Annotated in this window: 112 protein-coding genes, 1 tRNA gene, 1 pseudogene and 1 riboswitch (2 of these 115 only partly in view); of the genes and pseudogenes, 50 read left to right on the top strand and 64 right to left on the bottom strand. The window is 58.1% G+C overall.

The features are described 5' to 3' along the window. From ftsH to secA, 14 genes are all read right to left on the bottom strand, one after another. On the bottom strand, nucleotides 1–1,732 hold the 5' portion of the coding sequence (ftsH, locus tag M2305_RS03450) for an ATP-dependent zinc metalloprotease FtsH (protein WP_064273855.1). The gene continues 173 nt to the left of window position 1, outside the view; 1,732 of the gene's 1,905 nt are visible here — the first part of the coding sequence; it begins with the start codon at nucleotides 1,730–1,732; its stop codon lies beyond the left edge, outside the window. A 167-nt stretch (nucleotides 1,733–1,899) separates the two neighbouring features. After that, complete coding sequence (gene tilS, locus M2305_RS03455; RefSeq protein ID WP_264648581.1) at nucleotides 1,900–3,060, bottom strand: tRNA lysidine(34) synthetase TilS; 1,161 nt, start codon at nucleotides 3,058–3,060, stop codon at nucleotides 1,900–1,902. Nucleotides 3,061–3,121: 61 nt separating this feature from the next. After that, nucleotides 3,122–4,009, bottom strand: a complete 888-nt coding sequence (locus tag M2305_RS03460) for a tetratricopeptide repeat protein (protein ID WP_264648582.1) — start codon at nucleotides 4,007–4,009, stop codon at nucleotides 3,122–3,124. A gap of 155 nt (nucleotides 4,010–4,164) precedes the next feature. Beyond that, the gene (gene pal, locus M2305_RS03465; protein WP_046899934.1) at nucleotides 4,165–4,644 is read right to left on the bottom strand and encodes a peptidoglycan-associated lipoprotein Pal; all 480 of its coding nucleotides are present in this window, start codon (nucleotides 4,642–4,644) and stop codon (nucleotides 4,165–4,167) included. Between the two features lie 598 nt (nucleotides 4,645–5,242). Next, the gene (tolB, locus tag M2305_RS03470; RefSeq protein ID WP_264648583.1) at nucleotides 5,243–6,607 is read right to left on the bottom strand and encodes a Tol-Pal system beta propeller repeat protein TolB; all 1,365 of its coding nucleotides are present in this window, start codon (nucleotides 6,605–6,607) and stop codon (nucleotides 5,243–5,245) included. Nucleotides 6,608–6,624: 17 nt separating this feature from the next. Continuing rightward, nucleotides 6,625–7,620 carry a hypothetical protein gene (locus M2305_RS03475; RefSeq protein WP_046899936.1) on the bottom strand — a complete coding sequence of 332 codons (996 nt, stop codon included), beginning with the start codon at nucleotides 7,618–7,620 and terminating at the stop codon, nucleotides 6,625–6,627. Nucleotides 7,621–7,632: 12 nt separating this feature from the next. Beyond that, nucleotides 7,633–8,070, bottom strand: coding sequence for a protein TolR (gene tolR, locus M2305_RS03480; RefSeq protein WP_046899937.1), 438 nt, complete (start codon nucleotides 8,068–8,070; stop codon nucleotides 7,633–7,635). 3 nt (nucleotides 8,071–8,073) lie between these two features. Beyond that, nucleotides 8,074–8,817, bottom strand: a complete 744-nt coding sequence (tolQ, locus tag M2305_RS03485; protein WP_046899938.1) for a protein TolQ — start codon at nucleotides 8,815–8,817, stop codon at nucleotides 8,074–8,076. A gap of 77 nt (nucleotides 8,818–8,894) precedes the next feature. Then, complete coding sequence (ybgC, locus tag M2305_RS03490) at nucleotides 8,895–9,320, bottom strand: tol-pal system-associated acyl-CoA thioesterase (protein WP_046899939.1); 426 nt, start codon at nucleotides 9,318–9,320, stop codon at nucleotides 8,895–8,897. A 29-nt stretch (nucleotides 9,321–9,349) separates the two neighbouring features. Then, the gene (gene ruvB / locus M2305_RS03495) at nucleotides 9,350–10,393 is read right to left on the bottom strand and encodes a Holliday junction branch migration DNA helicase RuvB (protein WP_046899940.1); all 1,044 of its coding nucleotides are present in this window, start codon (nucleotides 10,391–10,393) and stop codon (nucleotides 9,350–9,352) included. Then, nucleotides 10,390–10,992 carry a Holliday junction branch migration protein RuvA gene (gene ruvA / locus M2305_RS03500; RefSeq protein ID WP_264648584.1) on the bottom strand — a complete coding sequence of 201 codons (603 nt, stop codon included), beginning with the start codon at nucleotides 10,990–10,992 and terminating at the stop codon, nucleotides 10,390–10,392. Before ruvA ends, ruvB begins: the two co-directional genes overlap by 4 nt. Further along, nucleotides 10,989–11,495, bottom strand: coding sequence for a crossover junction endodeoxyribonuclease RuvC (ruvC, locus tag M2305_RS03505; RefSeq protein WP_264648585.1), 507 nt, complete (start codon nucleotides 11,493–11,495; stop codon nucleotides 10,989–10,991). The genes ruvA and ruvC overlap by 4 nt, the downstream gene beginning before the upstream one ends. Next, nucleotides 11,492–12,241 carry a YebC/PmpR family DNA-binding transcriptional regulator gene (locus tag M2305_RS03510; protein WP_046899943.1) on the bottom strand — a complete coding sequence of 250 codons (750 nt, stop codon included), beginning with the start codon at nucleotides 12,239–12,241 and terminating at the stop codon, nucleotides 11,492–11,494. Before M2305_RS03510 ends, ruvC begins: the two co-directional genes overlap by 4 nt. Before the next feature lie 32 nt (nucleotides 12,242–12,273). After that, complete coding sequence (gene secA / locus M2305_RS03515) at nucleotides 12,274–15,012, bottom strand: preprotein translocase subunit SecA (protein WP_264648586.1); 2,739 nt, start codon at nucleotides 15,010–15,012, stop codon at nucleotides 12,274–12,276. Nucleotides 15,013–15,284: 272 nt separating this feature from the next. Here secA and M2305_RS03520 point away from each other — a divergent pair, with 272 nt between their 5' ends. The 5 genes from M2305_RS03520 (at nucleotide 15,285) to M2305_RS03540 (ending at nucleotide 20,194) form a co-directional block, all read left to right on the top strand. Further along, a complete protein-coding gene (locus tag M2305_RS03520; RefSeq protein ID WP_099211107.1) occupies nucleotides 15,285–16,205 on the top strand; it encodes a peptidylprolyl isomerase in 921 nt (306 codons plus the stop codon). A 4-nt stretch (nucleotides 16,206–16,209) separates the two neighbouring features. Continuing rightward, the gene (gene argJ / locus M2305_RS03525; RefSeq protein WP_211501945.1) at nucleotides 16,210–17,445 is read left to right on the top strand and encodes a bifunctional glutamate N-acetyltransferase/amino-acid acetyltransferase ArgJ; all 1,236 of its coding nucleotides are present in this window, start codon (nucleotides 16,210–16,212) and stop codon (nucleotides 17,443–17,445) included. Nucleotides 17,446–17,548: 103 nt separating this feature from the next. Next, entirely contained in the window at nucleotides 17,549–18,778 is a 1,230-nt protein-coding gene (locus tag M2305_RS03530) for an NAD(P)/FAD-dependent oxidoreductase (protein WP_264648587.1), read from the top strand. A gap of 52 nt (nucleotides 18,779–18,830) precedes the next feature. Then, complete coding sequence (locus M2305_RS03535) at nucleotides 18,831–19,580, top strand: 2OG-Fe dioxygenase family protein (RefSeq protein ID WP_046899947.1); 750 nt, start codon at nucleotides 18,831–18,833, stop codon at nucleotides 19,578–19,580. 53 nt (nucleotides 19,581–19,633) lie between these two features. After that, nucleotides 19,634–20,194, top strand: coding sequence for a hypothetical protein (locus tag M2305_RS03540; protein WP_064273848.1), 561 nt, complete (start codon nucleotides 19,634–19,636; stop codon nucleotides 20,192–20,194). A 17-nt stretch (nucleotides 20,195–20,211) separates the two neighbouring features. Here the strand turns inward: M2305_RS03540 and M2305_RS03545 are convergent. Continuing rightward, nucleotides 20,212–20,285, bottom strand: a tRNA-Gly gene (locus M2305_RS03545). 110 nt (nucleotides 20,286–20,395) lie between these two features. After that, a riboswitch (SAM riboswitch) is annotated at nucleotides 20,396–20,475 on the top strand. Nucleotides 20,476–20,554: 79 nt separating this feature from the next. On the opposite strand from M2305_RS03545, the gene metZ reads away from it, so the two are divergent. Genes metZ through M2305_RS03560 form a run of 3 tightly spaced genes read left to right on the top strand, consistent with a single transcriptional unit; the run spans nucleotide 20,555 to nucleotide 23,482 of the window. Next, nucleotides 20,555–21,748, top strand: a complete 1,194-nt coding sequence (gene metZ / locus M2305_RS03550) for an O-succinylhomoserine sulfhydrylase (protein WP_211499952.1) — start codon at nucleotides 20,555–20,557, stop codon at nucleotides 21,746–21,748. A gap of 41 nt (nucleotides 21,749–21,789) precedes the next feature. Next, nucleotides 21,790–22,263, top strand: a complete 474-nt coding sequence (gene apaG, locus M2305_RS03555) for a Co2+/Mg2+ efflux protein ApaG (protein WP_086634393.1) — start codon at nucleotides 21,790–21,792, stop codon at nucleotides 22,261–22,263. A 52-nt stretch (nucleotides 22,264–22,315) separates the two neighbouring features. Further along, a complete protein-coding gene (locus M2305_RS03560) occupies nucleotides 22,316–23,482 on the top strand; it encodes a bifunctional 2-C-methyl-D-erythritol 4-phosphate cytidylyltransferase/2-C-methyl-D-erythritol 2,4-cyclodiphosphate synthase (protein WP_086634486.1) in 1,167 nt (388 codons plus the stop codon). Between the two features lie 125 nt (nucleotides 23,483–23,607). Here M2305_RS03560 and M2305_RS03565 read toward each other — a convergent pair whose 3' ends face one another. From M2305_RS03565 to aat, 11 genes are all read right to left on the bottom strand, one after another. Then, nucleotides 23,608–23,736: a hypothetical protein gene (locus M2305_RS03565; RefSeq protein ID WP_255376441.1), complete on the bottom strand. Its 129-nt coding sequence runs from the start codon at nucleotides 23,734–23,736 to the stop codon at nucleotides 23,608–23,610. Nucleotides 23,737–23,876: 140 nt separating this feature from the next. Beyond that, nucleotides 23,877–24,566, bottom strand: a complete 690-nt coding sequence (locus tag M2305_RS03570) for an ATP12 family chaperone protein (RefSeq protein WP_264648588.1) — start codon at nucleotides 24,564–24,566, stop codon at nucleotides 23,877–23,879. Then, a complete protein-coding gene (locus tag M2305_RS03575) occupies nucleotides 24,563–27,136 on the bottom strand; it encodes an AsmA family protein (protein ID WP_264648589.1) in 2,574 nt (857 codons plus the stop codon). The genes M2305_RS03570 and M2305_RS03575 overlap by 4 nt, the downstream gene beginning before the upstream one ends. Then, nucleotides 27,133–28,125: an RluA family pseudouridine synthase gene (locus M2305_RS03580; protein ID WP_086634390.1), complete on the bottom strand. Its 993-nt coding sequence runs from the start codon at nucleotides 28,123–28,125 to the stop codon at nucleotides 27,133–27,135. Before M2305_RS03580 ends, M2305_RS03575 begins: the two co-directional genes overlap by 4 nt. After that, nucleotides 28,122–29,534, bottom strand: a complete 1,413-nt coding sequence (locus M2305_RS03585) for a replication-associated recombination protein A (protein WP_264648590.1) — start codon at nucleotides 29,532–29,534, stop codon at nucleotides 28,122–28,124. The genes M2305_RS03580 and M2305_RS03585 overlap by 4 nt, the downstream gene beginning before the upstream one ends. Nucleotides 29,535–29,611: 77 nt before the next feature. Further along, entirely contained in the window at nucleotides 29,612–32,842 is a 3,231-nt protein-coding gene (locus M2305_RS03590) for a DUF3971 domain-containing protein (RefSeq protein WP_264648591.1), read from the bottom strand. A gap of 64 nt (nucleotides 32,843–32,906) precedes the next feature. Then, entirely contained in the window at nucleotides 32,907–33,392 is a 486-nt protein-coding gene (gene bcp, locus M2305_RS03595; RefSeq protein WP_264648592.1) for a thioredoxin-dependent thiol peroxidase, read from the bottom strand. Nucleotides 33,393–33,452: 60 nt separating this feature from the next. Next, nucleotides 33,453–33,854 (bottom strand): hypothetical protein, encoded by a 402-nt coding sequence (locus tag M2305_RS03600; protein ID WP_211499947.1) that lies wholly within the window; start codon nucleotides 33,852–33,854, stop codon nucleotides 33,453–33,455. A 142-nt stretch (nucleotides 33,855–33,996) separates the two neighbouring features. After that, nucleotides 33,997–34,569 carry a hypothetical protein gene (locus tag M2305_RS03605; RefSeq protein ID WP_264648593.1) on the bottom strand — a complete coding sequence of 191 codons (573 nt, stop codon included), beginning with the start codon at nucleotides 34,567–34,569 and terminating at the stop codon, nucleotides 33,997–33,999. Then, a complete protein-coding gene (locus M2305_RS03610; RefSeq protein ID WP_046899959.1) occupies nucleotides 34,566–35,444 on the bottom strand; it encodes a hypothetical protein in 879 nt (292 codons plus the stop codon). The genes M2305_RS03605 and M2305_RS03610 overlap by 4 nt, the downstream gene beginning before the upstream one ends. Continuing rightward, entirely contained in the window at nucleotides 35,444–36,103 is a 660-nt protein-coding gene (gene aat, locus M2305_RS03615; protein WP_264648594.1) for a leucyl/phenylalanyl-tRNA--protein transferase, read from the bottom strand. The genes M2305_RS03610 and aat overlap by 1 nt, the downstream gene beginning before the upstream one ends. 92 nt (nucleotides 36,104–36,195) lie before the next feature. Here aat and M2305_RS03620 point away from each other — a divergent pair, with 92 nt between their 5' ends. Beyond that, a complete protein-coding gene (locus tag M2305_RS03620) occupies nucleotides 36,196–36,363 on the top strand; it encodes a hypothetical protein (RefSeq protein WP_157091174.1) in 168 nt (55 codons plus the stop codon). Between the two features lie 3 nt (nucleotides 36,364–36,366). On the opposite strand, the gene M2305_RS03625 is transcribed toward M2305_RS03620, so the two are convergent. Both M2305_RS03625 and M2305_RS03630 read right to left on the bottom strand, forming a co-directional pair. Beyond that, nucleotides 36,367–36,759, bottom strand: coding sequence for an MAPEG family protein (locus M2305_RS03625; RefSeq protein WP_264648595.1), 393 nt, complete (start codon nucleotides 36,757–36,759; stop codon nucleotides 36,367–36,369). A gap of 31 nt (nucleotides 36,760–36,790) precedes the next feature. Then, complete coding sequence (locus tag M2305_RS03630) at nucleotides 36,791–37,624, bottom strand: EcsC family protein (protein WP_086634383.1); 834 nt, start codon at nucleotides 37,622–37,624, stop codon at nucleotides 36,791–36,793. 120 nt (nucleotides 37,625–37,744) lie between these two features. Here M2305_RS03630 and M2305_RS03635 point away from each other — a divergent pair, with 120 nt between their 5' ends. Then, nucleotides 37,745–38,260, top strand: a complete 516-nt coding sequence (locus M2305_RS03635) for a hypothetical protein (RefSeq protein ID WP_099210700.1) — start codon at nucleotides 37,745–37,747, stop codon at nucleotides 38,258–38,260. Between the two features lie 15 nt (nucleotides 38,261–38,275). Here the strand turns inward: M2305_RS03635 and M2305_RS03640 are convergent, their stop codons facing one another. Further along, complete coding sequence (locus M2305_RS03640) at nucleotides 38,276–38,692, bottom strand: EVE domain-containing protein (protein WP_099210702.1); 417 nt, start codon at nucleotides 38,690–38,692, stop codon at nucleotides 38,276–38,278. 148 nt (nucleotides 38,693–38,840) lie between these two features. Here M2305_RS03640 and ccmC point away from each other — a divergent pair, with 148 nt between their 5' ends. The 11 genes from ccmC (at nucleotide 38,841) to M2305_RS03695 (ending at nucleotide 49,887) form a co-directional block, all read left to right on the top strand. Further along, nucleotides 38,841–39,602, top strand: coding sequence for a heme ABC transporter permease CcmC (gene ccmC, locus M2305_RS03645; protein ID WP_264648596.1), 762 nt, complete (start codon nucleotides 38,841–38,843; stop codon nucleotides 39,600–39,602). Beyond that, entirely contained in the window at nucleotides 39,599–39,766 is a 168-nt protein-coding gene (locus M2305_RS03650; protein ID WP_143412318.1) for a heme exporter protein CcmD, read from the top strand. Before ccmC ends, M2305_RS03650 begins: the two co-directional genes overlap by 4 nt. Further along, complete coding sequence (gene ccmE / locus M2305_RS03655; protein ID WP_064273832.1) at nucleotides 39,763–40,266, top strand: cytochrome c maturation protein CcmE; 504 nt, start codon at nucleotides 39,763–39,765, stop codon at nucleotides 40,264–40,266. Before M2305_RS03650 ends, ccmE begins: the two co-directional genes overlap by 4 nt. A gap of 8 nt (nucleotides 40,267–40,274) precedes the next feature. Continuing rightward, on the top strand, nucleotides 40,275–42,254 hold the full coding sequence (locus M2305_RS03660; RefSeq protein WP_211495960.1) for a heme lyase CcmF/NrfE family subunit: 1,980 nt from the start codon (nucleotides 40,275–40,277) through the stop codon (nucleotides 42,252–42,254). Nucleotides 42,255–42,266: 12 nt separating this feature from the next. Further along, complete coding sequence (locus tag M2305_RS03665) at nucleotides 42,267–42,821, top strand: DsbE family thiol:disulfide interchange protein (protein WP_046899968.1); 555 nt, start codon at nucleotides 42,267–42,269, stop codon at nucleotides 42,819–42,821. Next, nucleotides 42,821–43,279 carry a cytochrome c-type biogenesis protein gene (locus tag M2305_RS03670; RefSeq protein ID WP_264649927.1) on the top strand — a complete coding sequence of 153 codons (459 nt, stop codon included), beginning with the start codon at nucleotides 42,821–42,823 and terminating at the stop codon, nucleotides 43,277–43,279. The genes M2305_RS03665 and M2305_RS03670 overlap by 1 nt, the downstream gene beginning before the upstream one ends. 4 nt (nucleotides 43,280–43,283) lie before the next feature. Further along, complete coding sequence (ccmI, locus tag M2305_RS03675; RefSeq protein ID WP_264648597.1) at nucleotides 43,284–44,024, top strand: c-type cytochrome biogenesis protein CcmI; 741 nt, start codon at nucleotides 43,284–43,286, stop codon at nucleotides 44,022–44,024. Continuing rightward, nucleotides 44,021–44,305, top strand: coding sequence for a hypothetical protein (locus tag M2305_RS03680; protein WP_046899971.1), 285 nt, complete (start codon nucleotides 44,021–44,023; stop codon nucleotides 44,303–44,305). The genes ccmI and M2305_RS03680 overlap by 4 nt, the downstream gene beginning before the upstream one ends. Before the next feature lie 198 nt (nucleotides 44,306–44,503). Further along, on the top strand, nucleotides 44,504–45,910 hold the full coding sequence (locus tag M2305_RS03685) for a class II fumarate hydratase (protein WP_264648598.1): 1,407 nt from the start codon (nucleotides 44,504–44,506) through the stop codon (nucleotides 45,908–45,910). A 114-nt stretch (nucleotides 45,911–46,024) separates the two neighbouring features. Next, nucleotides 46,025–47,527, top strand: a complete 1,503-nt coding sequence (locus M2305_RS03690; protein ID WP_211497729.1) for a S10 family peptidase — start codon at nucleotides 46,025–46,027, stop codon at nucleotides 47,525–47,527. A gap of 155 nt (nucleotides 47,528–47,682) precedes the next feature. Continuing rightward, a complete protein-coding gene (locus M2305_RS03695; protein ID WP_264648599.1) occupies nucleotides 47,683–49,887 on the top strand; it encodes a histidine kinase dimerization/phosphoacceptor domain -containing protein in 2,205 nt (734 codons plus the stop codon). 87 nt (nucleotides 49,888–49,974) lie between these two features. Here M2305_RS03695 and purF read toward each other — a convergent pair whose 3' ends face one another. Genes purF through thiC form a run of 4 tightly spaced genes read right to left on the bottom strand, consistent with a single transcriptional unit; the run spans nucleotide 49,975 to nucleotide 54,230 of the window. Next, nucleotides 49,975–51,414: an amidophosphoribosyltransferase gene (purF, locus tag M2305_RS03700; protein WP_046899973.1), complete on the bottom strand. Its 1,440-nt coding sequence runs from the start codon at nucleotides 51,412–51,414 to the stop codon at nucleotides 49,975–49,977. Between the two features lie 25 nt (nucleotides 51,415–51,439). Next, on the bottom strand, nucleotides 51,440–52,003 hold the full coding sequence (locus tag M2305_RS03705) for a CvpA family protein (protein ID WP_264648600.1): 564 nt from the start codon (nucleotides 52,001–52,003) through the stop codon (nucleotides 51,440–51,442). Between the two features lie 3 nt (nucleotides 52,004–52,006). Further along, a complete protein-coding gene (locus M2305_RS03710; RefSeq protein ID WP_264648601.1) occupies nucleotides 52,007–52,363 on the bottom strand; it encodes a hypothetical protein in 357 nt (118 codons plus the stop codon). 13 nt (nucleotides 52,364–52,376) lie between these two features. Further along, nucleotides 52,377–54,230: a phosphomethylpyrimidine synthase ThiC gene (gene thiC, locus M2305_RS03715; RefSeq protein WP_046899976.1), complete on the bottom strand. Its 1,854-nt coding sequence runs from the start codon at nucleotides 54,228–54,230 to the stop codon at nucleotides 52,377–52,379. A 307-nt stretch (nucleotides 54,231–54,537) separates the two neighbouring features. Between thiC and M2305_RS03720 the strand changes: the two genes are divergently transcribed. Then, nucleotides 54,538–55,035 (top strand): DUF1543 domain-containing protein, encoded by a 498-nt coding sequence (locus M2305_RS03720; RefSeq protein WP_264648602.1) that lies wholly within the window; start codon nucleotides 54,538–54,540, stop codon nucleotides 55,033–55,035. Between the two features lie 31 nt (nucleotides 55,036–55,066). Beyond that, nucleotides 55,067–55,414: a gamma-glutamylcyclotransferase family protein gene (locus tag M2305_RS03725; protein WP_249198508.1), complete on the top strand. Its 348-nt coding sequence runs from the start codon at nucleotides 55,067–55,069 to the stop codon at nucleotides 55,412–55,414. A 75-nt stretch (nucleotides 55,415–55,489) separates the two neighbouring features. On the opposite strand, the gene hemA is transcribed toward M2305_RS03725, so the two are convergent. Together hemA and M2305_RS03735 are read right to left on the bottom strand one after the other, a co-directional pair. Beyond that, nucleotides 55,490–56,701, bottom strand: a complete 1,212-nt coding sequence (hemA, locus tag M2305_RS03730) for a 5-aminolevulinate synthase (protein ID WP_264648603.1) — start codon at nucleotides 56,699–56,701, stop codon at nucleotides 55,490–55,492. Next, the gene (locus tag M2305_RS03735; protein ID WP_086634370.1) at nucleotides 56,698–57,651 is read right to left on the bottom strand and encodes a LysR family transcriptional regulator; all 954 of its coding nucleotides are present in this window, start codon (nucleotides 57,649–57,651) and stop codon (nucleotides 56,698–56,700) included. The genes hemA and M2305_RS03735 overlap by 4 nt, the downstream gene beginning before the upstream one ends. Before the next feature lie 112 nt (nucleotides 57,652–57,763). On the opposite strand from M2305_RS03735, the gene M2305_RS03740 reads away from it, so the two are divergent. Continuing rightward, entirely contained in the window at nucleotides 57,764–58,468 is a 705-nt protein-coding gene (locus M2305_RS03740) for a pirin family protein (protein WP_264648604.1), read from the top strand. A 131-nt stretch (nucleotides 58,469–58,599) separates the two neighbouring features. After that, nucleotides 58,600–58,959, top strand: coding sequence for a YidB family protein (locus M2305_RS03745; protein ID WP_086634368.1), 360 nt, complete (start codon nucleotides 58,600–58,602; stop codon nucleotides 58,957–58,959). Between the two features lie 52 nt (nucleotides 58,960–59,011). Here the strand turns inward: M2305_RS03745 and M2305_RS03750 are convergent, their stop codons facing one another. Beyond that, the gene (locus M2305_RS03750; RefSeq protein WP_252349852.1) at nucleotides 59,012–60,001 is read right to left on the bottom strand and encodes an EAL domain-containing protein; all 990 of its coding nucleotides are present in this window, start codon (nucleotides 59,999–60,001) and stop codon (nucleotides 59,012–59,014) included. Between the two features lie 240 nt (nucleotides 60,002–60,241). Between M2305_RS03750 and M2305_RS03755 the strand changes: the two genes are divergently transcribed. Further along, the gene (locus M2305_RS03755) at nucleotides 60,242–61,528 is read left to right on the top strand and encodes an MFS transporter (RefSeq protein ID WP_046899984.1); all 1,287 of its coding nucleotides are present in this window, start codon (nucleotides 60,242–60,244) and stop codon (nucleotides 61,526–61,528) included. Here M2305_RS03755 and M2305_RS03760 read toward each other — a convergent pair. From M2305_RS03760 to M2305_RS03775, 4 genes are read right to left on the bottom strand one after another with little or no spacing between them, the layout of a single operon-like run. Continuing rightward, the gene (locus M2305_RS03760) at nucleotides 61,525–63,132 is read right to left on the bottom strand and encodes an NAD(P)/FAD-dependent oxidoreductase (protein ID WP_086634366.1); all 1,608 of its coding nucleotides are present in this window, start codon (nucleotides 63,130–63,132) and stop codon (nucleotides 61,525–61,527) included. The genes M2305_RS03755 and M2305_RS03760 overlap by 4 nt on opposite strands. After that, complete coding sequence (locus M2305_RS03765; protein ID WP_086634365.1) at nucleotides 63,129–63,746, bottom strand: TIGR00645 family protein; 618 nt, start codon at nucleotides 63,744–63,746, stop codon at nucleotides 63,129–63,131. Before M2305_RS03765 ends, M2305_RS03760 begins: the two co-directional genes overlap by 4 nt. A 60-nt stretch (nucleotides 63,747–63,806) precedes the next feature. After that, complete coding sequence (locus M2305_RS03770; RefSeq protein ID WP_046899987.1) at nucleotides 63,807–64,130, bottom strand: ribbon-helix-helix domain-containing protein; 324 nt, start codon at nucleotides 64,128–64,130, stop codon at nucleotides 63,807–63,809. A 26-nt stretch (nucleotides 64,131–64,156) separates the two neighbouring features. Continuing rightward, nucleotides 64,157–64,738, bottom strand: coding sequence for a DJ-1/PfpI family protein (locus M2305_RS03775; RefSeq protein ID WP_264648605.1), 582 nt, complete (start codon nucleotides 64,736–64,738; stop codon nucleotides 64,157–64,159). Between the two features lie 195 nt (nucleotides 64,739–64,933). On the opposite strand from M2305_RS03775, the gene M2305_RS03780 reads away from it, so the two are divergent. From M2305_RS03780 to M2305_RS03790, 3 genes are read left to right on the top strand one after another with little or no spacing between them, the layout of a single operon-like run. Continuing rightward, nucleotides 64,934–65,902, top strand: a complete 969-nt coding sequence (locus M2305_RS03780; protein ID WP_215764432.1) for an ABC transporter ATP-binding protein — start codon at nucleotides 64,934–64,936, stop codon at nucleotides 65,900–65,902. Further along, complete coding sequence (locus M2305_RS03785) at nucleotides 65,899–66,723, top strand: ABC transporter permease (RefSeq protein ID WP_086634362.1); 825 nt, start codon at nucleotides 65,899–65,901, stop codon at nucleotides 66,721–66,723. The genes M2305_RS03780 and M2305_RS03785 overlap by 4 nt, the downstream gene beginning before the upstream one ends. Then, nucleotides 66,720–67,520, top strand: coding sequence for an ABC transporter permease (locus tag M2305_RS03790; RefSeq protein ID WP_264648606.1), 801 nt, complete (start codon nucleotides 66,720–66,722; stop codon nucleotides 67,518–67,520). The genes M2305_RS03785 and M2305_RS03790 overlap by 4 nt, the downstream gene beginning before the upstream one ends. On the opposite strand, the gene M2305_RS03795 is transcribed toward M2305_RS03790, so the two are convergent. After that, complete coding sequence (locus tag M2305_RS03795) at nucleotides 67,517–68,110, bottom strand: DUF805 domain-containing protein (protein ID WP_211501923.1); 594 nt, start codon at nucleotides 68,108–68,110, stop codon at nucleotides 67,517–67,519. The two genes, M2305_RS03790 and M2305_RS03795, sit on opposite strands and share 4 nt — an antisense overlap. Before the next feature lie 214 nt (nucleotides 68,111–68,324). Between M2305_RS03795 and M2305_RS03800 the strand changes: the two genes are divergently transcribed. From M2305_RS03800 to M2305_RS03820, 5 genes are all read left to right on the top strand, one after another. Then, entirely contained in the window at nucleotides 68,325–69,371 is a 1,047-nt protein-coding gene (locus M2305_RS03800) for a cation diffusion facilitator family transporter (protein ID WP_264648607.1), read from the top strand. A gap of 8 nt (nucleotides 69,372–69,379) precedes the next feature. Then, nucleotides 69,380–70,273, top strand: a complete 894-nt coding sequence (locus tag M2305_RS03805) for a cation diffusion facilitator family transporter (RefSeq protein WP_264648608.1) — start codon at nucleotides 69,380–69,382, stop codon at nucleotides 70,271–70,273. Between the two features lie 20 nt (nucleotides 70,274–70,293). Further along, nucleotides 70,294–71,655 (top strand): L-serine ammonia-lyase, encoded by a 1,362-nt coding sequence (locus tag M2305_RS03810; protein ID WP_264648609.1) that lies wholly within the window; start codon nucleotides 70,294–70,296, stop codon nucleotides 71,653–71,655. 371 nt (nucleotides 71,656–72,026) lie between these two features. Next, entirely contained in the window at nucleotides 72,027–73,277 is a 1,251-nt protein-coding gene (locus M2305_RS03815; RefSeq protein ID WP_346006179.1) for a chloride channel protein, read from the top strand. Between the two features lie 401 nt (nucleotides 73,278–73,678). Further along, nucleotides 73,679–75,634 (top strand): Hint domain-containing protein, encoded by a 1,956-nt coding sequence (locus M2305_RS03820; RefSeq protein ID WP_264648610.1) that lies wholly within the window; start codon nucleotides 73,679–73,681, stop codon nucleotides 75,632–75,634. A gap of 93 nt (nucleotides 75,635–75,727) precedes the next feature. Here the strand turns inward: M2305_RS03820 and M2305_RS03825 are convergent, their stop codons facing one another. Next, nucleotides 75,728–76,513: an acid phosphatase gene (locus M2305_RS03825; RefSeq protein WP_264648611.1), complete on the bottom strand. Its 786-nt coding sequence runs from the start codon at nucleotides 76,511–76,513 to the stop codon at nucleotides 75,728–75,730. 181 nt (nucleotides 76,514–76,694) lie between these two features. Between M2305_RS03825 and M2305_RS03830 the strand changes: the two genes are divergently transcribed. Beyond that, nucleotides 76,695–76,976, top strand: a complete 282-nt coding sequence (locus M2305_RS03830; RefSeq protein WP_264648612.1) for a SelT/SelW/SelH family protein — start codon at nucleotides 76,695–76,697, stop codon at nucleotides 76,974–76,976. Here M2305_RS03830 and M2305_RS03835 read toward each other — a convergent pair. Beyond that, nucleotides 76,961–77,491, bottom strand: coding sequence for a DinB family protein (locus M2305_RS03835; RefSeq protein WP_264648613.1), 531 nt, complete (start codon nucleotides 77,489–77,491; stop codon nucleotides 76,961–76,963). The two genes, M2305_RS03830 and M2305_RS03835, sit on opposite strands and share 16 nt — an antisense overlap. A 176-nt stretch (nucleotides 77,492–77,667) precedes the next feature. Between M2305_RS03835 and M2305_RS03840 the strand changes: the two genes are divergently transcribed. Then, nucleotides 77,668–78,723 (top strand): aromatic ring-hydroxylating oxygenase subunit alpha, encoded by a 1,056-nt coding sequence (locus M2305_RS03840; protein WP_264648614.1) that lies wholly within the window; start codon nucleotides 77,668–77,670, stop codon nucleotides 78,721–78,723. A 53-nt stretch (nucleotides 78,724–78,776) separates the two neighbouring features. Here M2305_RS03840 and M2305_RS03845 read toward each other — a convergent pair whose 3' ends face one another. Genes M2305_RS03845 through M2305_RS03855 form a run of 3 tightly spaced genes read right to left on the bottom strand, consistent with a single transcriptional unit; the run spans nucleotide 78,777 to nucleotide 82,120 of the window. Then, complete coding sequence (locus M2305_RS03845; RefSeq protein ID WP_264648615.1) at nucleotides 78,777–79,817, bottom strand: WD40 repeat domain-containing protein; 1,041 nt, start codon at nucleotides 79,815–79,817, stop codon at nucleotides 78,777–78,779. Further along, nucleotides 79,814–80,800: a CobW family GTP-binding protein gene (locus tag M2305_RS03850; protein ID WP_264648616.1), complete on the bottom strand. Its 987-nt coding sequence runs from the start codon at nucleotides 80,798–80,800 to the stop codon at nucleotides 79,814–79,816. The genes M2305_RS03845 and M2305_RS03850 overlap by 4 nt, the downstream gene beginning before the upstream one ends. A 21-nt stretch (nucleotides 80,801–80,821) precedes the next feature. Further along, nucleotides 80,822–82,120, bottom strand: coding sequence for an O-antigen ligase family protein (locus tag M2305_RS03855; RefSeq protein ID WP_264648617.1), 1,299 nt, complete (start codon nucleotides 82,118–82,120; stop codon nucleotides 80,822–80,824). A 59-nt stretch (nucleotides 82,121–82,179) separates the two neighbouring features. On the opposite strand from M2305_RS03855, the gene M2305_RS03860 reads away from it, so the two are divergent. Continuing rightward, on the top strand, nucleotides 82,180–83,178 hold the full coding sequence (locus tag M2305_RS03860) for an aldo/keto reductase (protein ID WP_046900003.1): 999 nt from the start codon (nucleotides 82,180–82,182) through the stop codon (nucleotides 83,176–83,178). Here the strand turns inward: M2305_RS03860 and M2305_RS03865 are convergent. Both M2305_RS03865 and M2305_RS03870 read right to left on the bottom strand, forming a co-directional pair. Next, the gene (locus tag M2305_RS03865; RefSeq protein ID WP_264649928.1) at nucleotides 83,153–84,232 is read right to left on the bottom strand and encodes a glycosyltransferase family 4 protein; all 1,080 of its coding nucleotides are present in this window, start codon (nucleotides 84,230–84,232) and stop codon (nucleotides 83,153–83,155) included. The genes M2305_RS03860 and M2305_RS03865 overlap by 26 nt on opposite strands. 99 nt (nucleotides 84,233–84,331) lie before the next feature. Next, on the bottom strand, nucleotides 84,332–84,514 hold the full coding sequence (locus M2305_RS03870) for a hypothetical protein (protein WP_046900004.1): 183 nt from the start codon (nucleotides 84,512–84,514) through the stop codon (nucleotides 84,332–84,334). A 216-nt stretch (nucleotides 84,515–84,730) separates the two neighbouring features. Between M2305_RS03870 and mtnA the strand changes: the two genes are divergently transcribed. After that, a complete protein-coding gene (mtnA, locus tag M2305_RS03875; protein WP_211504343.1) occupies nucleotides 84,731–85,828 on the top strand; it encodes an S-methyl-5-thioribose-1-phosphate isomerase in 1,098 nt (365 codons plus the stop codon). A 273-nt stretch (nucleotides 85,829–86,101) separates the two neighbouring features. Further along, nucleotides 86,102–87,022 (top strand): DUF2272 domain-containing protein, encoded by a 921-nt coding sequence (locus M2305_RS03880; RefSeq protein WP_086634000.1) that lies wholly within the window; start codon nucleotides 86,102–86,104, stop codon nucleotides 87,020–87,022. Here the strand turns inward: M2305_RS03880 and M2305_RS03885 are convergent. Further along, entirely contained in the window at nucleotides 86,998–87,390 is a 393-nt protein-coding gene (locus tag M2305_RS03885; RefSeq protein ID WP_174694771.1) for a rhodanese-like domain-containing protein, read from the bottom strand. The two genes, M2305_RS03880 and M2305_RS03885, sit on opposite strands and share 25 nt — an antisense overlap. Before the next feature lie 58 nt (nucleotides 87,391–87,448). On the opposite strand from M2305_RS03885, the gene M2305_RS03890 reads away from it, so the two are divergent. The 4 genes from M2305_RS03890 (at nucleotide 87,449) to aroE (ending at nucleotide 91,855) form a co-directional block, all read left to right on the top strand. Continuing rightward, complete coding sequence (locus tag M2305_RS03890) at nucleotides 87,449–88,492, top strand: cysteine synthase A (protein ID WP_264648618.1); 1,044 nt, start codon at nucleotides 87,449–87,451, stop codon at nucleotides 88,490–88,492. Between the two features lie 60 nt (nucleotides 88,493–88,552). Further along, complete coding sequence (locus M2305_RS03895) at nucleotides 88,553–89,278, top strand: response regulator (RefSeq protein WP_046900890.1); 726 nt, start codon at nucleotides 88,553–88,555, stop codon at nucleotides 89,276–89,278. Between the two features lie 2 nt (nucleotides 89,279–89,280). Then, nucleotides 89,281–90,879, top strand: a complete 1,599-nt coding sequence (locus M2305_RS03900; protein ID WP_099210756.1) for an ATP-binding protein — start codon at nucleotides 89,281–89,283, stop codon at nucleotides 90,877–90,879. A gap of 115 nt (nucleotides 90,880–90,994) precedes the next feature. Beyond that, entirely contained in the window at nucleotides 90,995–91,855 is an 861-nt protein-coding gene (gene aroE, locus M2305_RS03905) for a shikimate dehydrogenase (protein ID WP_264648619.1), read from the top strand. Between the two features lie 50 nt (nucleotides 91,856–91,905). Here the strand turns inward: aroE and M2305_RS03910 are convergent, their stop codons facing one another. The 5 genes from M2305_RS03910 to M2305_RS03930 form a co-directional block, all read right to left on the bottom strand. Further along, on the bottom strand, nucleotides 91,906–92,694 hold the full coding sequence (locus M2305_RS03910; RefSeq protein ID WP_264648620.1) for an ABC transporter permease: 789 nt from the start codon (nucleotides 92,692–92,694) through the stop codon (nucleotides 91,906–91,908). A 128-nt stretch (nucleotides 92,695–92,822) separates the two neighbouring features. Continuing rightward, entirely contained in the window at nucleotides 92,823–93,698 is an 876-nt protein-coding gene (locus M2305_RS03915; protein WP_211516036.1) for an ABC transporter ATP-binding protein, read from the bottom strand. Next, the gene (locus M2305_RS03920) at nucleotides 93,695–94,054 is read right to left on the bottom strand and encodes a GntR family transcriptional regulator (protein ID WP_083956250.1); all 360 of its coding nucleotides are present in this window, start codon (nucleotides 94,052–94,054) and stop codon (nucleotides 93,695–93,697) included. The genes M2305_RS03915 and M2305_RS03920 overlap by 4 nt, the downstream gene beginning before the upstream one ends. Nucleotides 94,055–94,284: 230 nt before the next feature. Further along, on the bottom strand, nucleotides 94,285–94,467 hold the full coding sequence (locus tag M2305_RS03925; RefSeq protein ID WP_264648621.1) for a hypothetical protein: 183 nt from the start codon (nucleotides 94,465–94,467) through the stop codon (nucleotides 94,285–94,287). 364 nt (nucleotides 94,468–94,831) lie between these two features. Beyond that, nucleotides 94,832–96,172, bottom strand: a complete 1,341-nt coding sequence (locus tag M2305_RS03930; RefSeq protein WP_264648622.1) for an RsmB/NOP family class I SAM-dependent RNA methyltransferase — start codon at nucleotides 96,170–96,172, stop codon at nucleotides 94,832–94,834. A gap of 21 nt (nucleotides 96,173–96,193) precedes the next feature. Here M2305_RS03930 and M2305_RS03935 point away from each other — a divergent pair, with 21 nt between their 5' ends. From M2305_RS03935 to M2305_RS03965, 7 genes are all read left to right on the top strand, one after another. Beyond that, complete coding sequence (locus M2305_RS03935; protein ID WP_099210766.1) at nucleotides 96,194–96,928, top strand: YggS family pyridoxal phosphate-dependent enzyme; 735 nt, start codon at nucleotides 96,194–96,196, stop codon at nucleotides 96,926–96,928. 99 nt (nucleotides 96,929–97,027) lie between these two features. Next, complete coding sequence (locus M2305_RS03940; RefSeq protein ID WP_064273768.1) at nucleotides 97,028–99,055, top strand: potassium transporter Kup; 2,028 nt, start codon at nucleotides 97,028–97,030, stop codon at nucleotides 99,053–99,055. Further along, nucleotides 99,052–100,203 carry a radical SAM family heme chaperone HemW gene (gene hemW, locus M2305_RS03945; RefSeq protein WP_264648623.1) on the top strand — a complete coding sequence of 384 codons (1,152 nt, stop codon included), beginning with the start codon at nucleotides 99,052–99,054 and terminating at the stop codon, nucleotides 100,201–100,203. Before M2305_RS03940 ends, hemW begins: the two co-directional genes overlap by 4 nt. Nucleotides 100,204–100,238: 35 nt before the next feature. After that, on the top strand, nucleotides 100,239–101,321 hold the full coding sequence (locus tag M2305_RS03950) for a nucleoside hydrolase (protein ID WP_099210770.1): 1,083 nt from the start codon (nucleotides 100,239–100,241) through the stop codon (nucleotides 101,319–101,321). Nucleotides 101,322–101,349: 28 nt separating this feature from the next. Next, complete coding sequence (locus M2305_RS03955; RefSeq protein ID WP_264648624.1) at nucleotides 101,350–101,769, top strand: DUF1489 family protein; 420 nt, start codon at nucleotides 101,350–101,352, stop codon at nucleotides 101,767–101,769. Nucleotides 101,770–101,877: 108 nt separating this feature from the next. Then, nucleotides 101,878–102,810 carry a VOC family protein gene (locus M2305_RS03960; RefSeq protein WP_264648625.1) on the top strand — a complete coding sequence of 311 codons (933 nt, stop codon included), beginning with the start codon at nucleotides 101,878–101,880 and terminating at the stop codon, nucleotides 102,808–102,810. Next, nucleotides 102,807–103,229: a hypothetical protein gene (locus tag M2305_RS03965; protein WP_211511842.1), complete on the top strand. Its 423-nt coding sequence runs from the start codon at nucleotides 102,807–102,809 to the stop codon at nucleotides 103,227–103,229. Before M2305_RS03960 ends, M2305_RS03965 begins: the two co-directional genes overlap by 4 nt. A gap of 8 nt (nucleotides 103,230–103,237) precedes the next feature. On the opposite strand, the gene M2305_RS03970 is transcribed toward M2305_RS03965, so the two are convergent. From M2305_RS03970 to nusA, 10 genes and pseudogenes are all read right to left on the bottom strand, one after another. After that, nucleotides 103,238–105,244, bottom strand: a complete 2,007-nt coding sequence (locus tag M2305_RS03970) for an FUSC family protein (RefSeq protein ID WP_264648626.1) — start codon at nucleotides 105,242–105,244, stop codon at nucleotides 103,238–103,240. Between the two features lies 1 nt (nucleotide 105,245). Further along, entirely contained in the window at nucleotides 105,246–106,664 is a 1,419-nt protein-coding gene (locus tag M2305_RS03975) for an NAD(P)H-dependent flavin oxidoreductase (RefSeq protein ID WP_086634013.1), read from the bottom strand. A gap of 64 nt (nucleotides 106,665–106,728) precedes the next feature. Further along, entirely contained in the window at nucleotides 106,729–108,879 is a 2,151-nt protein-coding gene (gene pnp, locus M2305_RS03980; RefSeq protein WP_264648627.1) for a polyribonucleotide nucleotidyltransferase, read from the bottom strand. Between the two features lie 193 nt (nucleotides 108,880–109,072). Then, nucleotides 109,073–109,342, bottom strand: a complete 270-nt coding sequence (gene rpsO, locus M2305_RS03985) for a 30S ribosomal protein S15 (RefSeq protein ID WP_007283842.1) — start codon at nucleotides 109,340–109,342, stop codon at nucleotides 109,073–109,075. Next, nucleotides 109,302–110,303 (bottom strand): tRNA pseudouridine(55) synthase TruB, encoded by a 1,002-nt coding sequence (gene truB, locus M2305_RS03990; protein WP_211495922.1) that lies wholly within the window; start codon nucleotides 110,301–110,303, stop codon nucleotides 109,302–109,304. Before truB ends, rpsO begins: the two co-directional genes overlap by 41 nt. 100 nt (nucleotides 110,304–110,403) lie before the next feature. After that, a complete protein-coding gene (gene rbfA, locus M2305_RS03995) occupies nucleotides 110,404–110,823 on the bottom strand; it encodes a 30S ribosome-binding factor RbfA (protein WP_046900027.1) in 420 nt (139 codons plus the stop codon). Next, the gene (gene infB / locus M2305_RS04000) at nucleotides 110,820–112,697 is read right to left on the bottom strand and encodes a translation initiation factor IF-2 (protein ID WP_369826521.1); all 1,878 of its coding nucleotides are present in this window, start codon (nucleotides 112,695–112,697) and stop codon (nucleotides 110,820–110,822) included. The genes rbfA and infB overlap by 4 nt, the downstream gene beginning before the upstream one ends. 92 nt (nucleotides 112,698–112,789) lie before the next feature. Continuing rightward, nucleotides 112,790–113,606: pseudogene (locus M2305_RS16350) on the bottom strand (translation initiation factor IF-2 associated domain-containing protein); the annotation flags it as partial. After that, entirely contained in the window at nucleotides 113,603–114,325 is a 723-nt protein-coding gene (locus M2305_RS04005) for an RNA-binding protein (protein WP_408871458.1), read from the bottom strand. The gene M2305_RS04005 and the pseudogene M2305_RS16350, both read right to left, overlap by 4 nt. Continuing rightward, a protein-coding gene (nusA, locus tag M2305_RS04010) for a transcription termination factor NusA (protein WP_046900030.1) crosses the window boundary here: on the bottom strand, nucleotides 114,255–115,343 show its 3' portion. Its footprint extends 459 nt past the window's final position; the window shows 1,089 of its 1,548 coding nt (coding positions 460–1,548); its start codon lies beyond the right edge, outside the window — the gene reads right to left on this strand; it ends in the stop codon at nucleotides 114,255–114,257. The genes M2305_RS04005 and nusA overlap by 71 nt, the downstream gene beginning before the upstream one ends.

The raw sequence follows: 115,343 nt of genomic DNA on the forward strand, positions 1-115,343 counted from the left end.
GACGGTGCAGATCATCAATCCGCGTCAGAAGCAGATGATGCGCCTGCTGGTAAGCCGTATCGATCAGAGCCTTGATCTCTACGTCGATATCGCGCGCCGTCTGCTCAGACAGATTCTTGTTCTGTGTGACAGAGTGCCCCAAGAAGACTTCCTGTCCGTTATCGCCATAGGAAATCATGCCGAGCTTGTCGCTCATGCCCCATTCCGTGACCATTCGGCGAGCCAGATCGGTAGCGCTCTTGATATCACCAGACGCACCAGCACTGACTTCTTCCGGGCCAAAGATGATTTCTTCAGCAACACGGCCACCCATGGCAATTACCAGACGCGCCAAGCACCATTTCCGGCTGTAGGAAATGTTGTCTTTCTCAGGCAGCGTCATCACCAGACCCAGAGCGCGCCCACGCGGCACAATCGTGGCCTTGTGAATGGGGTCACTACCCGGCGTGAAGATCGCGCAGATGGCGTGACCAGCCTCATGATAAGCCGTCGAGCGCTTTTCGTCTTCGGTCATGACCATGGACCGACGCTCTGCGCCCATCATCACCTTGTCCTTGGCCTCTTCGAACTGAGCCATTCCGACCGTACGGCGTCCCTGACGGGCAGCCATCAGAGCAGCTTCGTTCACAAGGTTGGCCAGATCAGCACCGGAGAAGCCTGGCGTACCACGAGCGATCACCTTCGGGTCCACATCTGAAGACAGCGGTACTTTCTTCATGTGAACGCGCAGGATCTTTTCGCGACCAGCAACATCAGGGTTCGGCACAACGACCTGACGATCAAAACGCCCCGGACGCAGCAGAGCCGGATCCAGAACATCCGGACGGTTAGTTGCTGCAATCAGGATTACGCCCTCATTGCTCTCAAAACCATCCATCTCGACGAGCATCTGGTTGAGAGTTTGCTCGCGCTCATCATTGCCGCCACCAAGACCGGCACCTCGATGGCGGCCAACGGCGTCAATTTCATCGATGAAGATGATGCACGGAGCAGCCTTCTTGCCCTGCTCGAACATGTCGCGCACACGGGATGCACCGACACCAACGAACATCTCCACGAAGTCCGAACCGGAAATCGTAAAGAACGGCACATTGGCTTCACCAGCAATCGCACGGGCCAGAAGCGTCTTACCCGTACCCGGAGGGCCGACCAGCAGGGCGCCCTTGGGGATCTTGCCACCCAGACGCGTGAACTTCTGCGGGTCTTTCAGGAATTCGACGATTTCCTCGAGTTCAGCCTTGGCTTCATCGATACCTGCCACATCGTCAAATGTGACGCGGCCCGTCTTTTCCGTCAGCAGACGAGCCTTGGACTTACCAAAACCCATCGCACGGCCACCACCGGCCTGCATCTGGCGAAACACCATGAAGCACAGGCCAACAAGCAGAAGAACGGGAAGATAATTTCCTACATACCGCAGGATGGAGTTCTCGCCGCTATCCATTGGCTTGGCTGTCACTTCAACACCCGCGCCGGTCAGACGAGCCGGAAGGCCCGGATCCATCGGTGCATAGGTTTCGAAGGAGGTACCGTTCGTCAGTGTTCCAGAAATATTCTGTTCCTGGATAACCACCGAGCGCACCTGGTGCTCGTCCACATCATGGACAAAATCGGAATAGGCGATCTGCTGGGCAGCATGCTGGCTTCCACCGGGCTGGAAGGCGGTCAGCACTGCCATTCCGACCATGATGATGACCACCCAGATCGCAACGTTACGGCCTAAATTGTTCATCTCGTTCTCTGTCGTCCTTCAGACTGTCCGTCAGATGCAGCGGGGCTTCATCATCTCAACAGGCCGACGTCATAGTCTGCGTTGACTTCATAACATAGGCGGTCCTGCCCATGATCCTACCCCATCAAGGGCAGGAAAACGCATTTCCACGCATTTTGGTACGCTTTTCACCCATTTACGCCGTTTTCGCCGGTAACTGGAACCCCGCCAGCCCAAGCGAATGGAACCGTTCCGGCCCTTTCCAGAAGATCTGGTAACCCTATGACACGCCCGTCACGCCAGAGAGCGGGGAGCGCCAGTAACGCTTCGACAGGAATTCCCAATCGTCTGGCATCAAGACCCTGAGCCCCAGTTCCGAGAGCCCCAATAAGAGTTCCTTCAGGCACATCCTTTTGCAGGCATCGCCAGCGCCCATCCCAGAGAGGCTGCCCGGCAGCACAGACAGAGGCCTCTACAGATCGCATTTCTCTGACAAAGATAACGCCGTCCCCAAATCGCCCTGCTGTCCGCATGATCACGCCCCCGAGTGAGCCCTGTCCTTGCTTTATGAGTGACAGGACTTTCTCACGCGATGGGCGATAACGACTGCCAGAGACCAACCGTACCAGAGCAGACACACTGTCCTCGCAGACGCCGTTTTTTCTTAAAAAAACCCAGCCCGCAGGATGCCATACGGCCTCATTCGCCAGTAAGTCAGCTAAACCAGCATCTCTTACCTCGCGGTTCAGTACGGCGCCTGCTTGCCACTCGCGAGCTTGAGCCCGCGCGCTCTCCGTCAGGTCCTGACGCCATCGCACCCGTTCAAATCGACGATTCTGATTGGAAGGATCTTCGATCCAACTCAGACCGGCAGCCCGCAACGTCCCTCTCAGGCGTTCGGGATGACAGGTCAATAGTGGCCGAACAATCCTGATCCGCCCCCGAATGGCAGATGCAGCAATCCCGGCCAAACCGGCTTGTCCGCTTCCTGCACCATGCCGCATCGAGACGGTTTCATCCTGGTCATGGAGATGGTGCGCCACCAGAAGGTCCAGGCACCCTGCGTCGACACATGCCCGTTCCAGAGCATCAAATCTCGCATCCCGGGCTCGCTCCTGAAGCCGCCCCTTTGGAAATGGCCCCAGAGTTAATACCCGGGCTTCCACCCCCATCTCGGACAGCCTTTGAGCCGTTAGTCTCGCTTCTGCTGCGGACTCGGGACGCAGGGCATGGTCAACAATGAAGGCGAGAACATACTGGCGCCAGCGCCGTGCAAGCCATGCCAGCGCCAGAGAGTCTGCGCCTCCGGAAACTGCAAGCCCGACCGGCGCGATTGGCGCATCAGGCAACCAAGGCCCCAAAGACTCCATCCAGGCAGAAAACTCTGCCGCCTGGATGAGAGTTTTTACATCAGTGACAGGCTGCACGCCCACGGAACGTCGCTGCTGCCGATTTGACGCGAGGCGTCGGTGTCGGGAATTCGGTCTTCAGCTTATCAAGTGCCTGACAGGCCGAGTTCTTATCGCCCATAGCCAGCAGAGAAGCCGCAACACCCAGGAGGGAGTCCTGTGCTTTCGGCGTTTTCGGAGCTTTATTGTAGGCGTCGTAATAGGCGACTGCAGACTCACGATACTGCTTCTGCCCCGCTAGGGACTGAGCCAGCAGAAACTGAGAATCCATTTTACCCGAAGCGCTTTTGGCGGTCTTCACGGCAAAGCGTGCATTCGTTTCAGCATCTTCATACTTGCCAGCCTTGAGGGCAGCATTGCCGGCCTTCAAAGCTTCAAGAGCCGTTTTGGGGGCCTCATCGGAAGACGCAGGCGCTGTCTCTGCTGCTTTAGACGTGGCTACCGCAGCTCCGGCGGCGGCAGGAGCAGACGCTCCACCTCCACTGCCACCATTCTGGGAGGCGAACTGCATGTCAGAAATCTGCTTGGACAGATTGGCCTGCGTTTCCTTTTGCGCGTTGCTGAGCTGATCCAGCTCACCCCGCATCTGACGATTCTGCTCTTCGAGCGCAGCAACACGCTCGAGAAGCTGGGCGGTCATGTTGCCATCAGCTCCCGAAGAGGAGGAACCACGCGATGATGACGAACTGGGCGCAGGCAACGGCCCGCTGTTCTGGATCTGCGAAAGCTGCTGCCGCAATGAGGCAATTTCATCTTGAAGGGCAATCGCCTCGCGGGAGGAAATACCCCCACCATCTGACGCGTCCTGAGCCATGACTGGCAGGACAGGACAAAGCACAGAAAGCGCCGTTCCGAGCATGAAGGCACGGAGGGGACGGGACAGGGCCATGCAAGATCTCCTGAAACATGTTCGACGCCCGGCCTGAGCGCCCTCTCGCAATCACCGGCGAGTTCGGCTGATGAACAGTCTTAAAACAGAAACGGCCGGGGGATAAACTCCCCCGGCCGTTCAAACTGTCAGTCCGTCAGACGGATGACCTGGGTTCAGCGAACCGAGGTGATCGCGTTACGGTTCTGAGCCCATGAGGCTTCATCGTCACCGTCAGCCGTCGGACGATCCTTGCCGTAGGAAATCGTCGTGATGCGGGAAGCGCTCACGCCCTTGGCAACAAGGTAGTCACGAGCAGCATTCGCACGACGCTGGCCGAGAGCAATGTTGTATTCTTCGGTGCCGCGATCATCGCAGTTACCAGCGATCTGAACGCTGACCTGCGGATACTTCGCAAGCCATGCAACCTGCTTGTCCAGCGTTGCACGAGCTTCTTCAGAAAGCTGGGATACATTCAGCTCGTAGAAGATACGGTCGCCAACATTGGCAACCAGGTCAGCTTCGCTGCCCGGCGTCGGGCCGGCTTCCTGCGTGGCTGCGCCAGCACCGGTGCTGTTGCCCGTATCGGTTTTGCCGTCGGAGCAGGCTGCGAGAACAAGCGCCAGACCAAGCGCACCAAACACCTTGAACTTCATGTGTCTCAACCCTGAGAACGGTTCCGTATCAGAAACCGAAATGCGGCATATTGCCGCGTTGTTCCGGACCACACACCCTTCCACTCAGGAACGCTCAAGAATCCTTTACGAACTCTCTGCGAACCACTGGAAAAGCACTGGCCACTAGCGCCCATACCCATGACTTAAATCCGGGGTCAAGCATCCTGTGAGGGCCTACCCCCGAGCCAGAGAACGATTCTGTTTCGAAACTAGAAAATGCAACATAAATGTCACAGCAGTTAGACAGGAATGTGGCGGAATTCTGCCAGTTGTTTTGCTGAACATTCTTTAATCGTTTTATCCTCATGCAAGCCTTGCGTATCAGCCAAGCGCCGCATGCGGGGCACATTCAATCCGGGAGCTGAGGCGCTAAAGTCGATTTACAGAAGATGCGATGGAACGCCGGACTCTGACACCTGGAGAGAACGCCCAAAATCGACTCCGTTCAAACCCATTTTTTACGCATTTCATCAGGACAGATGTTTCGTGCCTCTGTGTGATCGAGCGAACGCTCCAGATCTGTTCAGGGCAAAATACTCCCCGTTGATCGTTGCCAACGGGGAGGGAAAAAAGCTGATCAGCCGTTCAGTGGAGACCAGGCTGGATCAGACGCACCTGTTGCCGTGCGAATTGGGCGCTCATTGAAGCCCGTGATGTCGATTGTACCGATGCCAGACGCAAACCCGGCACCGCCCGCACCCGAAGCGCTCTGACGGCAGAATGCCAGCACACGGCCATTCGGGCAGAACGTCGGAGACTCGACAGTAAAGCCCTGCGTCAGGATACGTTCACCCGTACCATCCGGGTTCATGACCCCCAGAGAGAAGCCACCATGCCCAATGCGGGTAAAGGCAATCAGATCGCCACGAGGTGACCAGACCGGAGATCCATACTGGCCAGAGCCATAGGAAATCCGGCGTGCACCACCGCCCGATGCCCCCATGATGTAAAGCTGCGGGCTGCCACCACGATCGGAGTTGAACACGATCTGGCTGCCATCCGGGCTGAAGCACGGGCTGGTATCAATCGCGCCACCAGAGCTGGTGATCTGATGCTTGCTGCGGGAAGCCAGATCCACAACAAAGATGTCAGATCCACCACCACGCGTTGCAGACAGAACAACGCGGCTTCCATCCGGAGAGAAGCGTGGCGCGAAGGAAATGCCATCAAACTCACCCAGCATCTGCTGACGGCCAGAGCCCAGATCAAACAGATACACGCGCGGACGGTTGTTCGCATACGACATGAACGCAACCTGATCGCGCGCCGGGTTGAAGCGCGGTGTCAGGGTCAGCCACTGGCCGCCTGTCAGCATCCGGGAATTGAACCCGTCCTGATCCATCAGCGCCAAACGGGTGATCTGATGACGGCGCGGACCTGTACGGGCAATATAAGCGATACGGGTATCGAAGTACCCCTTCTCGCCCAACATCCGCTCGTAAATCACGTCAGCAATAATATGTGCAATCCGGCGCCAGTTGGATGGCGACGCCGTATAGGCCGTACCCTGAAGCTGCTCACCGGCAACAACATTCCACAGACGCATCTCAACGCGAACGCTGCCCGAACCAACTGCACGTCCGGCAACAGCAGCGCGCGCGCCCTGAGCCTTGAGCGCACTGAAATCCGGCGTGCCACTGGGCGACACATCGCCTGTCATGACTTTGAACAGGCCAGTCCCAGCCAGATCGGAAGAAATGACACTGGAGATCTGCTCACCCATTCCGGCACCGAAGCTCGGAATGACAATAGGGATAGGCGCCTGACGGGCCTGATCAACAGTAATTTCAGCTTCCCCAGCCCCACCGGCCGCAGTTCCTTGCGCAAACGCGGAAAACGGGGTTGCAAGAAGACCACCAGCCGCGGCTGTGGCACCGAGGATGGAACGGCGCGACAGCAGCGCGCTCAGAGCATCAGCTTCGGAATCGGAAATGAAGGTCATGATGATTCCTCTAGGGTTTACGGCCTGAAGACAAAACGCAGCTGATGCGTCTGGCCTAGCAGGTTGGAAGGAATGGGGAGATGGGCACAGGTCGGGCTCAGAACCGCATCCCGCGCACGCTCGGCCAGCACACGATAGGATGGGTCTGACGCCATCTTCGCTGCCGTATCCGGAGCATACTTCACAAGACGCGCCTCACCCGTTGCATCCACCGTCACAATCAGATGCGCGACAAAGCTCGCATAGTTCCGCGCTTCCGTATCTTCCGTGTAGCAACGCCGCACGGAGCCACCGATCGCCTTCTGATCCGCCATAGACAGAGACTTTGTAATGTCCCCGTTCGGCACACCGCCGCCGTCTGGCGCACCACCCTGCGGCGGGTTGGCTTTCGCCTTGGGCGCATGCGTCTGCTTCTGGTCAGACCGGAAACTGTCCAGCGTCGCCAAAAGAGAATGACTGTCCGCCTGCGTATTCTTGGACGCATTCGGCTGGGTCAGATGCGAGAACTTCGGCGTATCCGGCAGCTTGTCAGCCTTCTGTGTCTGCGGGCTCGGGGGAGCCACCATTGCAGACTTAGACGGCGGAGACGGCTTCGGCGGAGACGCAGGAACAGGCTCAGGCGACGGCTCCGTGATTTTTGGCGGAAGCTTCGTCGGCGGCAGAGGCTGAGGTTTTGTCTCAGGCGTAGGCGGAACCGGCTGCGGCGGAGGTGGTGGCGGAGGCGGTTCTTCCGTCGGCGCCTTCAGAGGAGGCGTCGGAGACGGAGGAGCCTCGTTCTTCACGGGCGCAGGCGCAGGAGCCGGCTTGGGAGCCGGATGGTCAGCCTTGATGGGATGAGTGGGAGGCCCTGCCTCCTCAAATTCCATCTGCACCGCCGGAGGCTCCGGCGGTTCAGGTGGTTTCTCGAACGGGATCCGCACAACCAGGTACAGGATAAGTGCCGCATGGACACCGACTGAACCCAGAAGCGCGTTGCGAAAGCGACGCCTGTCCGAACGACGTGGACGCACCACTGCGGTGTCCTCTTACTGGCCGCTCTGAGGCTGCTGAGCCAGCAGTGCCACATGCGTAAAGCCGCCAGACGTAATCTGTCCCATGACCTGCATCACGCGACCATAGTCGATATGTGCATCAGCCCGGACAAAGATCCGATGGTTCGGATCGTTCTGGGACTGGACCTTGAGCTGGTCCACAAGCTGCTCGGGTGTGATCGGGTCTTCCCCCAGATACAACGAACCATCGTTGCGCAGGGAAACCGTGATCGGCTTGGTGTCAGCATTGACCGGGCTGGCATCCGTCTTGGGCAGATCGACATTGACGCCACTGGTCATCATCGGCGCCGTCACCATGAAAATGATGAGCAGCACCAGCATGACGTCCACAAGCGGCGTAACGTTGATCTCAGACGCGGGGCGCCGACGACGGCCACCCATACGCCCACCTCCTCCAGCGGACATCCCCATGGATCAGGCCTTCCCGCTGGACGTCTCGTCCGCACGTTCTTCCGACTGACGGGAAAGAATGGCGGCAAATTCGGTCCCGAACGCATCCATGCGGTCCGCGAACTTGTCCAGCGAGTTGCTGATGACGTTATAGGCCACATAGGCTGGGATAGCGGTCACAAGACCGATCGCCGTTGCGAACAGAGCTTCGGAAATACCCGGAGCCACAACGGAGAGGTTGGTGTTGTGCATGGCAGCGATCGAGCCGAACGCATGCATGATACCCCAGACCGTTCCGAACAGTCCGACGAACGGCGCAACCGGGCCAATCGTGGCAAGGAAAATCACGCGGCGACCCAGACGGTCGTTTTCGCGCGAAACGGTGATGTTGATGGCACGGTCGATACGGTCCCGCACGCCACCGCGCGCCAGATCAATTCCGACAATCCGTGCCGAACGACGCCATTCGCCCATGGCAGCGCCGAACACGGCGGCCATCGGGTGAGTCGGGCGTGCGCCATCAGATTCGTAAAGGTCGTCCAGCGAACCGCCGGACCAGAAACGGTCTTCAAATTCCGTTGCTTCGCGATTGACGCGACGCATCAGAAGGATTTTTTCCGCAATGATCGCCCACACGCCTGCACTGCACAGGACGAGCCCGACCATGACCAGCTTAACGACGATGGACGCGTGCAGGAACAGGTCCAGAGGCGACAGACCGGCCGCACCGACCGCCCCAAGCGCACTCGAACTTACCTCATGATCCACTGTTCTCTCCTGTCCAGATCCTGTCCCTTACGGGTCAGGACTCTCCATTGCACTTCGTGAGGAAACAGGAAAGTGGGTCAGACCTCTCCAGCCTCGAGTTTTCGAACAGCATCACACCACCGAGGCGGAATTTTGGCAGGTTTCATGGCTTCGGCAGAAAGACACGCCAGCTCTACGTCAATGACGACGGCGGTTTCGTTGCCATTCGTGCTGTTTCGAACAGTTTGTTCAAGTTTCAACCGCGTTGGCGTCATTGCAACCAGCGCTGTCTCGATTTCCATTTCATCATCGAGTCGCAACGGCGCGCGATAACGCACCCCAACCTGCCGCACGACAAACGCCAGACCAAAATCGCGCAGAAGCTCCGTCACCGAAGCCCCTGCATCGCGCATGGCTTCACTGCGCGCACGTTCCGCAAAGCCGAGATAGCGGGCATGATAGACGATGCCACCTGCATCCGTGTCTTCGTAATAAACCCGGAAACGGATCTTATGCGTTGCCATCAGTTTCTCCGCTCATTGGCAGTGGCTCTTCAGCCTGCCGTGTCGTCGTCGAGCCCGGACAGAAGATCAACCTGGCTCGCTGGCGGGTTCAGGCCCAGATGTCTCCACCCAGCCTCACCCAACATGCGCCCCCGAGCTGTCCGCAGGATGAGCCCCTCCTGAATCAGATAAGGCTCGATGACGTCTTCCAGTGTGTCACGCGCCTCTGCCAGACCGGCAGCCAGCGTCTCGACACCCACAGGACCACCATGGTGATGCTCTGCGATACGCTGAAGATAGCGGCGGTCCATCGCATCCAGACCGCGCTCATCAACTTCAAGACGGGAAAGTGCGGCATCGGCCGTCGCGCGATCAATGATCGGCTTCTTCGCGACAAGCGCAAAATCCCGAACACGGCGCAGAAGACGGCCCGCGATACGGGGCGTGCCGCGAGAACGACGGGCAATTTCCTCTGCTCCGTCATCATTCAGATGAACCCCGAGCTTCGTGGCGCCCCGTGATACGATCGCCCGCAGTTCTTCCGGCGTGTAGAACACCAACCGCAAAGGGATACCAAAACGATCCCGAAGAGGCGTTGCCAACAAACCTGCACGGGTTGTTGCAGCTACAAGCGTGAACGGCGCCAGATCAATCCGCACCGAACGTGCTGCCGGTCCTTCCCCGATAATCAGGTCGAGCTGGAAATCTTCCATCGCCGGATAGAGAATTTCCTCGATCGCCGGCTGAAGACGATGAATTTCATCGATGAACAGCACATCACGAGGCTGAAGATTTGTCAGGATTGCCGCAAGGTCTCCAGCGCGCTGAATCACTGGCCCAGACGTCGCCCGAAATCCAACGCCCAGTTCACGCGCTACAATCTGCGCCAGCGTGGTCTTGCCCAGACCTGGCGGTCCATGCAGCAACACGTGATCCAGGGCATCCCCACGGGCCTTTGTTGCTTCGATGAAGATGGCCAGATTTTCACGGCTTGCTTTCTGCCCTGTAAAATCCGCGAGCGTTTCAGGCCGCAAGCCGCCTTCGGCAATATCGTCCGGCAGGCGTGCGGCGTCCGTTTCACGAAATTCGCTCATCGGGCGAGATCCTTCAGGCAAAGGCGAATTGCCAGATCAAGCGAGGCATTTTCGTTTTCGGCCAGAACACGACTGAGAACAGGCCAGGCCTCTGCCCGCCGAAAGCCGAGACCAGCCAGAGCCAGAAGCGCATCATTCTCGACGTTTGGCCCGGTCACTACGCCTGGCATCGGGGCGGACGCGCCACCACCGGGCATCTTGGCGACTTTGTTGCGAAGTTCGCTCAGAATTCGATCAGCTAGACGAGGGCCGACACCTGCCGCCCGCGTCAGAGAACCACGATCGCCGGCATTGATTGCCAAGAGAAGCTCACCGGGAGAGTTGGCCGAAAGGATCGCTAGCGCGACCTTGGCGCCCACACCTTGCACAATCGTCAACAGGCGGAACCACTCGCGTTCGTCCGTTGTCACGAACCCATACAGAAGGATCGCGTCTTCCCGAACGACGGTTTCGATCAGAAGACGCACAACTTCTGGAGGCTGCGGAACAGATGAGAGTGTGCGTGTTGACGCTGACACCACATAACCCACACCATTGACGTCAACGATGCAGCGCTCTCCTTCGATCTGCCCGACGAGCCCTGTAAGCTGTCCAATCACGCCATCCGCCTTCCAGCCGTTACATAGGCCGCGCTTGCACGATAATGAGCATGGCAGATCGCTACAGCCAGCGCGTCCGAAGCGTCGGCCTTGTAGATGGCGACGCCAGGCAGCAGCCGCTTCACCATCATCGTGACCTGCTCCTTCGTGGCAGACCCGGTTCCCACAACAGATTTCTTGACTGTCATAGCGCCATATTCCGCTACCGGAAGGCCTTCGTAAGCGGGCGTCAGGAGTGCCACGCCACGGGCATAACCGAGTTTGAGCGTGGAAGAGCCATTGCGGTTTACGTAAGTTTCCTCAACCGCTGCTTCGGCGGGAGCATACTCACGGATCAGATTCTGGAGTTTCCCGTGCAACTCACAGAGCCGCAGGGGAACCGATTCATGACCATCCGTCGCAATCACACCAGAGGCCACATGCTTCAGGCGGTTGCCCTCCACATCAATAATTCCCCAGCCCATGAAACGCAGGCCGGGGTCTATTCCCATCAAACGGATCAAGCGGCGAGCGCCTGCGCCACATCGTCTGGAAGATCAAAGTTGGCGTAAACAGCCTGAATATCGTCGTTATCTTCCAGAACGTCGATCAGCTTCAGAACTGTCCGGGCCTTCTCTTCATCCAGAGAAATGCTGTTTTCCGGGCGCCAGTCGAGCTTGGCGGACTGTGGCTCGCCGAAACGACCTTCAAGAGCGTCACGCACTGCGAAGAAGTTCTCCATCTCGCAGGTGATCTCGTGCCCTTCCTCGGTCAGCACGGCATTATCCGCACCAGCCTCAATGGCGGCTTCCAACATCTCGTCTTCCGAGGCGGCATCAACCGGATACGTCACAACACCCAGACGCTGGAACATGAAAGACACGGAGTTCGATTCACCCAGCGAACCGCCATGCTTGGAGAACGCTGCCCGAACTTCACCGGCCGTCCGGTTCCGGTTATCGGTCAGTCCTTCGACGATGATCGCCACGCCAGCCGGGCCGTAGCCTTCGTAGCGCACTTCCACATAGTCTTCGCCACCAGCAGCGCCAGATGCTTTCTTGATGGCACGCTCGACATTGTCTTTCGGCATATTTGCTTCACGCGCTGCGGTAACAGCAGCACGCAGACGCGGGTTGGATGCCGGGTCAGGCAGACCGGACCGCGCTGCAACCGTGATTTCACGCAGGATCTTGGCGAACTGCTTGGCGCGCTTGGCATCCTGCGCACCTTTACGGTGCATGATGTTCTTAAACTGTGAATGACCGGCCATCGGTCGCTCCTTCCTCTACGGGTGTCAGAGGCTCAGACGAGCCTGCCATGACAGTGTTTGAACTTCTGGCCCGAGCCACACGGGCAAAGCGCATTGCGCGGCGTTTCTTCATACCACTGCTGAAGCGTCGCTGCATCTGGCTCGTTAACTGAACCCGCGGCCGCCAATTGTGCCTGCGGCGCTGCAAAGCTCACAACAGGCTCTGGCTGCGTCAGTGCGGGCGCTGCTGGGGGCGCTTCAAAGCTTTCATGGTGTGCTGAGCTGTCGACCACCGGATACGGCGGGGGCTCACTCACAGCCTGGATCCGGCACATCGTCTGCGTCACACGCAGGCGCATGTCATCCAGCATCGCCGTGAACATCTGGAAGGCTTCCTGCTTGTATTCGTTCAGCGGATCCCGCTGACCATACGCACGCAGGCCGATACCCTGGCGAAGCTGATCCAGCCCATGCAGATGCTCTTTCCAGACGGCATCGAACGTGGTGAGAACAACCTGCTTCTCGATCATGCGCATGAGGTCCGGCCCCATGTTGGCCGTCCGGGCAGCCTGAGCCTTCTGGGCTTCAGCTTCCACGCGCTCGATCACGCTGTCAGCGTCCATGCCGTCTTCCTTCGCCCAGTCAGCGATCGGAAGTTCAAGATTCAGGACGCGGGAAATTTCAGCCGTGAGCCCAGCCGTATCCCAAGCCTCGGCAAAGGATTTCTCAGGAATGTGGGCGTGAACCAGATCTTCAACGGTGTGCAGGCGCAGTTCCGCAATCACACCCGACAGATCTTCGGACGACATATATTCCTTGCGCTGGGAATAAACTTCCTTGCGCTGGTCATTCATGACGTCGTCGTATTTCAGCGTGTTCTTGCGCATGTCAAAGTTACGGGCTTCAACGCGCTTCTGAGCCTTCTCGACGGCCTTGTTCAGCCAGGGGTGAACAATCGCCTCCCCTTCCTTCAAACCCATCTTCTGCATCATCGCGCCCATACGGTCGCCAGAGAAAATGCGGATCAGATCGTCTTCGAGGGACAGGAAGAAGCGGGAATTCCCCGGATCGCCCTGACGTCCCGAACGGCCACGCAACTGGTTATCAACACGACGGCTCTCATGACGCTCCGTACCGATGACATATAGCCCGCCGGATTCATGAACCGCGCCATGATTGGCTTCAACGGCTGCACGGATTTCTTCGGTGATGCGCGCACGCTCTGCGTCATCCTCGATCCCATCCGTGTAAGCATGGATCAGCATCTCGATGTTGCCGCCCAGTTTGATGTCCGTTCCACGACCCGCCATGTTCGTGGCAATCGTAATCGCACCCGGAGCACCAGCCTGCGCGATGATGCTGGCTTCTTTCTCATGATGACGCGCATTGAGCACGCTATGCTTGATGCCGCGCTGATCCAGAATGCTGGAAAGGTACTCGCTTCTTTCGATGGACGTCGTACCCACCAGGATTGGCTGCCCCTTGGCGCTCACTTCCTGGATGAGATCTGCAACGGCGTTATATTTTTCGCCCGCAGTCAGATAGACTTCATCGTCCGTATCAATCCGCTTGACGGCACGGTTCGTCGGGATTTCAACAACCGTCAGGTTATAGATTTCCGCAAACTCATCCGCCTCCGTCATGGCCGTACCCGTCATGCCGGAAAGTTTCGGATACAGGCGGAAGTAGTTCTGGAATGTGATGGATGCGAGCGTCTGGTTTTCCTGCTGGATCTCGACGTGCTCTTTCGCTTCCAGCGCCTGATGCAGACCATCGGAATAACGACGGCCATCCATCATACGTCCGGTGAATTCATCAATGATGATCACCTTGCCGTCACGGACGATGTAATCAACATCCCGCGTAAACAGCGTATAGGCGCGAAGCGACTGCTGAACGTGGTGAACGACTGCCACGTTATGAATGTCGTACAGACCACCTTCCTGCAGAACACTGTCCTGATTCAGGAGTTCTTCGATACGGTGTGAACCAGCTTCCGTCAGCGTAACACTGCGCAGCTTCTCATCCTTATCGTACGCTTCCGGCTCCAGCACCAGCTTGGCTACAACAGCATCCACCGTCCGATAAAGGTCGGAGCTGTCATCTGCCGGGCCAGAAATGATCAGGGGCGTCCGGGCTTCGTCGATCAGGATGCTATCCACCTCATCCACGATCGCGTGGTTGAACGGACGCTGCACCATATCGCCGAGCGAATATTTCATATTGTCGCGCAGATAATCGAACCCGAACTCGTTGTTCGTTCCGTAAGTAATATCTGCCGCGTAAGCTTCACGACGTTCTTCATCCCCCAGATTCGGGATGATCACGCCAGTTGTCAGGCCGAGGAAGCTGTAAAGAACAGACATTTCCTCGGCATCACGGCGGGCCAGATAATCGTTCACCGTCACAACATGCACGCCCTTGCCGGACAGCGCGTTCAGGTAAACAGCCAGCGTCGCAACAAGGGTCTTGCCCTCACCGGTCCGCATTTCCGCAATGCGACCGTCATGCAGAACCATCGCACCGATCAGCTGCACGTCAAAATGACGCTTGCCCAGAACGCGGCGGGAGGCCTCACGGCAGACGGCAAAAGCTTCAGGCAGCAGTTTATCAAGGGTTTCGCCTTGGGCGACCCGCTCCTTGAACTCTATAGTCTTGTGCTGAAGCTGCTCGTCACTGAGCCCCTGAACCGTGGGCTCCAGAGCGTTGATCTCCGGCACACGGCGCTGATACGCCTTGAGCGAACGATCATTGGCGGAGCCGAAAAGGGCGCGTGCGAGGCGTGCGAACATGCTGAACCTTGAGATGCCGAGCACCCGGCCGGAAAAGCTCTTTCCACCATCGGAAAGACCTCCCAAACCGGGCAATGACGATTTTCACGTCAGGTGGAGATAGGACCCGTGTGCCCATGGGTCAATGGAGAGGGACCAGAGAAGGCCCTCAAAATACCCATTTCCGTTACGTGACGGAATGGTAAGGGTGCGCGCACTTGCAGGGTTGAGCGGCCTTTGTCATGGTGCAGTCCATTCGGTTTTTCTTATTCTTTATGGTCCGAGGTATTTTCATGCGGCTTTCCCGCTCCACTCTCGCCTGTGCAGCTCTTCTGGCTGGCACGTCGGTTTCGGCTCCCCTCGCATTTGCTGCTCCGGCCGCACCTGCTGCAACCGCTCCGGCCCCGGCTGCTGCACCTGCTCCGAACCCGGACATGGTGATTGCAACCGTTAACGGCGAAAAAATTACCTTGGGTGACGTTCAGCAGGCTGCTGGCAACCTGCCGCCGCAGGCTCGTCAGCTTCAGCCGTCCATGCTGATCCCGCTGCTGGTCAACCAGCTCGTTGATCAGAAGGCAATCCAGATTGCCGCTGGCAAGGAAGGCCTGACCAACAAGCCTGAAGTCAAGGAAGCCATGCAGAACGCCGCCAACAGCGCGCTGCAGAATGCTTATCTTGAAACCAAGGTTGGCCCGCAGATCACGGATGCTGCCCTGCACGACTATTATCAGACGCATTACGCCAACCAGAAGCCAGAGCAGGAAGTCCACGCTCGCCACATCCTCGTGGAGACGGAAGCACAGGCCAAGGACATCATTGCCCAGCTCAACAAGGGTGCTGATTTCGCCAAGCTTGCTGGCCAGCTGTCCAAGGACAAGGGCTCCGCTGGTGCCAATGGTGGCGATCTGGGCTGGTTCAAGAAGGGCGACATGCTGCCGGCTTTCTCTGAAGCCGCTTTCTCCATGAAGCCGAACACAATCTCCCAGACGCCGGTTCACACGCAGTACGGTTACCACGTGATCCAGGTTCTGGGCTCCCGCACGGCTCCGATCCCGAGCTTTGACCAGATCCATGACCAGGTCCGTCAGGAACTGATCCGCGAGAAGGTTCGCCAGATCGTTCAGCAGGCTGAATCCCAGGTGAAGGTTGTTCACTTCGACGCACAGGGCAAGCCGGTCACGGCCGCTCCGGCACCGGCTCCAGTCAAGAAGTAAGACCATGGCAAAGCCGATCCCTGTCTCTCCGCTGGCCCGTCCTCTCCCGGACCTTTCAACGGTTGCTGGTGTTCGGCTTTCCGCCGTCGCCGCGGGCGTCCGCTATCAGGGACGAACAGACCTGATGCTCGCGGAATTTGTCCCCGGCACGATTGTTGCAGGCGTTTACACCAAGAACGCCTGCCCTGGCGCACCCATCCTGTGGTGCCGCCAGGCTCAGACAACTCCCTATGCGCGCGCTCTTCTGGTCAATGCCGGAAACGCCAACGTCTTCACAGGCCGGGCCGGAATTCAGGCCTGCGAAGACTGTGCAGACGCGGTGAGCAAGCTGCTCGACTGCCCCCCGCAGGACGTTTTTCTCTCATCGACAGGCGTCATTGGGGAAAAACTTCCACAGGACAGAATTATTGCTGCCCTGCCCGCCGCACAGGCTGGCCTCGCGGAAGATAACTGGGCACAGGCTGCCCGCGCCATCATGACGACGGACACCTTCCCCAAGGCCGCACGTCGTGACGTGACGATTGGTGGCAAGCCGGTTCGGCTTCAGGGTATTGCCAAGGGTTCTGGAATGGTCGCCCCCGACATGGCCACGATGCTGGCCTATGTCGCGACGGACGCGAAGCTTCCTCAGAATGTTCTCCAGTCCCTTCTGGCCTCTGGCTGCGCACAGAGCTTCAATTCCATCACAGTCGATTCGGACACCTCCACGTCAGACACCCTGATGCTGTTCGCAACCGGCCTGGCCGATAATCCGGCCGTTGATGACGTCAACGATCCCGCTCTCGCCGAATTTACCCTCGCCCTGAATGACCTGCTTCTGGAGCTTGCCCTGCTGGTTGTCCGGGATGGCGAAGGGGCGACGAAGCAGATCCGCGTTGAAGTCACCGGTGCTGACTCCAATCTTTCCGCACATCGCATTGCGCTCTCAATTGCCAACTCGCCACTGGTCAAAACGGCCATCGCTGGTGAAGACGCAAACTGGGGCCGTGTCGTGATGGCTGTAGGCAAGAGTGGTGAACCCGCAGACCGCGACCTTCTGTCCGTTGCCATCGGCGGAACCTGGATCGCGCGCGATGGTGGCGTTGTCGAGAACTACGATGAAGCCCCCGTCGTCGCACACATGAAGGGCCAGGACATCGAAATTACAGTCGATATGGGGCTTGATGATGGACAGGCCCGCGTGTGGACGTGTGACCTGACGCATGGCTACATCGACATCAATGGTTCTTACCGCAGCTAGAGCGATCAACACGAGAGCGGGAGCGGGGGTTGTGCAGCCCTCCGCCTCCCGTTAGCACAGGTATCGCTCCAATTGGCGGGCGCTTGGTATGAGGAAACTGTCCATGTCTGCTGCAACTCGTGTCGTTGTTCTCGGTGGCGGTGTCGGAGGTCTTGAGGCTGCTACGGCCCTTGGTCGCCGAAACAACATAGCCGTGACACTCGTTGACCGCAGCCCGGTCCATTACTGGAAGCCTTCCCTGCATGAATTTGCAGCAGGCACGATGCAGCACGACGGCAACTGTATTCCTTTCACAGAAACTGCTGGAAAATTCGGTTTCAGCTTTGTCCAGAGCCTGCCCACCGCCGTTGACCGTACCGCTCAGACAGTTACGCTCGAAAACGGGAGCGCCCTCCCCTACGACTATCTGGTTGTGGCGCTGGGTTCCCGCGCCAATGATTTTGGCATTCCAGGCATTCTCGATCATTGTCGCTTCATTGACAGCCTCAATGACGCAGACACTCTGTACTCCGAATTCCGCAAGGCCCTCCAGGCAGCACGCGCGGCTGGTCAGAAGCTGAGCCTCGGGATTGTCGGCGGTGGCGCCACGGGTGTTCAGCTCGCTGCCGAGCTTTGCAAAGCCATTGATGAAGCCCCCGGCCTTGGCCCGTCAGTTCGCAAAACGGGTCTTGATGCTGTCCTGATTGAAACCGGGCCGCGCATCCTTCCCGCCTTCCCGGAAGCCGTGTCCACGGCGGCAGCCAGCCAGCTCGAAAAGCTTGGCATTTCTGTGCGTACGGGCGCCATGGTTGTTGGCGCAGACGAGCATGGCTTTAATCTCAAGTCTGGCGAGCAGATTCCTGCGACCCTTCGGGTCTGGGCTGCCGGTGTTCGCGCCTCTGATGCCACAGGCCTCTTTGATGGCCTGGAACGCGGCCGTGCAGGGCAGCTTGGCGTGACACAGACGCTTCAGACAACTGAAGATGCCAAGATCTTTGCGATTGGCGACTGCGCCCGCATTGACGCCGCACCAGTGGCCCCAACGGCTCAGGCTGCCCGCCAGCAAGGCCAGTATGTGGGGCGCGTTTTGCCGCAGATCGTTGCGGGCCAGACACCTGCACCATTCGTCTATAATGATCGCGGCGCCGTCGTGGCCCTCGGCGATTATAACGGCTGGGGTATGCTGGATGCTAATCGCAGCTTCGGTGGCGGTCTGGTGTCTGGTCTGTTTGCGCGCCTTATTCATGAAGGGCTGTACCGCCAGCATCAGGCTGGTATCGTGGGCCTGGTAAAGACGGCTTGCACAACGGTGAAAGAGCATCTTTCTCCCGTTAAGCCAGACCTCGGCGCCTGAAATCGCCCGACAGATGTGACCGTCGGGCCGTGGCATCACCAAGTGAGCGGACATGACCGACGCACATCTGCCTTCCACGTTCGATCAGACCATGCAGCGGGTCGAAAACGTCCTGTCTGACAAGGGCTTCAAATTCCTCCAGGCGGATACCATGCGTCCGCTTCTGGAGCACGAAGGCCTGACAGACTGGGACAGTTTTGCCGCCAGCTGGAACGACCTCGGCCTTGATCTTTACATGGCCGATGGAGGCCGATACCGCCGCCGTCGCTATGCGACCTTTACGGTCAGTTCCGAAAACATCACACGCAAACCAAATCAGCCCCACTATCAGAGTCGGGATCACAACCTGCTCAATGGCGGTATCGAACGCTGGTTCGGGCCGATTGAAGACGCGATTGCCACTCATCCGGCCATGCTGGCAGCCATTCGGACAATTGGCCGATTCGCAGATGCCCTAACACCCTCCGAATCACGGCCCGAAACGTGGCATGCAGAGGTTCACCAGTTCCGGATTGAAGCCAATCCTGACAGTGAAGGGCGTCCCACCCCGGAAGGCATGCATCGCGACGGTGTGGACTGGGTGCTCGTCCTGATGATCGGCCGCCACAACGTTGAGCAGGGTGTGACGACAATCCATGATGACCAGAAAGATCTTCTGGGCTCATTCACCCTGACCAAGCCATTTGATGCCGCGATCGTGGACGATCATCGCGTTTACCATGGCGTTACAGCCGTCACCCCACAGGATGCAGACAAACCTGCCTATCGTGATGTGCTGGTTATCACCCTTCGCCACGAATAAACCTGAAATCTCCGATGGATCGACAGGCTTAATTCCGTGTTAAGAATAACATCATGACGATCCAGCAGATTCTTTCCCGTATCCGGCTTCGCCATCTGGCGCTGCTCACAGTCTCAGCCCTCTCGGTCGCCGCTACGGTGAGCGCTGCGACAACGCATCACCGGACGCATCACACGCGTCAGGCAAATGCCGTCAGCGCAGGGGCCGCACCAGTCATCCTGTCTGCCCATCCCGGCACGCAGTTGGATATCGATGCCCGCAAACTGAACACGGACGATCTGGAAGATGCCGCCAAGCATCACGATCAGCCGGTCGTGCTCGTCGGCTCTGCCCCGCTCTCTGCTGGCAAGAATGACGAAGCCCTGTTCGTTCAGCTTCAGTCAGCCCGTCTCTGCGGATCTGCTGGCTGCACCACATCCGTCTATCTGCGCCACAACGACAGCTGGAAAACAGTTCTGGATTCCGTGAACGGCGATATTTCCGTTCTCCCCACACGCCATAAAGGCATGCATGATCTTCTGGTCGGCAAGAACGACAAGTGGATCTGGGACGGCAACGAGTATCAGGACACGCTCAGCGCGCCACCCATGCCCAAAATGAACGGGCCGAACTGACAATTTTCAGGAAAGTCTGGAGCGGGTGAAGGGAATCGAACCCTCGTATGCAGCTTGGGAAGCTGCCGTTCTACCATTGAACTACACCCGCGACGTCGCTGCTTATATCCCCCCCTTCGCGCCTCTGCAATCCATGCCGAAGGGGTGTTGACGCAAAACCACTCCTCGGCCCATAGTCCGCTCGTGGAATGGTCATAAAGACCGTTTCATCCTCGTGATTTGAGCGGCCGGCTTGCGGCGAGGATAAATAACTGCGCTAAAGAGGCCCTGCGGTTTTCCATCCAAGATTTCCCAGGACTTCCACGGCCCGCCACATGCTTTCCGCCTATCCGGGTGGAAACCTTATGGAGGGACTGATCTATGTCTTCAGAAAACTGGCGTACTGCCACCCGTCTCCTGCACGACGCACCGAACCGCACTGAATTCGGTGAAACGTCCGAAGCCATCTTCCTGACATCGGGCTTTGTCTACGACAGCGCCGAACAGGCTGCAGCGACGTTTACGGGTGACGTTGAGCACTTCCAGTATTCCCGCTTCGGCAACCCCACTGTCGACACGCTTCAGGAGCGCCTCGCCCTTCTCGAAGGTGCGGAAGCCTGCATCGCGACCTCTACAGGCATGGGTGCCGTTTCTTCGGCTCTTCTGGCCCATGTGAAAACCGGGGAGCGCGTCGTCGCATCCCGTGCCATCTTTGGGTCTTGTTACTGGATCGTCACCAGCCTGCTGCCGCGCTACGGCATTGAGACGGAGCTGGTCGATGGTGATGACTATGAGGCATGGGAGCGCGCGCTGTCCCGCCCGACAGCCGCTGTTCTGATCGAAAGCCCGTCCAACCCAATGCTGGACGTTCTAGATATCCAGCGCATCGCAGACCTTGCTCACAAGGCAGGCGCGCTGCTGATGGTGGACAATGTGTTCGCATCCCCCATCGGACAGTCTCCCCTTAAGCTCGGTGCTGACGTCGTGCTGTATTCCTGCACGAAGCACATTGATGGTCAGGGCCGTGTCCTAGGTGGCGCTGTTTTGGGCAGCGACAAATGGATCAAGGAGACCCTCCAGCCCTTCACCCGCAACACGGGTAACGCGCTGTCTCCGTTCAATGCATGGGTACTGCTGAAGGGGCTGGAAACTCTCAAGCTCCGGACCGAAGCCATGGCACGCAATGCTGCAGATGTCGCAGATGCGCTCGCTGGCCTGCCGGGCATTGTGAATGTCCGCTATCCAGGCCGTAGCGATCATCCGCAGCATGAACTCGCTCAGAAGCAAATGAGCAACGGTGGATCTCTCGTCGCTTTCGAAGTCGAGAACGGCAAGGCCGGCGCTTTCGCATGCCTCAACGCCTTCGGCCTCATCGCAATTTCCAACAACCTGGGTGACGCCCGCAGTCTGGCCACGCATCCGGCAACCACGACGCATATGCGTGTTGGCGAAGATGAACGCGCACGTCTGGGCATCACCGACGGCGTGATTCGTCTTTCCGTTGGTCTGGAAGATGCAGCCGATCTGATTGCAGACGTCACCGCCGGTGCCGCTGCTGCTCACGCTGCAAAATAAGTTTTCCTGACAAAGGCGCGGGATGACATTAGAATGGCGTTATGCCTGACAAGTCATCCCAACCCCATCTCCTGGCTGATCCTGAAGCGGCAATGGCCGAAGCCATGGAAAACGCCCCCCGTTTCAGCCAGATAACGGACGACGTGACCGTAACCGTCCGCACGTTCTGGCTGGACGACCAGTCCCAGCCGGAAGACCACCGTTTTGCGTGGGCGTATCATATCTGCATTGAAAATGGTCGGAAGGACACCTTCCAGCTGATTTCCCGGAGCTGGGAAATTGTGGATGGCCTCGGACGGACTGAGCACGTTCACGGAGATGGCGTTGTTGGAGAACAGCCCATCATCGGTTCGAAAGACCAGTATGATTATACGTCTGGCGCCATGCTCACCACACCGAGCGGTTTCATGCGCGGCACGTACCACATGCTCGAGCCGGTTTCAGGCCAGCGCTTTGACGTGCATATCCCCACGTTCAGCCTCGACAGCCCCCACGAAGCCGGGCTGCTGCACTAACTCCTGACACCTACCCTTGACGTTGCGCGCCCGGCAGCCCATTCCTGCGCGCATGCGTATTGCTGCCCTTCTTCTCGCCGCCGGTCGTGGCCGGCGCTTTGCAGCTGGCTCGCCCGAGGGTGAGGGCTCCAGCAAGCAATTCCGGATGCTGCGGGGAAAACCCGTCATCCGCCGTGCCGCTGAAGCTCTGCTTCCACACGTGGACATCCTGCTTCCCGTAGGAGATGACCCACTACTAGCTGACAGTCTGGCCGGGCTGAATGTTCTGCCGCCCGTATCAGGCGGTGCAGAACGTCATGACAGCGTACGCAACGGACTGGAGACGCTCGCCAATCTGGCAGAGCCTCCGGATCTCGTGCTTGTCCATGACGGCGCACGCCCCTGCGTGCCGCCCGAGGTGGTTCAGAACGTCATTGAAGCGCTGAAGGCCCATGCCGGTGTTATCCCTGCCGTTGCGGTCAGCGATACGATCAAGAAAGTGGAAAACGGTATCATTGTCGATACCGTCTCCCGTGAAGGCCTGTGGCGCGCACAGACCCCGCAGGGCTTTCACTTCCCGACCCTGCTCGAACTTCACCGAACCCAACGTGATGCCCGCACGGATGATGCCGCATTGCTGGAACATGCAGGCCATCCGGTCGCAATCGTTCAGGGCTCGGACAACAATATCAAACTGACAGTTGCGGAGGATCTGATGCGTCTTGAAGGTGTAATCGACGGTAACCTGCTGCCCCGCGTTGGGCTTGGCTATGACGTCCACGCATTCGAGGAAGGCCGCAAGCTGATCCTCTGCGGTATTGAAGTTCCCCATACGAAGGGTCTGGCCGGTCATTCAGATGCCGATGTCGGCATCCATACGCTCTGTGACGCCATTTATGGCGCGCTGGCTGAGGGCGACATTGGCCGTCATTTCCCACCAACGGACAACGAGTGGAAGGATATGGATTCCGCCCGCTTCCTCATCCACGCTGGCGAACGTATCCGTGCCCGTGGCGGCTTCCTTGTCAACGCGGACATCACTCTGATCTGCGAACGCCCGAAAATCGGCCCTCATGCCAAGGCGATGCAGGATCGTCTGGCAGAGCTGCTACAGGTGAATGTCAGCCGCATCTCCGTGAAGGCCACCACATCGGAACGCCTTGGCTTCACAGGCCGTGAGGAAGGGATTGCAGCAACAGCTGCCGTCAGCATTATGGTGCCGGATAACGGAGACGCCTGAGCGTCCGAGTTTACTGTCGAGGAAAATTCCAGAGCCCATTCTTCATAGCGGAGAGTGGGCTTTTTTCTTGTCGCACCAACAAAAGCGACAGGCCTGACAGGTTCTCAGGCCCAGTTCATGGCGCTTTAACCGTGGATAGCGCAGACCACGACAATAATCGGCGTAGCGGCAAGCAGAAACCATGCCCCCATGGAGCACTTTGCTACAAGACGTTTACCCATGTGACGCATGGGACGACTGACGGATACCGACATATCTTCCTCGACTCTGACATTGCAGGACAGAGCGGAAACTGCGCCATAACTCCCTGTGGAAGCCAGTCACTAATCATCTCGTTCTGTCACAGCGCCAGATGCGCCCCGATTATGGCAAGATCATGCCCTAAACCGGGAAATCAGGTGTTTCGGGCCAACTTTAGAAACTGAACGGTTTCCGCAGCATCTTTTTGCCGAATTGCCATAATGCGAATCAGCTCATCGTCCTGTCCCCAGACCAGAAGCTGCTGCCGTTCGTCAGCATTTGCGACAAAAACCGCCTCTTCCAAGCTGATCGCGCCGTAAAGCAGTGCCAGAGACAGCAGAAGGCTTCCAAAGCACTGTGTCAGCACCCCTAGGGCCGCGAGCTCCGTTTCTCCCTGCCGGGATAACAGACGCTCCAGCCCCGTCACGTAATCGCCAGACTGCGTTACCGGCATAAGCCCGTCTGTTACTTCCGGACGAATACCCTGCGTCGCCAGCCAGGCAAAGACACGCTCGACCGTCGAATCGGCAGGTCCTTTGCGATAGCAGAGCCCGTCATCCAGCCCCAATCGTAGAAGCGCTTCCCGAGCCTCAATCAGACCCGGGCGAATCCGCTCGATCATGGTTCCGGCAATGCGGGTCATGGAGAGCTGTTCAGGCGTAAAGGAGGCACCCTTTGGAATAGCCTCCCATTCTGCCACAATCGCCTGCGCCAAGGACTGCGAGGCAACAGCCAGTACAGTTCCCTGAGGAAGCCGGATGGGCCGCCCGTCCAACTCAGGAGAGAATAATCCGTCGCGCTCCCCGACTGAAACGCTCTGCCAGAATCGTTTGCGGCTGCTCAATGGAGAACTCCCAGCGCGCGCAGAATGTCACCCGCTTTGTTGTGATGATGAGACTGCTCGGACGGCGGCGGTCCAGCCTGCCCTTCACGGGCAGCCGAAAGCGCGGCTGTGCAGGGATCAGCCGGGGCTTCCCCACCAATCGAAAGCTGGAATCTGCCACCGGCATCCCTGTCCTGCTTCGCCTGTGGCGCAGACAAGGTGCCCGTTACGATAACAGGGGTGGAAGCCCCGGCACCTTCGAAGTCGATACTCGGCACGAGATGCAACTGGAGTTCCTGTGATCCCAGACGGACCTCACCATGCCCCGCCGTAGAGAACCGGCCAGACTGGAGCCCAATCGTGTCCAGCGTGGCCGTATCGTTGGCAAGCGCCATGTGCAGACCGATACAACGCAGCGGCCGCACTCCGCTTCCCAGAAGGGAATCCGCGCCTGGGCCAGCAATGCGGCCCAGGATCTGGCTGTCCACTTTCCCGTCCACCATGGAGACGCCCAGATGCCCGCTCAAAGACTGCCGGAGATCCTCAGCCGTCTGGCCCTGACCCGACACTTCCCCCACAAGCTGGACTGGCCCCTGAAGCAGCAATGGCAGCCCCAGTCCCTCTTCCAGAAGACCGATCGGGAGTACCAATGGCTGGAACGTCAAATGAGTTGTGACCGGTAGATGGGATGCATCCAGATCCGCCTGTCCCGACAGGGTCAGCCCTTGGCCTTGTCCGGAAATCGGCTCAAGGCGCAGATGACCGTCTGACAGGGTCAGGTGCGTGGCCAGGTTGGTGTAGTCATGTCCATAGAACACAACCCGGTCGAGAGTCAGATGAAGGTCAAGGTCCTGGGCTCGCAGACGCTTGACCCATGAAGGCACAGCCGCGTTTTCCACAACACCTGCGTCAGACACGGCGGGAACAGAAGACTGATCCTGCATCTGAACAGGCTGTGTCGCTGCTTTTTCTACGGTTCCCGTCGCTCCCGGAATGGTCGCAGGTGGAGCTTTCGCAGGCTGCTGAGCAGTTGCTTTCACATCCTTCAGCCAGACATCTCTCAGCGCATCCAGATCAAGCTGGGTTGCATGCAGATGCCCGTTGAGGAGCGGCGTAGAGTTTTCATCAGTCAGAAGATGAAGAGCGCCATCGAAGTCTGCCTCGCGGCTCTTGAAAGCCATATCATCCAGCGTGGCTTCGCTCAGCCCTTTAGTGCTGACCGTGCCCTGAAGCGAAACGTCATGCAAAAGAACGCACGGCAGGTGAAGCGCTTTAGCCCCGCCCTGCACCACGAGATGACTTTTCTCGGCTCCCACCGTGCCGGAGACCGTTACTTTGGCATCATCCTGAGCATTAATGGGCGGCGTCGCGCCTTCAACATTCAACGCGGTGGACAGAGATAGCGGCATGGACCGCAGTTCAGCCTCAACAGGCACTTCCGTACGGAAATGATCACGTCTTGCGAGATCAACCTGTTCAAGAGTCCCGGCTTTACCAAGGATTCTCCAGCCCGTATCGCGCCACAGCACATCTGCGGCAACCGAAAGCGGCGCAGATGCTGCATCAGCATCAAGGTGCAGATTACTGACCGCTGTTCCACGAACCGTCAGACCCGCAACATGCAGATGGATGCGGCTGGGTGCCAGACTCGCCAGTAAGGCCTGTGCCTTCTCGGTCCAGGTCGCATTCGCCACTTGCCCGGCATCACCCTGCACCGTGATGTCTCCACCCAGTCCACGCATGTCAGGCAGGCTGGCATGGGGAAACAGGCGATGAGCATCCTGCAGATTAGGCCATTCTCCCTGCGCAGTCAGAACGAGGCCGCGCAGATTCGATGCATCATGAATCTGACCGTCCACATTCAGCCAGTCGCGCTTGGCATCCGTTCCAAGCGTCGAACCCAGACTGAAAGTCCATGGCTTTGCGCCAGAGCGCAGAAGGGCCAGATCACCCACATGCCCCTGCACCGTGAAGGGGGTTCCGCCGTGGCTCCCCTGCAAATTGATCCAAGGGCTTTGGCTTCGCAGACCAGCCAGATCCATCGTGCCAATCTGGAAGCTACCGCTCATCTTCTGAGCCTGATCGCGCCAGTTCACTGTGCTGTTCGTCAGGTGCAGTGCATCCAGAGAAAGATCCCAGTGAGCCTGCACGCGCTCACCAACATGCTGTCGAACCGGCAACGGGGCCTCTGCGCCGCCTGCGTCTGAACGCGATGGCTGACTGAACGTCCAGTTGGCATTCCCGTCCGCATCGCGCTCCAGGGAGAGCGTGGCGCCATCCACTACGAAATCCTGAAAGCGGACCTCGCGGTGAAGAAGCGCCAGAACGGAAAGACCTGCATGCACGGTCCTGGCCTGAAACACCGGAGCCTGGCCCGGGCGCTGCAACACCAGATTGCGCGCCTCGAAAGACGGCCATGGCAGGATCTGGATGGTGGAGCTTTTCACCACCATCGAAAGGCCCGTCTCTTTTTTCAGAGCCTCGGCCACACGCTGGCGCAGCGCATCCTGATCAATCAGCTCATGTGCAGCAATGCTGACGCCCACGAAGGCAACGATGACCCCGATGAGCGCGCCAGTGAGTTTCCTCATTTTGCAGGCCCTCTGCTTCCCTTGATGCGCTTCGGCGCAGGTGTATCGCCCGGCACGAACCCAAGTGAACGGAACGTTTCACGCATATGCGGCGGCAGTGGTGCCGTCACGATCAGACGACCACCGGCCGGATGCGGAATATCCAGCTGACGGGCATGCAGATGCAGCTTGTCGATAAAGCCTTCCGGATGAGCCGTTTTCCCACCGTAGCGCGGATCACCCACAATCGGCGTGCCCAGAGACTCACAATGCACACGAAGCTGATGCGTCCGTCCTGTCAGTGGAGACAGGCCGAGCCAGGAGAACTTCTTTCCCGCAGCGTCGATCGTTTCGTATTCGCTCTTGGCAGAAACCGCATCTTCTTCACCGCGGGATGCCGCCACGACAAGCGCAGCACCGCCTGCACCGATCTTGGCCAGAGGCTGGTCAATAATCCCAGACGCCTGCGCCGGACGGCCGACAACAATCGCCCAGTAGGTCTTGCCAACATCACGCCCACGGAATGCTGCTGCCAGTTTGGCAGCGACACCAGGCGTACGCGCAATCAGGAGAATACCAGACGTATCCCGGTCAATCCGGTGCACAAGGCGCGGACGGTCTTCGTCTTCCTTGCGCAAGCCGTCCAGCATCATGTCCACATGCTTGGTGATACCCGGGCCACCTTGCGTAGCCAGACCGGATGGCTTGTCCAGCACCAGAAGATGATCATCCTGATAGATCACCATCTTCTCGATTTCGCGCACCAGCATCGGATCTGGCGGCGGCAGCGGGGCCTGACGGGTCATGTCCGGCAGCGGCGGAATACGCACGCTCTGCCCAGGAGCAAGACGTGCGTTACTCTGGACCCGGCCACCATCAACGCGGATCTGGCCTTTACGGCACAGCTTCTGGAGCGCGCCCTGAGTGAGATTGGGGTAGTGACGTCTGAACCAGCGATCGAGGCGCAGATCGGCTTCGTCTTCGGTTACAATGCGGTTGGAAACTTTCATGGATCGCGGGATGCCCTTTTGGCGGCCCGTATGTCCAGAAGTTTTCTGATACGGCCCTCGTAACCCCGGTCTGTCGGCTGATAGAGCGAGACCCGCTCCATGCCCTCCGGGAAATAATTCTGTCCCGAAAATGCGTCTTCGGAATCATGGTCGTACTCGTAGCCCTTCCCGTAGCCAATGTCTTTCATCAACGTTGTCGGGGCATTGAGAATATGAGACGGCGGCATGCGGCTTCCCGTCTCACGGGCCAGCTTCCGCGCAGCCTTGTAAGCCATATACACCGCATTCGACTTGGGCGCCGTCGCCAGATGAACCACGACCTGCGCCAGAGCCAGCTCACCTTCCGGCGATCCCAGCCGCTCGTAAGTCTGCCAGGCGGCTACGGCCATCGGTAGAGCGTTCGGGTCCGCCTGCCCGACGTCTTCCGCTGCAAACCGGGTCAGGCGTCGGGCAATATACCGCGGATCTTCGCCACCTTCGAGCATCCGGGCGAACCAGTACAGCCCTGCATCCGGATCACTCCCCCGCAGGGATTTGTGCAGTGCAGAAATGAGATTGTAATGCTCTTCCCGGTCACGGTCATACAGAATGGCCCGTCGGGACAGGATAGCCGCCAGATCTTTCGGGGTCAGTTCCCTGTCAGGGTCCAGAACAACCAGCTGCTCCACCATGTTCAACAGGTAGCGTCCGTCGCCATCCGCCATTGCCCGAAGGCTGGCACGCGCTTCTCGATCCAGCGGCAGGCGATGGCCTACGTCTTTTTCCGCATGCGTCAGCAACGCTTCCAGACTGGCATCGTCCAACCGGTTTAGCACCAGAACCTGACATCGGGATAAAAGCGCGGCGTTCAGTGCAAAAGATGGATTCTCTGTCGTCGCCCCAACCAGAACGACCGTCCCGCGCTCGACATACGGCAGGAATCCATCCTGCTGCGCCCGGTTGAACCGATGGATTTCATCCACGAAAAGCAACGTGCCACGGCCTGTTACTTCCTGGCGCCGATCCGCCTCTTCAAAGGCTTTGCGTAGTTCAGCCACACCCGAAAAAACAGCCGAAATCTGTGCATAATGAAGATTGGCTTTGCCTGCCAGCAGGCGAGCAATGGTCGTTTTGCCGCAGCCGGGCCCACCCCACAGAATGAGGCTGGACAATGTGCCCCGCGCAAGCATTCGCGTCAGAGTACCTTCTGGCCCCAGCAGATGATCCTGGCCGCGCACCTCTTCCAGTGATTTCGGGCGCAGACGATCTGCGAGGGGCTGCGTTCGTGAAGGCGGACGAGCGGGTATTTTTGGAGCCTCAATAGGGCGGGGCAGTGAAGGCTGCCGAGCAGACTGCGTGTTCCCACGGGACGGCGGCTCGCGTTCCGCAGGTCCGGGATTTGTCCCGAACAGATCTGTCATGTCCGCCATGGCTGCCTCCTGATACGGGAACGATCATAGAACTCCCGTACATATTTCGGAACAGCTGTGACTTTAAGAAAGAGCGCCTACTGGAGAATTTTCCGTAAAGCTCCAGGAAGAAGCATGGAAAGCGGATTGACGGTCAACTCAGGCTGACCAACAACACCCGTCACATCAAATGTCGCGGCCAAGACACCGCCGCCCTTCTCTGGCGCCAGAATATGCCCGATCCCCGGTAGTTTCCCCGGCAGCGCGTTCAGGCCAAAGAGCGGCACAATAGTGCCATGCAGAGCCAACGCTGACGTATCCAGATCCACCGGCCCTTCTACAGTGGCGCCAAGCGCCTGATTCCCGATTGTTCCATCGCGCAGAACGAGCTTTCGCCCTTCCAGAGCAATCTTCGTGGACACGTGGCTTACGCTGAAACGATCCGTGCGGCTTTGCGACCAGTGAAGCGGGGAAAGATCGGAAACGGCCGTCAGGGTAAAGGGCGGCTGCAGGAACTGGAACGGCCCGATTTCCAGCTGCCCCCGGAAGGGTGGAAGTCCCAGCCCAAGGCCTGACGTGCCAGCTTTCTCGCGCAGGAAATTCCCATCCAGATGTGCCGCGCCGCCGCCGATCCGATCATATAAGCCCAGCTCCTTCAGCAGTGCTCCCAGATTGTCCACATCCAGAACGAAGGGCTGCCTCCGGCCTGTATCTGCCAGAACGGCTCTCACACGCGACGGAGCATCCAGTGCAAATCGTCCGGATGTCAGGCTGCCATTCCGCAGCTCAATATGCGACACGACGCCTCCCACCAGCCCTTTAGGACCAAAATAGACCCGCGGGGCGTGCAGATCGATGGACCAGGCGTCTCCGACACCGGAGGTCTTGTCGGCGGCAGGGCTCCCTGCTTCGCGTGACGCAGCTTCTGCCGCATCCCGGGCAGCCTTGCGCGAGGCCGGATCGAAGAGTGGCGCAAGATCCAGCGGATCAGCATCCAGAGCGATCTGAATGGGAGCGGACGGCTCCCTCGGTAAGGTAATCTGGGCGTCACCTTCGCTTCGGCCCAGACGGAATCCTTCAATAATGATGCTGCTTAAACGTCCAGCCTGCGTTACGCCGCGACCTGCAACAGAAAGCGTCTGACCATGCGCCTGCAACCCATCCAGCGCCACCATGTCATGGCCCCGAAAGCCAATATGGGCAGACGCGACAGCTGCCTCATCTTCAGGCTTGGTCCAGACCGGAACAGTAATTCCGGCCTTCTCCATGTTCAGGGAAAGAGCAAGATCTGCAAGCGTATCAGCATGCTCAATATAATGCGCTGAAAGCGTGGCCTGCCCCGTGAACAAACCCGCCGGCACAAGATGCGATTTCACTGCAGACAGCGGATCCAGAAGCGCCGTTGCACGAATATCCTGCAACACACGCCCCGGCGACCCCTGCTGGAAATTTTCATCCAGCGCAACATGGACAGGAATGCCCGACAACCGCCCATCCCCTGTCAGGTTCAGGCCGTTTTCCGTCGCCCCGAGTGTGCCGGACGCTCCATCAACAGGCCGCCCCATCAGAACATTCCCCAGATGCACGTTGGCAAACGAGGCTTTGGCCTGAACGTGAATGTCACTGTTTTTGAGACGCGCCGTCAGCGGCAGCGTCAGCCGAGCTTCCGCATCAATAGTCCCGGAAGGCTCCGTGAACGGAAGCGGATGCCGTGACAGAAGATGCAGCCTGGGGTGAGAGAGAATATCCCGAAAAGCTGCGACCGATCCCTGAAGATGGGTTTTGATGTCCCCTGTCGTCGGACCTTTCTCGTACAGATTGCCAATGCGCACCTGACCGTCAGGGATGTTAATGATTCCATCTGGCGTGGCCTGCTGACCATGCTCCAGATCAAGAACCAGCGTATCAAATCCATCAAACCCGAGACGTGCATCAATACCCGTCGCGGGCGGCACAGGCCGCAGCCAGTGCACGGTCAGGTCATGGCCCAGCAACTGGCCATCCATGCTGGTGGGGAGGATGTGCGACAGCCCATCGCTCGTATGAAGATGGGTTCGGACCATCAGGTCCCGTCCCTGCCCGCTGGTGATGTTAGCAGCGATCCATTTCCGCCCGCCCCTGATGATACCAGCAGGCCAAACGCTTCCGAGCGTCGCAAAATCAAACCCATCAAGACTGGCCGTCGCATCTCCATCCAGCACATGAATATGCTGGAGATCATTGACGGTCAGATCAGCGGTCGCATGAAGGTGCGTCAGGGCATTATTGGTATCAGCAAGCGTCAGCGAACAGTCAGGAACGGAAAGTCTTGCGGCCCCCTCTGTGCCAGGTTTTGCCATAACCAGATGAAGGGATGCCTTGCCGTCACGCAGATCAACGGGCAGCGCTTCTTTCTGCGCAACATGCCCGGCTCCAAGCGCAACCTGCATCTCAATGCTGGCGGGAAGCTCTCCCATGCCATGAGGCACGACGTGAATGTCCGCGCCAACGGTCAGCGGGACATCCCATGCCGCCAGAGCCGGGGCAAACATACTTAACCCGGACGGTCGGAACGTCGTGGACGTCAAATGCCACTGACCAGTGGTCGCGGAGGTCTGTCCGCCTTTTGCCGTCAGAAGTGTCTGGAATGACCCAACGCGCACGGAACTGCGCCACCAACCATTCCATAGGTAATCATGAGACGCAGCAGCGACTTTCAGCCGCTGCCCGTGCGCTTCGATCGGTCCCAATAGCAGTCGTTGTCCATTGGGAAGCCCCAGCAGCGTAATGCTGACGTTCTTGAGGTCCAGGGCCGCCAGTCGGTCCATCTGTGTCGGAACACCACGGCCGCCGTGTTTCTGGGATGGCAGATCCAGATCGACATCACCGTTTGGCTGACGACGCAGAACCAGCGTGACATCCTGCAGGCGCAATCTGCGTGGGGCGATGATGCCCTGCAGAAGCGGGGCAAGTGCCAGAACCGTATCGGCCTCACCAGCCTGTTCGGCAGGCGTGCCATCCAGCCGGGCAACCGTCAGCCCGCGCGCTTCAAGCATCAGTCCCGCAGAAATACCGGCGGAGCTTGGTTGCCACTGAACACGCAGCCGGGACCAAGAGAGGCGCCCGGCGGGATGCCCCGGCTTTTTGCCTGCGACAACAGACACCGGTTCAATGAGACGTGAAACTGCTGTGATATCGACCGGCCCATGCGCCAACTTCCACAACAGGACAGCCGACAGCGCGCCGGCCATGGCGACAGGAGCGACAAAGGCAATGCAGGCCCACCGTGCAACATGCAGATGACGGGACAAATGAAACGGGCCAGGTGTGTAAGGATCAGGCAGGGCCATGACTGGTATGCCGGGAAGCCTCCGGCGTTCTCCCTGTCTGTGAAAGAGATGGCTGGAGAGGCTCTCAGGCCCCTGAGGTCAGGCTCCGGAACGCTTCTGCCACAAGGGCAGAGTGCTCAGCAGGCTTAACTTTGCGCCAGATGTGACGGATTACGCCGCTCCCATCCACAAGAAAGGAACTGCGTTCCACACCCATGTAGGTGCGGCCATACATGGATTTCTCAACCCACGTGCCATAGGCCTCAGCCACCACATGGTCTTCATCCGACGCCAACGGGAACGTCAGTGAGTACTTTGCAGCGAAGCGCTCGATTTTCGAGACGGCGTCCGGGCTGACACCGATAATGGTGAGGCCTTCACTGTCAAAAGACGGCAGGTTCTCCTGAATGGAGCAGGCCTGCGTCGTACAGCCGGGCGTGTCAGCCTTCGGATAGAAATAAAGCAGATACGGCTTACCCTTCAGCGCATCGCTGCTGACGGTACCGCCTCCCGAGACGGGAAGCGAAAACGCAGGGGCCTGGTCGCCCACCTGAAGAGCATGATCTGTCATAGGCACCATGATTGCCTGACACCCTTCGCCCGATCAAGGCGGACGAAGGGTAAAAAGGGCTCAGTATTGCGGATAAACCACAACTGGCGGCGGCGGAGCATAAACGACCGGCGGCGGTGGCGCATAAACCACACGTGGCGGCGGGGCATAGACGACCGGCGGTGGTGGCGGACCATAAGAATTGCTCAGCATAGCGCCACCAACGGCACCGATTGCCAGACCGCCTAAAATGCCACCGACGACGGCACCGGTATTTCCACGATGACCGCCACGATGCCAGCCCGGTCCCGGGCCATAATATCCACGCCCTGGGCCACCATATCCGGGGCCGCCATATCCGGGGCCGCCATATCCGCCATGCCAATGAGCTTCAGCGGCGGGAACTACGGCATTCGGGGCAACTACTGCCGTGCCGATCAGCAGGGGCGCAGCCAGAAGGACTGCACGGGTGATGCGACGCATGGCAAATCTCCTCATTACGTCAGACGGGGGATCAGAAGAGATCCTGTCCGTCCTGTGAGAAGAAATCTGCCACACGAAAATGGCAGGAAAAGGCAACAATCATGGCAAGATTTTCTCAAATTATGACTATTGCCCGCCCCTCTCAGTGCTTCGGGTCAATCCGGTGATAGCCGGCTGGTGGATCAAAGAGTTCTGCTGGCTGAGACGATCGATTTACCGAGGCAGCCTGCACCACAAGCCGTCCGCTCTGGGTCGCGCCGAGCAGCAGACCATCCGCAGTGTAGCAGAAGTCTGTGGGCTTGTTGTCGGTGTCCGCGGCTTCCCAGATGACACACGGCTCCCCGGCAATTGTGGCCGGACCGACCTGTTTCCACGCCCCTGGCGCAGGTGTTCCCGGAGCGGAAAACGATTCGCCCGGTGCCTCGGTAACCGTGGCAGTTTTCAGAGCCGTATCCAGAACCATCAGACGATGAAGCCGGTAATCCGTCAGCATGACCGTTGCGGCCCCTTCCGGATCAACGCGCTGACGCCACATCTGCGAGTTCCAGCGCATCCGCTGGTGCAGATGCTGCCCTCCCGGCCCCACCATGACGTAATCGATATCCGCATCGTGCATCGGTGTGACAAAGGGGGCCGTCATGGTGTCAGCAGCGTTCGCTGCGCCGACTACGAGAACAGCCAAGGTAAAGGCGGCGACCAGAGAAATACGCTTCATTCTTTCATGCCACCGTTTACTGGTCCGCTTGGCGGCTGATCAGGCGATGAGACCGTTCCGTCGCCAGCAGAATCATTAGGAACAGATGGCTGGGTTGTATCCTGCGAAGGCGCAACCTGCCCTGGCAAAAGCGTTGGAGCCGCAGGACCTGACGTTTCCGCAGGAGTACCTTCTGCCGCAATATGACCCGGCGTCTGCACACTGGAATCGCCCGCAGCGCCACCTTCCGGCACAGGAGATGGCGTTAGTGTGTTCGCCTGATTGCCGGCTCCCCCCTGACGGCGAGACGCTGTGCGGGGTGTAATTTCCTGGAAACCAGCCGGGGGCTGGAACGTCGCGGTAGGGAGATCCCCATAGGACAGGCTTACAGCGCGGATAGAGCCCGAGGCACCATCGGCATCCACACCATCCTCGGCAAGAATGACACCATCGTCAGTCACGCAGGCCGAAGCTTTGCCATGGGCTGTCTGGATATCCCAATGATCACAAACGGCCCCGGCAATCGTCTCTTTACCGCCCTTGGTGTACTTCATGCCCAGATCCAGCATGAAGGGATTATGCAGTCCGTGCTGGGGACGAATATGTGCGTACAGTTTGCGCGGCACCATTACGAGCGTCACGACCTGCCCCGGCCGGTCCAGAATCGTGATGCCTTGCCCATCCGCTGAGTCGATCCGCAGCAGATCACCCGAGCCTGAGAAATAGACCTTCACATCGCCGCCCTGAGAGGCCGGAGCAGACAGGTGATAGGTCACGGTCGCATCACGCGCGGGCGCCAGTCTCGGATGGTCATCAGCGAGAGCCGATCCGCCACTGCCTGCAAGAAGCAGGCCAATGAGAAGAGCAGACTGATGCCGCCGGAGGAATGAAATCATCAGGATTCTCCTGGATGTGGGCGCAGAGACGCGATGTCATCGCGCAGGGCGTGCAGACTGAAATCATCCGGCCAGATGGTACGGACAGTCAAAGCCTGGTTCAGCAGCGCCAGATAATCTGCCGCCGGGATACCGATGCCCCCAAGCGTTGTCAGATGGGGAGTGGTATATTGCGTATCCAGAAGGCGATACCCTCCCTTTCGCAATCCTGCAACGAGATGAACCAATGCAATCTTGGAAACATCGCGCTGGCGGGAAAACATGCTCTCCCCGAAAAATGCTCCGCCGAGGGCAACGCCATACAGCCCCCCGACCAGGCCGCCTTCGTCCCAGACTTCGATCGAATGCGCAAAACCACGCTGATGCAGAGCGCCATAGAGGTCACAGATTTTTGGGCTGATCCACGTCTCTTCCCGGCCCGGCGCAGGGTCTGCACAGGCCAACATGACATCTCCAAAGGCCCGATCCGATGTAACCTGAACCTTGCCGGACCGGATCGTACGCATCAGTTTTCGGGGAACAATCATTGCGTCGAGCGGAAGTACTCCACGCTCCTCTGGAAAATACCAGCTGAGCTCATCACTGTCCCGATCAGGGGCCATCGGGAAAATCCCCGAGGCGTAAGCATCCAACAGGATTTCAGGCGTAATGTCAGACATCCGGTTTCTGCTTCGCGTCGCACATGGGGAATTATTCACCTTTCTGTACCCGGATGTGGTACATAGTACTCCAATCTCGATGGAGTACTGCATTGCCTATAGCGTTTGTTTATCTGATCTGTCTGATTCCGCTCGGGCTCGCACGCTTCCTGCTCCCTGAAGCTGACGGCCTGCTGATGGCACTCGTCAAAATCTGTTTTGCAGGAATTGTGTTCTGGGGCCTGCTGGACTTCTGGCGCCTTCGCCCCAAGCGAAGCTGATCGTCAGATCAGTCCGCCCAGAACCAGAAACAGTCCGATCATAGACACACCCCAGATCAAACTGCGGACGCTTCCCAGACCCAAGGCATAGGCTGGAATATAAGCCAGTCGTCCTAGGAAATAGAGACCTGCTCCCCAGGTCACCAGACTTCCGTCCCGACCGGCCACATGGGCCACAAGGACTGCCCCGATAAAGATCGGGAGCGTCTCCTGAAAATTTGCCTGTGCCCGCCGCATTCTGGCGGCAACGCCTGTGTATCGCGGGGCTTCACCATCCCGGTTACTCGTGGCCCACTGCACACCATCCTGCCTGCGGCAGGCCGCTGACGTCAGAAACAGCTGCACGACAGCCAGAACCAATGTGAAACTCAGCCAGACAAGACTGCTCGGCATCATATTTCCCGCTTTCGTTCAGCGTCCTGAAAAATCAGGAAAAGGTTTCTGACGCAGCACCTGAGCGGATGTCCACGGCAGCTTCGTGAACAGCGCGGCCGTGAGTGCGCTCCAGACGACGGATCGTGAAATGTGCCCGCGCAAGTGCGCGATAATGGGCGAGGAAGGCAGCGTTAAGCGAAGCACCACAGAGCGCACCTGCAACAGGAACCATCTGCAACGCGAACTTCCGCGACAGGCCAATTCCATAATGAGAGGCCACTTCGGAAATCAGCATCACGACCGGGCGTCCACGCAGCAAAGCACGCGCGGAGAAGAACCCGAGCTCCCCATCGTCCTCTTCCTGACGGGCAGGGAAAGTTTTGAGTGCAAACACTTCAAGGCACGCGCGACGTGTTCCCTCATCACGCAGATCCTCACCCTCTTCACGGGCAATCCGCGCGATTTCCCGCATGATGGTCAGGGTTGTGAACCCGACGTCAGGGGCCAGTCCGAAAATTCCACCAAAACCACCGACGGCGCCCGACACGGCAACAGCAGCCTGTCCAGCGTTCTCACGCCACGGCTCACGAACGAGCGGGACGTCATTCTTGATGCCTACAATCGCAATATTGAAAGCACGTTCAATCGCGATTTCAGCCGTCTTCTGAATTTTCTGCTGCACTGTGGGCGCAAGGCCGAGACCTTTCATCCCGAGTCGCGCAGCCTGCCCGACGGCTCCTCCCATCAGATCCGCCAGACGGACAAGGACACCGCGCCCCTGTTCGACGCGTTCCAGCACAGACTGAAGCTGGGCCAACGAGTCCCCGTCCAGCGCCAGTGATGCAAATTCGCTACTCGGAAGCTGCGAGCCATTCTCTACGGTCATGACGATCAAAACTCCTGTTCGTAAGACCTGAAACCGTTTACCCGATAGCAGGTTTCATATCGCATCACGAAAGCCCCCTGCTTGACGGGTGCCCCGGCCGGGTGTGGAGAAGGACATATTATGAAAACATTTTCCCGCTGGATCCTGTCTGCCCCGCTGGTAGCCAGCCTCCTTGTGACAGCAGCCACACCGGCTCTGTCCGCTCCACATCATGCCCATCGTAGCCACAGTACAGCCGATCTGCCACAGATCCCGCCATCAACGGCACATCAGCTGAATAACCCACCAGAGAAAAACCTGACGCCAGCCCAACAGGTTGCACTACCCGACGGGGGAGCGCCGCCGCCGCCGCACGGCTATGTTGCCGTAGAAGACTCCGAAGAGAGACTCGCAAATTTCAGTGGCGAAGTGCGGACGCATCTTCCTGTCGGAATGCCAGGCACCAATGCTGAGCAGAAAACCAACGGCACAAACAACCTGCCGTCCCACTTCAGCATTTTCGGTATGCCAGTGAAGTTCAACGCCCCCGTTACGGCACCCTATCACAGCGAAGATCTTCCCCTCACCTACGCTGGGCACCCGTCCAACGGGCAGACCAATGTTCTCGTCAACGGGGATGCGTCAGACATTCACTGACCGGGAACGGGTCCGTCAGGCGCGGACCCACCCACCGATTTTCGTCAGATGCCGGAACTCCTGCTCCGTCACCGGGGCGACAGAAAGGCGCGACTGCCTGAGAAGAGCCATCTCTTCCAAAGCCGGATCTGCCTTGATCTGAGCCAGGGTCACTGGAGTCGTGAAAGCACCATTCGCCTTTACATCCACACAAACCCAACGCGGATCGTCCGCAGTCGGGTCCGGATAAGCTTCTTTCACCACCCTGACGACACCAACGATCTGCTTTTCGCTCACCGAATGATAGAAAAACGCTAGGTCATCCGTCTTCATGGCCGCAAGATTGTTCCGCGCCTGATAGTTGCGAACGCCGGTCCATGGTTCGATGTCATTACGAACCTGTTCATTCCACGAAAAGGCTTCGGGTTCGGATTTTATCAGCCAGTACGCCACGTCTTTCTCCTGCGGAAAGTTCCCATTTCGCGCTCATTTCCGTGAAACGTGATAACAGTCATAGGAACAATGGGACAATGCGCCCCTTCCGAATGCGTGGGGTTCGGACTATTTCAAGTAGAAATATTTCTCCGAGTTGAGAGTTCCCGTGCGCCCTACGCCCAATCTGCTCCATCGTTATGCCAATCCGGGGCAATTCCTGCGTCTGGCCCGTGCGCTTCAGCCGTGGCTATCCACAAGTGCGATCATCTTCCTGACCGTCGGCATTGTCTGGGGCCTGTTCTTCGCTCCCGCTGACTGGCAACAGGGCGAGACAGTCCGGATCATGTATGTGCATGTCCCGATGGCCTGGCTTGCGTCCTCCTGCTACCTTGGTCTCGCTATCTGCGGGCTTCTCTCCCTCGTGTGGCGGCATCCGCTGGCGGATCTCGCCGCCATCGAAATTGGCCCGGTCGGGGCCTGCGCAGCCGCTCTTTGCCTCGTCACAGGCTCCCTCTGGGGACAGCCGATGTGGGGCACCTGGTGGGTATGGGATGCGCGCCTAACGTCGGTGCTCGTGCTGTTTTTTCTATATTTAGGGCACATCGCCCTGATCCGGGCCTTCGATGAACCTGCCCGCGGGCAGCGCGCCGCTGCCATTCTGGCATTGGCTGGTGCCATCGATCTGCCGATCATCAAGTTCAGCGTCCAATGGTGGAATACGCTGCATCAGCCGGACAGCATCACGCTGACCGGTGCACCGACCATGTCCATGACAATGCTTTGGCCGCTTCTCATCACAACCATCGGCTTCACACTTGGTGTCGCCGCTGTCATTTTCGCCCGGCTGAGTGCCGCAATCCACGAGAGCCGCGCGCGTCAGCTGATGGCACGCTCCAGGCTCAACCGTCCGGACAGGTCCGCAGCATGATGCACCTTCCCAATCACTGGCCCTATATCGCCGCAGCTTATGGTCTCACCATCGGCTGCTCGCTGGTTCTCGGTATCGGCGCAGCTTTGCGTCTGCGCCGTGCCAAAGCCCGGCTGGCGGCTGTCGAAAGCCAGCTCCGCCACCGTGAAAGCTCTGCATCATGACCCGCAAGACACGTCGCCTGTGGATTGTCATCGCCTGCCTCGCCTGTATCAGTTCCGCGGCAGCCCTGACGCTGAGGGCTTTCTCGTCCAACATCGTGTTCTTTATGGCCCCGTCTCAGGTCAAGGCGCATCCCCCGGCGCCTGATCGCACGATCCGCTTGGGCGGAATGGTCGTTGCGGGCTCACTGCACCGCATCACGGAACACGATGCCCCGGTAAACTCCTTCAACGTGACGGATGGTCAGGCTTCAGTCGAAGTTCACTACACCGGCATCCTTCCTGACCTTTTCCGCGAAGGCCAGAGCGTGGTGGCACTCGGCACGGTGCAGAAGGATGGTGGTTTCACGGCTAGTGAAGTGCTTGCCAAGCATGACGAGACTTACATGCCCAAAGAAGTGGCCGAAGAACTGAAGCGTACCGGCAAGTGGGACCCACGCTTTGGTAAAGCCCCTGACGCGGCAAGCTGGGACACCATGACAGCCAAGAAAACCGGAGGCTGAACGCCATAATGTTTGGACCAGAACAGGGCCATTTTGCCCTGGCCCTCGCCTGCGTTCTCGCACTCATTCAGTTTGTCGTTCCCCTCTGGGGCGCTCACAAGCGCAATGCCCGCCTTGTCGCCATGGCGCCATTTCTCGCGGTTTCACAGCTTTTCGCTCTGGCCATCTCTTTCTTCAGCCTGATCATGTGCGCCGTTCGGGATGATTTCTCCGTCCAGAACGTCGCGGCAAACTCCGCTGCCTCCAAACCGCTGCTGTATAAAATCACGGGCGTCTGGGGGAACCATGAAGGGTCCGTGCTGCTCTGGACCCTGATCCTCGGCGTCTGCGGCGCAGCCGTATCGACATTTGGACGCAATCTCCCAGACATTCTCCGTGGCCGCGTTCTGGCCATTCTTGGCGGTGTTTCAGCCGGGTTCCAGCTGTTCTGCCTCCTGACCTCCGACCCATTCGACCGTGTTTTTCCGGCTCCCATGGATGGTCAGGGCATGAACCCCCTGCTTCAGGACCCGGGCCTCGCCTTCCATCCGCCCATTCTCTACACGGGCTATGTTGGCTTTGCTGTCCCATTTGCGTTTGCAGTTGCCGCTTTGCTTGAAGGCCGAGTGGATGCCGCGTGGGGCCGCTGGGTTCGCCCTTGGGCCGTAGCGGCCTGGTGCTTCCTGACCTGCGGCATCGCACTTGGGTCCTGGTGGTCTTATTATGTGCTGGGTTGGGGCGGCTACTGGTTCTGGGACCCGGTTGAGAACGCTTCGCTCATTCCGTGGCTGACCGGAACCGCACTCGTCCACTCCGCTATCGTCGTAGAAAAGCGCGAGGGCCTGAAAATCTGGACGGTTCTGCTGGCTATTGCGACATTCTCGTTCTCCCTGTCCGGCACGTTCCTTGTCCGCTCAGGTATTCTGAATTCAGTCCATGCCTTCGCGAATGATCCGGCCCGTGGCGTGTTCATTCTGGCACTTCTGGCTTTGGTCATTGGCGGTTCGCTCGCTCTCTTTGCATGGCGCGCACCGTCTTTGACATCTGGCGGCCTGTTCTCGCCCGTCTCGCGAGAAGGCTCGCTCGTTCTGAACAATATCCTGCTGTGCTCGATCTGTGCGGTTGTAGTGACAGGCACGATGTACCCGCCATTCATGCAGCTTCTGGCAGGTCGCACCATTTCGGTGGGCAAGCCCTTCTTCGATGCGGCAACCATCCCCCTCACAATTCCGCTTCTTCTGGCCATGGGCGTCGGAACAGCGCTTCCGTGGAAACGGGCGCAACTGGCACGAACATTCTCCCATCTGTTTGTTGCAGCCATTCTCGCGGCCATCGGCCTGGTCCTGTGTTTCTGGAAATTTTCCGGAGCATTGCCTATCGCCTGTGGCGCACTGGCGATCTGGGTCATGGCGGCCTCCGTTACGGATGTTCTGCGCCGCATTGGCCTTGGTCATTCCAGCCGCAGTGAGATGCTGGCGCGCGCCAAGAGCCTTCCCCGCTCAAGCTGGGGAGCAGCGCTGGCACATATCGGTGCGGGCATTACCGTGCTGGGTCTGTGTGGAATGTCTGGTGCCCAGCATGCGATCGTAGAGATCCATGTTGGCGAGACCCGCAGCCTCGCTGGTGACGACTGGACGCTCGTCAACGTTCATGACTATGCCGGGCCGAATTACCGCGCGATGCAGGCAGATATTGCCGTACGCCACAACGGCAAACTGGTCACGATGCTGCATCCGGAAAAGCGGGACTTCACCACACAGAACCAGACCACAACGGAAGTCGCGATCCATACAAACTTCATTACGGATCTTTATGGCGTCGTGGGAGACCGGCACGGAACGGGCGCCGATGCGACCTATGTGCTACGTCTGCACAAGAACCCGCTTGCCCCGTGGATGTGGCTTGGCGGGCTTGTTATGGCCATCGGCGGAGCGTTCTCGCTCTCGGATCGTCGTCTGCGCGTTGGCGCACCGAAGCGGTCTGCCGCACGGACCATGGCCAAAGCCTGAGGAGAGACACGCATGAATGCAACACGACGCGGCCTCCTGACGGCCCTTCCGATTGTTGGCGCTGGCGTTCTGGGCGTCGGGTTCTGGAAAATGCTGCAAGGAATGGAAAGCGGCGGCTTTGACCCGCGGGCCATCAAAAACCCGAATGTCGGCCGCCCTATTCCTGAATTCGCCATGCCAGGTCTGCCCGGGCTGGGTGACGGATTTACGGATAAGGAGCTGAAGGCTGAAACACGCCCGGTTCTGGTAAATTTCTTTGCGTCCTGGTGCATTCCCTGCGTTCAGGAAATGCCTGGCCTACGATCCATTTCCCGCAATATGCCCATCTGGGGCATCGCATATGAAGACAAGCCAGAAAACGCGAGCGCCTTTGTTCAACGTGATGGCACGCCTTATGCCCGCGTGGCTTCTGACAGACATGGCCGCGTCGCCATCGACTGGGGTGTAACGGGCGTTCCCGAAAGCTTTCTTGTCGCCCCCGGCGGCCGGATTCTCTGGCATGGCAGTGCCGCTCTCGATCCGCAAATCTACGACGCGGAAATCCGGCCAAGGCTTGCAGGACTATGATGAAACGTCTGTCTGCCCTGCTGCTTGCTGTGGCACTGGCGGGAGGCGGCATCGCTCTCGCAGTTGATGACCCGTCAGAAATGCTCCCCAATCCAGTGCAGGAAAAGCGTGCGGAAGCCATCGGTGCTCACCTCCGCTGCCTCGTCTGTCAGAATGAGAGCATCGAAGACAGCAGTGCACCGCTGGCCCGCGATCTGCGCAAAGTTGTTCGCGAGCAGGTCGCGGCGGGGAAGTCTGACCAGCAGATCATGGACTGGATGGGAGATCGCTATGGCGAATTCATCCGTCTGGCTCCCCAGTTTTCATGGTCTACAGCCCTGCTCTGGCTGATGCCTGCTCTGGCTCTGGTGGCCGGTCTTGTTATTGCGTGGCGTGCGACGAGACGTCGCATCGTTACACCTGTGCCGCTCTCGGATGATGAGCATGCACGCCTGGATGCCCTGTCGGGCCGGGAGTAAAGTCTTGTTCTGGTTGGGAATCCTGAGTGTTGCAGCTATCACGCTGCTACCGGCCCTTTATGGCCTCCGCCGCCTCCGCCGCCGCGTGGACGCGCGGGACTCTGCTTTGACGCTCTATCGCGGCCAGCTCGCCGAACTCGACCGGGACCGGGATCTGGGCCTCGTCAACGGAGACGAATACGGGGCAGCCCGCATCGAGATCCAGCGGAGGCTTCTGGCTGCTGACGAATCTTCCGCCACACCAGACCTGAAAGACGCAACGGCCCGTTCGAAGCGCTTTCTCCCCATTCTGACCGTTGGTCTTGGCATCCCGGTTGCAGCATTTGCGCTGTATATCTTGAACGGGCACCCCTCTCTTCCGCCTCAGCCTCTAAGCGCCCGTCAGGTCAAGCCAGACGCTAAAGCTATGGTCATGATCCAGAAGCTTCAGGCGCAGGTCGCCACGATTCCAAAGGACAATTCAACTTACGAGACGGGTCATGTCCTGCTGGGTCAGATCGAGGCGCGCGCTGGCCTGACCTCTGAAGCTATCGCTGACTGGAAGTCCGCTCTGGACATTCATTTCACTCCAGAGCTTGCAATCCAGCTCGCAGAACTCCAGACCCAGAAGGACGGGCACATTTCCGCGAGCAGTCTTGATCTGTATCGCCGTGCCCTGGCGGCCGCCCCGGCTGATGCGCAATGGCGCCTGGCTGTGGAAGCGCGGATCGCCGTCGGTGAACATGAGGAGAATCACGGCCAATGATGGAACCCCTTTCCACAGCCGTCACAATCTGTCCCGTCTGCCGGCAAAAAATCCGGTCGACCGCAGAGCACTGTCCGAACTGCGGTGCTGAACGTCATTTCGGGCCCCGGATGATCGAATCCGCCATCTGTGCCTTCGCAGGGATGGTTCTGCTTTCAGCCGTTTCGACCATGCTCCTCCCGATCTCCCTGTGGACGATCGTCTTTGCGGCCGCAGGTCTTTGCGCGGGTTTTCTGTTCTCCCACAATCGCTTCGGTGGGGATCGCTGGCTCGGCCGTTAAAGGCCGACATCTCAGTCAGCAGTTGTCTGTGCTTCAAGCGAAAGCGCCATCTGCTGATTGTCTGCGTCCGACAATGCTGGGGAACGTTTTTCACGCTCCCAGCCTCATCTGCGTCCCTTCCCCTGTTTTCCCCCTGATCCTTCTGGGATAGTTTCCGCGCAGGCATGAACTCCGTCCTGCAGGAAAGCTCCAGACCGCATGAGCCGTATTGAAACCGATGGCATGGGCCAGATCGAAGTTGCTGATGATGTTCTGTGGGGCGCTCAGACACAGCGCTCCCTGAAATATTTCAGCATTGGCCGCGAACTGATGCCGCAGGAAATGATCGAGGCTTATGCGATCATGAAGCGTGCCTGCGCCTCGGCCAATGCAGCCAGTGGTCGACTGTCCCAGGATCGCGCCGATCTGATCCATACCGTCTGCGATGAGATCATGACCGGGCAGCATAAGCGGATGTTCCCGCTCCATGTCTGGATGACGGGCTCTGGCACGCAGTTCAACATGAACGTCAATGAAGTCATCGCAAACCGGGCCAGTCAGCTCACGGGTCAGCCGCTGGGTGGCAAGGCACCGTTGCACCCGAACGACCACGTCAACATGGCGCAGTCCACCAACTGCAACTTCCCAACCGCCATGCACATTGCGGCTGTTCTGGGTGTACATCGCCGTCTCATTCCTGCCCTCACCCGACTGCGGGATGCCATCGCTGCCAAAGCGGAAGAATGGAAGGATCTGGTCAAGGTTGGCCGCACGCATCTTCAGGATGCTGTTCCCATTACGCTTGGTCAGGAATGGCATGGCTACGCCGGGATGCTGACAGACAACATCGCACGCCTTGAAGCGGCCCGTGATGGCCTCCTTCAACTGGCTCTTGGCGGAACGGCGCTCGGCACTGGCGTGAATACAGATCCCGGATTTGACACCCGTGCCTGTGGAGAAATCGCGCATCTGACGCAACTGGGCTTCACGGCTGGCGAAAACAAATTCGCCCTTCAGGGCGCGCACGATGCACTGGTCCACCTGTCGGGTTGCCTGCGGACTGCGGCGGGAAGCCTGTTCAAGATTGCCAATGACATCCGCCTGCTGGCCTGCGGCCCTCGTGCCGGTTTCGGCGAACTGCTCCTGCCAGAAAACGAGCCGGGCTCTTCCATCATGCCAGGCAAGATCAACCCGACACAGGCTGAAGCCCTGTCCATGCTCGCCCTTCAGGTCATGAGCAATGATGTGGCGGTTGGCTTGGGTGGTGCGTCCGGCATGATTGATATGAACGTGTACAAGCCACTCATGATCCACAACATCATGCAGGGCATCACGCTCCTCCATGACGGGTCAGAGAACTTCCGTCAGCATCTTGTCGAAGGCATTCGCGCTAACGAAGATAAACTGAAGCAGGATCTGGACCGCTCCCTCGTGCTCGTTACGGCGCTTTCTCCCGCCATTGGATACGACAAAGCCGCACAGGTCGCCCATCATGCCATGGAAAAGAACCTGAGCCCGAAGGAAGCTGCTCTGGAACTGGGCTTCATGACAGCCCATGACTATGATCGCGTTGCAGATCCGCGTCTGATGCTGTCTCCCAACATCAAGGCGCCTCAGGGCCAGTAACAAGACAATACCGGCCCCGCATGACGAAAACTTCATGCGGGGCCGGTGGCAGACGAGCATCCGTGCTGGTAGGGCAGAAACAACCCTGCAATTCTCATCGGAGATGACAGACAGATGATGTCCCGCCGCGCGCTGCTGCTTGCCCTGTCCCTTCTTTCCCCCGTTTCTGCCTTTCCTGCCCTGGCGGCAGATGCCCCGAAGGACACGCCCAAAGCTGACGCAGCCAAGGCCTCAGACAGCTTTACCGGTGAAGCCGCTCTGCTTCCCACTGACTCCGTTACGAAGCATCATCTGAATGGCATCGCCTACACCGCGCATGCCGGCACCCTGACCCTCCGTGGCCCCGATGGGAAGCCGACGGCGCGCATGTTCTACGTGTCCTACACCAAGGACGGCGCAGCGGATGCCAAGCGTCCTGTCTCGTATTTCTTCAACGGTGGCCCCGGTGCCGCAACAGCCTATCTGAACCTTGGTGCCGCAGGCCCGGTCGCCCTGACCATGCCTCCCAAGGATGCAACCGACGGCACTCACGCGAAGCTCGGTGACAATCCGGATAGCTGGCTTCCGTTCACGGACATGGTGTTCTTTGACGCGGTGGGCACGGGCTATTCACGCCCACTCGACACCGCCAAGGCTGGAGACCAGTTTTACGGCGTCAAGCAGGATGCCAGCACGTTTGCCAAGGCCATCCAGCTCTGGACAGCCAAGAACAGTCGTCAGTCCTCCCCGCATTATCTGGTGGGTGAAAGCTATGGTGGCATCCGCTCCATCCAGGTCGCCAATGCGCTTCAGATGGAACAGGGAATTCTGTTGAACGGCGTCGTGATGCTGTCTCCTGCTATCGAGATGCCGCTTCTGGACACGGACGAGAACCCTTTGTCTGCTGCCCTCATGATCCCAAGTCTGATTTCGGCTCATGAAAGCCCGAACGTCACCCAGCAGTCGGCTGATGCAGCGTATGAATGGGCGATGGGCACTTATCTGCCCAAGGTTGCGGGCAAAATCCCGAGCGGCGAAGACGGAAAGACATTCTACGCCGAAGTCGCTCACCGTACGGGTCTTCCGGAAGATGTGGTAACACGCCAGCATGGTGTTCCGGCTATCGGGTCGCATGACGTCATGTCCCAGAACGGTCGCCTTCACGGCCTGTATGACTTTACGCAGACGATTGCCGACCCTGCGGCAGACGGTCTGGACGAGAGCCCTGACCCAACGCTGTTCGGCTTTGGCCGGGCCTATGGCAACGCGTTCTCTGGTTATGCCGCCAATGACCTCGGTTTCCAGACTCCGCTGACCTATGATCTGCTTTCCTTCAAGGTCAATTCAAGCTGGAAATGGAGCGAAAACGGCCCCGCTCCCGTCCATCAGATTCCGGTTCTTAACCGTCTTCTGGCGCTTGATCCCGGTCTGCGTGTGTTCGTTGCAAACGGGTACTACGATCTTGCCTGCCCATTCGGTACAGCCCGCTGGATGAAGGACCATCTGACGGTCGGAGCAGACCGCGTTTCCCTGCATCTCTATCAGGGTGGCCACATGCTCTATACGCGCCCCGCCAGCCGTCATGCCCTGTCTCTGGACGTCGCATCCTGGATGCAGCAGGACGCAATCCAGCAGTAAGCCAAATTGACAACAGGGGGCCGAAAACCTTAAGGTTCACGATATATTCCTGTTGAATTGTCGTATTTTCACAGGGGTTTGCTTTTCGAGCAGCCCCTGCCTAGATGACAAGACCAAACACTTTCTGCATTTCCGCCAAGAGGGATTTTCAGACCTTGACCTTATCGTCGAAGATCTCTCTCCAGTCGGGGCAGCCCCTTTCAGATGCGCTGCTCACATCCTGTGATCGTGAGCAGATCCATCGCCCGGATGCGATCCAGCCCTACGGGCTTCTCCTGATTGCCAAGGCCGATACTCTTCAGATTATTGCCGGCGCAGGCGATCTGGAAGCGCGCCTCAATCCGAACTGGCTGGGCCAGAGCCTGCCTGATCTTCTGAACATTCCAGCAGATGGGCTGAAACTGTCAGGCGGCAAGGCCCTGAACAATACCCGGGTCTCCGGCCTGCAGGACGAGACGTTCAATGCCCAGTTCCACGTCTCTGGCGAGCACCTTCTGGTAGAACTGGAGCCTCTGGACAGTCGTAATTTCCTGACGTGGGAAATCTTCAGTCAAATTGATGCCACAGCTGATCGTTTCGAGCGTTGCCCGGACATTGCTGCCGTGTGCCATCACGGCGCACAGGTCTTCGCGAAGCTGACCGAATTTGATCGTGTGCTTGTCTACCGCTTTCAGGAAGACGGCTCTGGCTGCGTGATGGGGGAAAAGCGCAATGAGGCTTTCCCATCCCTCATGAACCACCACTTTCCGGCCAGCGATATTCCCCGGCAGGCGCGTGCGCTTTATCTGCGCAACCGTATCCGTGTCATTCCAGACATTCATTACGAAGCTGCCCCTATTCGCCCTGGTGAGGCTGGCACCACAGGCATCGACCTGAGTGATGTGCAGCTTCGCAGCATCTCACCCGTCCATTTGCAGTATATGTCGAACATGGGCGTGGCGGCTTCAGCCTCCATCTCTCTGGTCGTGGACGGCATTTTGTGGGGCATGATCACCTGCCACAACGCGACACCGCGCATCCTCTCTGAGGACATCAGAGCCGCATGCCGGACGCTCGCTGGCGTCATGTCACGTCAGCTTCGAAACAAGGAAGAACTCATCACGTATCAGGAGCGTCTGCGCCTGAGGAATGCGATTGAGTTCGCGACGTCCCATTTCGATCCTGCCGCGTCCGTAAAGGACAATCTGCAGCGATCCGTTACGGAGTTACGCAGCCTGTTTCCCTGCGATGGCTTTGCAGTCATTGATCAGAAAGAGATCAAAACGTCTGGCAAGGTTCCTGAACATTCGGATCTCCTGGCCATTCGTGACTGGCTCCGCCTGGGCAGCAACGGCGGGATTTTCTGTAGCTCCTGCCTGGGCAAGGACTACCCTCCTGCAGAAATGTGGCCCGAGGCTTCTGCCGGAATTCTGGCCATCACACTGCCTTTCCGAACTTCCCTGACGCTTGTCTGGAGCCGGGTCGAGATCGTTCAGGTCATTGAGTGGGCTGGCAATCCTCACAAAGGAGCACCTGACCACGACGGGATTCTGCATCCTCGCAAATCTTTTGAGTCCTGGGAGCAGACCGTTCTGGGTCATTCCCATCGATGGACAACAGAACAGAAGCAGGCCGCCCGTCGTCTCCGCCGTACCCTGATTGCCGATTATCAGACCCAGCAACTCCGCGAGTTGAATGCGACCCTGACGGCAACAGTTCAGGAACGTGAGAGCCTGATTCAACAGAAAGACTTCCTGATCCGTGAGGTAAACCACCGTGTGCAGAACTCACTGCAAATGGTGGCATCTTTCCTGAAGCTTCAGGCCCGGACGTCCACGAACGAAGAAACCACCGAAGCCCTTTCTGAAGCCCAGCACCGGATTGCGGCCATCGGGCTGGTGCATCGGCGTCTGTATCGTGGCGATCAGATGGGCATGGTTGATCTGAGCCGCTACCTTGAAGAGTTGATGGAAGAGCTCTGCTCTTCACTCGGCGAAGAATGGCAGGCGCAACTTCGCATGGTTCTTTCACCCGTCTCCATTTCAGCAGACCGCGCCATTAATGTCGGACTGGTGCTGACGGAACTGGTCATCAATGCCAGCAAATATGCCTACGGTGGCCAGGCCGGTCCGCTTTACCTCTCACTTTCCGTCACTGGCGACCGTCTGACGCTGACTGTTTCCGATCAGGGCCGTCATGACATCAATCTGAACGGAAGCGGTTTCGGGACACGTATGATGAAGGCTGTCGTCGGAAGCCTTGGTGGCACCCTCACCTATACGCCGCTTTCCCCGGGCCTTGAGGCTGTCATGGCTGTGCCGCTCGACATCAACGGACCTGCCTCAGCGCATGAAGACATTCCTGAAGGTCTGTATTCCTGAAAGCATCTGTCTGAGCACAAAAAAAGCGCCTACTCCCTCATGAGAGCAGGCGCTTTTTCCATAAGGTCGCAATAGAGCAAATATCACTCAGGAAACCAGATTGCCTTCTTTGTCTACGAGCGTGATCGGATAATCACCCGTGAAGCAGGCATCGCAGTAGCGACCTGCGCCATCCGTACGACTTTCATGACCCAGCGCCCGATATAGGCCATCAAAGCTGATGAAGGCGAGGCTATCCACGCCGATAACGGCAGCCATTTCTTCCATCGTGTGGGTTGCTGCCATCAGCTTGCTCTCTTCGGGCGTATCAATGCCATAGAAGCAAGGGTGACGCGTTGGCGGAGACGTAATGCGCATATGCACTTCCGTCGCACCGGCTGCGCGCACCATATCCACAATCTTGCGAGACGTCGTTCCACGTACAATCGAGTCATCAACCAGAACGACCCGACGCCCAGCCAGAACCGGACGATTGGCGGAATGCTTCATCTTCACGCCAAGATTTCGGATCTGATCCGTTGGCTCAATGAATGTCCGGCCGACGTAATGATTGCGGATAATGCCTAGCTCAAACGGGATACCGCTCTCAGCCGCGTATCCGATAGCAGACGGTACGCCGGAGTCCGGCACTGGCACGACAACATCTGCTTCGACTGCCGTCTCGCGCGCCAGTTCCGCACCGATGCGCTTGCGTGCTTCATAGACAGGCTGGCCTTCAAGCACTGAATCAGGTCGTGCAAAGTAGATGTATTCAAAAACGCAGAAGCGCCCACCCTGATCGCCAAACGGGCGAAGGGACCGAAGCCCCTCAGAGTTTATCACCACGATTTCGCCTGGCTCGATGTCCCGAACGTATTCCGCGCCAATGATGTCGAGCGCACAGGTCTCACTGGAAAGAACCCAGCCACCATTCGAATCTTCGTACCCCGGCATCCGGCCCAGAACCAGCGGACGAACGCCCAATGGGTCACGCATGCCAATCAGGCCGTCATCGGGCGTCAGGGTAATGAGGGAGTAAGCCCCCTTCACCTGCTTGACGGCGTCAATGAAGCGATCGAGCACCGTGGTATAGAGGGAAATGGCGATGAGATGGATGAAGACTTCCGTATCCGTGGAGGAATGGAAGATACATCCGCGCTTTACCAGCGCCTGCTTCAGTGTGGCAGAGTTGGTCAGATTTCCGTTATGGGCAACGGCCAGACCACCGAACTCGTAATCCGCATACAGAGGCTGCACATTCCGGACATGCGTTCCGCCTGTGGTAGCGTATCGGTTATGACCGATGGCAACACTCCCAGGCAGCGTTGCCATGACACGGCTGTCTCCGAAGACATCACCGACCAGCCCCAGACCTTTGTGCTGATGGAACCGTTCGTTATCGAAACTGACGATTCCGGCAGCTTCCTGACCACGATGCTGAAGCGCATGGAGTCCAAGAGCGGTCAGGGCAGACGCATCAGGCACGCCCCAGACGCCGAAAACGCCACATTCCTCGTAAGGACGGTTGAGAGTATCGGAGGCAGTCATGCAGTTCGGCCTTTCCGGACTGGGTTCACAACGACGCGTCATGACCGCTTGTGGGCGGCGATGCAAGATGTGGTTGCAATGAATGTGGCAGATAACCGGCAAGTCGGGATGCTCCGGCCTCAATATATGGCCCGGTGAAGCTTCCCTGCATCAGGTAGGAGGTCCAGGACCCGAAAAAAGACCCTGCCAGCAGATAAAGTGCGATCAGCATCACATATCCGCGCAGAATGCCGAAAATAGCACCCAGTATGCGGTCTACGCCGCCAAAAAGAGTGCCCCTCACCGCTGCACCCACACGCCCGGCGATCGTCGTCAGCGTCAGCAGGATGACGATGAACAGGACTGCTGCGCTTGCGCTCTCCGCCAGCCAGTTCTCATGCAGATAGGGAGAAATCCATGGAACCAGGGCTGCATGGAACCGATAGGTGAGAATGACGGCCGAAGCCCAGGCGACAAGCCCGGAAAGCTCCGTGGTAAATCCGCGTGTCAGCCCCCAAAGAGCAGACAGACCAATCACGATCAACACGCCGATATCCAGCCGGCTCAGGTCATCCGGCGAAATATGAGACAGATCTGGAAGAGAGGTCATGGCTCAGGGCAATTTGGTGGAACGATAGTGGCCGCCTTTACGCGGACGGATGCCATTAGCACGAAGTTCTTCCGCAAGGCGGATTCTTTCGTTCAGCTCTGCCCAGACGTGATCAGCTTCAACGCCACGGGCTTTCCACACCTTCTCAAGAAGACCGACAAAAGCCGCACTTTCACGGACCAAACCGGCGCGATCATTGACCATGACATGCAGAACGCAGTTTGAAGCCGAATTGCCCAGCCGGGTCGCCAGTTTCGTGACTTTGCGGGTTTTCCGGAATGGGAGAAGGTCTTCCTTAAGCGGCATCACTCTATGATGAGGGTGATGGCCTATGGACGCAAGGCCATCACCCTCAATCATTCCGCGTCAGGTGTTATTCCGCAATCGTTTCTACTTCATTTTCCGGAACATAAAGTTTTGCACCATGTTCCTGAAAGACTTCACTCATCTGCGCCATACCATCCTGACGTTCTGCCTCACGGCGAATGTCATGGCTGATCTTCATGGAGCAGAACTTCGGGCCGCACATCGAACAGAAATGAGCCGTCTTGTGAGCCTCTTTTGGAAGCGTTTCGTCGTGGAAGCTGCGTGCCGTATCCGGGTCCAGCGCCAGATTAAACTGATCTTCCCACCGGAACTCGAACCGTGCACGGGACAGGGCATCATCCCGCAACTGAGCTGCCGGATGCCCCTTAGCCAGATCAGCCGCATGAGCCGCAATCCGGTAGGTTATGACACCCGTCTTCACGTCTGAGCGGTCCGGCAGACCCAGATGCTCCTTGGGTGTTACATAGCAAAGCATCGCCGTCCCGAACCAGCCAATCATGGCCGCCCCGATACCCGACGTGATGTGATCATATCCCGGCGCAATGTCGGTCGTTAGCGGGCCAAGCGTATAGAACGGCGCTTCGCCACATTCCTTAAGCTGCTTGGTCATGTTGACCTTGATCTTGTGCATCGGCACATGACCCGGCCCTTCAATCATGACCTGACAGCCCTTTGCCCAAGCCACTTTCGTCAGTTCACCCAACGTCGTCAGTTCAGCAAACTGCGCCGCATCATTCGCATCGGCAATCGACCCCGGACGCAGCCCATCCCCCAGTGAAAAGGTGATGTCATACCGGCGCATGATGTCGCAGATCTCTTCGAAGTGCTCGTAGAGAAAGCTCTCACGATGATGCGCCAGACACCAGGACGCCATGATGGAGCCACCACGGGAGACAATTCCCGTGGTACGCTTTGCTGTCAGCGGGATGTGCTGAAGGCGGACACCAGCATGAATCGTGAAATAATCCACGCCCTGCTCGGCCTGTTCGATCAGCGTGTCGCGGAAGATCTCCCACGTCAGCTTCTCAGGAACACCATTCACCTTCTCTAGCGCCTGATACAGCGGCACAGTGCCGATCGGCACTGGAGAGTTCCGCATGATCCAGTCACGGATGTTGTGAATGTTCCGCCCTGTAGAGAGATCCATCACCGTGTCCGCACCCCAGCGGATGGACCAGACCAGTTTTTCCACCTCTTCGGCCGCAGAAGACGTCACAGCCGAATTGCCGATATTGGCGTTCACCTTCACAAGGAAGTTGCGGCCAATAATAACCGGCTCAAGTTCCGGATGGTTGATATTGGCGGGAATGACAGCCCGCCCCCGCGCCACTTCTTCGCGCACAAATTCTGGCGTGATGAACGCTGGAATTTCCGCACCGAAATCCTCGCCATCTGCCCGGCGCTCTTCCGCTCCCTCAGCCATTTCAGCACGGCAAACGTTTTCGCGATGAGCAATATAGATCATCTCTTCCGTGATGATCCCGGCCCTTGCGTATTCATACTGCGTGACGTGCTGTGCGCCCTCACCCGAATAGACTTCGTGCGGTGCCGGACACGCCGGAACAGCTTGCGCCTCGCTTGCGAAGCCGTTGTCTTCCGGCTTCACGGCCCGCGCTGCAACCCGCTCGAAACCTCGCTTGGCAAGCCATTCTGCACGTGGAGCCGAGAGGCCCTTCGTCACATCAATCGTGACAGACGTGTCTGTATAAGGACCAGACGTGTCATAAACTCTGACAGGCGCTTCATTCGCTGACGGATGCAGCGCAATTTCGCGATATGGAACCAGAATATCTGGGCGTCCCGGCGCTTCAGACCATTTCTTGCAGGAACCCTGAATTGGGCCTGTCGTCACATGACCTACAGCTGGTCTCTGGTTCAGGTTTTGTGGAATGTCACCCATGTTCGCCCCCTCTGAGGCAGAGGGAGCAACAGCACGCACCACTGGCAAAGCCAGTTTCGTTGTGTCTCAACACCATTCCCTCCGCCGGTTCTAACCGGATCAGGTTTCCCGGATGCAGGATGCACCCGGCAGGGTCGTCACACCGCAGACCTTACAGCCCTTCAGTGACCTCTCAGCTTCTTTTGGCGAAGCTCCCCCTGGTAGGGGCCACACTCATCGCATCAGCTTCGTCCTGTCAATGCGTTTCACCGTGAAGTGAGCCGGGGAAACAGCTATGACCTGCTTTACGTTTTGAGGAGACACGCTTTTGAACCTGTATGTTTTCTATCTCGGTGGCGCAGCACCCGGCGCGAACATCGAAGTTCATGATGTTCAGTTTGCAATCGCGAACAAGCCGGAAGATGCTTATCCATCACTTGCAGAACGCTGGTTTGGGGTTCGGAATTCCCTGCACGTCGATGCCTACGGCATCATCACATGGGCGGACGGGCACGCCGTCACACTCAGTCCTGAAAAGCCTACAGGCTCCCAATCGCTCTATTTCATCAATATGGGTGGATATGCGGCCGGTGAGTTGAAGGAAGAGCACGCTTTTACCTTCCTCGTCGCCGCATCGGCAGAGGATGCCAAGGCAAAAGCCAAAAAGACCCTATTACCGGGCTATGACCATCGCCACCGCGACAACTTCATGGAAGTGGATGACTGCCTGCCGCTGGAACAGATTGATGGGCTTTACATCCATCTGACTCCACAGGACGACGGGCACCCTGTCACAGCGCTTTGGCAAGGCTACCGCAAGATCTGACGTCCCTACGCTTTATCTCACGGAGCTACTCATGCCTGATCAGATGCCAGTTTACCTGTTTTCTTACGGAACACTCCAGCAACCCGAGGTTCAGCTGTCCTCATTCGGTCGCCTGCTGCATGGCGAAGAGGATGCGATGACGGGCTATCAGGCGTCGATGATGGAAATCACAGACGCCGCTGTCATCAAGGCCAGCGGCAAACGCTTTCATCCTGTTATTCGCCCGAGTGACAATCCACAGGACGAAATCACAGGGCAAGTCTTCTGCATCACTGAAGCTGAGCTTCTCGCTGCGGATGCTTACGAAGTGTCCAGCTACAAAAGGGTGCAAGTTACACTGCGCTCAGGCAAAAATGCGTGGGTCTACGTGCGCGCCTGACCAGCTCGGAATCAAAAAAGGCAGCCAGTGACCCGGCTGCCTTTCTCAGAATTCAGAACGCTGTCTTACCTGACTTCAGGCAGCCTCAGAGCGCTTGAGCTGACGTTCGCGCCAAAGCGTGGAGAGTGCTTCAACCAGTCCATCAATTGCTTCGTTCGTATGAAGCGGCGTCGGCGTCAGACGCAGACGCTCCGTTCCGCGCGGGACGGTCGGGAAATTAATCGGCTGGATATAATGCCCGAAGCGGTTCAGCAACTCATCGGAGAGATCCCGACATAGCTCAGCCTCGCCCACCATGACGGGTACGATATGGCTCGGGTTGCCGACATGCGGAATGCCTGCCTTGTCCAGAGCGGCCCGCAGATAGGCAACAGCGCGCTGCTGTCCTTCACGTTCTGCGCTGCTGCGCTTGAGATAACGGACGCTGGCCAGAGCACCCGCAGCAATCATCGGCGGCAGAGCCGTGGAGAAAATGAAGCCTGAACCGAAAGAGCGCACGAAATCGCAAAGCGGCGCGGAGGCAGCAATATAGCCACCCACGACGCCATACCCCTTGCCGAGCGTCCCTTCGATCACCGTCAGACGATGGGACAGGCCCAGCTTTTCAGCCACGCCTGCACCGTGATCGCCGTACATGCCCACGGCATGAACTTCATCAAGGTAAGTCATGGCGCCGTATTTGTCGGCCAGATCACAGAAGGCTTCGATCGGGGCGATATCGCCATCCATAGAATAGACGGACTCGAACGCGATGATCTTGGGGACGTCTGCTGGAAGTTCCTTCAGGCGACGCTCCAGATCTTCCACATCGTTGTGACGGAAAATCTGCTTTTCAGCGCGGGAATGACGGATCCCCTCAATCATGGAGGCATGGTTTAGTTCATCAGACAGAACCACACAGTTCCGCAGACGACCCGCAATAGTGCCGAGCGTTACCCAGTTGGACAGATAGCCCGAGTTGAAAAGCAGGGCGCTTTCTTTCCCGTGAAGGGAAGCCAGCTCTTTTTCCAGTTCCACATGATAGTGGTTCGTGCCGGAAATGTTGCGCGTTCCACCTGCGCCAGCGCCCGTCTCATCAAGGGCATCATGCATCGCCTTGAGGACTTCCGGGTGTTGCCCCATGCCGAGATAATCGTTGGAACACCACACTGTGACGTCACGACCGAGCCCATGATGATAGGCTTTCGGGAAATTGCCGGACCGGCGCTCAAGTTCCGCAAAGTAACGGTAGCTGCCATCGGCGCGCAGACCGTCCAGGGCGGACTGGAACATCGCATCATAATTCATCGCGTTTTCTCCTGCGCGGCACTGTAATCCTGTGAAATCTTTCCGCCAAGGGCCTGCTCCAGATAGGCCAGCAGAACACGGAGCCGCGCAGGCATCTGCATCCGGGTGGCACCACACCCCACGACCATGAACCAGACCGACAGAACACTGCCCCGCCACCTGGGCAGAACCTCAACCAATCGCCCCGCATCCAGATCCCTCCGCAGCATGAAATCTGGCAGAAGCGCTAGGCCTGAGCCATTTCGGAGCGCGGGCAAAAGCATGTCCCCACTATTCACCATCATCCTGCTTCGCAGACGAACAGAGGCCTGCTGGCCGTTCTCATGCGTAAGGCGAAGAAGGTCTGGCAGATCGGAATTCGCGTAGAGCAACCCTGCATTGCCTGAAAGATCTTCCGGCTTTTCGATCGTCCCGAGTCTCTCCTTCATCTGTGGCGAACAGACCAGCCGCATCACGGAACGACAAAGAAGATGAGCCCCTCCGTTGGTTACTGGGGCGAGGTCTCCCGGTGTGATGCGGACGGCTGCTTCAAACCGGCCACTCAGCAGATCGACGGTCCGATCATCCAGATCAATCTCCATGGAAATATCCGGATACCGGTCCATAAATTCCGGCAGAACAGGTCCAAGAATATCCAGCCCGAACCCCATGGGAGCCGCCAGGCGGATCGTTCCTCTGGGGCTGACTGAGCCTTCCCGTAATTCTGCTTCCAATCCTTCGCCATCAGCCAACATCCGCCGGGCACGTTCCAGGCACGCCACTCCGGCCGATGTCAGGGAAAGATGACGCGCACTTCGCTGAAAGAGAGTCGTTTTCAGGCGATGCTCCAGACGCGCAATCACCTTGGACACTGTAGGCGGGGACAGCCCAAGAGTGCGCGCGGCAGAGGCAAACGAGCCGCTTTCAGCGACACGGGCAAAAACAGCCCAGCCTTCCAGATCGGGGAGCATACAGCCTCTCTAAGATGCGCTTTATGGAAACTTTATATTTCCATCAATTCCATTTTCTTTACGCCACATCGCGCCCATCTTGAAGGCCATAACCTTTACTGAGGAGCGACCAATGCTCGATATCAGACCCTTCTCCTCGCTTGGCCACGCCAACCATGGATGGCTGGACGCCCGGCATCATTTCTCTTTCGCTGGCTACACGGATCGGCACCGCATGCACTGGGGCCGTCTGCGCGTCTGGAACGATGATAAAATCGAAGGTGGGACAGGCTTCGGCGCTCATCCGCACAAGGACATGGAAATCATCACCTATGTTCGCACCGGAGCCATTTCTCACGAAGACAGCCTTGGCAACAAAGGCCGTACGGAAGCTGGCGACGTTCAGGTCATGTCTGCCGGCAGCGGCATCGTCCATGCCGAGTTCAATAAGGAAACCGAAGACACCACCCTCTTCCAGATCTGGATCATCCCCAATGAACCAGGTGGCACGCCTAGCTGGGGCACCCGTCCTTTCCCCAAGGACGCCCGCAGCGGAAGGTTTGTAACCCTTGCGTCCGGCTTTCCAGAGGAGGACGCTCTGCCGATCCGGGCCAAGGGACGCGTTCTTGGGGCAACCCTGAAAGCGGGCGAGACCCTGACTTTCGAAACGAGCCGGGAGAACTTTTCCTATCTCGTACCCGCAACAGGAAGTCTGGAAATCGAGGGTCGCACCGTTGCAACGCGAGACGGGGCAGCTCTGACGGATGTGGAAACCATCGTCATGACGGCCCTGGAAGACGCAGAAATTGTGCTGGTAGAAAGTGGCCCATTAGACTGATGCGGATGGGCGGAAACATCACGCAAAGGTGTTTCCGCCTCATGCTACACACGCCTTCTTCAAACGTTGTTATGACAGGGCCAAGTCCCACCGGATGCGGCCAGTTTCTCCCTTGATGAGGAGTACGGGTCATGACAACCACGACTGAGACCAAAGGCCAGAAATCCACTTCCCTGTTCGTCCGCTTCGGGGACTGGCTTAGCAATGCAAGCATGGACAGGTCTGGCCTGACGGAAGTGACAATCCGTCTGATGCGTGACGACTGTCACCTTGCCACCCGTGTGAGCGAAATTCACAACACGGAAACCAACCCGCTCACCCCCAAGGAAGTCGAAACGCTCATGGGTGAGAAGCATCTCAAATATATTGCAGATCAGACGGGACAGTCGCTTGAAGCGATTGAGGATGCCCTGACACAAGTCCTCCCCATGCTTGCTAACCTGCTTCGCGTGGATCCAGAGCGCCTGTTCCAGTACCAGTGCAAGATCTGAAGTCATAACCGGCAGCTCTTTCATGTTTGTAAAGAGGTGCCGGTTATGCTGGCTATAGCCCTTCGGCTGTCCGGGTCATACGTCGTCGTCTTGACCGACCGTCTACACTGGCGAACCGCTCGGTAATCTGAGCGGTCGTTTCAGCACCCGCCAAAATCAGGCCAGACGCCTCAGAGCAACCGGTTTTCTGAACGAATTCCAGTTGCTTTGGCGTGTCCACACCCGTGGCACGAATGCACAAGCCCAGCGCTTTGACGGCTTCAAGAGCGGCGCGATAGAAAACAACTGCACCTTCATCGAGTTCTGGCACACTTCCCTGCAAACTCCAGGACAGCGTAGATGCAGACAGAACTGCGAGATCAAACTGCACGCCATCCAGCAGGCCGCTGATAGCGCGCTCTCTCAGCAAAGTCAGGCTGGAGACCGAGGAGCCAAACCCGTTCGTGAAGATCTGAACGCCACGGTCCCGAAGAGATGCCAGCGTGTAACAGACTTCGCGCTCCTCCTGAGCAATCCCGCTTTCCTGGAAAACCAGATCCAGACGTGAAATCGGGAACCCACTCTGATCCAGGACACTGTTCAAGCGACCATTGAAAGCGGTGTCAGGCGCCTGATCGTCTTCAAGTGAAACCATGAGCCGCATACCTTCTGGCCAGCTCGCGGCCTGCGTACAGGCAACCTGGAGGAGCTCCAGATCAAACTCTCTCTGCTGTTGCTCAAGCGGCTTGCGACGACTTCGCCTCACGGTCCGTCGGGGAATAGCCAACCAGAGCTGACTCATGTCCACCTGAGCACCAATCAGCTTTTCCATTCCCGCTCGGCCAGCCCCCATCCGAGGCAGCCATCGCAAAGGCGGCAGTGCACTTTTCTGGCGCGCCCGGCGACTGCGCAGGGTGGTGGCGAACATCGTGGCACTCGTCGGAGAAATATTCGTCTCGGACCTCACAGGATCATCTCTCCGGTCTCTGGTCACAGCGCCAGTCACTCCGGGGCCAAATGAGGCTGCGTCCGCAAAACTGACATCCCGTCCTGCATCATCCAATTTCGAACATCTCCTGTTCCATCTGTGCGACAGAATGACGGAAGAAGGCTAATTTTCCCTTAACAACTCCCATTTCCCGCTCACTTTCCCGTGGGGCCGCAACAAAATGGCTGTGGAACCAAGAGTGAAATTCTTCGTTCGCTCAATCAGGACAATTCTGCTACCGATTCTGCTCAAGCGGATTTTCCGTGCCACTTCCTTCAAGCGCGCAGGTTCAATCTGCCTGTCAGGACATTGTTGATGACGGATGCTCTCGCTCGCTCCGCCCCGAACACGTCTTCCCGCAACTCTCTCAAGGCTTTGCTACCTTTCTGGCAGGTGACGTTCGCGTCCTTTCTGGGATGGTTTCTGGACGCTTTTGACCAGACATCCCTGATGTTCACACTGCCGGACATCGCTCATGATTTCAGCTGCACCATTGGCACACTGGGGATGGTTCTGACGGCCCAGTCCCTTGGACGCGCCATAGGCAACACAAGCTGGGGCTGGCTCGCGGACCGTTATGGCCGTCGTCTGGCCTTTATGCTCGGCGTGGTCTGGTTCGGTGTTTTTTCTGCCATGACAGGCCTGTCCCACAGTCTTCTGATGCTGGGCATTGTCCAGTTCCTGTTCGGCATCGGTTTTGGTGGTGAATGGACCGCTTCTGCAGCCCTGCTGATGGAAAGTGTTCCCGCCTGGACACGCCCGATGGCGTCTGCGCTCATGATGTCAGGTTATGAAGTCGGATATTTTGCAGCAGCTGGTGCGCAGGCTCTGATCCTGCCGCATTATGGCTGGCGCGTGCTGTTCTTCATCGGACTGGCGCCTGCTCTTCTGGCGATTTTCATTCGTCTCGGGGTCAAGGAAAGCCCGGTCTGGCTGCGGAACCGGGCAGACCGCGCGGCCGGTCAGGCCAAAACGCCGACACAGCCTCTTCCCAAGGTAAAATTCCGCCTGAACGGTGCGGCCATACAGGCAATTGCCTTCATGGCGTTTCTGGAATTTCAGAAAGCGGCCATTTACACATTTTACCCCACGATCCTGCGTGGCAGCCATCACCTAACACCGCAGGATATCTTCATTCCCATTACCCTCTACTGCATCGGATCCTTCGCTGGAAAAATCCTGTGTGGCTGGCTGGCAGAACGATGGGGTGACCTGAAGGTCATGCTCGGGGCGATTGCGATTGTTGTTCTGACAATCTGGCCGTTCCTAAGTGCTCCGTCCTGGAGCATGCTGCTGACGGCAGCATTCGTCATGGGTGCTGCTGCATCCGGTATCTTCGCCCTCGTGCCGCATTATCTGGCGAAATGCTTCCCTTCCGAGACACGTAGCTTCGGCATGGGGTTGGGTTATGCTCTAGGGTCTATCGGGCAGGGTATTGCTGGATGGCTGATTCCGGGAATTGGCCGGACACCGATCACGCTCCCGCTCACTGCGGAAGCCTTCGTGGTCGGGTCCAGCGCCGTCACGGCCGGTATCGCCCTGCTTCAGCCGAAGCACCTTCCGGGCGAAACCATGGAAGGCGACGAAGAAGCAGCCTCTTAAAGAGAGGCTGCCAGCCACTCGGCGGTACGGATTCCATCTATGCCGGCGGACAGGATACCGCCGGCGTATCCTGCCCCTTCTCCCGCAGGGAAAAGCCCACGCAATGTTGGGCTCTGGCCATCACGGTCTCGCTGAAGCCGGATCGGGGAAGATGTACGCGTTTCCACTCCGGTCATGACAGCATCATCCATCGAGAAGCCCTTTAACTTGCGCTCAAAACGCGGCAAAGCTTCACGAATGGCGTCCGAAACAAAATCCGGCAGACAGAGTGTCAGATCAGTCGGTGTCACACCTGGCTGGTAGGACGGCACGACGTCCCCCAGCGTTGTGGAAGGGCGACCGGCCAGAAAATCCCCGACGCGTTGGGCAGGAGCACGGTAATCGCCGCCACCAGCCACAAACGCTGCCTTTTCCCATTTCCGCTGAAGTTCGACACCCGCCAGAACATCGTTCGGAAAGTCCTTTTCCGGCGTCACTTCAACGACAATTCCACTATTCGCATTCCGTTCGGCACGGGAATACTGGCTCATGCCATTGGTCACGACCTGTCCAATCTCAGACGTCGCCGCCACGACCTGTCCGCCCGGGCACATGCAGAACGAATACACAGCCCGGCCATTCGACGCGTGATGAACCAGCTTGTAATCGGCAGCCCCCAGCAAATCGTTCCCGGCGTATGAGCCGAAACGGGCTGTATCAATGACAGACTGGGGATGTTCGATCCGCACACCTATAGAGAACGGCTTGGCATCCATGGCGACATTCGCATCACGGAGCATTTCGAAGGTGTCGCGTGCGGAATGCCCAACGGCCAGGATAACGCGCTCGGCAGGCAGGGTCTCTCCCGTTGAAAGGCGTAGGCCTCGCAAACGGCGTTCCGTTCCCTCACCCTCCATGTCAAAGCCATCGACGCGCGTCTCAAACCGGTACTCGCCGCCGAGACGTTCGATTTCCTCGCGGATGAACATCACCATCGTAACCAGTCGGAAGGTCCCGATATGGGGCTTGGAGACGTATAGGATCTCTTCCGGCGCACCGGCCCGAACAAACTCTTCAATGACACGCCGGCCCAGATTGCGAGGGTCGGACACGCCAGAGTAGAGCTTGCCGTCAGAGAACGTCCCGGCTCCACCTTCGCCAAACTGGACATTGCTCTCAGGCGTCAGAACGGATTTCCGCCAAAGGGCAAACGTATCAACCGTTCGGGCGCGAACCTCTTTCCCACGCTCGATGATGATAGGCTTGAGACCGGCCTGCGCGAGCGTCAGCGCCGCCATGATCCCGCAAGGACCTGCCCCGATAACCACAGGGCGCGGCATCCCCTCGGGCAACGTGGCTTGGGGAAGATGATAGGTTGTGTCTGGCGTGGAGCGAACATGCTGGTCTGCTTCATGGGCCGCAAGGACAGACGCCTCGTCCGTCACGTCACAGTCGATGCTGTACACCAGAACGATGTGACCGCGCTTGCGGGCATCGTAGCCGCGTCGGGCGATCTTGAAACTTTTCAGGGCCTCGGACGGGATATTGAGGCGCGTCAGCACCGCCTCCCGGAGCGCCTCTTCAGAGTGCTCCAGCGGCAGGCGCAGTTCTGTCAGGCGAATCATGCGTCGTGCTTTTCTTTGTGCTGGGCGGCGTCAGGCTGCGGATCGGCGTGATGCGTATCCGGCGAACCTTCCATGATGCGATCCATGACGGCCATCAGAACACCGGACACAACGAAGGCCAGATGAATTCCGACGCTCCATTCCAGAGCACGCGTGGAGGTGTCATCCACACGGATGAAGTCAGCCAGAACATGGATGGCAGACATGGCGACGATGGACGCCATGAGCTTGATCTTGATATCCCCGAACGTCACGTGACCAATCCAGGACGGATAGTCTTCGTGCTGACGGATATCGAGACGGGAAACAAAGTTCTCGTAGCCCGAGAACATGACGATCAGCAGCAGGTTCGCCAGCAGGACCAGATCGATCAGATCCAGCACACCAACGAAAACGTCATCGAAATCCAGGCCTGTTGCCTTGAGAACAAGACCCAGAAGCTGCTGGAAGAACTTGAAGGCCACCAGCAGCAGCCCGATGGTCAGGCCGAAATAAAGCGGTGCGGCAATCCAGCGGGTTGCGAAGAAGGCACGTTCCATGACGTGTTCTGCGCGTCGCGAGGACAAGGGATTGCTGCCAGGTTTCTGGCTCTGTGGGGAAGAAGGAGTCGTCATGGTCCTTCTGTACGATTTTGCGAGCCTTTCCGCCAATGCCTCTTTGCTGCGCCGTATCGATTATCCAACACGACGCAAGGCAACAGTCTGACCAACGGCGGAACTGGAACCTGACTGCACGCGACGTTCCCGGTCCAGATAGCGAAGGCAACTGACCCTTAGGAACGACGCCATATTCGGCAGTTCACCACGCAGTTCGAGAATTTCGTCCGAAAGCTTGGTGATGAGTTGATTGACGGTCATGCCATCTGCCGCCGCAATTTCCGTCAGGATGTCCCAGAACATGTTTTCCAGCCGGATCGTCGTTACGACCCCATGAATCCGCAGCGACCGCGTGCGGCTTTCATAGAAGATCGGATCGGCACGGACATAGAGTTCACACATATGGGCTCTCCTGACGGAACAAAGGCTCAGGCTTCGATTTTTGTTCCCAGAACCTTCAGGAACTGACCAATCCATGCGGGATGCGCTGGCCACGCTGGCGCTGTTACGAGCTTGCCGTCTGTCACAGCGCCGTCAATTGCGATGGCCTGATAGTCAGCCCCCGCAAGGATCATTTCAGCACGACAGGCCGGATAAGCGGAGACCTTGCGCCCTGAGATGACATTTGCTGCGGCGAGAAGCTGCGGACCATGGCAGACAGCGGCAATCGGTTTGTCAGCCGTGACAAAAGCGCGGATCAGGTCCAGCACGCTCTCATCGGTGCTGAGTTGCTCCGGGGCACGGCCGCCGGGAATGACCAGTGCGTCATAGTCTTCCGCTTTTGCGCCTGCATAAGTGGCGTTCAGCGTGAAGTTATGACCGCGCTTTTCAGTGTACGTCTGATGGCCTTCAAAATCGTGGATGGCCGTTGCCACCTGCTCTCCAGCCTTCTTGCCCGGTGACACCACATCAACCTTGTGTCCCACCATCAGCAGCATCTGAAATGGCACCATGATCTCGTAATCTTCAACGAAATCACCTGCGAGCATGAGAATACGTTTACTGGCCATCGGATCATCCTGACAATCAAGGTTCACAATACTGCTCCCACCTTACCGCATTCGGGAAGCGCGTGGGTAATAGGTGGTGACGACATTCCGCTCTGTCACCATGCCCTCCCACTTGCCTGAATATGAGAGCTCACGCAGAACTATGATTCCGTTCAGTCATGGCACCCTGGTGCCGTCAGAAGGCCCTGTTCCGTCATGAAGAATGCTGCCGCGATTGAGGTGCATGACCTCCGCAAGACATATCAGGTCCGTGATGGCGGCAGCTGGCGTGGCAAAACGCGCGAAATCACGGCTCTGGACGGCATTTCTTTCACCGTCCCCGCAGGCGAGATTGCCGGTTTCATCGGGCCAAACGGCGCTGGGAAATCTACTGCCATCAAAATTCTGGCGGGTATCCTGCGCCCGACCTCCGGGACCGTCCGCGTTGGCAACCTGATCCCCTGGGAAAACCGGATCGCACATGTCGCGCGTATCGGCGTGGTGTTTGGCCAGCGCACGCAGCTCTGGTGGGATCTTTCTGTTGGGGAAGGTCTGGCGCTTCTCCGGGATATTTACAGCGTGGAGCCAGCGCGGTTCCTTCGCAACCGGGAGCGTCTGGCGGATGCGCTGGATCTGCACGGCATCATGGATCAGTCCGTCCGGCAGTTGTCTCTCGGCCAACGCATGCGGGCAGAAATTGCCGCTGCCCTGATCCATGATCCGGATGTGATTATTCTGGATGAACCTACGATCGGGTTGGATGCCCCGTCCAAGCTGGCGGTACGCGCTTTTGTGCGGGATCTACGACGCGAGCGCGGCACAACGGTGCTTCTGACCACGCATGACATGCATGATATTGAAGCACTGGCAGACCGGGTCATCGTCATCGGTCATGGTCGTATTCTTGCAGATAGCCCGTTTGAAGCCCTTCAGGCGACCACTCTCTCGGAACGAATTCTGGAAGCAGATTTTACCGGGCCGCTGCCAGACCTGCTTCTGCCCGAGGGGGCGACAGAAACAGCGCGTGGCTCTCGCAGCGTGACGATCACGTTTGATCCGCAACGCCTGCCCGCGCCTCTGCTTGTAGCGCATCTTTCGACACTGCCAGGCTTGGGTGATCTGCGGATCGGGCGCCCGGCGATTGAAGAAATTATTACACGCTTCTACGCGGACCACGCATCGTGACCATCAAACCCTATGTGACGTCTTTTGTCCTGCAATGGAAAATTGGTCTGCGATATCGTCTTGCGGTACTGGCGGGGCTTGTGGCGCAGATGTGGTTCGGCGCGATTTCCCTCATGGCCTATGCCGCGGTTTACCATCATGCCCCCGGCGTGGATGCACCCATGACGCTGCGTCAGGCCATGACGTACACCTGGATCCAGCAATCCCTCTTCACCCTGCTTCCTCTTGGCTGCCTCCCCGCTATTGGTGAAGCAGCAAAGAGCGGAGCAATCGTCTATGACCTGTTACGCCCCGTCGATCTATGGAACTGGTGGCTCTCGGCTTCGCTTGCCCGTCTTCTTGGCAACGCCATTCCGCGCGCAGTTCTTCTTGCCGCTGTCGCAGGGCCACTTGCTGCCCTCGTTGGGCTGAATGGCTGGAGCCTTGCTCCGCCCGCCTCATTGTGGGCCGCAATGCTGGCTCTGTGCTCCTTCATCCTTGGTGCTTTCATCTCCGCAAGCATCGTGATGTGGTGGAATATCGTCACGGCCCGAACGTTATCGCCTCTCGGAACGTATGCTGTCGGCACACCCTTGGCTGTTCTGCTCTCAGGAATGCTCCTGCCGCTGCCGCTTTATCCGGACTGGGCGCGTGAGTTGCTCCTGTTCCAGCCTTTTGCCGGAATTTCTGACATTCCCATTCGGCTCTACATGGGCATGGCCATCCCGGGCGGCGTTCTGACCGCGTTGGGCATTCAATGTTTCTGGCTGGCCGCACTCACCCTTGTGGGGCGTTTCTGGATGCATCGCACCATCTCCCGGATGGAGGTTCAGGGCGCATGAATGCATTTTCACTCTACCGGCGCATGGCAGCAGCCTCGATCAAGGCACAACTGCGGTATCCCGGAACATTCGCGCTTCAGCTCATTGGAAATTTCGTCACCACCCTGCTGAGCTTCTTCGGAATCTGGAGCTTGTTCCAGCGGTTTGGCAGCATCGCGGGCTGGGATATTGGCGCCGTGGCCGTTCTATACGGACTGGTAAACGTATCTTTTGCGATTGCCGAAACCCTTGGCCGCGGTTTTGAGGTTTTTGGCGGCGAGTACGTCAAGACAGGCTCATTTGACCGGCTTCTTCTTCGCCCACGCTCGACACTCGTCCTGCTTCTTGGCCACGAATTGAGACTTCGCCCGATCGGCCGCTTCCTTCAGGGGGCATTCGTTATGGGAGCAGGTTTCTGGCTCTCGCCACATGTCTCATGGGCGACAGTCTGGCTTTTGCTCTGGGCAGTGACGGGCGGGGCCGCCATGTTTCTGGGCGTTCTGATCGGACAGGCCGCCCTGTGCTTCGTAACGGTTGAAGGGCTGGAGGTTGTGAACGTCCTGACCTATGGCGGCGTGGAAGCAGGACAATACCCACTCACCATGTTCGCGCGCTGGCTTCGTCGCTTCCTGACATGGGCGCTCCCACTGTCGGCTGTCTGTTACTATCCGGCTCTAGCCATGCTGAACCATCCTGACCCTTTGGGCATGCCTCTCTGGTTTGGCCTGCTGTCTCCAGGGATGGGCTTTGCGTTTCTCGGCCTGATGGTTCTGTGCTGGCAAAAAGGCGTAGCCGGATATGTTTCAAGCGGGAGTTAGGGCTGCTTGGCCGGATACCCCCACTTGTTGATGCGATAGTCAGTATCGAAGCACATCATGATCCACACCGGAATCATCCCGATCACCGTAAAGTACAGGAGCATCCACCAGCCTGACCGGCCGGTATCGTGCAACCTTCTGACAGAGACGCTGAGATCTACAACGAACATGTAGAGGCAAGGCAGAATAAGGAGAAGGTTCAGCAGCCCTGCAATCACACTTCCACTGTGCTTGAGATCATCGGAAATCAGGGAGACCAGGATCGTCCAGCAGATTTCAACAATCCTGAAGTACCAGTATTCCTTTCGGCGGGAGCGGCCCTGAAAGTCTGTTGCCCGGCGGAAACAGCTGCGAACGGCGTCAGTGAAAGACATGTCCGCAGCGGGCAAAGACGCAAACTGCCCGGCCTGAATATCCAGAAACACATTGTTGGCCATTGTGCCCCAGGGCTCGAAATCCACCCGCTGCCCCTTCATGGGCGCCAGAGTGTCCCGCCAGTTCATTTTCGAAAATGCATACCGGACGTCCTGATCATTCAGGATCACGCCTTCGCCCGTCTGAACATCAAATCCGAGAACGGTGCCTTTCATGGACACTCTCCCTGCAAGTCCCCCTCTGCTGACATTGCAGGGCTAGGTCTCCTCTTTGTTACGGAATATAACCGACGCGTCCACCCACAGCGTTGAAAAACCGTGCTCTATCAACATCCGCGCACTGACAATTCTGGACGAGCCAGATCATCGCTTGGGTTGATGGAACGAGATGCTATATGATGCGAGACCCCAGCCACAGATTTGCCCGGACATGACATCAGATCACAGCCACACGTGCGCACACGGCCATGACCACACCGATCATGACCATTCTCATGCAGATGGGCACGACCATGCCTCTCATGATCAGCAGGATCATGACCATGAGGGCTGTGACGGGCACGATCATGGGTTTGGTTTTGGACGCCCGCATACGCATGCACCGGCGAATTTCGGCCGTGCTTTCGCTATCGGGATCGTCCTGAACACAATTTATGTTGTGGCCGAAGCCCTCTGGGGTGTCTGGGCACACTCGCTGTCCCTTCTGGCAGACGCAGGGCACAACCTGTCGGACATTCTGGGCCTTGGCGCAGCATGGCTGGCGGAAAGCCTGGCCCGTCGTGCCCCCACCACACGTTTCACCTATGGCCTGCGTCGTTCCACCATTCTTGCGGCCTTCGTGAATGCGACGGTCCTGCTGCTGGTGACGGGTGGGATCATCTGGGAATCCATCGTTCGTCTTTTCGCGAATGCGCCCGTCGAGGGGTCGGTCGTCAGTTGGGTCGCGCTCGTCGGAATTGCGGTCAATGCGTTTACTGCCCTCCTTTTCATGAAGGGGGCCTCGAACGACCTCAATATTCGCGGTGCGTTCATGCATATGGCGTCTGATGCCATGATGGCCTTTGCCGTTGTGATTGCAGGGCTCCTGATCACATGGACCGGCTTTCAGATCATTGATCCGATCGTCAGCCTGATTGTCTCTGTGTCCATCATTGTCGCGACATGGTCTCTGCTCAAAGGGTCGGTCTCCCTGTCACTGGATGGCGTTCCTGCCGGGATTGTACCCGCGGACGTTCAGGCTGCCCTACTGGCCGTTCCCGGCGTCTGTGGACTGCATCACCTGCACATCTGGCCGATGAGCACGACAGAAACAGCTCTTACAGTCCACCTGCTGCGGGATGAGACGGCACAGCAAAGCCCCGAACAGATCATCACGCAGGCCACAATCCTCCTGCGTGACAAGTTCAAAATTTCTCACCCCACCTTCCAGATCGAAAGTCCACCAGCGTCCTGCGATCTTCAACAGGTCTGCTGCTGAGAGCTTCAATGACGTCCACACGTATCAAGATTGCCTACGCTTCCATTGGGGTGAGCGTAGTGGTTCTGGCTATCAAGTACGCAGCATTCTGGGTCTCCGGCTCAGATGCGCTGCTGTCTGATGCCATTGAAACCATTCTGAATGTCATTGCGGCATTCGGCACCCTGTGGGCACTCTCCATTGCAGCACTGCCCGCTGACGACAATCACCCTTATGGCCATGGCAAAGCAGAATACCTGTCCGCTGTTATTGAAGGCGTTCTGGTTGTTCTGACGGCACTCGGCATTCTCGTCGTAGCCGTACATGACTGGATGCATCCGATGCCGGTTCATGCCCCCTTCCAGGGCGTTGCACTGAATGCACTCGCCGGTGTCGTCAATCTGGTCTGGGCACGCATTCTCATCGGGTTCGGCCGGAAGAACTCCTCACAGGCCCTGCTGGCTGCAGGGGAGCACGTTCAGTCAGACGTCTGGGCGACTGTTGCGCTGGTCATCGGCGTGTCCCTTATCCCCGTCATCAAATGGGACCGGCTGGACGCAGTTCTGTCTGCCCTGGTTGCCCTGAACGTTCTGCGGGCGGGCTTCTCGATGATGAGCCTGTCCATGTCAGGTCTTATGGACGAAATTCCAGGCACAGAGGCGGTGGAAACCGTAAAGGCTGTCATCTCCTCAAGCGGAACTGGCGCTCTCGAAGCGCATGATCTGCGTCTGCGGAAAGTGGGCCCCTTACATTTCGTCGAGTTTCACCTCGTCGTTCCGAGCGAAATGAGTGTGCATGACGCGCATGAAATCTGCGACTGTATTGAAGCGGGTCTGCGGAAAGAACTGGGGCGGGCTTCGATCCATATTCACGTAGAACCTGCTGACAAGGCCAAGCATTCCGGCGTTCTGGTCCTGTCCTGACAGCTTCGGACATTCCGACCATGATCAGTCTTTTCGACCTGTTCCGCATTGGCCTCGGCCCGTCTTCTTCCCATACGGTCGGCCCCATGCGGGCCGGACACGCCTTTGCCGAGGCCCTTCCAGAAAGCATATCTGTCGCCAGAATTCAGGTGACCCTTTATGGCTCCCTGGCATGGACTGGCGTTGGACATGCAACAGACACAGCCGTTCTTCTCGGCCTCGAAGGATGGCTCCCGGATCAGATTTCGCCTAATGATGCCAAGCAGGTCATCGAAAAAATCCAGTCTACGAAACATCTGACACTCCGGGGTCAGACCATCCCTTTCGAACCGGCGTCCGATACCGTCTTCGATTACGAAACCGTTCCTCCTGTCCATCCGAACACGCTCCAGTTCGAAGCTTTTGACAGTGCTGGAAGGTCTCTCCTACGGGAGCGCTACTGCTCGATCGGTGGTGGTTTTATTGTTCCGGAAGACCACTCTACCGAGGCCACTCTCATCCCGCCCGTCGCCGTTCCTTATGATGTCATATCGGGGCGCAAACTGCTGGATGATTGCCAGAAAAGCGGCCTGACTATTGCTGGCCTGATCTGGGCCAATGAAACAACCCTTCGAGCCGATAAAGACGTCACTGCTTATATTGACCGTATTCTCGATACGATGATGGACTGCATCGACCGGGGACTAAGAGAAGACGGCATTCTTCCTGGCAAACTGCATGTCAAACGCCGCGCACGCACTCTTCACCGCAAGCTGGAAAGTGGAACCCGCTGGAATCAGCGCGCACCCCATGAAATCATGGATTGGGTGAGTCTTTTCGCAATCGCCGTGAATGAGGAAAACGCTGCGGGCGGACGCGTTGTAACCGCTCCGACCAATGGTGCCTCCGGCGTCATTCCTGCCGTCCTGCGCTATTACAGGGACTTCTGTCCCGGCGCCTCACGGGAGGGCATGCGGGATTTTCTTTTGACCGCCACCGCTATCGGCGCCTTGTTCAAGCGCAATGCTTCCATTTCTGGGGCAGAAGTAGGCTGTCAGGGCGAAGTGGGCGTCGCATGCTCCATGGCCGCAGCCGGGCTTGCCGCAGCGTTGGGCGCCACACCGGATCAGGTTGAAAATGCTGCTGAAATCGGCATGGAACATCATCTGGGCATGACCTGCGACCCGATTGGTGGCCTCGTCCAGATCCCTTGCATTGAGCGCAACGCGTTTGGAGCCATCAAAGCCATCAACGCGGCCTCACTCGCGATGCGCGGTGACGGAGTGCACCATGTTTCTCTGGATCAGGTGATCCAGACGATGCGCGAAACCGGCGCGGACATGAACCATCGCTATAAGGAAACGTCGCTGGGCGGTCTGGCTGTCAGCTTTCCGGAATGCTGAGACCGTTGCAGCCACATTGCGAGTTATTGCGTTCATTTTCTACTTGATCGGTTCAGACTTCTTGACCCGGCGCGAAGAAGGCTGGCAGGACCGGACATGTAACGCGCGGGGTTTGAACCGGGCGTATCTTCCCTTGCCCGACACTCCTTCTTGGACGTCCTCCATTGGCCGATACCTTGCCCACTCCTCCAAGCCCTGCTCCCAAGCCCTTACCTCCGGGACATGTCTCCTCACAGCACGCCCTGCGCCGTAAGGATCGTATCCATCATCTGAGACGCTCGGCCCGCGCCACGACAACCCAGTGGCGGCGCACTGTCATCTACTGGATCGGCGCCGTTCTCATTGGTGTTGTTGCCGTGCTTTTCGCCCGTATGGGTGACGCTGCTGCTGATCTGAGAACACGGATTCTGGAATGGCACCCCTGGGCGATGCTGTTCGTGGCCCCGGCAGGTCTCGCTTTCATCACATGGATGACCCGAACCCTTTTCAAAGGTGCACAGGGCTCAGGTATTCCGCAGACAATTGCCACCCTGCACATCGAGAATTACACGATGGTCGACAGGGTTCTGGCGCTCAAGATCTCGGTTGGGAAAATTCTTCTAACCTGTCTGGGCCTGCTTTGCGGTGCGTCTATCGGGCGCGAAGGGCCAAGCGTTCAGGTTGGGGCATCCATCATGCATGCCTTCTCCCGCCTCCTCGGACAGTCCAACATTGCCGCAAAGCGCAGCATGATCCTTGCCGGTGGCGCGGCTGGTATGGCCGCAGCATTCAATACACCGCTGGCCGGCATCGTCTTTGCGATTGAAGAACTCTCCCATTCTTTCGAACAGCGCACCTCCGGACGGACGCTGACCGTCGTTGTTGTCTCCGGTGTGACGGCCATCGCGCTGTTGGGAAACTACACCTATTTCGGCCATGCCGACGTTGATATCCCGGTTGGTACAGCATGGATCGCGGTGCTGACCTGCGGCATCCTCGGCGGACTGGCAGGTGGAACGTTCGCGGCACTGGTCATCAAGGCGTCGCGTGGTCTTCCAGGCCCTGTCGGCCGTTTCGCCGGAAAGCGCCCAATTGCCTTTGCAGCAGCCTGTGGGCTCGTACTGGCTATCATTGGCCTGATCTCCAAAGGGACAACCTATGGAACGGGCTATGCGCAGGCTCGCGCCATCTTCTCGGGCACAGAGCACTATCCGGCCTCTTTCTTCGTCCTGAAATATCTAGCGATGCTGGTGTCCTATTGCTCAGGCATTCCGGGCGGCATGTTTGCGCCATCGCTGGCGATTGGTGCTGCGATTGGAGGCTGGGTTGAGCAGTTTCTGCCCCACACCACGCCCGGCGCAGTCGTACTCCTGGGGACAGTCGCCTATTTCTGTGGCGTCGCGCAGTCTCCCCTTACAGCGACGATCATCGTCATGGAGATGTGTGACAACCAGCAGGTGACGCTTGCGCTGCTGGCCACGTCCTTTCTGGCGTTTGGTGTCTCTCGCATGGTGTGTCCTCGCCCACTGTACACCGCGCTGGCTGACAGATTCATGGAAGCCAACGAACATGCCCTGCGACCGCCCAGACCTGAGGCGCCAGAATCGAACACAGCAGCCACCGAAAATAAAAAAGCGCTCTGAGGAGCGCTTTTTTATTAAGAAACGAGGCTTAAGATTCTTTTCGTTAATAAGTAATTAATTCGACCTCAAACTCTTCCAATACGCGTCGATCTCTCTATCCATCAGAAAATCTATTTTACTGCACGATAACGCCTGATTAATCGTGAGTTTTCCGGCATTTCTTCATCTATTCAGAGATGTCGACGTGAAAATAAATTTCACATAAAGATACAAAAATCCAAAATCCATATTGTTTTTAAAATTCGAACATGCGATTGAACCGCCGCGCCCGAAAAGAACGCTATTTCAGGCGCTTCACCGCAATAACAATCCTATATGCCCATAATCAAAATTATCTTTGATTGATTCAAGGGCATTCATTATGGGCGCACATGCGTCTTTCCCCAAGAAAAGACATCCTAGTGAATCACAGAAATCCTTCCAGATATCCTGATCCTTGCCATGATGGACTGAACCGTCGTCAGCACAATACGACCGTCAGCGGACTCTATATTTCAGGAAAGAATGACTACCTCATTGTGAATTCTGGTGGCACCGCCATCAAGACAACAGTCACAGCAGGCGGCCATGTGGAGGTTTACTCTGGTGGCAGAACCATCAGCTCCATTCTGACAGTTCCAGACACTGAGGAAGTCATTTACTCCGGCGGAACGGCCACAGGCACAATCGCCACCAAAGGTGCAGGCCAGACCGTCAACACGGGTGGTGTTGCCAGTGACACGGTTGCAAGCAACGGCAATCAGTTCATCTTTGGCGGTTCGAGCTTCAATGCCTCCATCCAGAGCGGCGGCAAGCAGACTCTGACATCGGGAACGGCAACGGCCAACACCGTGACCTCTGGCGGCACAGTGGCTGCGACTGGCGGCACGACAGTTCGTGACCGTATTCAGGCGGGTGGCGTTGAGAATATCAGCCAGAATGCCGTTGCCTCAGGTGCGACTGTTTCGGGCGCTGCCGCGAGACTGAATGTTTCGAGTGGTGGCCGCGCCGTCAACACGATCGTCAATGCTGGTGGCAACATCGTTGTCGGAAGTAAAGGCATCGCAAGCGGGACGACAATTTCGTCTGGCGGATCTCTTGTCATTCAAGGCGGAAGCATCACCGATACGATGCTTGTCCCCGGTGGCCAGATCGACATCGGCACCCTGGATTATAAGGGCAATACGGCCGCAAAGATCGTCGGTAACGTCCTGACCGTGACACAGGGCAAGGCATCCTACACCATCAAGCTCGTAGGCGATTACTCCCAGTATCACGCCCATTTCTCCCCAGACGGAAATGGCAAGACAATCATCTCGCTGGATAAGGGAGCAGAAGTCTGCTTCCTCGCGGATACGATGATCCGCACCGCGACCGGTGACATGCCCGTTCAGGACATCCAAATCGGCGCTGAAGTTCTCGCCTGGACGCCCGAGGGAGAGCAGGTTCGCCCGGTCGTCTGGGTTGGTCGGAAGCATGCCATTGTCCGTCAAGGGCTGGCCCCGGATGTCGCGGGTTATCCGGTTCGCATTTGCAAGAATGCGATTGCAGATGGCGTTCCATCCAAAGACCTTCTGGTGACACCAGAGCATAGCCTGTTCATTGATGGCGGCCTGATCCCGGCCCGTATGCTCGTGAATGGCCGCAGCATTATTTACGACACGACGATCACATCCTACGATTACTTCCATATCGAGACGGATGTGCATTCTGTCCTTACGTCTGACGGGATGCTGACCGAGAGCTATCTCAACACAGGCAACCGGGACGGCTTCACACAGGATGGCGCTGTCGTCAGCCTGAGTAGCCCGGTACGCACATGGGAAGCTGATGCTGCTGCACCGCTGACTGTCAGCCGCAACAAGGTTGAGCCTGTTCATCACGCTCTTGCCGAGCGCGCGATAAACCTTGGCTTTGATGACGTCCGTGACGCCAGAGCAGTGGTGACAGACCCGGACCTGCATTTGATGACACCAGCCGGCAAAGTGATCCGTCAGTCCCGTGAGAGCAATGGTCGTGCGATCTTCACGCTGCCATCAAACGTCCGCAGCGTGCGCCTTGTCTCAAGAGCAGCCAAACCATCCGACGCTATTGGCCCGTTTGTGGATGATCGTCGTGACCTGGGCGTGCTGGTTGGGAACATCACCCTGTATACTCCTGAGAATACACATACGATCACGTCTCATCTGGAAGAGACTGATCTCTCAGGCTGGGCTGACAAAGAGAACTCTGCCATTCGCTGGACACTCGGCGATGCCCAACTCGATCTTGGCTCCAGTGCTGTAGAACACGGCATGTCTCTTCTTGCCGTAGAGATCGTTGCTGGCGGACCATACATCGACCAACCGAACACCGAAGTCTCCGCTCTTCAGGCATAAAACTGAAAACGGCCACCCTAACCAAGGTGGCCGTGTGACGAAGACTCAAAAACAATCCGGCCGTGGAGCTTTCTGCTCTTGGCCGGATTTATATCATTCAGACAAAATAGAATGTGCGGCAGCGTCTGCTTCTGCAGCACAGTCAGCAGCATCTGGTGCAGGGGCCGTAGCCTTCATGGCGCGCAGTTCTTCCTGAGCGGCGGCAAGATCATCCTGCAATTCCGGAGCCGCAAGAAGCGCATCCATTTCAGACGATGCATTCAGGAAGCCAGCCTGCACGTCCGATTTCCAGTGCGCCCCACAGACAATCCGGCTCTCACCAAAAACACGCCCGCGCTGCAGAAGCATGGTGGCATGTTTAGGCATCAGATGAGCAAGCAGAAGAGCCATGCCATATCCCGCCGTCGTATGGCCTGATGGATATGAGGAATGCAGACCCAATCCCTCGGGAGAGGTGCAGATTGGCAGGTTCGTTCCAACGAACGGCCGTGTCCGATGCCAGTAATGTTTAGCTTCTGACGTCCGGTGAATGATGGGATTTTCCATGCGCTTCAGCACAATCGCCAAATGGGGCGCCTTGGCCAGATCCAGCGTATAGCCGACGGAGCAGGAGAAATCGCGCACAAGATGCGGCACTTCCAGATCTGCATCTTTCTGCGCCAACGCCCAGCGTGGCGTATCTTTCAAGGCGCGTGTCTCACGGAAAATACGGTCATCATCCGCCTGCGCGGCACTGCCCGAGGCTGGTGGCTGCGGCAGAACCAGACGGGCATCCGGCACTGCGGACTCCGGCAATGGCTGCCGAGAGGGTGTTTCACAGGCAGAAAGGAGAGTGGCGCACATCAGAAGTGCAACAGGCAGGCGGACAGACGACATCATGCGGCGCAGGGTCTCACGAAAGGGAATAAAGACGATCCACTTTCATAATGTTCTCTTCCTGTCGGGGGAAAGTGTTTCTTTATGACCGTTGCAAGTCGTGCCTAGAGACACATCTGACAGATGGCAGAGTTGCCGTGCTGTGCAATGATGCTCATCAACGCCTCACCCCAGGAGAAAAGACATGTCCTCCACAGCACCGCGCGTCTCAATCCGATATTGCACGCAATGCAACTGGCTTCTGCGGTCTGGATGGATGGCGCAGGAACTGCTCTCCACGTTCGGGCAAGCTCTCGGGGAAGTTGCCCTGATCCCTGATACCGGCGGGCGCTTTGAAATTCATGTGGATGACGTGCTCGTCTGGGAACGCAAGCGCGATGGGGGATTTCCTAGCCCGAAAGAGCTCAAACAGCGTGTCAGGGATATCATCGCACCTGAACAGGACCTTGGTCACACAGACCGCTGATACTCATCTCGGAGAAAGACTGTCAGATCATTGGAGGGCCAGTTCTCCGGGATCTGCTTGAGCATGTCGCCTACAAATCCCCGGTGGTAAGTGGCGTGATTAACGACATGAAGAATAATCTGTTCACGGGTCATCACCCCAGGCTGGCCATCAACATATGTGAATGAAATCGGGCAGCTCAAATCATCCGCGCTCCATTGTCTGACGGCATTCAGATACCACTGATGCATGGATTGCGTGGCCTGCCAGAGCGCTTCGAGATCGGGCACCTCATCGGTCTGACGTGACCGATACCCATGATCCTGACCCTGAAGATGATGGCGGAAAATGTCGTCGACGACATAGACATGGTTCAACGTGCCCAAAAGGGTGCTGAACGTTGTCTGCCGCGGTTTCACAATCTCCAACTGCGGTAACTTGAACAGAGCTTCGTATGTCAGCCTGTCAGCCCAGAAGCGATATTCCAGGAACATGATGAGCGTCTGCAAATGAGGCGAAGAAGATGGTCTGGGCATAAGGCACCTCATTCCGATATCGTTCCATATGTGCCGTATTTAGCCAATCGAGACAATTCAGTCAGCCAGTAGTGCCTCATTATTAGAACGCTATAAGCATATTTATGCTATATCCGAGAACACTCTATCCATGAAATGATTTGCGAGATCCTTCTTCAGCCCGCGGGGACCCTTCCATGACCGCAGCCTGCGCCAGCCTCTCTCCTGCATCCGTTGACCTGCCACGGAACTGCACGTTCGAACCCGCAGACTGGCAGACCCTTGCCAAGTCCTGGTACCCGGTCGCCCTGTCCCGTGAACTCGGGGAGCGCCCGCTTGGGGCGGTGCTGTTGGATGCACCTCTCGTCATTTACCGCTCTGGAGATGATATCGTCGTTGCCGATGATCTGTGCCCTCATCGCGGTGTGCCGCTAAGCATGGGCAATGGAAACGGCGAGACGATTGCCTGTGCCTATCATGGTTTCCGGTTTGGCCAGGATGGCCGTTGCGTGCGTGTGCCTGCCCATCCGGACAGCAAGATCCCGCCGAAGCTCCACCTGAAGACCTACCCTGTTGTAGAGCGGTTCGGCCTCATCTGGACGTGCCTGCGCCCTGAAGGAGAAATCAATCTCCCACCGATGCCGCATTGGGACGATCCAGCCTTCCAGCAGATCACTTGCCCGTCCATCGACATCAAGGGCTTCGCAGGACGTCAGGTCGAAGGCTTCATTGACGTGGCGCATTTTGCCTTCGTCCACACCGAGACCTTTGCAGACCCTGAGAACCCGATCGTCCCATCCTATTCACCCAAGCTGACGGAAACGGGTTTCGAGGCTGAATATCGCAGCAACGTCTCCAACTTTCCGCACGGGCTTCTGGGCGTTGAAGAGTTTGCGGACTTCGAATGGCTCCGGCATTTCCGGGTTTTCCTGCCCTTCACGGCAACGCTGGAAATCCACTTCCCGAACGATGGCAGGCTCGTCATCATGAATGCAGCCTCACCGGTTTCGGCTCGTGTGACACGCATGTTCGCGCCAATCTGCCGGAATTTCGATACGACTGGCTCCGTTGAAGATGTTTACGAATTCAATCGCCGCGTCTTTGAAGAAGACCGTCAGATTGTTGAGGCGCAGAAGCCGGAAAACCTGCCGCTTGACCCCAACCTTGAGGCGCATGTGATGGCAGATCGCAGTTCCATCGCCTATCGCCGGGGCTTGCGTGGGATAGGGCTGAGCCACTTTTTCACGGCCTGAACGCAAAAAAGGAGGCCTAAAGGCCTCCTTTTCATAACGGTCTGAACCGATGCTCAGCTTGCAGCGGACAAGTCCACAACACCAACTGTTCCATCTTCCGTTCCGAAAATGATAGCCCCGCCCTGCGGAGTAAAGGACACGGACGTCACCTTGCCACGTGCAGCTTTCTGGCCTGAGCAGAGAGGCAGCACACGCTGGTCCCCGCCCCCGATCTCAGCCAGAAGAACAGTGCCGTCTTCGTAGCCGGCCGCAATGATGTCTTCCTTCGGGTTCGGGCACACAGCGCTGACAAACAGCCCCGGAAGACGGGCCAGCTCGGATGGAGCCTTGCCCATTGGGCCGCCACCGAAGAACGGCCACAGCACAATGGCATCCGCCCCGGCCGTCGCCAGCCAACGGCCATTGCGCGTAAACGCCATGGACCGCACCTGCTTTGGATAGCCGCTCATGCGCATGTTGTGCCCATCGGCCAGACGCCAGCCATGCAAGTCATTTTCCTGCATGGACGTCACGAGAGCTTCCCCACCCGGATGAATGGCAATGCCAATATGGCTGCCTTTCCATTCGAACGGGCGCACCGTATCGACCTTGGCCTGCACGAACCAGACAGACGCACCGTTGTAATGCGAGGCCGCAACGCGCTTGCCCTTGGCATCAAAAACAATGCCCGTCACAGATGACGGATGATCCAGCTTCTTGAGCGTTGTCGTGCCTTCAGCCGCCCGGACTTCAAGCTCCCGACCAGCCGAAAACGCGAAATGTGTGGTGGATGACGCAATACAGTCCACCCACCGGCGTTCTTCGCTCAGAACCTCCGTCCGGCCATCGGCATAAGTGCGGACAAGTTTTCCGTCCTCACCGCCCGTCAGAAATGCATCCGGCAGGCTGTCCTGTGACAGGCACAACGCTCCCTCGTGAACCGAGAGAACCGTCCAGGCGCCAAGCGTATTCATCTTGTCGCGCGGAATGAGAATGATCTCACCATCCGCCGTGGCAGCGGCCAAAGTCTTGCCATCACGTGACGACGCAACGCCGATGATCGGGCTTTCGAAGCGGCGTTCTGCGCCGCGATCTTCAATGATTTCCCGTGTCATTCCGCGATGCAGCTTTCAAAGCCGCGACGAAGCTGCGGACGGTTCAGATTACGGCCGATGAAAACCAGACGGGAGTCCCGGCTTTCTCCCTCACGGTAGGGGCCGATGAAATCACCATCTGCCATCATATGCACGGCCTGAAACGCAAAGCGCTGATCTTCACCCTTGAAGTGCAGAATGCCTTTGGAGCGCAGGATATCGCCACCCTGTTCCTGCAGGAGCGCGCCAATCCAGGCCTGAAAACGCCGCTGGTCAATCAGCTCCTTCACAGAGAGGGAAATGCTGACGATGCCCTCTTCATGGGAGTGATGATCGTTTTCCAGAAAATCCGGCATCGTGGACAGGGCGCGCTGAAGGTCAAAGCCACCACGGTCCAGAATGTCCGTCAGCTTCACGCCGCCATGCTGGGCTTCGTGAATTTCAGCCACGGCATTGATCTGGCGAATGCGGGTAACGATTTCCTTGCGGCGCTCTTCATCGGCAAGGTCGGTCTTGTTCAGAACGATCACATCCGCAAATGCGAGCTGACTGACGGCCTCCGGGCTTTCTTCCAGCGTCTGCATGATGTTGAAGGCATCAACAACTGTCACGACAGCATCAAGCCGGGCCTTCTGGCGGATGTTCTCATCCACAAAAAACGTCTGTGCAACAGGCGCCGGATCGGCAAGGCCTGTTGTCTCAACGATGATCCCGTCAAAACGACCACGACGACGCAGCAGCCCACCGAGAATGCGGATCAGATCTCCACGCACGGTGCAGCAGATGCAGCCGTTGTTCATTTCGAACACTTCCTCGTCGGCATCCACCACGAGGTCATTGTCCACGCCAAGCTCACCAAACTCATTGACGACCACGGCATATTTGCGGCCGTGCTCAGCAGTCAGGATATGGTTAAGCAGGGTGGTTTTACCGGCGCCAAGAAAGCCGGTCAGAACAGTAACGGGAACGGTTCCGGCGCGTGCCGGATCACTGGTGCTGGACATGGGGGTGCCTCCGTAATCTGCTTACGATATAGGCCCGCGCGCCGTGTCTTGAAAGCCGTTGCGATAGGCCAACCCCAGACCGAGCATCAGAAATCCCCATCCACCCAACGGCAGATTCATGAAATCCGAAGAGGACGCGATGGGCCATTCCTGAATGAAGACCGCAGCAAAAAGACCGATCGCAATGGCTGAACCCTGCCGTCCCGGCCAGAGCGCCTTGAGCCAGCAGGCCACCATCAGCACAAACAGGATCAGGCCCGGAATGCCGGCATTCACCAGAGCCTGAAGATAATGATTGTGCGGATGCTGAACACAAAGATCGCGCCAGCCTTTTTCTGGCGTTGCCATGGAAAGCCACGACAGACCGTGGAACGTCGCCGGGTCATCACAGTGATGGCGATAGGCGTCATAGCCCTGCCCCAGCAAAGGATGTTCCTGCGCCATCACCACAGCATGCGTGTAAATCTCGCCGTAAGGAGACTGGCTGAAATGCGTCAACTGCTGCCGGGCAAGCACAACGAGATGTGAGAAGCTACCGGGCGACAGCGCACTTGCGGCAAAGATCAGAAGCGGCATCATCGCCGCAGCAACAAGCGCTGCCGGGCGCATCGGCCGATACAGAAGCGCGCAGATGCCAATTCCGAACAGCGACAGCGCGAATGGCATTCTCTGCCCCGCGAGGACCATGACGGCCACAGCAAGAACCGTCGCAGCACAGAGCCCCAGAGTGCGGGACCAACGACTTTTCCACCCCTCGATCAACGTACAACCAAGCATCAGCATCGGCAAAATAAGACGTGACAGCGGGGCAGCGGCACGGGGGTGCGTGTAAGGGCCTGTGAGAGTGCCATCATGGAAGCGCGGCACGCCGAACAGATTTCGCCCGAACGCCGCCTGAACCATAATCTGGAATGCAATGTAGAGCCCGCATCCACACGTGATCCAGAGCGCTCTTCTGCGCCAGACGTCATCGCGCAACAGCCAGCAGCCCAGCGCTGCAGCAGCCAGCGGAAAGCGGATGGCCGCCAGAGACTGGCCCAGTGCCCCATGCCCGGGCGAGACCCAGACTGTGCACAAAACCTGCCAGCCCCACCAACAGAAGGTCGCGATGACCCAGGGCTCTCTTGCCCAGTCCCATTGCCGCGTTCGTGCAGACTGCACCAACAGCAGAACGGCAAGAATATCGAGGTCTGCTTCCGCCAGCCCTCTGAGATGCGTGAGTGTCAGCGGCAGCAGAACAGCAAGCCACTGGCCGAGGCGGGTCAGGGAAAAAGAAGACAGGCGCATGGACATTGTGGATGGCGGGTTTCGACTTTCCATGCAACCACCTCCATCCGAATGCGCTTTTTTGAAACAGTCCCTTTCTTATGGAGACAGGCATGTCCTCAGACACCATTCTCATTCCCGGCATCGACACTCCGGTTTCCCGCGTAGCTCTTGGCACCTGGGCCATTGGCGGCTGGATGTGGGGCGGCCCGGACGATGAAAACGGCGTTCGCACCATCCATGCAGCTCTCGATGACGGCATCAATTTCATCGACACAGCACCCGTCTATGGCTTCGGGCACTCAGAAGAAGTTGTTGGCCGGGCACTGGCCGAAAAGCCAAACAAGGCTTTCGTCGCGACAAAGCTGGGCCTGAACTGGACGGATGACAAACCCGAAGACCGCAAGGTTTTCCGTGATTCCCGCCCTGCCCGCATTCGCAAGGAAGTGGAAGACTCCCTGCGCCGCCTGCGGGTCGAGACAATTGATCTCGAACAGATCCATTGGCCCGATGACAAGACTCCCATCGATGAAAGCGCACGCGAACTGCAGAAACTTCATCAGGAAGGTAAGATCCGGGCGCTCGGCGTTAGCAATTTCTCGCCGGAGCAGATGGATATCTTTCGCGAAGTTGCCCCACTCGCAACAATTCAGCCCCCGCTGAACCTGTTCGAACGCACCTGCGAAAAAGATATTCTCCCATACGCCAAGAAGAATAACGCCGTGGTGCTCGCTTACGGCGCGCTTTGTCGCGGACTGCTCTCCGGCAAGATGAACAAGGACACGAGCTTCCCAAAAGATGACCTGCGTTCAGGTGATCCGAAGTTCCAGAAGCCAAAGTTCGAGAGCTATCTCGCCGCGGTCGAAGACTTCAAGGAGCTAGCCGCCAAGCGCGACAAGTCCGTTCTCGCCTTCGCCGTACGCTGGGTTCTGGATCAGGGGCCAGTCATCGCACTTTGGGGCGCACGCAAGCCTGAACAGGTCTCCGGCGTGAAGGATGTTTTCGGCTGGTCTCTGACCGACGAGGAGAAGAAGGCCGTGGACGAAATCCTGGCACGTCACGTCCCGGACGCGATTGACCCGACCTTCATGGGGCCGCCGAACCGCGACTGAAAGCAATGGCTGCCTGACGCAACGCGACAAGACGCGCGCGGGCAGCCTCCAGACTGAACAGAGTAGCCCGCTCGCGGCCCTTATGGCCCAGCTCCGCTCTGAGTGCCGGGTTATCCATCAGTTGACCTAGCGCCGCCTCTAGCGCTCCGGAAGCATCCGGGGTCGCTAGCAGGGCCGCGTCCCCGACTACATCCGGCAGCGCGCCAAATGGCGAGACGATCACAGCTGCCCCGCACGCCATGGCTTCCAGCGCCGTCATGCCAAATGGCTCCGGCCAGCGGCTTGGCACAACAACAACAGCCGCTTCCGTCATGGCTTCCAGAACATCCGGATGGGACCGATAGCCCGTCATCAGAACATCAGCCTGTGCCGCCTGAGGGCGCAACTGAGTCAAAAACGGGGTTTCCGGTGAATCCGGGCCAAATCTGTCAGCGCCCATAATGACTGCTGTCCAGTCCGGATACTGATGCCGAAGACTTGCCCAGGCTGAGACAAAAGCATCTACCCCCTTGTCTGCGACCACCCTTCCCGCGAACAGAACTTGTTTTTTCCGCGGGCGCTCAACTGGCAATACGGACAGATCCACACAGTTCGGCTGAATTTCGACGCGTGGCGGTATATCGCTGCCTTCTGCAAAACACGTCGCAACCCATCGGGACACAGCGCACACCAGCACCCTTGCGGCGAGCCGGGATCTTTCTTTCGCAGTTTTGGCGCCCCTCATGGAGCGCGGATCATTGTGCAGAATCAACCGGACGGGAGCGACACGGGACAGCGCCATAGCCAGATCGGGCCTGTTATGAACCTCGATCAGATCAGGCCGGAAGTGTCGGGCTGCGCGAACGCAGGACAGCGCATAGCTCAGGTGTTGAGGGAGTGGCCATATGCCACGCTTCAGAGGAACAAATTTACCGCCCGGCAGTGGCACGCCGGAGACAGCTCTGCCGATAACCCGATCATCACAAAAGGCCACGCGGCTGACGAGCAGGGAAATCGCGCCAGCGTGGCCCTCAGCATAAAGTTCACGCGGCGGCAGAACCGTCAGTACACGCAGAGACACTGCTCAGCCCTTTTCCAGATCCGGCCCGGCAAACAAGGGGCCGAGCGAGGATGAGGCTTAACAGCCTGAGGCAGAAGAGTGAAAGAGGCCTGCTCAGGAAGAAATCTGGCGCTTTTCCTGTTCAAGCTTCTGGCGGCGCACCACCTTACGATTCTCCCGCAACAGACGGTATTTTTCCAGCGCCGTCATGTTGGCAGACCTGTTTTTCGTGGAAAGACGTGGCTGAGCGTCAGACGAGCGCACGGCTGTATTTCCGGGGTTCACGAGAGAGGCCATTATCTTTCCCTACAGCTAGAAAGAGAATCCAGACACGAAACGTAATACAATTCATACTACCGGTTTCTGAACACTCGCAAGGCAATATCCGCCCAACGCGCAATACGGCCCGGGGGTTTCCACTCTTGAGTTCGCGGAGTGTATCGCGCACATGCGCTATAAGACGTCTTTTCTGTTCCGCGCCCTGAATGCCGGAGCGTCTCCCAGGAGCATCCAATGAAGATCAATGGCATTGCCTATCGCAGCATCTGGCGCCCGTCTGACGACGCCAAAAGCATCCGCATTTTCGATCAGACCCGCTTTCCATGGGAAGTGGAGGTGCTTGAACTCCGCGACGTCGGCGCTGTCGCGCATGCAATCCGCAGCATGCAGGTTCGGGGTGCTCCGCTGATTGGTGCTGTCGCGGCCTATGGTCTGGTTTTTGCCCTTCAGAACGACGCATCCGATGCTGCGCTGGAAAAAGCGGCCGCTGATCTGATTGAGACACGCCCGACCGCCATCAACCTGCGCTGGGCCATTGAACGCATGGTGACGCGTCTGCGCGCGCTCACGCCAGCAGAGCGCGTTGAAGCCGGATATGTGGAAGCGGATGCAATCTGTGATGAAGACGTTCAGGTCAATGAAGCCATTGGCCGCCATGGACTGGAACTGATCCGCGAAATCTGGGAGCGCAAAGGTAAGACAGGCCGCGTCAATCTTCTCACGCACTGCAATGCCGGCTGGATTGCCACGGTAGACTGGGGAACAGCACTGGCCCCCATATACATGGCGCACGACGAAGGCATCCCGGTGCATGTCTGGGTGGATGAGACACGCCCCCGCAATCAGGGCAGCCTACTCACGGCCTGGGAACTCGGCAGCCATGGTGTCGCGCATACCGTCATCGCGGACAATGCTGGCGGCCATTACATGCAGGCTGGCGATGTGGACATGGTCATCGTCGGCACGGACCGCGTAACGGCGCAGGGCGATGTGGCCAACAAGATTGGCACCTACCTCAAGGCGCTCGCAGCCAAAGACAACAACGTCCCGTTCTGGGTGGCACTCCCGTCTTCCACGATCGACTGGCGTGTTCGGGACGGCGTGAAGGAAATCCCGATCGAGGAGCGTAGCCAGAACGAAGTCCTGTTCATGACAGGTCTGACGGATAACGGTGCTCCGGGCCGCGTCCGCATTGCACCCGATAACAGCCCGGCGGCCAACCCGGCTTTTGACGTCACACCTGCCCGTCTGGTTACAGGCTTGATTACGGAACGCGGCCGCTGTGATGCTTCGGAAGAAGGGCTGAAGGGGCTGTTCCCTGACGGGCAGTAAACCCGCCTCCTGACAGTCCTGTGAGGATAGGCCCCTGCCAGAAACAGGGGCCTGACTTGCCTTCAACATGAGGGTGTACGCTTCTGTCGATGCACCCGGGTTTGCACTCTGTCAGAGTTTCCTCATTAGGGTGCGCCTGATCAGTCTGCCCGGCTAAAACTCTCCGCAAAATAACGGCATCGGTAGCGAGCAGTCACGCCATGCTCTGCCCCAACTCTTGACGCCCCATCGCACTTGCCGTTCAAGATGCAGGTTCATCGAGCCAGCATGAGGATGATTGTGTCAGACTCGCATATTTTCTGGCGAACAGCTGCTACGGCCGCCCTGTTCGCACTGACCGGCTGCGCCAGTCAGAACAGTGTCCGTCCGTATCCGGCCCAGACTCCCAACGCACAGTATGCGAACGGCACAACAGGTCCGGTGGGCTACAACAGCCACGTTCCGGACTTTGCGACCCGTAATTTCGAGCCGTTCAACCGTCAGGACGTCGCAGCGATTGCCCTGCGTGAATGGCGGATGTTCGGTGCCCCCGTATCAGATGATGACCCGGAAGACCGACCGGAACCCACCGATCCTGCCCTGAAGCCGGAACGCATTCCGGGATTGTGGCAGCGCATTGGTGAATACTGGTGGATTGGCCAGGACCCGTATGAAACGGAAGCTGGCTGGACGGGCAAAACCGATGCGAACGGCACACGTTTCGAAGCCGTGCATGACGGGCGCTACGCCTGGTCGGCAGCATTCATTTCTTACGTCATGCGTGTCGCCGGCGCGAATGACCGCTTCCCGTATTCGCCTAACCACGCGACCTATATCAATGCGGCCGCCAGTGGGCAGTCCAGCGGTGTCAGCGCGCATGATCCGGGAAGCTACACTCCGAAGATCGGCGATCTGATCTGCGTAGGCCGTGGCCGTAGCAAGACCGTGACATTCTCGATGCTGCCTACGTCTTACGGTTTCCCGGCCCATTGCGGCATCGTCGCGGCCGTCAATCAGAATGACCAGCCTTTCGGTCATGAGCTGAGCATCGTTGGCGGCAATGTGGACGACGCCGTGTCCCTGACACATGTCCCCACAGATGCGAACGGCCGGATCGCTGATGGTTCAGGCCACAGCTACGACAGCCGCTATCCGTGGTGCGTCGTCCTTGAAGTCCGTTATGACGCCGATCAGGAACCTGACAGCGGCATGTGAACGAATGGCAGTCCCCCGGCGCGCCAGCCCGTGCCGGGGCCATGCTTGTCTTCGAAGCCATCGACAATATTGCTTACATCCGCATATCCGGCATGTTCAGCCAGAAGCGCTGCATTATGGGAGCGCATCCCCGACCGGCACAGAAACAGGACGCGGCTGTTCTGATCAGGCACGGCATTCAGCAGTCCTTCCAGAAACATCTGTTCCAGACCCGGCTGCCACGTCAGACACACAACGGGCCTCGGCAGGGCGGAAGAATCGGGCAGGCCAATCTCCGCCCATTCCACAGGTGTCCGTACATCGACGAGGATGCTGTCGGCTTCATTTGCAAGCACGTCCCATGCCTGCTTTGCTGTCAGTACCTTCATGGCCTTCCTCATCCCTACAAAACGCGGTCTATAATTCCGTTAGCACAGGAGTGAACGTATGACTGACATCACCAGCCCACACCAGTCCGTTTCGGCAGGGTGGCAGAGCACCTCCTCCAGCATGACGGCCGCCATTGGCGGAACGCCGCTCATCCGTCTGAAGCGCGCCTCCGAAGAAACCGGCTGTGACATCTACGGCAAGGCAGAGTTCATGAACCCCGGCGGGTCTGTCAAAGACCGTGCAGCACTTGCCATTATCGAAGATGCTTTCCGCACTGGCGCTCTCAAGCCCGGCGGAACCGTTGTCGAAGGAACGGCTGGGAATACTGGCATAGGACTGACGCTGGTGGCCCAGGCCATGGGCTGCAAGGCGATCATCGTCGTGCCGGAAACCCAAAGCCGCGAAAAGCTCGACTTTCTACGCATGATCGGCGCAGACCTGCGACTGGTCCCCGCCAAGCCCTTCCGTGACCCAGGCAACTACGTTCATGTGTCGCGTCGTCTGGCTGAAGAAACAGGCGCTTTCTGGGCTAACCAGTTCGACAATACTGCCAACCGCGAAGGCCACCGCACCACGACAGCCGTCGAAATCTGGAACCAGACGGGCGGAAATATTGATGCCTTCACCTGCGCCTGCGGCACCGGCGGCACTCTGGCAGGCATCGGAATGGGCCTGCGGGAACAGGCTGCGGCAGCCGGCAAGACAGCCCCAAAAATCGTGCTGGCTGATCCGGAAGGTTCCGCACTCTATGGCTGGGTGAAATCCAACGATCTGACCATCAGCGGCGGCTCCATCACGGAAGGCATTGGCCAAGGACGTGTCACAGCCAACCTTGAGGGCTGCGCACCTGATGATGCAGAGCGAATTGCAGACCCGGAAGCGCTGGAGCAGATCTTTGCCCTGACCGCAGAAGAAGGCCTGTCAGTGGGTGGTTCGTCAGGCATCAATGTTGCAGCAGCTATCCGAACTGCAAGGAAGCTTGGTCCTGGACATACGATTGTTACAATCCTGTGCGATGGAGGGGCAAGGTATCAGTCCAAGCTGTTCAACCCTGAGTTCCTTCGTGCGAAAAACCTCCCGGTTCCGTCCTGGCTGGCGTAAGCACGAAAGTGGCGCGGCGGACCTGAACCGCGCCACAAGCCGATGGAAGGTAACATCATCATGGGTACAGAAACCCTTCCCCATCTTCTGGTCGTCGATGATGACCGTGAAATCCGGGAGCTTCTGAGCAAGTTCCTCGAACGGAACCACTTTCGCGTCACGGCTGCGCGCGATGGTCGTGAAGCCCGAAAAGCCTGGGCCAATGGTCATTACCAGCTTGTGGTTCTGGACCTGATGCTTCCGGGCGAAAGCGGCCTTGAGGTCGCCCGCTGGCTGCGCACCCAGGATAATGTCCCCATCATTATGCTGACGGCCATGAGCGATGAAACCGACCGGATTATCGGGCTGGAGTTTGGTGCCGATGATTACGTCGCCAAGCCGTTCAATCCCCGCGAACTCCTCGCCCGCATTCGCGCTGTGCTGCGCCGGACGGTGGATGCCTCCGAAAAGCGCCAGGCCACAGATACCCGCAAGATTATGTTTGCCGGCTGGTGCCTCGACCCGGTCCGCCGCCGTCTGCTCAACCCGGATGGAGCAGAAATCTCCCTGACGGGTGGCGAATATGACCTTTTGATCGCGCTGCTGGAACGCGCCAACCGCGTCCTGACCCGAGACATGCTGCTTGAGCTGCTTCGCGGCCGTCAGGCTGGACCGTTCGACCGCGCCATTGACGTCGCCATCAGCCGCCTGCGTCGCAAGCTGGAAGATGACGGCCGAAATGCACAGGTCATCAAAACCGTGCGTGGTGGTGGTTACGTCCTTGCAGCAGAAGTCGAACGCGTCTGACCGTGCGCTTTTTTCCTAGTTCCCTTGTCGCCCGCACCAGCCTGCTCCTGATTGTTGGGCTGGGCGTTATTGAACTTGCGGGACTGGGGATCCACGCGCTTGACCGCCTTGATCTGGCTGAACGCAGCCAGATGCATGACTATCAGATCCAGGTCTTTTCCATTTACCGCACGATTGCGGAAACAAAGGCGGAAGACCGGAAGAACGCCATAGACGACCTGCACATCCCGTCGAACACAACAGTTCTGCTGCTTCCGACGCCGGATCAGGAAATCCATAGCCACAAAATCCCGCTCCCCTTTTTCGCATCCGGGGGGCTCTCTCAGGGGCGATTTCATGCACCGCCGCCGGGCTTTGGTCCGGGCGGGGCTCCGTTTGGTCCAGGAGGGATGATTGAACCGGGCCTTCCGGGAGCAGCCCCGCCGGGTGAAGAACATCCATCTGGCGCTCCGGAACACGGCCCTTTCCCTGACGAACGGAACTTTGACCGCCCTCATGAAGGCGGACCCGAAGGATGGTACGGGCCGGGACTGGGTGGCCGCGAAGGATATCGGGAAATCCCGCCTTTCATGCGCGGATCATTCCTGCCTTCATCCCTTTATCCACTTGAAGTCTGGGCCGGGCAGGAACTTCGTACACATTCCACGTCGATGCTGTTGCCGGATGGTCAGTGCTGGCTTGTCATCCGTTACGTCATGCCCTTGCCCAACCCTTTCGAAGCGCCGACATTCATCATTGCGTTCCTGATGATGTCCCTCTTCGGAGGCGCCTTGATCCTCTGGGCCACACGTCGCCTGATCGCCCCCGTCACGACGCTGGCCACCGCTGCCGAAGCGCTTGGCCGGGACGTGAACAGCTCAACGGTTCTTCCGGAAAACGGCCCATCAGAGATCCGTCGGGCGGCTATTGCCTTTAATACGATGTCCATGCGGATCCGTCGTTTCGTCTCGGATCGAACGCTCATGCTCACGGCCATTGGGCACGATCTGCGCACACCCATCACACGACTGAAGCTGCGCGCCGAGTTCATTGACGATGATGAACTGCGCAACAAGATTCTGGCGGATCTTGATGAAATGGAGGCCATGGTGGCCGCCACACTGGCTTTCGGTCGTGACAGCGCATCTAATGAGCAGGTTGTCTTCCTTGATCTGCGCACCCTGCTGCAAACCATCATGGATGAAGCAGCCGAAAGCCATCCGGATCAGGCAGACGCGCTTGTCTATGAGTTGCCGATGCAGCCAGTCCGCATTCAGGCACGGTCCGTGGCACTGAAGCGCGCGCTGAACAATCTCATTCTCAATTCTTTGAAGTATGGTGGAAGTGCGCATGTCACGCTCATTCCACCGACAAAAAAGAAAGAAAAAGATCGCACTGCCCGCATCATCATCGAAGACAATGGCCCCGGCCTTCCCGAGAGCGAGCTTGAACGGGTTTTTGAACCTTTTGTGCGGATCGAAACCAGCCGCAACCGTGAAACAGGCGGCACCGGCCTGGGACTTTCCATCGCCCGGACAATCCTGCGGGCACAGGGCGGCGACGTGCGCCTTCAGAACCGTGGCGAAGGCGGCCTGCGGACGATCATCACACTGGCGGCGTAGGCCCCTCTCCTCATCACTTCTCTGCCATCCATAGCCTGAACCGCTCAAAGGCGGTTCCAATCTGTTCAGCATGTCTTTCTATGTCAGGGACGCCCCAACACAGGAGAGCCAAGGCATGAGTGACCAGAACTTTCGCAGCATTCTGACAGGATCATTTTCGACCCCTTGCGCAGACAATCCGACTGTCGCCATGATCGAAGCCGCATACATCCATGAAGGGCTGAACGCGCGTTACATCAACTGTGACGTCAAGGCAGACAATCTCGCTGACGCCGTCAAAGGTGCCAAAGCCATGGAATGGGTCGGGTTCAACTGCTCCCTGCCCCATAAGGTCGCAGTTCTGGAGCATCTCGATGCTCTGGATGAGTCAGCAAAACTGATCGGGGCAGTTAATTGCGTCGCCATCAAAGACGGGCGCCTGACGGGCCATAACACGGACGGCAAGGGGTTTCTGGCGTCCTTGAAGGAGATCACAGATCCAGCCGGGAAACGCGTTCTCCTTCTTGGTGCAGGTGGAGCTGCCCGTGCGATTGCCGTTGAACTGGCACTGGCCGGCGTCGCCCATCTCACCGTCGTCAATCGTGACGTCAAGAAAGCCGAGACCATTGCTACGCTCGTGCGTGACAACTCAAGCGCAGATGCCGAAGCCAAGCCCTGGGAAGGCGACGTTTCCGTTCCCGAAGGCACAAATATCGTCATCAATGCCACATCCATCGGCATTGGTGATCCGGAGGCGATTCCTCCTGTGGACATCAAAAGCCTGACCAAAGGGCAGATTGTTGCGGACGTCATTCCCAACCCACCGCAAACACGCTTCCTTCAGGAAGCCCACGCGCAAGGCTGCACAACCCTTGATGGCTTGGGAATGCTGGTCAACCAAGGGCTGATTGGTGTTGAGATCTGGCTGGGCAAGACGCTCGATGGAGACGTTATGGCCCAGACACTGGAAGAAATTTTTGAATCATCCGGAGACTGAACTCCAAGGCCCCTCCGTCTGAAACACAGACGGAGGGTTCTATATTTTGCCTAGATAGGCTCTGCCCGGCGACGCAGCCAGACTGTCAGAACGAGACAGACCGCCGCCAGCAACACACCCCACCAAAGTGACGGCATCGAAAACAGGGCTAAAAAGTCCAGATGTCCGGTTACGATCTTGTCTGTTGGCGTATGCTGTACATCAAACCCATCAGACTGGGTGGCGATGATCTTCATCTGGGCATCGTGGAAACCGGTCCCGGGAAAATGCAAAAAGCGGTCCCATATGATGCCCGTAATATGGTTCGTACGCAGACCAATGGCTTCCACAATATAGAGACCCGCCAGTCCCCCTAAAACCCACACCGCAGGCACCGTTCTGACACTGGCTGAGACCAGGAACAGAACAGCATAAATCGGTAACCACCACAGAGTATTCAGCACGATATAGGCAACATCATCGATCATCAGATGACCTATACTGGCTTGTTCTGCCAGACCCACCGGAGAAATTCCGTATGCCTGTGCAGTCGCGACAATAAGAACGACCGTCGCCACCCAGCTTAAAAACAGCGACAAAAGAGGGCCGATCGCAAGCACAACACTCGCCTTGGCCGCCACACTCAATCGGTCCGAGACAGGCAGAGACTTCCAGAAAAGCACCGACAGGTCCTTACGTTCATTATAGAACGTACCGAGCGCATAGATGCACCCCACCGTCAGGGCTGCGACATTGGCGATCCCAAACAGCATTTCCGCCGTGATCCTGAACATCAGGATTGGTGGAACACTTTCTGCCGTCCCTTTCATGACCTTGAGGTGGCTCGTGTGCAGCTGCAAGCAGAGAAGAACCAAAGGCAGACAAACCATTACCAAGGGGCCGAGTATCAAAAACCGGTTTCCCCAAAGCTCTCGCCTGACAGACCAGACGTATTGCTTCAGCGACCACGTCATTTTTCCATATTTGCTCATGCCCCTGCCCCTTTCCTGTTCCCACGGTTCTGCCCCATCAGCACCAGAAACAGATCGGCCAGTCGCGGCTGGCGTGTTTCGCCAAGGGCCGCCAGTTCACTGTGCGACACACCATCGAAAAGCATGATCGGCTGCCCCATGATGAGCCTTTCACTGATCGGCCCCAGATGTCGGGCAGCGTCCGAAGTCTCCGCTCTGGGTTTCAGTTCCACGAAACGCTGCGCCAGGTTTTCCATGCTGTCCTGCAACGTGATGCGACCATCCCCGATCAGGATCACATCCGTGAGGATATCCTCGATTTCCTCGACCTGATGGGTCGTCACCAGAATGGTGCGATCATGGTCGAAGTAATCGTTAAGAAGCGTGATGTAGAATTCGCGGCGATACAGCAGGTCCAGCCCCAGCGTCGGCTCATCAAGCACCAGCAGCTTGGCATCAATCGCCATGACCAGCGCCAGATGAAGCTGCGCGACCATACCCTTGGACAGATCCCGCACGCGGGAACGCTTCTGAATGTCTGTCCGGGAGAGAAAGTGCTCCGCCCGGCTCCGGTCAAACCGTGGATGAACGCCTTCGACATAGTCCAGAACCTGCCAGACCTTCATCCAGCGCGGCAGCAAAGCCACATCGGCAATAAAGCAGACATCCTGCATCATCGCTTCGCGCTCACGCCAGGGATCACGCCCCAGAACCCTGAGGGAGCCTTCATAGGGGACAAGACCCAGAATGGCATTCAGAGCCGTCGTCTTGCCTGCGCCATTCGGCCCGATCAGTCCAACAATCCGGCCTGATGGAATACTGAGGTCAATGCCCAGAACACCTTTGCCGCCACGATGCACTTTTCGCAGACCCTGTGCTTCAATACAGATCATGCGACATCTCCCTCTTTGAGAAGATCATTCAGGCTGAGACCAAGACGACGGATTGTCCGTAGCGTTTCCGGCCATTGTTCCGTCAGGAATTTCTGACGTTCGCTCTCACCAAGACGCGCCAGCGCACCCTGCGCCACGAACAGTCCAAGACCACGACGCTTCTCGACCAGCCCTTCATCAGAAAGCTGCTGATACGCCTTCATCACGGTCAAAGGATTCACCTGACATTCGGCTGCAACCTGTCGAACCGACGGGATCGCATCGCCCTCAGCGACAGCGCCGTCCAACATCATGCCGACCACCCTGTCCCGGAGCTGCTGATAGATCGGCTGGCTCTCATTCCACGCACCATCCACAACACACCTCCTCAAATCTCTCTGCCCGGGACTCCATTTCGTACGCCTCATTTCCGATTTGGTGATTTACATAACTATATCACCAAATCGGAAGCAAGGAGATTTCCGCACCGGCCTGCCCGCGACGTTTCCAACCGCAGGTCAGGTCCTTTCAGGTCTGGACAAAAATAAAGCGCCATCTCCCAAGAGATGACGCTCTAAAAAACCTCAGATCCAGCCATGCTGGCAGATCAGAACATGGCGCGATCTGGAATTGTATTTCCGTACGGTGAAATGTTCTCAATCGTCTGAGAAAATTTTTCATTATTTTTAGAATACTCGGAGAATCCACCACCAGAACATGCAGACATCACCAGAAACAATGGAATAAATGCCAGAGCAAATACTGGTTTTACTGCCTTGTTTTTTGTCATTTTCTCGTCCTCTTCTTGTTTTTTTTGGGACCATACTCCTTAAAAAAAATATTAGAATTAGATATTTTGGATCATGAAAACCTATTTATAAAAAAAATTTATAAAAGAACTTGGCGCTACAAAAGCACACGTACGTTGAAATTATTCTGTTTGTTTTCATATCTTTAGAGGAAACAAGCGCACTTTGATAAAGACCCAAAAGGCTCTCCATCTACGCATTGAGGTACGATTTCGCGGCAAATACTCGCAGGTTGAGCGGGCAACCTTCGCACGAAAGTATTTTGCATATTATTTCTAAAATATTGGTGTTTTCGGAGCGAACGCAAAAAAAAAGCCTGCCTGAAAATCAGGCAGGCTTTACGTCTCAAACGCGGATTAATCTGGCGGCAAAGAAGCCGTCCATTCCGCCCCGATCCCACCAGAGACCGGGATGTGTTCGGAAAAATCCTTCCGGCGTCCGGGCAATCGCTATGTCCGCCAGTTCTTCATCCGTGAACGGCACATGCTTCCAGCCCCCGCGTTCAAGCGCGGCTGCGATGCGATCCGGACCCTCTTCATCCTGAAGAGAGCAGACGGCATACATCAGCATGCCACCCGGCTTCAGCATGTCACGCGCTGCGTCAATGAAAGCGTCCTGACCTTCCGCCAATGCCGTGACGTCACGCGGGCGTTTGATCCACAGCACATCCGGATGACGGCGAAACGTCCCTGTTGCTGAACACGGCGCATCCAGCAGCACCGCATCAACCGGTGCTTTCGGGCGCCATTTCAACCCATCTGCAACAATCGTCTCAGCAGTTGCGCGCATCCGGGTGATGTTCTCACGCAGGCGAACTGCGCGGGACTCTTCCTTTTCGATGGCCGTGACATCTGCGCCCGCAGCAGAAAGCTGAGCCGTCTTGCCTCCTGGGGCCGCACAGAGGTCAATCACCGTCTTCCCGGCGACATCTCCCATAAGCTTCACAGGCATGGCAGCAGCCACATCCTGCGCCCAGAATTGCCCCTCTTCGAAGCCTTCCATTGTCGCAATCCGTGTCCCAGCCGGATAACGCACAGTTCCCGTTGGCAGGACATCGCCGCCTTCAGGAGCCGTTGCCCCAGGGCGCAGGCTCAGATCCAGCGGCGCCTCACGATGCAATCCCCGGGAAATGGACCGTGCGCGATGGCCCCAGGCGCTCCACAACCACGCCGGAACATCCAGTCTGGCGTCATCGAGCCCTTCCAGAAGATCGCGCCCTTCACGCGCCACACGCCGAAGCACAGCATTCGCCAGCCCAGCGAAAGGCGCCAGACCGCGACGACGCAGCAGGTCAACAATCGTGCCTACCGCGGCATGCGGCGGCGTTTCCAGATGCAACAGCTGCGCCACACCCAGAAGCAACGCACACCGAACAGGCTCGGGTGGTTCACGGCGCAGCATCGGCTGAAGAATTTCAGTCATGCTCCCCATGTACCGCAGCGTTGTTGCCGCCAGACGATGCGCAGAAGCACGATCCCGCGGGTCCATCGGCCCGGCACGGTCCAGCGTCGTTTCGAGCATACGGCGATGTTCGACAACACCGCAGACAATGTCGAAGGCAAGATCACGTGTCGGATCCGGACTGGGGCGGCGCTCCTGTCCCGGCTTCGGACGGCGTCCTCCCTGGCGGGACGCGGACGGGTTCTTCGGACGGCCGGAGCCGCGAGGGGGCGTATTCTGTGTCATTATCGGGCGTTGATCTCTCGCATGCTGCCGAAATCGCATCTTGCGGCGCCGGACGCAATGGAGTCTTCTGCCGCAATGTCCGATCAGATTGCAGAAAATCTCTCCGCCATCCGTAGTCGCATCATTCAGGCCTGCGAAACATCAGGCCGCCCTGCCACGGATGTGGGCCTCGTTGCCGTTAGCAAATTTCATCCGCAGGATGCCGTGGAAGCGGCCTTGAAGGCCGGTCAGCGCGTCTTTGGTGAAAACCGCGTTCAGGAAGCAGCCTCCAAGTTTCCAGCGCTTCGTGAGACCTGGCCAGACCTGCGCCTGCACATCATCGGTGGCCTCCAGACCAACAAGGCCGTAGATGCCTGTCGCATCGCAGATGTGATCGAGACTCTGGATCGCCCCGCCCTTTCTGATGCGCTGGAAAAGGCTGCAGAGAAGACAGGCCGCCTTCCGGAGTTGCTCATTCAGGTCAACACAGGGAACGAGCCACAGAAATCTGGCATCCCCCGCGATGAAGCCGACGCGTTCATCAAGGCCTCAATGCTGCGCTTTGGAGCGAAGGTGCGTGGGTTGATGTGTATCCCGCCAGAAGATGAAGATCCCGCTCCACATTTCCACTTCCTGACACAGCTTGCACAGCGCCACGGACTGCCCGTGGTGTCCATGGGCATGTCGGCTGATTTCGAGACAGCCATTGCCGAAGGCGCCACCCTTGTGAGGGTTGGAAGTGCCATTTTTGGTTCCCGCCCCATGACCGGATCCTAACGCGCACCTTGCATCCCTGTAAGAAATCTTGTCATGAGGGGGAATAGACCACGCTTCGACACATCCCTGTGAGGCGATGGTTTCCTGCGATGCCCGTAAATGGAACCACCGATGCCAGAACACGACGGCGATCACGCTTCCCCTCCTTACCCCGGCGCCGGGGTTCCGGTGGACAGCGGCGAAGTCCTTCAGACCATCGAACAGGCGCACAAAGACGGAAACACTTCTGAACTCGGTGACACAGAGGGCGCTGGCGGCCACAAGAAGCCCGGCGGCTTTGGCGCGCTTCTGGCTGTTCTGGGTGTTGTGTATGGCGATATCGGAACGAGCCCGCTTTACGCCCTTCAGTCTTCCGTCGGCATTGTAGGATCTGCCAAGCATCCGGCAGCAGCCTGGGAAGTCATGGGACTGGCCAGTCTAACGTTCTGGGCACTCATGCTGATCGTGACGTTCAAATACGTCATCCTCATCATGCGGGCAGACCATGACGGTGAAGGCGGCATCATTGCCCTGATGTCCCTCGCCCAGCGCGTCTGCAAATCCCAGAAATTCCGATGGCTGTTCGGTCTCGTCGGCATTGCAGGCACCTGTCTTTTCTTCGGGGACAGCATCATTACGCCTGCCGTGTCGGTGCTTTCTGCCGTTGAAGGCATCGAAATCGCCGTCCCCTCTGCCAGCCATGTCATCATCCCGATCGCGATGGTGGTTCTGGTCGCACTCTTTGCGGCGCAGGCCCTCGGAACAGGCAAGATCGGCAAGGCTTTCGGGCCAATCATGGTGCTCTGGTTCACCGTTCTGGCCATTCTCGGTGTCCGCGGTATTCTGCTTTACCCGCACATCCTGCTGGCGCTGTCTCCCACGTTTGCCCTCGAATTCATTGTCCTACACGGATACCTGTCGTTTATCGCGCTGGGATCTGTCGTGCTGTCCGTGACGGGTGCAGAAGCACTTTATGCTGACATGGGCCATTTTGGCCGGGCCCCGATCCGCAAGGCATGGCTGTTTTTCGTTCTGCCATCCCTCACCCTGAACTATTTCGGCCAGGCGGCTCTGCTGATCCATGATCCGGCAACACTGGCCAACCCGTTCTATCATCTCGGGCCACACTGGGCGCAGATCCCGCTTCTGATCCTTGCCACCTTCGCAACCGTCATTGCGTCTCAGGCCGGTATCTCGGGAAGCTTCTCGCTCTGCCGCCAGCTCATTCAGCTTGGCTACCTGCCCCGCACCCGCATTGTGCACACCAATGCCTCAGAAGAAGCACAGATTTACCTGCCGTCCCTGAACTGGATCCTCGGTTTCGGCGCACTGGTACTGGTTCTGTCTTTCCGGTCCTCCGCTGCACTGGCCGCCGCATACGGCATCGCCGTGACCGGTACGTTCCTGTGCACCTGCGTTCTGGCAATGGTCGTGTTCCGCCGCACCTTCAAGTGGAGTGCTGCTGCCGTCGGCGCCGTGTTCGGACTGTTCTTTGTCGTGGATGCGGTGTTCTTCTCCGCCAACGTCCTGAAGATCCCGGATGGCGGCTGGGTCCCACTCGCCATCGGTATTATCAGCACCATCGTCATGACCACCTGGAAGCGCGGACGTGGCCTGATTGCCGCCAAGCAGCAGGCTGACTCCATGCCCATGGCCTCGTTCCTGGCCCGCCTGCCGCAGTCCCGCACCATCCGCGTTCCGGGCCTTGCTGTCTTCCTGACGGCCAATCCGGATGTGGTCCCGAACTCGCTGCTGCATAATCTGAAGCACAACAAGGTCCTGCATGAGCATGTCATGTTCGTGACCGTGCAGAACCTTGATCAGCCGGAGGCTGAGCGTGGCCACCGCACGATCGTTCAGGAACTGGCCCCGAACATCAATCGCGTGATCGTCCGGTACGGCTTCATGGAAATGCCAAACCTGCCGCGTGCGCTCATGGAGCTGAAGGCACTTGGTGTGGCGTTTGATGCCATTCAGGCCTCGTATTTTACGTCCCACGAGCTTGTGGTTCGCTCCCGCGTTCCCAAGATGCAGCTCTGGCGGATGTGGCTGTTCCTGCTTCTCCTGCGCAATGCCGCCTCCACCACGGAATTCTTCCGTATCCCGCCTGATCGCGTGGTGGAGTTTGGCGTCCGGATTGCAATTTGACCGAACCTCTTTCTCTCTACATTCACTGGCCATTCTGTCTGGCGAAGTGCCCTTACTGCGACTTCAATTCCCACGTCCGGGATGAAATTCCGCAGAAGCGCTTTGCCGCAGCCTTGCGTCGTGAACTGGCGCATGACGCGGCCCGTCTTGGCCGCCGTCCACTCCGCTCCATTTTCTTCGGCGGCGGCACACCGTCCCTGATGGCTCCGGAAACGGTCGCAGCTCTTATCGAAGATGCGCATCAGCTTTTTGATGCCGAGCCGGATCTGGAAATTACGCTCGAAGCAAATCCGACCAGCGTCGAAGCCGGAAAATTTGCGGCTTTCCGTCAGGCAGGCGTAAACCGCGTCTCGCTCGGCGTGCAAAGCCTTCGCGACGACGCCCTGAAAATGCTCGGTCGGGAACACTCTTCAGGACAGGCTATTCGGGCACTCGAAATTGCACGCACGCTGTTTCCGCGCATTTCGTTTGATCTGATCTACGCCCGTCCCGGCCAGAGCGATGCTGATTGGCAAAATGAACTGTCCACCGCTTTGGATCTGGTGGCGGATCATCTGTCGCTTTATCAGCTCACAATTGAGCCGGGCACGAAGTTCGAAGCCCTTCACCGGCGTGGAGAGCTGACGCTCCCGGATGCCGAAGATGCTGCACGCCTCTATGACCTCACGGGCGATACAGCCGCAAAGCACGGCCTGCTGCCCTATGAAGTGTCCAACTATGCGCGACCCGGCGCGGAAAGCCGCCACAACCTGACCTACTGGCGCTACGCCGATTATATCGGCATCGGCCCCGGCGCGCATGGTCGCCTGACTTTGGATGGAGAGCTTTACGCAACCCGTCGTCACCGCGCCCCTGAACCTTGGGCGGACCGTGTTGAAAAAACGGGTTCTGGCAGTACGGACGAAACCCTTCTGTCTGTGGAAGAACGTGGCCGGGAAGCGCTTCTGATGGGGCTGCGGTTGTCTGAAGGCATCAATGAAGCCAGATTTGCCGAACGCACGGGTAGACCGATGGAAGATTGCGTCGATCCGTTCATGCTTGAGGCTTGCTTGGAAGAAAACTACCTCACCCGTGACGGCGGAATTCTAAAGGCAACGGGCGAAGGAAGACTTCGTCTTGAAGCATTACTGGCAAGATTGGTCACATGAAGGCATGATCGGGCGTTAATTAACAGGACGAGACCATGCGCCGATCCATTCTCTCTGCCCTCCTTGCTGCCTGCGCTCTGACCGGCATTGCGTCCGCTGCCCCTGTGGCTCCGGGATATTATATTCAGGATAACGACTATCTCGGCCCAGGCGGCTCAGACATCCAGTCCGTCATCCCGCTGCTCAACCGCGAAAACGTCAATCTTCTGGCTCTAACCGTGACGATCGGAGACGACTGGGAGAATGCTGAATCCGCACATCTCCGTCGCTTCCTGGAAATCGCAAAGCAGACCCAGGTTCCCGTAGCGGATGGCGCTACCATGCCACTCGTCAACACCGTGGCGGCAACGAAGCTTCGTGAAAAGCAGTACGGCACCATTCCCTGGAAGGGCGCATGGGGTGGGCTGGGCTCCATTGACCACACTCCAGAGACACAGCCCGCACTCGGCAAGATGGCCGAAGGCACACCACACATGGCCGTCGATCCGCTCCCCGCGGCGATGGTGCTGATCAAGGCCGTCCATGATCACCCGCACCAGGTCACGATCATCGCGGCGGGTCCTTTGACCAACCTTGCTCTTGCCATCCGTCTGGACCCCACCTTTGCCGCTACGGCCAAGCAGCTTGTATTCATGGGTGGCCTGCTGGACTCCAGCATGATGTCCATCACAGGCAATGCGGACTTTGCCTCAGACTTCAACATGATCGGCGATCCGGAAGCAGCCCACATCACACTGACCGCGCCGTGGGCTGCCATCACATGCGTCGGCAATGTCTCCAATGACGTCATGATGACGCATGAGCTGATGAACCGCATCGCAGAGAAGAAAACGCCGGTCACTGAGTATCTTCAGAAGTTCTACGGCCCGCTTCCGCTGTGGGATGAACTGACTTCTGCAATTGCTGTAGAGCCAGATCTGGTTACGAAGTCTGTCGATGCCTATATGGACATCAATACGGCACCCGGCATGGATTACGGACATGCGCATGTCTGGCCGGACGCGACTGCACCCAAGGGCATGGGCCTTCGCAAGGTGAAAATCGTCCAGTCCGTGGATACGAAGCGCTTTATCAACGAGTTCGTCGCCCAGGCTCAGAATGCCATGGGAACGCACTGACACCAGACTTTCCGGAAGGGCACCCGACATGCTGAACATCATCAAGCTGGCCGTCGGTTGCCCGACCATCGAAGTGCTGCGTGAGCGCATGCAGCACCCTCGTGTAAACGGTCATGGCGCCGTCCCCACGCGAACAATGCCCAAGCGTGCAGCCGAAGTGCTGAACGGCGGCTCTCTTTATCGCGTGATGGACGGCATGATTCTGTGCCGTCAGCCCATCATAGGGCTTGAAGCCTGCCGTCGCCCGGATGGGACGGAAGGAACGCTGATTGTGGTGTCAGACGACATCATTCCCGTTCAACCCCGCACTATGCGCCCCTTTCAGGGATGGCGATATCTGGATCCGAAAGATGCGCCTCCTGATCTCGGCCAGTCGGCGGGCAGTGATGGGGTTGCTGATCTTCCGCCTCAACTCCGTAGAGAGCTGGCAGAACTCGCTTTAATCTGAAAACGCTCCCTCAAAAGGGCCGATATGGAACAATACAGTCATTCAAGCGTTCAGCCTGAACGCCGAGACTGCATTGCAGGCTCTCTCCTGCCCTGAAGGAGATTTTCCTTGCCTCCGTTCCATTCAATTTCCCGCAAAAGACTGCGTCACGCATCCCTGTTCCTGGCCGGAAGTCTGTGCCTGGGTGCTGCTCCTGCGCTTCAGGCCGCTGATGCACCTGCGACCGCCAGTGCACCGTCAAAGGCGCAACTCCTGCCGGGCAAAATTGTCTATGCCCAACTCACAACGCCAGACCTCAAAAGCGCCAAGGCTTTTTACGGGTCGCTTCTGGGTTGGACCTTTCAGGACGTTCCCGTCTCAAAAGGGCAATATGCACAGGCGTTGGTTAACGGAGCGCCAGTCGCAGGCCTGGTCGAGCTTCCACGCATGGCACATCATGGGGACCCGCTTTGGCTCCCGTTCATTTCCGTGTCAGACGTAAAAGCGGCCGCAGAAGCAACGAAACTCTGGGGCGGCCATATTCTCTTCAAACCTCAAATGGTTGAAGGACGGGGTCACGAGACTGTCCTGGCAGATCCGCAGGGTGGCCTGTTCGTCGCACTGCATTCCAGCGCAGGTGACGAGCCGGATGTTGAGACACCACCCGCTCAGGGAACATGGATCTGGAGCGCCCTCCTGACGAACAATCCCTACGCAGCGGCCGGATTTTACCAGAAGCTGTTTGGATACACGGTCGAAGCAGTTCAGGACGCCAAGCGTGGCACGGCTTATTTGCTGGAATCCCAGTCCTTCGCGCGTGCTACAATCAATCCGCTCCCCGCTCGCCTCCCTGAAGGTGCACACGCCCGCTGGATGAACTTCGTGCAGGTGGACAGTGTGGATGCTGCGGCCCAGAAAGCCGTGACGCTTGGCGGGACAATTCTCGTACAGCCCCATCCAGACCGGCAGAACACCACCATTGCCATTGTCGCCGACCCTGCAGGCGCGGCCTTCGGGCTGATGGAGTGGCATGACCCCAACGCATCGGGGGACGCAAAATGATCAGACGTTTATCTCGCACACTGGCCCTCATGGGCGCCTTTTCCCTCGTCCCGCTCCTGTCAGGCTGCGTCGGTTATGACGGCTACGACGGATATTATGGCGGGGGTGGCTACGGCGGCAGCTACTACAACACTGGCTGGGGTGGCGGTGGCTGGGGCGGCTGGGGACCGGGCTACGCTGTCGGACCGGCCGGAGGCGGCCGCTGGAGAGGTGGATACCGCGGTGGCGGCCGACCTGGGGGTGGCCCACCCCCAGGCAGACCCGGAGGAGGCGGTCGTCCAGGCGGAGGCTTCTCTGGTGGTGGCCGCCCCGGCGGCGGAGGCTTCCATGGCGGAGGCCCTGGCGGCGGAGGAGGCCCTGGAGGGGGCGGACATGGTGGCGGCGGTCACGGTGGCCCCGGTGGTGGTGGACGCCACTGACACCCTGCTCAGGGGCCGGAGAGAACCGGTCCCTGAGCTTCTTCACCAACAGGTCGATCAGAACGCTTCAGCGCCGCAATGCTCGACATGATTTCACCACTCTCAAGCTGCCCCGCAATTTCCGCGAGGGGCTCTCGTGCTTCAAGAGCTTGGGCTTTTTCCTTCCAGAACTGGCCGGTCTGAGGATCAGGCGCACACAGCCCGGCAGCCATATCAAACCGAAGCAGCGTGACTTCTCCGCTCAGGCTTCTGAGCGCACGTAACAAGGCATGCATGCGCTCCGCCCCCGGTCCCACACCAGAAAGCCCACCAAGAAGCGGAAGCGAGCCACGGGCAAACTCCGCCCGTGTGGTGTCAATCCCTGCCTGACGCTGCGTCCGATCTGTAGAAACCGTATCATTGCCATTCAGTACGGCGGACAGATAGCGAATATTCCCCACAATCGCGGCGCGCAACAGACCGTCCATGTCCTGCGTCTGCCGCTGGGGAAAAAGTGCAAAAGCGCAGCCAAGGCCAATCAGGCTACCAAGCGTATTATCCAGAATACGGAGCCATGCGACACCATCAGACGGCATCGTCATTTCGGTGACGATAATGAAATGTGCGCTCAGGAACAGAACCAGAAGCGTATAGTTGACCGCGCGCATGGCAATCGCGCCAATCACGAACAACGCAAGCGCAACCATCATTTCGGACGGCCCCGGCAGGAACGGCGTTGCCAAAAGTGCCAGAACACCCCCGCCGATTGTTCCCAGAACGCGCTCCAGAGCCCGCACCAGAGTTGTCTGGCCGGAGGGCTGGATAACAAGCAGTACGGCCACGAGAGCCCAGAAGCCATAGCTCAGACCAAGCCACTGCGTTGCCAGATAGGTCCCCAGAAGACCAACGACCATCCGGAGGGCATGACGCCAGATCACAGGCGTCAGCCGGGCAACGTGCTTGGGCGCATCCGCGTCAAAAGGGAGCCGGGCTTTCTCAGCCAGACCATCCGCGAGCGTGCCCAGCGTCCGTGCACTGGTCGCCACCAACTCTCCGATCGTGCCAGACCGCACACGAATACGATCAGCTAAACCGAGAGCCTCTCCGGACAGACGCTTCAGATCGGGATTCGGCGACAGAGCAGCCTCACTGGCATGCTGACAAAGCGCCGAAAATGCTGCGAGCGTTCCGCGTGCTTCAAAGTCCAGTCCGCGCGTTTCAACAAGATGCTCAACAGCGAGCATCGCCGTGAAAAGACGCTCTGCGCCAGCAAGAGAGGCAATCAGGCGCCCACGCATACTGTAACTGGCGTGGCCTGCATCAATCTGAAGGGCAACACCCCTCGCCCGCTCAATGGCCGTGCGGATCGTCTGGCGATGAACCGTCTCCTGAAGACGACCTGCGGCCAATTCTCCAGCCATCACGGCCAGAAGCTGATAGCAGCCCCCAACAGCCCGCCTTGCAGGTGCATAGGGATGCTGCGGCCACAGGATCAGGCACAGCACGATCGCCCACGTTCCACCACCACCGAAGGCGAGCGCAATCGTCAGGGCGTCGTTGAATGAATGCGCAGGAAACCCGATCCCGGCGAGCATGACGCAACCCAGCAACGCGCAGAGGAGTGCCATGCTGGGGACTAAGGCACGCGCCAGCCCCGCGAACAGGCCCGTCACGATCAGCCAGGGAATGACCCCCCAATACGGGAATGTCGCGATCAGGGACGTCACACCACCCAGTACCGCACCCGCAACCGTAAAGATGCCGAGGATGCGCAACTGCTCACGCGGTGTGCCACCGGGTTCAATCAGACAGCACCAAAATGCTGCAAAAGCAGCCCAGGCAAAAACAGCCTGATGAAAATAAAGAGCAGGAAGAAGGGCAACAACCGTTGCAAGGGCCGCCCGGACACCCTCAGCAGGAGCAAGTTGCTCCGGGCTGAGGGGAACGGAATGACGGGCCAGAAACTGTGACAGGAAAGTCAGATGACGGGTGCGGTTCAATGAAGCCTGTCGCGCCAGTGGATCACGCACCGTCATGTTATCGTCCTGTCAGAATACGCTCCACGAGCTGACCAACTGTAGGAACAAATCCATTCGCATAGAAAGGATCAGTTCCGAAGCGCCAGGCATTCGTGCCACCAAACATCAGGTTGTGGTCAACCACATCATCCGCATGCTCGTCATTCGGAGCATGCGCAATCGTCTGAAGCGTCTTCTGAATGCAGAAAGACCGCGGGTCAGCTTTTTGACCGTTGGTGTAGGGCTCACGCTGCATCCAGTTGGAGAACTTGCACGCCGACAGGCAGCCCATGCAGTTCGTCTGGTCAGCCAGGATTTCACGGGCACTGTCAGGGGTGACAAAAACCAGCGTGTCATCAGGCGTGCGCAGCGCCTCGGTGAAGCCCGCGGCCTCCCAACCTGCGATATGCTGACGGTCGGTTGAGGACACAAACACTTCGCGCTTGCGTGCACCGACGCCGTAAGATGCATCCAGCTCTGCCGTGGCTTCCGGGCTGTACGCAACCTGACGCTCCGAGCGGCCTCGCAGGTCATGCATGAAGCTGTTGTTGACAGCAGAGGAATAGAAGCCGGTCGGAGAGAAGCGGTTCAGATAAACATCCCCCTTCTTCAGCGTCAGAAGACGGCGCTTCCAGGCCTCCGGAATCGGGCTTTCCTTCGTGAGCAGAGGGCGCGTTCCAAACTGGAAGGCAATCGGCCCCAGATCCGGATTACCGATCCAGTCCTGCCAGTCTTCCAAAGCCCAGACGCCACCGGCCATGATGATAGGCGTCTCATCCAGACCATACTGACGCATGACCCGACGAAGCTCCAGCACGCGCGGGAACGGATCTTCCGGGTGTAATGGGTTTTCCGTGTTGGAGAGACCATTATGGCCGCCCGCGCGCCACGGATCCTCATACACCACGCCACCCAGCAGTTCCGGAGCCTTGCTGTACGCACGGCGCCAGAGCGCATTGAATGCACGCCCTGAAGACACGATCGGGTAATAGGGAATGCCGTACTTGATCGCGATGTCAGACAGGCGATACGGCATGCCTGCACCACAGGTCAGGCCATTGATAACGCCCGGAGCGCCCTCAAGGATACCCTCGATGATTTCTTCGGCGCCGCCCATTTCCCAAAGGATATTGGCATGGAGGCGTCCTTTGCCACCTGAGATCTCACGGGCAATCTTCGCTTGGGCAATACCGCCATCGATGGCGTAGCGGATCAGTTCGCGCTGCCGTTCACGGCGGGTCCGTCCGTGGTAAATCTGGGGAACAGGACGCCCCTGCTCGTCGTAGCTGTCAGCGTTGACGGCGGAAATTGTTCCAATTCCGCCGGCAGCGGCCCAATGACCTGCCGAAGTACCGGTGGAGACAGAAACACCTTTGCCCCCCTCGACGAGAGGCAGAACATCCTGACCACCAAAACGAAGGGTGTCGATCAACTTCATGGGGACTCGATGTCTCCGATACTCACACAAAAAAGGCGGGGCCTTGCGAGCCCCGCCCGAGGACTCACTCGGCGTCGCGACGGGGCGGACGGCCGGCCTTGGCCCCCACACTCTCCGTGATATCGGCACCAGTTTCCTGATCGACAACCCGCATGGACAGCTTCACCTTGCCGCGGTCATCAAAACCGATGACCTTGACCTTCACGGCATCGCCCTGCTGGACGACGTCGGACGTCTTGGCAACGCGACCCTGCGTCAGCTCGGAGATGTGCACCAGACCATCACGCGGCCCAAGGAAGTTCACGAACGCACCGAAGTCGGCCGTCTTCACAACCTTACCATCGTAGATGCGACCGATTTCCGGCTCAGCCACGATGCCTTCAATGCGGGCGATAGCCTTCTGGGCCTGCTCGTCATTGGAAGCAGCGATCGTGATCGTGCCGTCATCCCCGATGTCCACCTTGGCACCGGAATACTCGACGATCTCACGAATGACCTTGCCACCGGAACCGATCACATCGCGGATCTTTTCCTTCGGCACGGACATCGTCGTGATCTTCGGCGCATTGCCGGAGACATCCGTACGGCCTTCCGTCAGAGCCTTGGCCATTTCGCCGAGGATGTGGATACGACCGCCACGAGCCTGCTCCAGGGCAATCTGCATGATTTCCGGCGTGATGGACGTGATCTTGATGTCCATCTGAAGGGCCGTGATGCCCTGATCCGTACCGGCAACCTTGAAGTCCATGTCACCCAGATGATCTTCATCACCCAGAATGTCGGACAGAACTGCAAAGCCACGATCTTCCTTGATCAGGCCCATTGCGATGCCAGCAACCGGACGCGGCAGGGGAACACCGGCATCCATCAGCGCCAGGGACGTACCGCAGACGGTTGCCATGGATGAGGAGCCGTTGCTCTCCGTGATCTCGGAGACGACACGCATCGTGTACGGGAACTGCTCCTTGGACGGCAGCAGCGGATGCAGCGCGCGCCATGCCAGCTTGCCGTGACCAATCTCACGACGGCCCGGAGAACCCATACGACCACACTCGCCCACCGAATACGGAGGGAAGTTGTAGTGCAGCAGGAAGTTCGAGCGGTACTCGCCTTCGAGCGCATCAATGATCTGCTCGTCCTGGCCAGTGCCAAGCGTTGCAACGACCAGAGCCTGCGTTTCACCACGGGTGAACAGGGCAGAACCATGGGCGCGCGGCAGGATGCCGACTTCTGCAAGGATCGGGCGAACCGTCTTCAGGTCACGGCCGTCAATGCGGATACCGCTCTTGAGAATGGTTCCGCGAACAACTTGAGCTTCCAGCTCCTTGAGCATCGGCTTGGCCAGCTCAACGTCGAGACCTTCTTCAGCAAGAATCTCGTTGATGCGGTCTTTGGCTTCAGCAACCTTCTTGTAGCGTGCCTGCTTGACGCGCTCCTTGTAGGCATCGGCCATCAGCTTGTTGCCGACCTTTTCGACGCGCTTGCGAAGAGCAATCTCTTCCTTCGTCAGCGTCGGCAGATCCCACGGAGCCTTGGCTGCGTGTTCGGCCAGAGCGATGATGGCTTCAATCACAGGCTGGAAGGACGTGTGACCCAGGGTCACGGCTTCCAGCATGGTCTCTTCCGAAAGCTCGCTGGCTTCGGACTCAACCATCAGCACGCCTTCAGACGTACCAGCCACAACGAGATCCAGCGTGCTGTCCTTAACTTCGGACAGCGTCGGGTTCACGACGAGCTTGCCATCGATGCGACCAATGCGAGCAGCAGCAACCGGACCGAAGAACGGAATACCAGATAGCGTCAGGGCAGCAGAGCAACCGATCAGGGAAACGATCGCCGGATCGTTTTCCATGTCATGGCTCAGAACCGTAGCTGTAACCTGAACTTCATTGCGGAAGTTGTCCGGGAACAGTGGACGGAGCGGACGATCGATCAGACGTGCATTCAGCACTTCTGCTTCAGACGGACGACCTTCGCGCTTGAAGAACCCACCTGGGATCTTGCCTGCGGCGTAAGCCTTTTCCTGATAATTGACTGTCAGCGGGAAGAAGTCCTGTCCCGGCTTGACGCTCTTGGCACCAACAGCCGTACACAGAACGACCGTGTCACCATAGGTGATCATGACAGCACCGTCAGCCTGACGGGCAATTTTGCCGGTCTCAAGAATAAGCGGGCGTCCGGCCCACTCGATTTCCTTACGGAAATAATCGAACATATCGTTCTCCTAGATTAGGAACGAGCCATCATCTGGACATCCGGCAGGTGACGGAGCAGCGTTTCGGACGGCATGGCGGTGGTGGCGGGAAGCCCCCGGCACGACACCATGTGGCCTGAAACGCCGGTCGCGCACCCCACCCCCGGAAAGACCGATGGCAGGGGTGTCCGGGGGCAAGCCCCCGGACGACGTATCAGCGACGCAGGCCGAGACGCTCGATCACGCTCTGGTAACGAGCCTGATCCTTGCGCTTCAGATAGTCCAGCATGCTACGACGCTGACCGACCATCATCAGAAGACCACGACGGGAGTGGAAGTCCTTCTTGTGGGTCTTCAGGTGCTCGGTCAGGTTAACAATGCGCTCGGTCAGGATCGCAACCTGAACTTCCGGCGAGCCCGTGTCGGTCTCGTTCTGGCGGTATTCAGCGATCAGAGCCGTGCGGCGTTCTGCAGTAATCGACATCGTGTTCTCCAAAAAACTCGTGGTTTTCCAGCATCCGTGCTGCCCTGAGCCGTCCATCGCGGATCTGACACAGGCCAATCACGTGCTCTCCGATCATCGCACGCCACAGATGGTCTCCCTCCTGTGACACGGCCGGCAGAGAATATGTGAGATCCGAGGGGTCAAGAGACTGGCCCCAGATCAATATTCTTCCCTCCGCTTCGGTAACGGCCAGCGCCGGGATGTCGACCAGCGCGGTCGCTACATCCAGCAGAGGAGCCGGAAGAGCATCGGCGTTGTCCACAGTTTGAGTCGATTTGTCCAGTGCTATCTCGTCAATCGTCATGGCATGGGACAGATCAAACGGCCCGCATTTCGTTCGACGCAGGACGGAAATATGCCCCACAGTTCCGCAGGCAAGAGCGATGTCTCGCGCCAGAGACCGCATATAAACGCCCTTGCCGGACTGTACTTCAAAAACCGCAGTATCTGGATCCGGACGCTCTACCAGCGTTATCGAATCTATCCGGGCCGGGCGTGGCGGAAGCTCCGGCGGACGGCCAGCACGCGCAAGATCGTAAGCCCGTTTTCCACCAACTCTCAATGCAGAGAACACGGGGGGAATCTGCATCACATCGCCCGTCAAAGCGGGCAGACAGGCGCGTAGATCATCATCTGTTGGACGATGAACCGACGTCGCAAGAACTTCTCCCTCGCGATCATCGGTTGTGCGGCTTTCCCCCAAAGAAAGGGTAAAGCGGTAACGCTTTGTCGCATCCATAATATAGGGGATCGTTCGCGTGGCCTTGCCAAATGCGATCGGCAGGACGCCCGAGGCCAAGGGGTCGAGCGTGCCGCCATGGCCCGCTTTTTTCGCGTCAAATTCCCAACGCAGTTTATTGACCATGTCCGTAGACGTTGGGCCAAGCGGCTTGTCGAGAATCAGCCATCCGTCAATCTCGCGTCCGCGTTTTCTTGCCACTGGTCCAGCATCCCTCACTCATGATCGGGCGCTGATAGACCAGTCTGACCTGTAAATGCAAAAACACCCCTGACCCGGAGGCCAGAGGTGTTGTGCAAAATCAGTCTTCCAGATCTCGGCTAACTTCCGGGGAACGAAAGAGCTGATCCAGTTCCATCGCATTATCCAGCGCCGTATCTGGCTGGAAATGAATTTCCGGCACACTTCGCAGTCGAAGCACCTTGGCCAACCCGGAGCGAAGGAAGGGAGAAACCCGCTTTAAAGCGGGAAGAACTTCTTCCACATCGCTTCGGCCCAGTCGGGTCACGAACACTGTCGCGTGACCAAAGTCCGGGGAAACCCGCACTTCCGTAACCGTGATGCGAACATCCAGCAGGTCAGGATCACGAAACTCCGTGCGAGCGAAGATGTCCGCCAGAGTCCGGCGAACCTCTTCTGCCACCCGAAGCTGGCGAGTGCTCGGCCCTTGGGCAACAACGCCGGCCGGGCCTTTCAGATCATTTCTGGAACGTGAGCTCAAGCCGGGATCACTTCCATCTCGTAGCACTCGACGACATCGCCTTCGCGCAGATCATTGTAACCTGCGAAGGAAAGACCGCACTCATACCCACGAGCCACTTCCTTGACGTCGTCCTTGAAGCGCTTGAGCTGGCTGAGTTCACCCTGATGGATGACCACATTCTCACGCAGCAGACGCACGCCACAGCCACGCTTGACGAGGCCTTCGGTGACGTAGCAACCAGCGACCTTGCCAGTCTTCGTGATGTTGAAGACCTGACGGATCTCCGCATAGCCGAGGAACTTCTCGCGATGCTTGGGCGCAACCTTACCCTTCACGAGCTGCTCTACGTCGTCCGCCACCTGGTAGATGATGGAGTAGTAGCGGATATCCACACCTTCACGCTGCGCCAGTTCACGAGCCTGCGTTGTCGCACGAACGTTGAACGCCACGATGATGGCATCAGAAGCCTTGGCGAACTGAATATCGCTTTCCGTGATCTGACCGACGCTGGCGTTCAGGACGCGAATTGCAACTTCTTCATGAGCCAGCTTCTGGACGGTCGTGGAGATTGCTTCCGCAGAACCCTGAACGTCCGCCTTGATAAGAAGGGCAACTTCTTTCTGATCACCGGCCTGAATACGAGCCAGCATCTGGTCGAGTGTGCCACGGGCAGCAACCTGCGTCGCAGCCTGCTTTTCCTTGATGGTACGCTGACGGAATTCGCTGATCTCACGAGCGCGGACGTCGTTTTCAACAACAACGAACGGCTCACCTGCACCCGGAACGCCTGCGATGCCGAGAATCTCGACAGGCATGGATGGGCCAGCGTCCTTGAGCTGACGGCCACGATCATCGAGAACCGCACGAACACGTCCCCACTCTGCACCAGCGACAACGATATCGCCGCGACGCAGTGTGCCCTTCTGAACCAGAACGGAAGCCACTGGGCCACGTCCGCGATCAAGACGGCTTTCGATCACCGTACCTTCGGCCATACGATCTGGGTTAGCTCTCAGATCAAGCATTTCAGCCTGAAGCAGAATAGCTTCTTCCAGCTTGTCCAGACCCGTACGCTTCAGTGCCGAAACTTCGACATCCTGCGTATCACCGCCCATATCTTCGACCACGATTTCATGGCTCAGAAGTTCCTGACGGACACGGGTTGGGTTGGCGCCGGGCTTGTCCATCTTGTTGATGGCGACAATGATCGGTGCGTTCGAAGCCTTGGCATGCTTAATGGCTTCGATCGTCTGCGGCATGACACCGTCATCAGCCGCAACCACCAGAACGACCACGTCCGTCACGGATGCACCACGAGCACGCATGGACGTAAACGCCTCATGGCCCGGTGTATCGATGAAGGTGATCTTCTTCCCGGAAGGTGCCGTGACCTGATACGCACCGATGTGCTGCGTGATACCGCCGGCTTCGGCGCCAGCCACATCAGCAGAGCGGAGTGCATCCAGAAGAGACGTCTTGCCGTGATCGACATGACCCATAACGGTCACGACCGGAGCACGCGGTGCAAGATCTTCTGGACGATCTTCAACACCCTTGATGCCGATTTCCACATCGCTTTCAGCAACGCGCTTCACACGATGGCCGAACTCTTCGACGATCAGCTCAGCAGTATCGCCGTCGATGCTCTGGGTTGCCGTCGCCATGACGCCCATTTTCATGAGCGACTTGATGACATCACCCTGGCGGGACGCCATACGGTTGGCCAGCTCGGCTACCGTGATGGTTTCCGGAACAATTACGTCACGCACAACGCGCACCTGATCAGAACGAAGACGTTCAAGCTCAGCCTGGCGACGCTCACGATCGCGCTGACGGCGAACTGAAGCCAGCGAACGGGTTTTGCCGTCATCGCCTTCAATCGCTGCACGCACGTCGATGCGACCGCTACGACGGTCATTGCCGCCCGGGCTCTTACGTGGGGAAGGTTGCGTGGAACGACGCTGGGCCGGACCGCTGGGAGCACCACCGCCACTGCGACGGGCAGGAGCACGACGCTCTTCTTCGCCACCAGCAGCTGCGGCCGGAGAACGCAGATGAAGCGTCTCACCACCACGTGGCTGTGCCGGCGCAGCAGGCGCAGGACGCGCAGTCTGAACCGGACGCTCCGGCATGATTGCACGCTCTGCGAGAGGACGCAGGCGCTGCACAGGGGCTGCAAGCTGCACGCCACCCGTTGAATGTGTGCGCGGATCAAGCGGAGCAGCACGCTGGGCTTCTTCAGCTTCGCGTTCAGCCTGACGCACAGCGCGCTGGGCTTCTTCTTCTGCGAAGATGCGTGCGTCTTCCGCTGTTTTGATCGCCTGGCGATCACGCTCGATGCGCGCCGCTTCTTCAGCTTCTCTTGCTTCTGCAGCAAGACGCTGTTCTTCCTCAGCACGACGGGCTGCTTCTGCAGCCGACATGATCTGGATCTTTTCGGCTTCGCGGCGTTCAGCCTCTTCAACCGCAGCTTTACGCTGTGCTTCCAGAACGCGCTGACGCGTTGCAAGCTCCGCAGCCGTCAGGGCGCGACCGCCAGCACCAGCACCACGACCACCACGTGCGCCGCCAGCAGCCGAGCCACCCGGACCGGACGCTGCGCGCTTGGGCTTGCGAACTTCAACCTGTACGACCTTTGAACGGCCGTGGCTGAAGCTTTGACGCACGGAGCCAGCGTCGACTGTACGACCGACCTCCTGACGTCCTGCTGGGCGTAGGGACAGGCGGCCAGTCTTGTTCTGTTCGCCGCCCTGTGATGGGGTCTGTGTTCCGTCCTGGTTGCGCTCGTTGCCGTCGCTCATAGTTCCGCCTGTTCCTTACTGACCCCTTTGGGGTCTGGGAGTGGACGTCCTGCCACTCCCGAAAATCTCTCATGTTCGGCGATCAGGCGCTGTGCCAGCGCACCCGGCGCCATCACCCCATAGACCGCCCGGTCCCGGCCGAACGCCGAAGCCAGGACGCGATCGGGAACTGTCACCGCCGGCAGAGATCGCCGGCCCGACACCAGTCTGGAGAACTCGTCCAGGCTTGCACCTTCGGAACGGATCACCACCCCTGCCCTACCGGAAATGAGCCACTCCCGGCATTTCTGAAACCCGCAGACAACCTGCCCCGCTCTTCGGGCCAGACTGACAGCGTCCAACATCCTCTGCCCCAGTGCTGCCTCGACGAGATCCGCCAGACAGTCCGGTACAGACACCTGGGCCTTTGCAGCACGTGCAAAAGCCTGTCGGGTGCGGGGGCTATCTAACACATCCCGGCTGGCACTCAACCACATTCCCCGACCAGGCAGCTTTGCAGCCAGATCTGGTACAACCCGATTATCCGGGCTGACCACGAAACGGATCATGCTTTCAGGCGGCCTCTGCTCTCGGGTCACGAGGCAGCGGCGCTCTGAACCGCGGCGCCCTAAAGCACCGCGAATGGGACCATTATCAGTATCAGAAATATCAGACGTCGGTCGACTCCCCGTCCTTCTTTTCGGCTTCAGCCGATTCGTCACCTTCAAACCAGTGGGCACGGGCTGCCATGATGACTTCGTTCGCGGCATCTTCATCCATGGCGTCTGCGCCAAGAATGTCCACGAGTTCATCACCTGCCAGATCCGCCAGATCGTCGAGCGTTTTCACACCCTTCTCACCAAGCGTCACCAGCATCTGGTTCGTGAAGACTCCGAGATCGACAACATCGTCCGTCACGCCAAGCTCTTTGCGCTTGTCGTCCAGCTCGTGTTCCTTGCCAGCCAGATACTCGTTTGCACGCAGCATCAGCTCTTCGGCAACACTCTCATCGAAGCCTTCGATGTCATGCAGTTCGCCCGGCTCCGTATAAGCCAGTTCTTCGATGGAGTGGAAGCCCTCTGTAACCAGAAGGCTGGCAATCACATCGTCCACATCCAGCGAGTCAACGAAGAGGCCAGTCCGCTTACGGAACTCTTCCTGACGACGCTCCGATTCCTCGGCCTCCGTCAGAATATCGATGTCCCAACGGGTCAGCTGGCTGGCCAGACGTACGTTCTGTCCGCGGCGACCGATCGCGAGCGAAAGCTGCTCATCCGGCACCACGACTTCAACACGCCCTGCTTCTTCATCCATCACCACCTTGGTGACTTCAGCAGGGGCCAGCGCATTCACAACGAATGTTGCAGCCTGCGGGCTCCAGGGAATGATGTCGATCTTCTCGCCCTGCAACTCAGCCACAACGGCCTGAACGCGCGAGCCGCGCATACCAACGCACGCACCGACCGGATCAATTGCAGCATCACGGGAAATGACGGCCATCTTGGCGCGGGACCCTGGATCACGGGCAACAGCCTTGATCTCGATGATGCCGTCATAAATTTCTGGCACTTCCTGGGCGAACAGCTTGGCGAGAAATGCCGGATGCGTCCGTGACAGGAAGATCTGCGGGCCGCGCGGCTCGTCACGTACATCATAGATATACGCGCGAATGCGGTCCGAATTTCGGAAAGACTCGCGGGGGATCAGTTCATCACGACGCAGAAGGCCTTCGGCATTGCCGATTTCAACCATCATGTT

Source organism: Gluconobacter cerinus, assembly GCF_025961355.1.
GTDB classification, from domain to species: domain Bacteria; phylum Pseudomonadota; class Alphaproteobacteria; order Acetobacterales; family Acetobacteraceae; genus Gluconobacter; species Gluconobacter cerinus.

Coding starts and splice junctions, on each gene's coding strand:
- M2305_RS03460 (WP_264648582.1), bottom strand. CDS start 4,009: ATGGCCCTGTCCCGTCCCCTCCGTGCCTTCATGCTCGGAACGGCGCTT.
- pal (WP_046899934.1), bottom strand. CDS start 4,644: ATGAAGTTCAAGGTGTTTGGTGCGCTTGGTCTGGCGCTTGTTCTCGCA.
- tolB (WP_264648583.1), bottom strand. CDS start 6,607: ATGACCTTCATTTCCGATTCCGAAGCTGATGCTCTGAGCGCGCTGCTG.
- tolR (WP_046899937.1), bottom strand. CDS start 8,070: ATGGGGATGTCCGCTGGAGGAGGTGGGCGTATGGGTGGCCGTCGTCGG.
- ybgC (WP_046899939.1), bottom strand. CDS start 9,320: ATGGCAACGCATAAGATCCGTTTCCGGGTTTATTACGAAGACACGGAT.
- ruvB (WP_046899940.1), bottom strand. CDS start 10,393: ATGAGCGAATTTCGTGAAACGGACGCCGCACGCCTGCCGGACGATATT.
- M2305_RS03510 (WP_046899943.1), bottom strand. CDS start 12,241: ATGGCCGGTCATTCACAGTTTAAGAACATCATGCACCGTAAAGGTGCG.
- secA (WP_264648586.1), bottom strand. CDS start 15,012: ATGTTCGCACGCCTCGCACGCGCCCTTTTCGGCTCCGCCAATGATCGT.
- M2305_RS03520 (WP_099211107.1), top strand. CDS start 15,285: ATGCGGCTTTCCCGCTCCACTCTCGCCTGTGCAGCTCTTCTGGCTGGC.
- argJ (WP_211501945.1), top strand. CDS start 16,210: ATGGCAAAGCCGATCCCTGTCTCTCCGCTGGCCCGTCCTCTCCCGGAC.
- M2305_RS03530 (WP_264648587.1), top strand. CDS start 17,549: ATGTCTGCTGCAACTCGTGTCGTTGTTCTCGGTGGCGGTGTCGGAGGT.
- M2305_RS03535 (WP_046899947.1), top strand. CDS start 18,831: ATGACCGACGCACATCTGCCTTCCACGTTCGATCAGACCATGCAGCGG.
- M2305_RS03540 (WP_064273848.1), top strand. CDS start 19,634: ATGACGATCCAGCAGATTCTTTCCCGTATCCGGCTTCGCCATCTGGCG.
- metZ (WP_211499952.1), top strand. CDS start 20,555: ATGTCTTCAGAAAACTGGCGTACTGCCACCCGTCTCCTGCACGACGCA.
- apaG (WP_086634393.1), top strand. CDS start 21,790: ATGCCTGACAAGTCATCCCAACCCCATCTCCTGGCTGATCCTGAAGCG.
- M2305_RS03560 (WP_086634486.1), top strand. CDS start 22,316: ATGCGTATTGCTGCCCTTCTTCTCGCCGCCGGTCGTGGCCGGCGCTTT.
- M2305_RS03565 (WP_255376441.1), bottom strand. CDS start 23,736: ATGTCGGTATCCGTCAGTCGTCCCATGCGTCACATGGGTAAACGTCTT.
- M2305_RS03575 (WP_264648589.1), bottom strand. CDS start 27,136: ATGAGGAAACTCACTGGCGCGCTCATCGGGGTCATCGTTGCCTTCGTG.
- M2305_RS03580 (WP_086634390.1), bottom strand. CDS start 28,125: ATGAAAGTTTCCAACCGCATTGTAACCGAAGACGAAGCCGATCTGCGC.
- M2305_RS03585 (WP_264648590.1), bottom strand. CDS start 29,534: ATGGCGGACATGACAGATCTGTTCGGGACAAATCCCGGACCTGCGGAA.
- M2305_RS03590 (WP_264648591.1), bottom strand. CDS start 32,842: ATGGCCCTGCCTGATCCTTACACACCTGGCCCGTTTCATTTGTCCCGT.
- bcp (WP_264648592.1), bottom strand. CDS start 33,392: ATGACAGATCATGCTCTTCAGGTGGGCGACCAGGCCCCTGCGTTTTCG.
- M2305_RS03600 (WP_211499947.1), bottom strand. CDS start 33,854: ATGCGTCGCATCACCCGTGCAGTCCTTCTGGCTGCGCCCCTGCTGATC.
- M2305_RS03605 (WP_264648593.1), bottom strand. CDS start 34,569: ATGAAGCGTATTTCTCTGGTCGCCGCCTTTACCTTGGCTGTTCTCGTA.
- M2305_RS03610 (WP_046899959.1), bottom strand. CDS start 35,444: ATGATTTCATTCCTCCGGCGGCATCAGTCTGCTCTTCTCATTGGCCTG.
- aat (WP_264648594.1), bottom strand. CDS start 36,103: ATGTCTGACATTACGCCTGAAATCCTGTTGGATGCTTACGCCTCGGGG.
- M2305_RS03625 (WP_264648595.1), bottom strand. CDS start 36,759: ATGATGCCGAGCAGTCTTGTCTGGCTGAGTTTCACATTGGTTCTGGCT.
- M2305_RS03630 (WP_086634383.1), bottom strand. CDS start 37,624: ATGACCGTAGAGAATGGCTCGCAGCTTCCGAGTAGCGAATTTGCATCA.
- M2305_RS03635 (WP_099210700.1), top strand. CDS start 37,745: ATGAAAACATTTTCCCGCTGGATCCTGTCTGCCCCGCTGGTAGCCAGC.
- M2305_RS03650 (WP_143412318.1), top strand. CDS start 39,599: ATGATGCACCTTCCCAATCACTGGCCCTATATCGCCGCAGCTTATGGT.
- ccmE (WP_064273832.1), top strand. CDS start 39,763: ATGACCCGCAAGACACGTCGCCTGTGGATTGTCATCGCCTGCCTCGCC.
- M2305_RS03660 (WP_211495960.1), top strand. CDS start 40,275: ATGTTTGGACCAGAACAGGGCCATTTTGCCCTGGCCCTCGCCTGCGTT.
- M2305_RS03665 (WP_046899968.1), top strand. CDS start 42,267: ATGAATGCAACACGACGCGGCCTCCTGACGGCCCTTCCGATTGTTGGC.
- M2305_RS03670 (WP_264649927.1), top strand. CDS start 42,821: ATGAAACGTCTGTCTGCCCTGCTGCTTGCTGTGGCACTGGCGGGAGGC.
- M2305_RS03680 (WP_046899971.1), top strand. CDS start 44,021: ATGATGGAACCCCTTTCCACAGCCGTCACAATCTGTCCCGTCTGCCGG.
- M2305_RS03685 (WP_264648598.1), top strand. CDS start 44,504: ATGAGCCGTATTGAAACCGATGGCATGGGCCAGATCGAAGTTGCTGAT.
- M2305_RS03690 (WP_211497729.1), top strand. CDS start 46,025: ATGATGTCCCGCCGCGCGCTGCTGCTTGCCCTGTCCCTTCTTTCCCCC.
- purF (WP_046899973.1), bottom strand. CDS start 51,414: ATGACTGCCTCCGATACTCTCAACCGTCCTTACGAGGAATGTGGCGTT.
- M2305_RS03705 (WP_264648600.1), bottom strand. CDS start 52,003: ATGACCTCTCTTCCAGATCTGTCTCATATTTCGCCGGATGACCTGAGC.
- M2305_RS03710 (WP_264648601.1), bottom strand. CDS start 52,363: ATGATTGAGGGTGATGGCCTTGCGTCCATAGGCCATCACCCTCATCAT.
- thiC (WP_046899976.1), bottom strand. CDS start 54,230: ATGGGTGACATTCCACAAAACCTGAACCAGAGACCAGCTGTAGGTCAT.
- M2305_RS03725 (WP_249198508.1), top strand. CDS start 55,067: ATGCCTGATCAGATGCCAGTTTACCTGTTTTCTTACGGAACACTCCAG.
- hemA (WP_264648603.1), bottom strand. CDS start 56,701: ATGAATTATGATGCGATGTTCCAGTCCGCCCTGGACGGTCTGCGCGCC.
- M2305_RS03735 (WP_086634370.1), bottom strand. CDS start 57,651: ATGCTCCCCGATCTGGAAGGCTGGGCTGTTTTTGCCCGTGTCGCTGAA.
- M2305_RS03740 (WP_264648604.1), top strand. CDS start 57,764: ATGCTCGATATCAGACCCTTCTCCTCGCTTGGCCACGCCAACCATGGA.
- M2305_RS03745 (WP_086634368.1), top strand. CDS start 58,600: ATGACAACCACGACTGAGACCAAAGGCCAGAAATCCACTTCCCTGTTC.
- M2305_RS03755 (WP_046899984.1), top strand. CDS start 60,242: ATGACGGATGCTCTCGCTCGCTCCGCCCCGAACACGTCTTCCCGCAAC.
- M2305_RS03760 (WP_086634366.1), bottom strand. CDS start 63,132: ATGATTCGCCTGACAGAACTGCGCCTGCCGCTGGAGCACTCTGAAGAG.
- M2305_RS03765 (WP_086634365.1), bottom strand. CDS start 63,746: ATGACGACTCCTTCTTCCCCACAGAGCCAGAAACCTGGCAGCAATCCC.
- M2305_RS03770 (WP_046899987.1), bottom strand. CDS start 64,130: ATGTGTGAACTCTATGTCCGTGCCGATCCGATCTTCTATGAAAGCCGC.
- M2305_RS03775 (WP_264648605.1), bottom strand. CDS start 64,738: ATGGCCAGTAAACGTATTCTCATGCTCGCAGGTGATTTCGTTGAAGAT.
- M2305_RS03780 (WP_215764432.1), top strand. CDS start 64,934: ATGAAGAATGCTGCCGCGATTGAGGTGCATGACCTCCGCAAGACATAT.
- M2305_RS03790 (WP_264648606.1), top strand. CDS start 66,720: ATGAATGCATTTTCACTCTACCGGCGCATGGCAGCAGCCTCGATCAAG.
- M2305_RS03795 (WP_211501923.1), bottom strand. CDS start 68,110: ATGAAAGGCACCGTTCTCGGATTTGATGTTCAGACGGGCGAAGGCGTG.
- M2305_RS03800 (WP_264648607.1), top strand. CDS start 68,325: ATGACATCAGATCACAGCCACACGTGCGCACACGGCCATGACCACACC.
- M2305_RS03805 (WP_264648608.1), top strand. CDS start 69,380: ATGACGTCCACACGTATCAAGATTGCCTACGCTTCCATTGGGGTGAGC.
- M2305_RS03810 (WP_264648609.1), top strand. CDS start 70,294: ATGATCAGTCTTTTCGACCTGTTCCGCATTGGCCTCGGCCCGTCTTCT.
- M2305_RS03815 (WP_346006179.1), top strand. CDS start 72,027: ATGGGTGACGCTGCTGCTGATCTGAGAACACGGATTCTGGAATGGCAC.
- M2305_RS03825 (WP_264648611.1), bottom strand. CDS start 76,513: ATGATGTCGTCTGTCCGCCTGCCTGTTGCACTTCTGATGTGCGCCACT.
- M2305_RS03830 (WP_264648612.1), top strand. CDS start 76,695: ATGTCCTCCACAGCACCGCGCGTCTCAATCCGATATTGCACGCAATGC.
- M2305_RS03835 (WP_264648613.1), bottom strand. CDS start 77,491: ATGCCCAGACCATCTTCTTCGCCTCATTTGCAGACGCTCATCATGTTC.
- M2305_RS03840 (WP_264648614.1), top strand. CDS start 77,668: ATGACCGCAGCCTGCGCCAGCCTCTCTCCTGCATCCGTTGACCTGCCA.
- M2305_RS03845 (WP_264648615.1), bottom strand. CDS start 79,817: ATGACACGGGAAATCATTGAAGATCGCGGCGCAGAACGCCGCTTCGAA.
- M2305_RS03850 (WP_264648616.1), bottom strand. CDS start 80,800: ATGTCCAGCACCAGTGATCCGGCACGCGCCGGAACCGTTCCCGTTACT.
- M2305_RS03855 (WP_264648617.1), bottom strand. CDS start 82,120: ATGGAAAGTCGAAACCCGCCATCCACAATGTCCATGCGCCTGTCTTCT.
- M2305_RS03860 (WP_046900003.1), top strand. CDS start 82,180: ATGTCCTCAGACACCATTCTCATTCCCGGCATCGACACTCCGGTTTCC.
- M2305_RS03870 (WP_046900004.1), bottom strand. CDS start 84,514: ATGGCCTCTCTCGTGAACCCCGGAAATACAGCCGTGCGCTCGTCTGAC.
- mtnA (WP_211504343.1), top strand. CDS start 84,731: ATGAAGATCAATGGCATTGCCTATCGCAGCATCTGGCGCCCGTCTGAC.
- M2305_RS03880 (WP_086634000.1), top strand. CDS start 86,102: ATGATTGTGTCAGACTCGCATATTTTCTGGCGAACAGCTGCTACGGCC.
- M2305_RS03885 (WP_174694771.1), bottom strand. CDS start 87,390: ATGAAGGTACTGACAGCAAAGCAGGCATGGGACGTGCTTGCAAATGAA.
- M2305_RS03890 (WP_264648618.1), top strand. CDS start 87,449: ATGACTGACATCACCAGCCCACACCAGTCCGTTTCGGCAGGGTGGCAG.
- M2305_RS03895 (WP_046900890.1), top strand. CDS start 88,553: ATGGGTACAGAAACCCTTCCCCATCTTCTGGTCGTCGATGATGACCGT.
- aroE (WP_264648619.1), top strand. CDS start 90,995: ATGAGTGACCAGAACTTTCGCAGCATTCTGACAGGATCATTTTCGACC.
- M2305_RS03915 (WP_211516036.1), bottom strand. CDS start 93,698: ATGATCTGTATTGAAGCACAGGGTCTGCGAAAAGTGCATCGTGGCGGC.
- M2305_RS03925 (WP_264648621.1), bottom strand. CDS start 94,467: ATGACAAAAAACAAGGCAGTAAAACCAGTATTTGCTCTGGCATTTATT.
- M2305_RS03930 (WP_264648622.1), bottom strand. CDS start 96,172: ATGACACAGAATACGCCCCCTCGCGGCTCCGGCCGTCCGAAGAACCCG.
- M2305_RS03935 (WP_099210766.1), top strand. CDS start 96,194: ATGCTGCCGAAATCGCATCTTGCGGCGCCGGACGCAATGGAGTCTTCT.
- M2305_RS03940 (WP_064273768.1), top strand. CDS start 97,028: ATGGAACCACCGATGCCAGAACACGACGGCGATCACGCTTCCCCTCCT.
- M2305_RS03950 (WP_099210770.1), top strand. CDS start 100,239: ATGCGCCGATCCATTCTCTCTGCCCTCCTTGCTGCCTGCGCTCTGACC.
- M2305_RS03955 (WP_264648624.1), top strand. CDS start 101,350: ATGCTGAACATCATCAAGCTGGCCGTCGGTTGCCCGACCATCGAAGTG.
- M2305_RS03965 (WP_211511842.1), top strand. CDS start 102,807: ATGATCAGACGTTTATCTCGCACACTGGCCCTCATGGGCGCCTTTTCC.
- M2305_RS03970 (WP_264648626.1), bottom strand. CDS start 105,244: ATGACGGTGCGTGATCCACTGGCGCGACAGGCTTCATTGAACCGCACC.
- M2305_RS03975 (WP_086634013.1), bottom strand. CDS start 106,664: ATGAAGTTGATCGACACCCTTCGTTTTGGTGGTCAGGATGTTCTGCCT.
- pnp (WP_264648627.1), bottom strand. CDS start 108,879: ATGTTCGATTATTTCCGTAAGGAAATCGAGTGGGCCGGACGCCCGCTT.
- rpsO (WP_007283842.1), bottom strand. CDS start 109,342: ATGTCGATTACTGCAGAACGCCGCACGGCTCTGATCGCTGAATACCGC.